Annotated in this window: 119 protein-coding genes, 4 tRNA genes and 2 pseudogenes (1 of these 125 only partly in view); 34 read left to right on the top strand and 91 right to left on the bottom strand. The window is 71.4% G+C overall.

The features are described from left to right. The 9 genes from LNK82_RS09000 to rplJ form a co-directional block, all read right to left on the bottom strand. A protein-coding gene (locus LNK82_RS09000; RefSeq protein ID WP_230566472.1) for an MCE family protein crosses the window boundary here: on the bottom strand, nt 1–163 show its beginning. Its footprint begins 1,007 nt before the window's first position; only the first 163 of its 1,170 coding nucleotides appear in the window; its start codon is at nt 161–163; its stop codon lies beyond the left edge, outside the window. A gap of 1 nt (nt 164) precedes the next feature. After that, on the bottom strand, nt 165–1,175 hold the full coding sequence (locus tag LNK82_RS08995) for an MCE family protein (RefSeq protein ID WP_230566471.1): 1,011 nt from the start codon (nt 1,173–1,175) through the stop codon (nt 165–167). Beyond that, nucleotides 1,172–2,200, bottom strand: a complete 1,029-nt coding sequence (locus LNK82_RS08990) for an MCE family protein (RefSeq protein WP_230566470.1) — start codon at nt 2,198–2,200, stop codon at nt 1,172–1,174. Before LNK82_RS08990 ends, LNK82_RS08995 begins: the two co-directional genes overlap by 4 nt. Next, complete coding sequence (locus LNK82_RS08985; RefSeq protein WP_230566469.1) at nt 2,197–3,525, bottom strand: MCE family protein; 1,329 nt, start codon at nt 3,523–3,525, stop codon at nt 2,197–2,199. Before LNK82_RS08985 ends, LNK82_RS08990 begins: the two co-directional genes overlap by 4 nt. Nucleotides 3,526–3,559: 34 nt before the next feature. After that, nucleotides 3,560–4,399, bottom strand: coding sequence for an MlaE family ABC transporter permease (locus LNK82_RS08980; RefSeq protein ID WP_230566468.1), 840 nt, complete (start codon nt 4,397–4,399; stop codon nt 3,560–3,562). Nucleotide 4,400: 1 nt separating this feature from the next. Beyond that, nucleotides 4,401–5,132 carry an MlaE family ABC transporter permease gene (locus LNK82_RS08975; RefSeq protein WP_230566541.1) on the bottom strand — a complete coding sequence of 244 codons (732 nt, stop codon included), beginning with the start codon at nt 5,130–5,132 and terminating at the stop codon, nt 4,401–4,403. Between the two features lie 50 nt (nt 5,133–5,182). Beyond that, on the bottom strand, nt 5,183–6,271 hold the full coding sequence (locus tag LNK82_RS08970) for an ABC transporter ATP-binding protein (RefSeq protein WP_230566467.1): 1,089 nt from the start codon (nt 6,269–6,271) through the stop codon (nt 5,183–5,185). Nucleotides 6,272–6,539: 268 nt separating this feature from the next. Next, nucleotides 6,540–6,926, bottom strand: coding sequence for a 50S ribosomal protein L7/L12 (gene rplL, locus LNK82_RS08965; protein WP_230566466.1), 387 nt, complete (start codon nt 6,924–6,926; stop codon nt 6,540–6,542). A 61-nt stretch (nt 6,927–6,987) separates the two neighbouring features. Beyond that, nucleotides 6,988–7,545: a 50S ribosomal protein L10 gene (gene rplJ / locus LNK82_RS08960; protein ID WP_230566465.1), complete on the bottom strand. Its 558-nt coding sequence runs from the start codon at nt 7,543–7,545 to the stop codon at nt 6,988–6,990. Nucleotides 7,546–7,806: 261 nt separating this feature from the next. On the opposite strand from rplJ, the gene LNK82_RS08955 reads away from it, so the two are divergent. Next, nucleotides 7,807–8,577, top strand: coding sequence for a hypothetical protein (locus LNK82_RS08955; protein ID WP_230566544.1), 771 nt, complete (start codon nt 7,807–7,809; stop codon nt 8,575–8,577). A 63-nt stretch (nt 8,578–8,640) separates the two neighbouring features. Here the strand turns inward: LNK82_RS08955 and rplA are convergent, their stop codons facing one another. From rplA to LNK82_RS08930, 5 genes are all read right to left on the bottom strand, one after another. Continuing rightward, nucleotides 8,641–9,357 carry a 50S ribosomal protein L1 gene (gene rplA / locus LNK82_RS08950; protein ID WP_230566464.1) on the bottom strand — a complete coding sequence of 239 codons (717 nt, stop codon included), beginning with the start codon at nt 9,355–9,357 and terminating at the stop codon, nt 8,641–8,643. A 76-nt stretch (nt 9,358–9,433) separates the two neighbouring features. Continuing rightward, nucleotides 9,434–9,868, bottom strand: coding sequence for a 50S ribosomal protein L11 (rplK, locus tag LNK82_RS08945; protein WP_106616850.1), 435 nt, complete (start codon nt 9,866–9,868; stop codon nt 9,434–9,436). Between the two features lie 98 nt (nt 9,869–9,966). Beyond that, complete coding sequence (gene nusG, locus LNK82_RS08940) at nt 9,967–10,848, bottom strand: transcription termination/antitermination protein NusG (protein ID WP_230566463.1); 882 nt, start codon at nt 10,846–10,848, stop codon at nt 9,967–9,969. A 65-nt stretch (nt 10,849–10,913) separates the two neighbouring features. Continuing rightward, on the bottom strand, nt 10,914–11,318 hold the full coding sequence (gene secE, locus LNK82_RS08935; RefSeq protein WP_230566462.1) for a preprotein translocase subunit SecE: 405 nt from the start codon (nt 11,316–11,318) through the stop codon (nt 10,914–10,916). A 31-nt stretch (nt 11,319–11,349) separates the two neighbouring features. Beyond that, a tRNA-Trp gene (locus LNK82_RS08930) sits at nt 11,350–11,422 on the bottom strand. A 187-nt stretch (nt 11,423–11,609) separates the two neighbouring features. Here LNK82_RS08930 and LNK82_RS08925 point away from each other — a divergent pair. From LNK82_RS08925 to LNK82_RS08915, 3 genes are all read left to right on the top strand, one after another. After that, complete coding sequence (locus LNK82_RS08925) at nt 11,610–12,851, top strand: pyridoxal phosphate-dependent aminotransferase (RefSeq protein ID WP_230566461.1); 1,242 nt, start codon at nt 11,610–11,612, stop codon at nt 12,849–12,851. Between the two features lie 125 nt (nt 12,852–12,976). Continuing rightward, on the top strand, nt 12,977–13,570 hold the full coding sequence (locus LNK82_RS08920; protein WP_230566460.1) for an MmpS family transport accessory protein: 594 nt from the start codon (nt 12,977–12,979) through the stop codon (nt 13,568–13,570). A gap of 95 nt (nt 13,571–13,665) precedes the next feature. Next, nucleotides 13,666–14,058 carry an MmpS family transport accessory protein gene (locus LNK82_RS08915; RefSeq protein WP_230566459.1) on the top strand — a complete coding sequence of 131 codons (393 nt, stop codon included), beginning with the start codon at nt 13,666–13,668 and terminating at the stop codon, nt 14,056–14,058. Here LNK82_RS08915 and LNK82_RS08910 read toward each other — a convergent pair. The 7 genes from LNK82_RS08910 to LNK82_RS08880 form a co-directional block, all read right to left on the bottom strand. Next, nucleotides 14,055–14,474, bottom strand: coding sequence for a MaoC family dehydratase (locus LNK82_RS08910; RefSeq protein ID WP_230566458.1), 420 nt, complete (start codon nt 14,472–14,474; stop codon nt 14,055–14,057). The genes LNK82_RS08915 and LNK82_RS08910 overlap by 4 nt on opposite strands. Further along, complete coding sequence (locus LNK82_RS08905; RefSeq protein ID WP_230566457.1) at nt 14,471–14,920, bottom strand: MaoC family dehydratase N-terminal domain-containing protein; 450 nt, start codon at nt 14,918–14,920, stop codon at nt 14,471–14,473. Before LNK82_RS08905 ends, LNK82_RS08910 begins: the two co-directional genes overlap by 4 nt. Before the next feature lie 73 nt (nt 14,921–14,993). Beyond that, entirely contained in the window at nt 14,994–15,158 is a 165-nt protein-coding gene (rpmG, locus tag LNK82_RS08900) for a 50S ribosomal protein L33 (protein ID WP_015105301.1), read from the bottom strand. Between the two features lie 84 nt (nt 15,159–15,242). Next, a tRNA-Met gene (locus LNK82_RS08895) sits at nt 15,243–15,315 on the bottom strand. 45 nt (nt 15,316–15,360) lie between these two features. Next, nucleotides 15,361–15,433, bottom strand: a tRNA-Thr gene (locus LNK82_RS08890). Nucleotides 15,434–15,504: 71 nt separating this feature from the next. Then, the gene (locus LNK82_RS08885; protein ID WP_230566456.1) at nt 15,505–18,108 is read right to left on the bottom strand and encodes an EAL domain-containing protein; all 2,604 of its coding nucleotides are present in this window, start codon (nt 18,106–18,108) and stop codon (nt 15,505–15,507) included. A 175-nt stretch (nt 18,109–18,283) separates the two neighbouring features. Beyond that, a complete protein-coding gene (locus tag LNK82_RS08880) occupies nt 18,284–19,051 on the bottom strand; it encodes a PhzF family phenazine biosynthesis protein (RefSeq protein ID WP_230566455.1) in 768 nt (255 codons plus the stop codon). 38 nt (nt 19,052–19,089) lie between these two features. Between LNK82_RS08880 and LNK82_RS08875 the strand changes: the two genes are divergently transcribed. After that, nucleotides 19,090–19,881 (top strand): GNAT family N-acetyltransferase, encoded by a 792-nt coding sequence (locus tag LNK82_RS08875; protein WP_230566454.1) that lies wholly within the window; start codon nt 19,090–19,092, stop codon nt 19,879–19,881. A 204-nt stretch (nt 19,882–20,085) separates the two neighbouring features. Further along, complete coding sequence (locus LNK82_RS08870; protein WP_230566453.1) at nt 20,086–20,328, top strand: hypothetical protein; 243 nt, start codon at nt 20,086–20,088, stop codon at nt 20,326–20,328. 423 nt (nt 20,329–20,751) lie between these two features. Here LNK82_RS08870 and LNK82_RS08865 read toward each other — a convergent pair. Continuing rightward, nucleotides 20,752–20,832 (bottom strand) — tRNA-Tyr (locus LNK82_RS08865). Nucleotides 20,833–20,954: 122 nt separating this feature from the next. On the opposite strand from LNK82_RS08865, the gene LNK82_RS08860 reads away from it, so the two are divergent. Together LNK82_RS08860 and rfbA are read left to right on the top strand one after the other, a co-directional pair. Further along, nucleotides 20,955–21,446, top strand: a complete 492-nt coding sequence (locus LNK82_RS08860; RefSeq protein ID WP_230566452.1) for a YajQ family cyclic di-GMP-binding protein — start codon at nt 20,955–20,957, stop codon at nt 21,444–21,446. Further along, the gene (gene rfbA, locus LNK82_RS08855; protein ID WP_230566451.1) at nt 21,443–22,315 is read left to right on the top strand and encodes a glucose-1-phosphate thymidylyltransferase RfbA; all 873 of its coding nucleotides are present in this window, start codon (nt 21,443–21,445) and stop codon (nt 22,313–22,315) included. Before LNK82_RS08860 ends, rfbA begins: the two co-directional genes overlap by 4 nt. Before the next feature lie 10 nt (nt 22,316–22,325). Here the strand turns inward: rfbA and htpX are convergent, their stop codons facing one another. From htpX to LNK82_RS08835, 4 genes are read right to left on the bottom strand one after another with little or no spacing between them, the layout of a single operon-like run. After that, nucleotides 22,326–23,189 (bottom strand): zinc metalloprotease HtpX, encoded by an 864-nt coding sequence (gene htpX / locus LNK82_RS08850; RefSeq protein ID WP_230566450.1) that lies wholly within the window; start codon nt 23,187–23,189, stop codon nt 22,326–22,328. 19 nt (nt 23,190–23,208) lie between these two features. Further along, entirely contained in the window at nt 23,209–23,685 is a 477-nt protein-coding gene (locus tag LNK82_RS08845; RefSeq protein ID WP_230566449.1) for a 4Fe-4S binding protein, read from the bottom strand. After that, a complete protein-coding gene (locus tag LNK82_RS08840) occupies nt 23,678–24,262 on the bottom strand; it encodes an NADH-quinone oxidoreductase subunit C (RefSeq protein ID WP_230566448.1) in 585 nt (194 codons plus the stop codon). The genes LNK82_RS08845 and LNK82_RS08840 overlap by 8 nt, the downstream gene beginning before the upstream one ends. Then, nucleotides 24,259–24,678 carry an NADH-quinone oxidoreductase subunit B gene (locus LNK82_RS08835; protein WP_230566447.1) on the bottom strand — a complete coding sequence of 140 codons (420 nt, stop codon included), beginning with the start codon at nt 24,676–24,678 and terminating at the stop codon, nt 24,259–24,261. Before LNK82_RS08835 ends, LNK82_RS08840 begins: the two co-directional genes overlap by 4 nt. Before the next feature lie 344 nt (nt 24,679–25,022). Here LNK82_RS08835 and LNK82_RS08830 point away from each other — a divergent pair, with 344 nt between their 5' ends. Beyond that, entirely contained in the window at nt 25,023–26,060 is a 1,038-nt protein-coding gene (locus tag LNK82_RS08830; protein ID WP_230566446.1) for a LysR family transcriptional regulator, read from the top strand. 278 nt (nt 26,061–26,338) lie between these two features. On the opposite strand, the gene LNK82_RS08825 is transcribed toward LNK82_RS08830, so the two are convergent. Next, nucleotides 26,339–27,100 (bottom strand): helix-turn-helix domain-containing protein, encoded by a 762-nt coding sequence (locus LNK82_RS08825; protein WP_230566445.1) that lies wholly within the window; start codon nt 27,098–27,100, stop codon nt 26,339–26,341. A 63-nt stretch (nt 27,101–27,163) separates the two neighbouring features. On the opposite strand from LNK82_RS08825, the gene LNK82_RS08820 reads away from it, so the two are divergent. Beyond that, on the top strand, nt 27,164–27,733 hold the full coding sequence (locus tag LNK82_RS08820; protein ID WP_230566444.1) for a TIGR03086 family metal-binding protein: 570 nt from the start codon (nt 27,164–27,166) through the stop codon (nt 27,731–27,733). A 50-nt stretch (nt 27,734–27,783) separates the two neighbouring features. Here the strand turns inward: LNK82_RS08820 and ddaH are convergent, their stop codons facing one another. Then, a complete protein-coding gene (gene ddaH / locus LNK82_RS08815) occupies nt 27,784–28,662 on the bottom strand; it encodes a dimethylargininase (RefSeq protein ID WP_372470442.1) in 879 nt (292 codons plus the stop codon). Between the two features lie 75 nt (nt 28,663–28,737). On the opposite strand from ddaH, the gene LNK82_RS08810 reads away from it, so the two are divergent. The 4 genes from LNK82_RS08810 to LNK82_RS08795 all read left to right on the top strand — a co-directional run bounded on the left by LNK82_RS08810 (nt 28,738) and on the right by LNK82_RS08795 (nt 33,137). Then, the gene (locus tag LNK82_RS08810) at nt 28,738–29,178 is read left to right on the top strand and encodes an Lrp/AsnC family transcriptional regulator (RefSeq protein WP_230566443.1); all 441 of its coding nucleotides are present in this window, start codon (nt 28,738–28,740) and stop codon (nt 29,176–29,178) included. Nucleotides 29,179–29,188: 10 nt separating this feature from the next. After that, nucleotides 29,189–29,950 (top strand): enoyl-CoA hydratase, encoded by a 762-nt coding sequence (locus LNK82_RS08805; protein ID WP_230566442.1) that lies wholly within the window; start codon nt 29,189–29,191, stop codon nt 29,948–29,950. A gap of 218 nt (nt 29,951–30,168) precedes the next feature. Then, nucleotides 30,169–32,085, top strand: coding sequence for a 2-oxoacid:acceptor oxidoreductase subunit alpha (locus LNK82_RS08800; protein WP_230566441.1), 1,917 nt, complete (start codon nt 30,169–30,171; stop codon nt 32,083–32,085). After that, nucleotides 32,082–33,137, top strand: a complete 1,056-nt coding sequence (locus LNK82_RS08795; RefSeq protein ID WP_230566440.1) for a 2-oxoacid:ferredoxin oxidoreductase subunit beta — start codon at nt 32,082–32,084, stop codon at nt 33,135–33,137. Before LNK82_RS08800 ends, LNK82_RS08795 begins: the two co-directional genes overlap by 4 nt. Before the next feature lie 85 nt (nt 33,138–33,222). Here the strand turns inward: LNK82_RS08795 and LNK82_RS08790 are convergent, their stop codons facing one another. After that, entirely contained in the window at nt 33,223–35,172 is a 1,950-nt protein-coding gene (locus tag LNK82_RS08790) for a sunset domain-containing protein (protein ID WP_230566439.1), read from the bottom strand. Between the two features lie 257 nt (nt 35,173–35,429). On the opposite strand from LNK82_RS08790, the gene rarD reads away from it, so the two are divergent. Next, entirely contained in the window at nt 35,430–36,293 is an 864-nt protein-coding gene (gene rarD / locus LNK82_RS08785; protein ID WP_230566438.1) for an EamA family transporter RarD, read from the top strand. A gap of 147 nt (nt 36,294–36,440) precedes the next feature. Here the strand turns inward: rarD and LNK82_RS08780 are convergent, their stop codons facing one another. The 19 genes from LNK82_RS08780 to LNK82_RS08690 form a co-directional block, all read right to left on the bottom strand. After that, entirely contained in the window at nt 36,441–37,442 is a 1,002-nt protein-coding gene (locus LNK82_RS08780) for a polyprenyl synthetase family protein (RefSeq protein ID WP_372470441.1), read from the bottom strand. A gap of 21 nt (nt 37,443–37,463) precedes the next feature. Beyond that, nucleotides 37,464–39,035, bottom strand: a complete 1,572-nt coding sequence (gene nuoN, locus LNK82_RS08775; protein WP_230566437.1) for an NADH-quinone oxidoreductase subunit NuoN — start codon at nt 39,033–39,035, stop codon at nt 37,464–37,466. A gap of 1 nt (nt 39,036) precedes the next feature. Further along, nucleotides 39,037–40,599, bottom strand: coding sequence for an NADH-quinone oxidoreductase subunit M (locus LNK82_RS08770; protein ID WP_230566436.1), 1,563 nt, complete (start codon nt 40,597–40,599; stop codon nt 39,037–39,039). Beyond that, on the bottom strand, nt 40,596–42,530 hold the full coding sequence (gene nuoL, locus LNK82_RS08765) for an NADH-quinone oxidoreductase subunit L (protein ID WP_372470440.1): 1,935 nt from the start codon (nt 42,528–42,530) through the stop codon (nt 40,596–40,598). Before nuoL ends, LNK82_RS08770 begins: the two co-directional genes overlap by 4 nt. Nucleotides 42,531–42,540: 10 nt before the next feature. After that, the gene (gene nuoK / locus LNK82_RS08760) at nt 42,541–42,840 is read right to left on the bottom strand and encodes an NADH-quinone oxidoreductase subunit NuoK (protein WP_053715303.1); all 300 of its coding nucleotides are present in this window, start codon (nt 42,838–42,840) and stop codon (nt 42,541–42,543) included. Continuing rightward, the gene (locus LNK82_RS08755; protein WP_230566435.1) at nt 42,837–43,679 is read right to left on the bottom strand and encodes an NADH-quinone oxidoreductase subunit J; all 843 of its coding nucleotides are present in this window, start codon (nt 43,677–43,679) and stop codon (nt 42,837–42,839) included. Before LNK82_RS08755 ends, nuoK begins: the two co-directional genes overlap by 4 nt. After that, nucleotides 43,676–44,242 carry an NADH-quinone oxidoreductase subunit NuoI gene (gene nuoI / locus LNK82_RS08750; RefSeq protein WP_230566434.1) on the bottom strand — a complete coding sequence of 189 codons (567 nt, stop codon included), beginning with the start codon at nt 44,240–44,242 and terminating at the stop codon, nt 43,676–43,678. Before nuoI ends, LNK82_RS08755 begins: the two co-directional genes overlap by 4 nt. Next, nucleotides 44,229–45,560, bottom strand: coding sequence for an NADH-quinone oxidoreductase subunit NuoH (gene nuoH, locus LNK82_RS08745; RefSeq protein WP_230566433.1), 1,332 nt, complete (start codon nt 45,558–45,560; stop codon nt 44,229–44,231). Before nuoH ends, nuoI begins: the two co-directional genes overlap by 14 nt. Then, nucleotides 45,557–48,046 (bottom strand): NADH-quinone oxidoreductase subunit G, encoded by a 2,490-nt coding sequence (locus LNK82_RS08740; protein ID WP_230566432.1) that lies wholly within the window; start codon nt 48,044–48,046, stop codon nt 45,557–45,559. The genes nuoH and LNK82_RS08740 overlap by 4 nt, the downstream gene beginning before the upstream one ends. Beyond that, nucleotides 48,043–49,323, bottom strand: a complete 1,281-nt coding sequence (gene nuoF, locus LNK82_RS08735; protein ID WP_230566431.1) for an NADH-quinone oxidoreductase subunit NuoF — start codon at nt 49,321–49,323, stop codon at nt 48,043–48,045. The genes LNK82_RS08740 and nuoF overlap by 4 nt, the downstream gene beginning before the upstream one ends. A gap of 14 nt (nt 49,324–49,337) precedes the next feature. Then, nucleotides 49,338–50,060, bottom strand: a complete 723-nt coding sequence (gene nuoE, locus LNK82_RS08730; protein ID WP_230566430.1) for an NADH-quinone oxidoreductase subunit NuoE — start codon at nt 50,058–50,060, stop codon at nt 49,338–49,340. Continuing rightward, complete coding sequence (locus tag LNK82_RS08725; protein WP_230566429.1) at nt 50,057–51,460, bottom strand: NADH-quinone oxidoreductase subunit D; 1,404 nt, start codon at nt 51,458–51,460, stop codon at nt 50,057–50,059. Before LNK82_RS08725 ends, nuoE begins: the two co-directional genes overlap by 4 nt. Next, nucleotides 51,457–52,197 carry an NADH-quinone oxidoreductase subunit C gene (locus LNK82_RS08720; RefSeq protein WP_230566428.1) on the bottom strand — a complete coding sequence of 247 codons (741 nt, stop codon included), beginning with the start codon at nt 52,195–52,197 and terminating at the stop codon, nt 51,457–51,459. The genes LNK82_RS08725 and LNK82_RS08720 overlap by 4 nt, the downstream gene beginning before the upstream one ends. A gap of 7 nt (nt 52,198–52,204) precedes the next feature. Then, nucleotides 52,205–52,753, bottom strand: a complete 549-nt coding sequence (locus LNK82_RS08715; RefSeq protein ID WP_230566427.1) for a NuoB/complex I 20 kDa subunit family protein — start codon at nt 52,751–52,753, stop codon at nt 52,205–52,207. An 11-nt stretch (nt 52,754–52,764) separates the two neighbouring features. Then, nucleotides 52,765–53,130 carry an NADH-quinone oxidoreductase subunit A gene (locus LNK82_RS08710; RefSeq protein WP_053715312.1) on the bottom strand — a complete coding sequence of 122 codons (366 nt, stop codon included), beginning with the start codon at nt 53,128–53,130 and terminating at the stop codon, nt 52,765–52,767. 345 nt (nt 53,131–53,475) lie between these two features. Then, nucleotides 53,476–54,753, bottom strand: a complete 1,278-nt coding sequence (locus tag LNK82_RS08705) for a geranylgeranyl reductase family protein (protein ID WP_230566425.1) — start codon at nt 54,751–54,753, stop codon at nt 53,476–53,478. A gap of 78 nt (nt 54,754–54,831) precedes the next feature. Next, nucleotides 54,832–55,536 carry a demethylmenaquinone methyltransferase gene (locus LNK82_RS08700; protein WP_230566424.1) on the bottom strand — a complete coding sequence of 235 codons (705 nt, stop codon included), beginning with the start codon at nt 55,534–55,536 and terminating at the stop codon, nt 54,832–54,834. Nucleotides 55,537–55,826: 290 nt separating this feature from the next. Continuing rightward, on the bottom strand, nt 55,827–56,936 hold the full coding sequence (locus tag LNK82_RS08695; RefSeq protein ID WP_230566423.1) for a glycosyltransferase: 1,110 nt from the start codon (nt 56,934–56,936) through the stop codon (nt 55,827–55,829). A 28-nt stretch (nt 56,937–56,964) separates the two neighbouring features. Further along, nucleotides 56,965–58,068 carry a glycosyltransferase family 4 protein gene (locus tag LNK82_RS08690; RefSeq protein ID WP_230566422.1) on the bottom strand — a complete coding sequence of 368 codons (1,104 nt, stop codon included), beginning with the start codon at nt 58,066–58,068 and terminating at the stop codon, nt 56,965–56,967. Between the two features lie 144 nt (nt 58,069–58,212). Here LNK82_RS08690 and LNK82_RS08685 point away from each other — a divergent pair, with 144 nt between their 5' ends. Further along, the gene (locus LNK82_RS08685; protein WP_053715316.1) at nt 58,213–59,040 is read left to right on the top strand and encodes an inositol monophosphatase family protein; all 828 of its coding nucleotides are present in this window, start codon (nt 58,213–58,215) and stop codon (nt 59,038–59,040) included. 10 nt (nt 59,041–59,050) lie between these two features. On the opposite strand, the gene LNK82_RS08680 is transcribed toward LNK82_RS08685, so the two are convergent. The 7 genes from LNK82_RS08680 to LNK82_RS08650 all read right to left on the bottom strand — a co-directional run bounded on the left by LNK82_RS08680 (nt 59,051) and on the right by LNK82_RS08650 (nt 63,986). After that, nucleotides 59,051–59,680, bottom strand: coding sequence for a hypothetical protein (locus LNK82_RS08680; protein WP_230566421.1), 630 nt, complete (start codon nt 59,678–59,680; stop codon nt 59,051–59,053). A 17-nt stretch (nt 59,681–59,697) separates the two neighbouring features. Continuing rightward, the gene (paaE, locus tag LNK82_RS08675) at nt 59,698–60,732 is read right to left on the bottom strand and encodes a 1,2-phenylacetyl-CoA epoxidase subunit PaaE (RefSeq protein ID WP_230566420.1); all 1,035 of its coding nucleotides are present in this window, start codon (nt 60,730–60,732) and stop codon (nt 59,698–59,700) included. Next, on the bottom strand, nt 60,732–61,223 hold the full coding sequence (gene paaD / locus LNK82_RS08670) for a 1,2-phenylacetyl-CoA epoxidase subunit PaaD (protein ID WP_230566537.1): 492 nt from the start codon (nt 61,221–61,223) through the stop codon (nt 60,732–60,734). Before paaD ends, paaE begins: the two co-directional genes overlap by 1 nt. After that, on the bottom strand, nt 61,217–62,104 hold the full coding sequence (paaC, locus tag LNK82_RS08665) for a 1,2-phenylacetyl-CoA epoxidase subunit PaaC (RefSeq protein ID WP_230566419.1): 888 nt from the start codon (nt 62,102–62,104) through the stop codon (nt 61,217–61,219). Before paaC ends, paaD begins: the two co-directional genes overlap by 7 nt. Before the next feature lie 63 nt (nt 62,105–62,167). Continuing rightward, nucleotides 62,168–62,452, bottom strand: coding sequence for a 1,2-phenylacetyl-CoA epoxidase subunit PaaB (gene paaB, locus LNK82_RS08660; RefSeq protein WP_158845120.1), 285 nt, complete (start codon nt 62,450–62,452; stop codon nt 62,168–62,170). A 73-nt stretch (nt 62,453–62,525) separates the two neighbouring features. Continuing rightward, the gene (paaA, locus tag LNK82_RS08655) at nt 62,526–63,458 is read right to left on the bottom strand and encodes a 1,2-phenylacetyl-CoA epoxidase subunit PaaA (RefSeq protein WP_230566418.1); all 933 of its coding nucleotides are present in this window, start codon (nt 63,456–63,458) and stop codon (nt 62,526–62,528) included. A gap of 42 nt (nt 63,459–63,500) precedes the next feature. Beyond that, nucleotides 63,501–63,986, bottom strand: coding sequence for a DUF3592 domain-containing protein (locus LNK82_RS08650; protein ID WP_230566417.1), 486 nt, complete (start codon nt 63,984–63,986; stop codon nt 63,501–63,503). A gap of 12 nt (nt 63,987–63,998) precedes the next feature. Here LNK82_RS08650 and LNK82_RS08645 point away from each other — a divergent pair, with 12 nt between their 5' ends. The 3 genes from LNK82_RS08645 to LNK82_RS08635 are packed head-to-tail and all read left to right on the top strand — an operon-like array spanning nt 63,999 to nt 66,899. Beyond that, entirely contained in the window at nt 63,999–65,228 is a 1,230-nt protein-coding gene (locus LNK82_RS08645) for an isochorismate synthase (protein ID WP_230566416.1), read from the top strand. 44 nt (nt 65,229–65,272) lie between these two features. Beyond that, nucleotides 65,273–65,827: an RNA polymerase sigma factor gene (locus tag LNK82_RS08640; RefSeq protein ID WP_230566415.1), complete on the top strand. Its 555-nt coding sequence runs from the start codon at nt 65,273–65,275 to the stop codon at nt 65,825–65,827. After that, on the top strand, nt 65,820–66,899 hold the full coding sequence (locus tag LNK82_RS08635; RefSeq protein WP_230566414.1) for a CU044_5270 family protein: 1,080 nt from the start codon (nt 65,820–65,822) through the stop codon (nt 66,897–66,899). The genes LNK82_RS08640 and LNK82_RS08635 overlap by 8 nt, the downstream gene beginning before the upstream one ends. Nucleotides 66,900–66,948: 49 nt before the next feature. Here the strand turns inward: LNK82_RS08635 and LNK82_RS08630 are convergent, their stop codons facing one another. Both LNK82_RS08630 and menD read right to left on the bottom strand, forming a co-directional pair. Next, nucleotides 66,949–68,445, bottom strand: coding sequence for a M1 family metallopeptidase (locus LNK82_RS08630; protein WP_230566413.1), 1,497 nt, complete (start codon nt 68,443–68,445; stop codon nt 66,949–66,951). A gap of 56 nt (nt 68,446–68,501) precedes the next feature. After that, on the bottom strand, nt 68,502–70,124 hold the full coding sequence (gene menD, locus LNK82_RS08625; protein WP_230566412.1) for a 2-succinyl-5-enolpyruvyl-6-hydroxy-3-cyclohexene-1-carboxylic-acid synthase: 1,623 nt from the start codon (nt 70,122–70,124) through the stop codon (nt 68,502–68,504). Between the two features lie 95 nt (nt 70,125–70,219). Here menD and LNK82_RS08620 point away from each other — a divergent pair, with 95 nt between their 5' ends. The 6 genes and pseudogenes from LNK82_RS08620 to LNK82_RS48230 form a co-directional block, all read left to right on the top strand. Further along, on the top strand, nt 70,220–71,131 hold the full coding sequence (locus LNK82_RS08620; RefSeq protein WP_230566411.1) for a 1,4-dihydroxy-2-naphthoyl-CoA synthase: 912 nt from the start codon (nt 70,220–70,222) through the stop codon (nt 71,129–71,131). Next, nucleotides 71,131–72,195: an o-succinylbenzoate--CoA ligase gene (gene menE, locus LNK82_RS08615; RefSeq protein WP_230566410.1), complete on the top strand. Its 1,065-nt coding sequence runs from the start codon at nt 71,131–71,133 to the stop codon at nt 72,193–72,195. Before LNK82_RS08620 ends, menE begins: the two co-directional genes overlap by 1 nt. 128 nt (nt 72,196–72,323) lie before the next feature. After that, nucleotides 72,324–73,520: a DUF8814 domain-containing protein gene (locus tag LNK82_RS08610; protein WP_230566409.1), complete on the top strand. Its 1,197-nt coding sequence runs from the start codon at nt 72,324–72,326 to the stop codon at nt 73,518–73,520. 54 nt (nt 73,521–73,574) lie between these two features. After that, on the top strand, nt 73,575–74,447 hold the full coding sequence (locus LNK82_RS08605) for a 1,4-dihydroxy-2-naphthoate polyprenyltransferase (protein WP_230566408.1): 873 nt from the start codon (nt 73,575–73,577) through the stop codon (nt 74,445–74,447). Between the two features lie 21 nt (nt 74,448–74,468). Then, a pseudogene (locus LNK82_RS48235) lies at nt 74,469–74,642 on the top strand (maltose acetyltransferase domain-containing protein); the annotation flags it as partial. A 246-nt stretch (nt 74,643–74,888) separates the two neighbouring features. Continuing rightward, a pseudogene (locus tag LNK82_RS48230) lies at nt 74,889–74,979 on the top strand (DapH/DapD/GlmU-related protein); the annotation flags it as partial. Nucleotides 74,980–75,048: 69 nt separating this feature from the next. Here the strand turns inward: LNK82_RS48230 and LNK82_RS08595 are convergent. Together LNK82_RS08595 and cds1 are read right to left on the bottom strand one after the other, a co-directional pair. Then, nucleotides 75,049–75,447, bottom strand: a complete 399-nt coding sequence (locus LNK82_RS08595) for a hypothetical protein (protein ID WP_230566406.1) — start codon at nt 75,445–75,447, stop codon at nt 75,049–75,051. A 74-nt stretch (nt 75,448–75,521) separates the two neighbouring features. Next, nucleotides 75,522–76,571, bottom strand: a complete 1,050-nt coding sequence (gene cds1 / locus LNK82_RS08590; RefSeq protein WP_230566405.1) for an L-cysteine desulfhydrase Cds1 — start codon at nt 76,569–76,571, stop codon at nt 75,522–75,524. Between the two features lie 68 nt (nt 76,572–76,639). On the opposite strand from cds1, the gene LNK82_RS08585 reads away from it, so the two are divergent. Then, the gene (locus LNK82_RS08585; RefSeq protein ID WP_230566404.1) at nt 76,640–77,632 is read left to right on the top strand and encodes an ADP-ribosylglycohydrolase family protein; all 993 of its coding nucleotides are present in this window, start codon (nt 76,640–76,642) and stop codon (nt 77,630–77,632) included. A gap of 24 nt (nt 77,633–77,656) precedes the next feature. On the opposite strand, the gene LNK82_RS08580 is transcribed toward LNK82_RS08585, so the two are convergent. Then, on the bottom strand, nt 77,657–78,658 hold the full coding sequence (locus tag LNK82_RS08580; RefSeq protein ID WP_230566403.1) for an aldo/keto reductase: 1,002 nt from the start codon (nt 78,656–78,658) through the stop codon (nt 77,657–77,659). A gap of 132 nt (nt 78,659–78,790) precedes the next feature. On the opposite strand from LNK82_RS08580, the gene LNK82_RS08575 reads away from it, so the two are divergent. After that, complete coding sequence (locus LNK82_RS08575; RefSeq protein ID WP_230566402.1) at nt 78,791–79,111, top strand: PadR family transcriptional regulator; 321 nt, start codon at nt 78,791–78,793, stop codon at nt 79,109–79,111. Further along, entirely contained in the window at nt 79,108–79,419 is a 312-nt protein-coding gene (locus LNK82_RS08570) for a hypothetical protein (protein ID WP_230566401.1), read from the top strand. The genes LNK82_RS08575 and LNK82_RS08570 overlap by 4 nt, the downstream gene beginning before the upstream one ends. Before the next feature lie 4 nt (nt 79,420–79,423). Here LNK82_RS08570 and LNK82_RS08565 read toward each other — a convergent pair whose 3' ends face one another. Together LNK82_RS08565 and LNK82_RS08560 are read right to left on the bottom strand one after the other, a co-directional pair. After that, nucleotides 79,424–79,705, bottom strand: coding sequence for a DUF4229 domain-containing protein (locus LNK82_RS08565; RefSeq protein WP_230566400.1), 282 nt, complete (start codon nt 79,703–79,705; stop codon nt 79,424–79,426). A gap of 4 nt (nt 79,706–79,709) precedes the next feature. Continuing rightward, the gene (locus tag LNK82_RS08560; RefSeq protein ID WP_230566399.1) at nt 79,710–80,174 is read right to left on the bottom strand and encodes an Lrp/AsnC family transcriptional regulator; all 465 of its coding nucleotides are present in this window, start codon (nt 80,172–80,174) and stop codon (nt 79,710–79,712) included. Nucleotides 80,175–80,323: 149 nt separating this feature from the next. Between LNK82_RS08560 and LNK82_RS08555 the strand changes: the two genes are divergently transcribed. Beyond that, a complete protein-coding gene (locus LNK82_RS08555; protein ID WP_241828460.1) occupies nt 80,324–80,542 on the top strand; it encodes a BldC family transcriptional regulator in 219 nt (72 codons plus the stop codon). A 52-nt stretch (nt 80,543–80,594) separates the two neighbouring features. Beyond that, the gene (locus tag LNK82_RS08550; RefSeq protein ID WP_053715371.1) at nt 80,595–80,774 is read left to right on the top strand and encodes a hypothetical protein; all 180 of its coding nucleotides are present in this window, start codon (nt 80,595–80,597) and stop codon (nt 80,772–80,774) included. A 52-nt stretch (nt 80,775–80,826) separates the two neighbouring features. Here the strand turns inward: LNK82_RS08550 and LNK82_RS47620 are convergent, their stop codons facing one another. The 4 genes from LNK82_RS47620 to LNK82_RS08530 all read right to left on the bottom strand — a co-directional run bounded on the left by LNK82_RS47620 (nt 80,827) and on the right by LNK82_RS08530 (nt 85,737). Beyond that, nucleotides 80,827–82,290, bottom strand: coding sequence for a nucleotide-binding protein (locus LNK82_RS47620; RefSeq protein ID WP_230566398.1), 1,464 nt, complete (start codon nt 82,288–82,290; stop codon nt 80,827–80,829). A gap of 155 nt (nt 82,291–82,445) precedes the next feature. Continuing rightward, on the bottom strand, nt 82,446–83,390 hold the full coding sequence (gene ccsB, locus LNK82_RS08540; RefSeq protein WP_230566397.1) for a c-type cytochrome biogenesis protein CcsB: 945 nt from the start codon (nt 83,388–83,390) through the stop codon (nt 82,446–82,448). After that, nucleotides 83,390–84,952, bottom strand: a complete 1,563-nt coding sequence (gene resB, locus LNK82_RS08535; RefSeq protein WP_372470438.1) for a cytochrome c biogenesis protein ResB — start codon at nt 84,950–84,952, stop codon at nt 83,390–83,392. The genes ccsB and resB overlap by 1 nt, the downstream gene beginning before the upstream one ends. Beyond that, nucleotides 84,952–85,737, bottom strand: a complete 786-nt coding sequence (locus LNK82_RS08530; RefSeq protein ID WP_230566535.1) for a cytochrome c biogenesis CcdA family protein — start codon at nt 85,735–85,737, stop codon at nt 84,952–84,954. The genes resB and LNK82_RS08530 overlap by 1 nt, the downstream gene beginning before the upstream one ends. Before the next feature lie 186 nt (nt 85,738–85,923). On the opposite strand from LNK82_RS08530, the gene LNK82_RS08525 reads away from it, so the two are divergent. Beyond that, nucleotides 85,924–86,889, top strand: a complete 966-nt coding sequence (locus tag LNK82_RS08525) for a M64 family metallopeptidase (RefSeq protein WP_230566396.1) — start codon at nt 85,924–85,926, stop codon at nt 86,887–86,889. A 4-nt stretch (nt 86,890–86,893) separates the two neighbouring features. Here the strand turns inward: LNK82_RS08525 and LNK82_RS08520 are convergent, their stop codons facing one another. The 18 genes from LNK82_RS08520 to LNK82_RS08435 form a co-directional block, all read right to left on the bottom strand. Next, nucleotides 86,894–87,478 (bottom strand): TlpA disulfide reductase family protein, encoded by a 585-nt coding sequence (locus tag LNK82_RS08520; protein WP_230566395.1) that lies wholly within the window; start codon nt 87,476–87,478, stop codon nt 86,894–86,896. Further along, nucleotides 87,475–88,104 carry a histidine phosphatase family protein gene (locus LNK82_RS08515; RefSeq protein ID WP_230566394.1) on the bottom strand — a complete coding sequence of 210 codons (630 nt, stop codon included), beginning with the start codon at nt 88,102–88,104 and terminating at the stop codon, nt 87,475–87,477. The genes LNK82_RS08520 and LNK82_RS08515 overlap by 4 nt, the downstream gene beginning before the upstream one ends. Continuing rightward, a complete protein-coding gene (hemL, locus tag LNK82_RS08510) occupies nt 88,101–89,390 on the bottom strand; it encodes a glutamate-1-semialdehyde 2,1-aminomutase (RefSeq protein ID WP_230566393.1) in 1,290 nt (429 codons plus the stop codon). The genes LNK82_RS08515 and hemL overlap by 4 nt, the downstream gene beginning before the upstream one ends. A gap of 11 nt (nt 89,391–89,401) precedes the next feature. After that, on the bottom strand, nt 89,402–89,749 hold the full coding sequence (locus tag LNK82_RS08505; RefSeq protein ID WP_230566392.1) for a hypothetical protein: 348 nt from the start codon (nt 89,747–89,749) through the stop codon (nt 89,402–89,404). A 31-nt stretch (nt 89,750–89,780) separates the two neighbouring features. Beyond that, nucleotides 89,781–90,218 (bottom strand): transport-regulating membrane protein Mce1N, encoded by a 438-nt coding sequence (gene mce1N, locus LNK82_RS08500; RefSeq protein ID WP_230566391.1) that lies wholly within the window; start codon nt 90,216–90,218, stop codon nt 89,781–89,783. A gap of 23 nt (nt 90,219–90,241) precedes the next feature. Further along, a complete protein-coding gene (locus LNK82_RS08495) occupies nt 90,242–90,778 on the bottom strand; it encodes a hypothetical protein (protein ID WP_230566390.1) in 537 nt (178 codons plus the stop codon). Further along, complete coding sequence (locus LNK82_RS08490) at nt 90,775–91,386, bottom strand: hypothetical protein (RefSeq protein ID WP_230566389.1); 612 nt, start codon at nt 91,384–91,386, stop codon at nt 90,775–90,777. Before LNK82_RS08490 ends, LNK82_RS08495 begins: the two co-directional genes overlap by 4 nt. A 17-nt stretch (nt 91,387–91,403) precedes the next feature. Next, a complete protein-coding gene (locus LNK82_RS08485; RefSeq protein ID WP_230566388.1) occupies nt 91,404–91,805 on the bottom strand; it encodes a hypothetical protein in 402 nt (133 codons plus the stop codon). Next, the gene (locus LNK82_RS08480; protein WP_230566387.1) at nt 91,802–92,362 is read right to left on the bottom strand and encodes a hypothetical protein; all 561 of its coding nucleotides are present in this window, start codon (nt 92,360–92,362) and stop codon (nt 91,802–91,804) included. Before LNK82_RS08480 ends, LNK82_RS08485 begins: the two co-directional genes overlap by 4 nt. A 100-nt stretch (nt 92,363–92,462) precedes the next feature. Beyond that, nucleotides 92,463–92,993 carry a hypothetical protein gene (locus LNK82_RS08475; protein ID WP_230566386.1) on the bottom strand — a complete coding sequence of 177 codons (531 nt, stop codon included), beginning with the start codon at nt 92,991–92,993 and terminating at the stop codon, nt 92,463–92,465. Continuing rightward, complete coding sequence (gene hemB, locus LNK82_RS08470; RefSeq protein WP_230566385.1) at nt 92,990–93,967, bottom strand: porphobilinogen synthase; 978 nt, start codon at nt 93,965–93,967, stop codon at nt 92,990–92,992. The genes LNK82_RS08475 and hemB overlap by 4 nt, the downstream gene beginning before the upstream one ends. Nucleotides 93,968–94,200: 233 nt before the next feature. Continuing rightward, nucleotides 94,201–95,733, bottom strand: a complete 1,533-nt coding sequence (locus LNK82_RS08465; RefSeq protein ID WP_230566384.1) for a bifunctional uroporphyrinogen-III C-methyltransferase/uroporphyrinogen-III synthase — start codon at nt 95,731–95,733, stop codon at nt 94,201–94,203. A gap of 14 nt (nt 95,734–95,747) precedes the next feature. Then, nucleotides 95,748–96,704, bottom strand: a complete 957-nt coding sequence (hemC, locus tag LNK82_RS08460) for a hydroxymethylbilane synthase (protein WP_230566383.1) — start codon at nt 96,702–96,704, stop codon at nt 95,748–95,750. Then, nucleotides 96,701–98,023: a glutamyl-tRNA reductase gene (locus tag LNK82_RS08455; protein ID WP_230566382.1), complete on the bottom strand. Its 1,323-nt coding sequence runs from the start codon at nt 98,021–98,023 to the stop codon at nt 96,701–96,703. Before LNK82_RS08455 ends, hemC begins: the two co-directional genes overlap by 4 nt. Nucleotides 98,024–98,057: 34 nt before the next feature. Continuing rightward, entirely contained in the window at nt 98,058–98,828 is a 771-nt protein-coding gene (locus tag LNK82_RS08450) for a redox-sensing transcriptional repressor Rex (RefSeq protein WP_230566381.1), read from the bottom strand. Nucleotides 98,829–99,084: 256 nt separating this feature from the next. Further along, on the bottom strand, nt 99,085–100,587 hold the full coding sequence (locus tag LNK82_RS08445; RefSeq protein WP_230566380.1) for a molybdopterin-dependent oxidoreductase: 1,503 nt from the start codon (nt 100,585–100,587) through the stop codon (nt 99,085–99,087). A gap of 60 nt (nt 100,588–100,647) precedes the next feature. Further along, entirely contained in the window at nt 100,648–100,884 is a 237-nt protein-coding gene (locus LNK82_RS08440; protein WP_230566379.1) for a glutaredoxin family protein, read from the bottom strand. 5 nt (nt 100,885–100,889) lie between these two features. Beyond that, the gene (locus LNK82_RS08435) at nt 100,890–102,359 is read right to left on the bottom strand and encodes an AMP-binding protein (protein ID WP_230566378.1); all 1,470 of its coding nucleotides are present in this window, start codon (nt 102,357–102,359) and stop codon (nt 100,890–100,892) included. Between the two features lie 171 nt (nt 102,360–102,530). Between LNK82_RS08435 and LNK82_RS08430 the strand changes: the two genes are divergently transcribed. The 3 genes from LNK82_RS08430 to LNK82_RS08420 all read left to right on the top strand — a co-directional run bounded on the left by LNK82_RS08430 (nt 102,531) and on the right by LNK82_RS08420 (nt 105,296). Then, complete coding sequence (locus tag LNK82_RS08430; protein WP_230566377.1) at nt 102,531–103,184, top strand: sigma-70 family RNA polymerase sigma factor; 654 nt, start codon at nt 102,531–102,533, stop codon at nt 103,182–103,184. A 102-nt stretch (nt 103,185–103,286) separates the two neighbouring features. Next, entirely contained in the window at nt 103,287–104,369 is a 1,083-nt protein-coding gene (locus LNK82_RS08425) for a DUF5667 domain-containing protein (protein ID WP_230566376.1), read from the top strand. Nucleotides 104,370–104,408: 39 nt separating this feature from the next. Further along, entirely contained in the window at nt 104,409–105,296 is an 888-nt protein-coding gene (locus tag LNK82_RS08420) for an HAD family hydrolase (protein ID WP_230566375.1), read from the top strand. Nucleotides 105,297–105,775: 479 nt separating this feature from the next. On the opposite strand, the gene LNK82_RS08415 is transcribed toward LNK82_RS08420, so the two are convergent. The 7 genes from LNK82_RS08415 to LNK82_RS08385 all read right to left on the bottom strand — a co-directional run bounded on the left by LNK82_RS08415 (nt 105,776) and on the right by LNK82_RS08385 (nt 111,384). Then, entirely contained in the window at nt 105,776–106,798 is a 1,023-nt protein-coding gene (locus LNK82_RS08415; RefSeq protein WP_230566374.1) for a lysophospholipid acyltransferase family protein, read from the bottom strand. 72 nt (nt 106,799–106,870) lie between these two features. Continuing rightward, nucleotides 106,871–107,908, bottom strand: a complete 1,038-nt coding sequence (locus LNK82_RS08410) for an NAD-dependent epimerase/dehydratase family protein (RefSeq protein ID WP_230566373.1) — start codon at nt 107,906–107,908, stop codon at nt 106,871–106,873. 208 nt (nt 107,909–108,116) lie between these two features. Continuing rightward, nucleotides 108,117–108,218: a 30S ribosomal protein bS22 gene (locus LNK82_RS08405; RefSeq protein WP_015105422.1), complete on the bottom strand. Its 102-nt coding sequence runs from the start codon at nt 108,216–108,218 to the stop codon at nt 108,117–108,119. Nucleotides 108,219–108,340: 122 nt separating this feature from the next. Next, nucleotides 108,341–108,544, bottom strand: a complete 204-nt coding sequence (locus tag LNK82_RS08400; RefSeq protein WP_123745150.1) for a helix-turn-helix domain-containing protein — start codon at nt 108,542–108,544, stop codon at nt 108,341–108,343. 120 nt (nt 108,545–108,664) lie between these two features. Beyond that, nucleotides 108,665–109,477, bottom strand: a complete 813-nt coding sequence (gene proC / locus LNK82_RS08395) for a pyrroline-5-carboxylate reductase (protein ID WP_230566372.1) — start codon at nt 109,475–109,477, stop codon at nt 108,665–108,667. Between the two features lie 171 nt (nt 109,478–109,648). Then, nucleotides 109,649–110,455: a thioesterase family protein gene (locus tag LNK82_RS08390; RefSeq protein WP_230566371.1), complete on the bottom strand. Its 807-nt coding sequence runs from the start codon at nt 110,453–110,455 to the stop codon at nt 109,649–109,651. A gap of 8 nt (nt 110,456–110,463) precedes the next feature. Next, entirely contained in the window at nt 110,464–111,384 is a 921-nt protein-coding gene (locus LNK82_RS08385) for a proline dehydrogenase family protein (protein ID WP_230566370.1), read from the bottom strand. Nucleotides 111,385–111,423: the final 39 nt, after the last annotated feature.

The raw sequence follows: 111,423 nt of genomic DNA, 5'->3' as shown, positions 1-111,423 counted from the left end.
CCGAGCCCGGGTAGACGCCGACGGCCGCGCCGAACAGCGCGGTCACCCGGCGGCTGTCCGCGCCCGCGAACACCCACCACATCGCCACCGCGGCCACGATCGCGAGCACGCACGCGATCGCCACCGCGCGGACCAGGTCGCGGCCCGTCCTCGTGGTCGCCACGTCAGTTCCCCCTCTGCACGCCGGGAGGGAGGCAGCCCTCTTCGTTGAAGCCGACCACGCCGAGGTTCACCGACGGCGGCAGCAGGCCGCAGATGTAGACGTCGAACCAGCGGCCGTTGCCCAGGGTGTTGGCGAAGACCCGGAAGAACGGGCCCATCAGCGCCAGGCTGCGGTCGAGCGAGTCCTGGTTGCGCTGCAACATCGTGGTCACCCGCTCCAGCTGCTCCAGCGCCGGCCGCAGCTGCGCGGAGTTGTCGGCGACCAGGCCGGACAGCTCCTTGGACAGCTCGCGGGTGCCCCTGAGCAGCGCCCCGATCGCGTCCCGCCGCTTGCGCAGCTCCTCCAGCAGCAGGTTGCCGTCCGCGAGCAGCTTCTCGAACTGCTCGTTGCGGTCGGACAGGGTCTTGGTGATCTCGTTGGTGTTGGCCAGCAGCTGGGCCAGCTGCTCGTCGCGCGAGGAGATCGTCTTCGACAGCGCCGACAGGCCGTCCAACGCGCCGCGCACGCTCTCCGCCGAGCCCTGGAACGTCTCCGAGAGCACCTGGAAGCTGTCCGCGAGCTGCTGGGTGTCGATCTGGCCGACCGTGGACGCCAGGCCGTTGAACGCCTCCTGCACGTCGTACGGCGACAGCGTGCGCTCGCGCGGGATCGGCTCGCCCGGGTCCAGCGGCTGCGAGCCCTGCGGGTCGAGCGCCAGGAACTTCTGCCCGAGCAGCGTCTTGATCCGGATCACCGCGGTCGTGCGGTCGCCGACCCAGGCGTCCTTCACCCGGAACGACACCTTCACCTTGTCGCCGTCCAGCTCGACCTTGGTCACCTTGCCGACCTTGACCCCGGCCACCCGCACCTCGTTCGACGGGATCAGGCCCGCGGCCTCGGTGAACTCGGCGGAGTACGTGGTGCCGCCGCCGATGATCGGCAGGTCGTCGGAGTTGAAGGCGGCGAGCAGCAGGAGGGCGATCACGGTGAGGCTCACCACGCCGACCGTCACCGGGTTGCGCTGGGGCTTCATCGGCGGCACCTCGGCTGCGTGACCGGCAGGGCCGTGATCGGGATCGGGTCGTTGATGATCGGCGGCACGGCGACCTGCCCGGTGCCCTCGCACAGGAAGAAGTTGAACCAGGACCCGTAGGACGCGGTCCGCGACATCGCCTCGATCTTGGTCGGCAGGCGCCGGATCACGCTCTCCACGATCGCCTCGTTGTCCGCCAGTGTCTTCGACACCAGGCCGAGGTTGGCGATGTCGTCCTTCAACGGCTGCCGGGACTGGTTGAGCAGGTCGGCCGTCGTCGTGGTGAGCTCGCCCATCGCGCTGATCGCGTCACCGATCGGCTGGCGGTCGCCCGCCAGGCCCGTCGTCAGCTCCTGCAACGTCGTGACCAGCGTCGACACCTGCTCGGTCCGCGAGTTCACGGTGTCGAGCACGGCGTTGAGGTTGGTGATCACCTCGCCGATCACCTGGTCGCGGCCCGCCAGCGTGGACGTCAGCGACGCGGTGTGGCGCAGCAGGCTGTCGATCGTGCCGCCCTCGCCCTGGAGCACCTGGATGATCTCGCTGGACAGCTGGTTCACGTCCTCCGGGTTCAGCGCCTGGAACAGCGGCTTGAAGCCGTTGAACAGGACGGTCAGGTCCAGCGCCGGCTTCGTGCGCTCCAACGGGATCACGTCGCCGGGCTCCAGCGCGGACGCGTCGCCGACGCCGTGCTCCAGCGAGATGTACCGCTGGCCGACGAGGTTGCGGTACTTGATCGTCGCGGTGACCGAGGCGGGCAGCGTGCGGTCGCCCTCCAGCGAGAACTCCACCTCCGCCAGCCGCCGGTCGACCACCCGGATCTCGTCGACCTGGCCGACCCGGACGCCCGCGATGCGGATGTCGTCGCCCTCGTTGAGCGCGGTGACGTCGGTGAACCGGGCGGTGTAGCCGGTGGCGCCGTTGAAGTTGACGTTCGAGATGGTCACCGCGAGCAGCGTGGTCGCCAGGATCGTGATCACGGCGAACACGGCGAGCTTGATCAGCGGCGCGGCCAGGGACCTCATGCCGTCACCTCCGCGCCCCGGTACAGGGGTCCGAGCAGCAGCGCGGTGAAGCTCGGCATCTCGCGCTTCTCCATCCCGAACTGCGGCGCGAGCAGCGCGGCCAGGAAGTCCTGCTCCTCCGGCGAGTTCGCCAGCGACGGCACGCCGCCGAACGACGACACGACCGTGCCGTCCTCCCGGATGGTCCCGGTGTTCGGCGGCAGCACGCCGTCGGTGGCCGAACGCGCGGCAGGCGGCGACGACGAGCCGTCCTTGACCGGGCCCTCCGGCGGGTACTGCGGGAACGGGTCCGGCCGCGGCACGATGTCGTAGCAGCGCGGGCCGCGCTTGTCGGCGTACTCCGGGTCGTCCTTGCCCGGCTCGTACTTGCCGCGGTTGGCGGTGATCTCCAGCGTGATGTGCAGGCCGGGCTCGTCCGTGCCCTTGCCGAACACCTGGTCCATGATCGGTCTGAACTCCGACAGGCCCTTGAGCAGGCACGGGTACTCGGGCGAGTACTTGGCCAGCAGCTCCAACGTCGGCCTGCTGACGTCGGCCAGCTGGATGAGGTTGTTCTTGTTCACGGCGAGGAAGCTGTTCAGGTCGAGCGACGTGGTGGTCAGCGTGCCGTACAGGGCGAGCAGGTTGTCGCGCTGCTCGACCAGCGTGCGGCTGGTGGTGGTGGCGTCCGACAGCGCCTGCACCAGGTCGGGCGCGGCGTCGGCGTAGACGTTCGAGACGTCGGCGAGGCGGCTGATGCCGTCCTTGAGCTTGGGCAGCTGCGGGTTGAACTCGCCCAGGTAGGCGTCGAGCTGCACGAGCGTCTCGCCCAGGGGCTTGCCCCGGTTCTCCAGCGCCTGCGACATCGCGGTCAGCGTGGTGGCGAGCTTCTCCGGCTGCACGGCCTGGAGCACCGGCATCAGGTCGTCGAGCACGCGTTCCAGCTCGATGGCGCTGCTGGAGCGGTCCTGCTCGATGACGGCGCCGTCGGTGAGCGGGTCCTCGCGCTCGTCGGGCAGCACGAGGTGCACGTACCGCTCGCCGAACAGGGTCTTCGGCAGCAGGCGCGCGGAGACGTTGGCGGGGATGTGCCTGACCTGCTCCGGTTCGAGCGCCAGTTCGAGCTCGGCGCCGTCACCGGAGGTCCGGATGTCCTTCACCTGGCCGACGATCATGCCGCGGACCTTGACGTCGGAGTCGACGAGCAGCTGGTTGCCGACCCGGTCGGTCTTCAGCGTCACCTTCACGACCTCGGTGAACGCGTCGTTGTACATCGCCACCGTGACGGAGAGGAAGAGGGCGATGACCGCGATGAACACGACACCCAGGAGTCGCCGCTTCAGCATGTCGCCGCCTCCGCTGAGAAGAACACGTCGGCGGTCATCCCGCGATCCTCACCGTCGTCGTGGTGCCCCAGATCGCCATGCTCAGGAAGAAGTCGAGCAGGCTCGTCGTGACGATCGCCGTGCGCACCGCGCGGCCCACCGCGACGCCCACGCCTGCCGGGCCGCCGCTGGCGCGGTAGCCGTAGTAGCAGTGCGTCAGGATGATCACCACGGCGAAGACGAGCACCTTGCCGAACGACCAGAGCACGTCCACCGGTGGTAGGAACAGGTTGAAGTAGTGGTCGTACGTGCCCGCCGACTGCCCGTAGAACTCGACCGTGATGAACCTGGCCGCCAGGTACGAGGTGAGCAGGCCGATCACGTACAGCGGGATGATCGCGATGAAGCCCGCGATGATCCGCGTGGTGACCAGGTACGGCAGGCTGGGGATGCCCATGACCTCCAGCGCGTCGATCTCCTCGGAGATCCGCATCGCGCCCAGCTGCGCGGTGAAGCCGGAGCCGACGGTCGCGCTCAGCGCCAGGCCCGCGACCAGCGGCGCGATCTCGCGGGTGTTGAAGTACGCGGACACGAAGCCCGCGAACGCCGACGTGCCGATCTGGTTCAGCGCGGTGAAGCCCTGCAGGCCGACGACCGTGCCGGTGAACACCGACAGGCCCACCATCACGCCGATTGTGCCGCCGATGACGGCCAGCGCGCCCGAGCCGAAGCTCACCTCGGCCAGCAGCCGCAGCGTCTCGCGCAGGTAGCGGGTCAGCGTGCGCGGCGTCCAGCACAGGGCTCGGACGTAGAACCACAGCTGGTCGCCGAACGTGTCCAGCACGGACAGCGGCGCGTTCGCCACCTTGCGGAACCGGTCGTTGATCGCGGCCACCTCAGCTCCCCTTCGCCGGGACGACCTGGAGGTAGATCGTGGTCAGCACGAAGTTCACGAAGAACAGCAGCAGGAACGTGATGACCACGGCCTGGTTGACCGCGTCGCCGACGCCCTTCGGCCCGCCCGCCGGGTTCAGGCCCCGGTAGGCGGCCACGATGCCCGCGATGAACCCGAAGATCAGGGCCTTGATCTCGGAGATCCACAGGTCCGGCAGCTGCGCCAAGGCGCTGAAGCTCGCCAGGTACGCGCCGGGCGTGCCGTCCTGCAGGATCACGTTGAAGAAGTAGCCGCCCATCACGCCGACCACGCTGACCATGCCGTTGAGCAGGACGGACACCAGCATCGCGGCCAGCACGCGCGGCACGACCAGGCGGTGGATCGGCGAGACGCCGAGCACCTCCATCGCGTCGATCTCCTCGCGGATCTTGCGCGAGCCGAGGTCGGCGCAGATCGCGCTGCCACCCGCGCCGGCGATGAGCAGGGCCGTCACGATCGGGCTCGCCTGCTGGATGATCGCCAGCACGCTCGCCGCGCCGGTGAACGACTGCGCGCCGATCTGCCTGGTCAGCGAGCCGATCTGCAACGCGATGACCGCGCCGAACGGGATCGACACCAGCGCCGTGGGCAGCACGGTCACGCTCACGACGAACCAGCACTGCTGGATGAACTCCCGCAGCTGGAACGGGCGGCGGAACGTGTTGCGCACGACGTCCACGCCCAGCGCGAACATCCGCCCCGTTTCGCGCAGCGCGCCGACGCCGGGGAACGTGGCCGGTGAGCTCACAGCACGCCCCCCTGGCGGGGCCACGGGCTCGGGGTGGTCGGGTCGACGGCGATCGGACCCGTCCGGTCGCCCGCGCCCGCCATCACCCGGTAGTGGCGCTGTTCCTCGGGCGTGAGGCTGGCGATGATGCTCTGCTGCGCCTCGGGCGGCAGCGTGTGCAGGATGGTCATCACCCGGTCCTTGCGCCGCCGCACCGCGCCACGCGGCGGCAGGCCGGGCGTCGGTTCCAGCTGCGGCACCACGCCGCGCACGTCCTCGTCGGGCGAGCCGTCCGAGTGACCCGCTTCGCGGTGCGCCAGCTCGGCGGCCATCGTCGCCTGGTCCTTCTCCTCCGACATGCCGATCGGGCCGATGCGGCGGCCGTTGAGGAACTGCTCGACCACCGGCTCGTCGCTGGTCAGCAGTACCTCGCGGGGACCGAACATGACCAGCTCGCGGCGGAACAGCATGCCGAGGTTGTCCGGGACCGTGCGGGCCACGGTGATGTTGTGCGTGACGATCAGGATCGTCGCGTCGATCTGCGAGTTCAGGTCGATGAGGAGCTGGCTGAGGTAGGCCGTGCGGACCGGGTCGAGGCCGGAGTCCGGCTCGTCGCACAGGATGATCTCGGGGTCCAGCACCAGGGCGCGGGCGAGGCCGGCGCGCTTGCGCATGCCACCGGAGATCTCGCCGGGGAGCTTCTTCTCCGCGCCGACGAGGCCGACCATCTCCATCTTCTCGAGCACGATCCGCCGGACCTCGGCCTCGGTCTTGCGGGTGTGCTCGCGCAGCGGGAAGGCGACGTTGTCGAAGAGGTTCATCGAGCCGAACAGCGCGCCGTCCTGGAAGAGGACGCCGAACAGCTTCCGGATCTCGTAGAGCTTGTGCTCGGAGCAGCGGACCAGGTCGACGCCGTTGATGACGATCTTGCCCTGTTCCGGTTTCAGCAGCCCGACCAGGGACTTCAGGAAGACCGACTTGCCCGTGCCCGACGGGCCGAGCATCACGCTGACCTCGCCCGGGGGGAGGGTGAGCGTGACGTCCCGCCAGATGGTCTGCTTGCCGAAGGACTTGGTCAGGCCCTCGACGACCACCTCGACGCCCATCGCACCTCCAGGTCAGCGGCCGGCTTCGCCAGACTCCGGACAGGCCGGCGTCATACCGGTGCAACGAGACCGCCCTGTCGTGGTTACTCACCAGTTGGGTTAATGCGGTCTCGGGTGGGTAACGGTGTGAGCAGGGTCATCCCCGCCACCCCTCCGACCCCAGATGGTGGGCCACTCCCGAGGACGTGGTCAAGATCGCCGGCCGCATACAGCACGAAGGCGGGCACCCGGTTCGGGTGCCCGCCTTCGCGGCAGCGGTAGCGCTAGATCACTTGAGCGAGATCTTGGCGCCGGCAGCCTCGAGCTTCTCCTTGGCGGCGTCGGCGACGTCCTTCGCCACGTTCTCCAGCAGCGGCTTCGGAGCGGACTCGACCAGCTCCTTGGCCTCCTTCAGGCCCAGGCCCGAGACGACCTCGCGGACGACCTTGATGACCTGGATCTTCTTGTCGCCGGCGCCCTCGAGGACGACGGTGAACTCGTCCTTCTCCTCGACCTCGGCGGCGGCCGGGCCGGCCGGGCCGGCAGCGGCAACGGCGACCGGAGCGGCGGCGGTGACCTCGAAGGTCTCCTCGAAGTCCTTCACGAACTTCGACAGCTCCAGGAGGGTCATCTCCTTGAACGCGTCGAGCAGCTCGTCGGTGCTGAGCTTCGCCATGGTGGCGGTCCTTTCTTTCAACGCCCGAACTGCGGCCGGGACGCGGAGTGTCTGGGTGTGATCAGCTTTCGGCCGGAGCGTCGGACTCGGCGGCGGCAGGCGCCTCCGCGGCCTTCTTCTCCTGGAGGGCAGCAGCCAGGCGAGCGACCTGGGAAGCGGGGGCCTGGAACAGACCCGCGGCCTTCGCCAGGTTGCCCTTCATCGCGCCCGCCAGCTTGGCGAGCAGCACCTCACGGGTCTCGAGGTCCGCGATCGCGGTGACCTCTTCGACCGAGAGGGGACGGCCATCCATGTAGCCGCCCTTGATGACCAGGGCCTTGTTGTCCTTCGCGAAGTCACGCAGGGCCTTGGCCGCGTCGACCGGTTCGCCTTCGACGAAGGCGATCGCGGTCGGGCCGACGAGCAGGGCCTCGAGGCCCTCGACGCCGGCGTCCTCAGCGGCACGCTTGACCAGCGTGTTCTTCGCAACGGTGTACGTGGTGCCCGCGCCGAGAGCGCGACGCAGCGTGGTGAGCTGCGCCATGGAGAGGCCGCGGTACTCGGTCACGACAGCGGCCGAGCTTCCACGGAACTTGTCCGTGAGCTCGGCGACGGCCGAAACCTTGCTGGGCTTCGCCATGATCGCCTCCTCTCTGGGCTGGTGACAGCCGGTCGAGTGCGATCAGGCCTGCGCAAAGCAAAAACGCCCCAGCGCAGCAGCACGGGGCGTGACGGGCGTGCGAGCACGCCTGGGTCTTCCTCGTTCTCCTGCGCGGGCCGCCCGCTTCGCGGGACCTTCGCTGCACGACCAAGTGCCGTGCACGACCAGCGGTCTTTGGTGAACCGTTGTCAACCCTAGCAGGGGAGCTGACGGCGGCCCAAATCGGTCATGATGTGACGCGTGACCGAAGAGCCGCCGAGGAACCCGCCGCCACCGGACATCGACCCGGAACAGCTCCGGCAGTTCCAGGAGTTCCAACGGTTCCAGGAGTTCCAGCGCTTCCAGCAGGCCCAGGGCGCCGCCCAGCCGAGCCTGCCCCCGGGCGCCACCCCACCACTCGGCCTCCCGCCCGGCGCCACCCCACCACCGGGAATCCCACCCGCTGCCCCACCACCACCGCCCGGCCCGAGACGCAAGCCGCTGTGGCAGATCCTGCTGCGCAGCAAACTCGTCCGCCGCCTGGTGTACCTGGTGGTCGTGCTGCTCGTCGCGTCGTACTTCTACGAGCAGTACTTCGGCGGCGACGACCCGGGCAGCGTGGCGGTCGACAGCGGTGGCGTCGAGAACAACGTCATCGCGCCGCCCAACCCGTACGGCAGCAACGGCACGATCGGCCAGTTCTACAAGCACGTCGGCACCGGTGACGGCGGTCGCGCGTGCGCGTACTTCAAGAGCGACGGTCCGCGGAAGGCGTTCGCCGAGGCGTTCGGCGAGGCCGACTGCCCGGCGGCGGTGACGAAGCTGAAGAGCCAGGTCACCGACGTGAGCAGCTACCGGCAGCTCGGATTCCCCCAGACGATGGTCACACCGCCCGAGTCCGGCTCGGTCGAGGTCAGCTCCTGCGCGCTGGAGGTGCGCAGCGGGCCGAAGCTGGGCAAGTTCGTGCTCACCAAGCAGACGAGCGGCGCGTGGGCGATCACCGGGTACGAGGCCGAGCCGACCTGCCCGTGACGACGCGAAGCGCCCCTCGGCGGGAGGCCGAGGGGCGCTTCGGGCGGTTCGGACGAGCCGTCCTCAGACGGTGACCTCGTCGGACAGCAGGTTGCGCGTCCGGTTCGGGTCGACCGGGATGCCCGGGCCCATCGTCGTCGAGACGGTGATCTTCTTCAGGTACCGGCCCTTGGCCGCGGACGGCTTGGCGCGCAGGATCTCGTCCAGCGCGGCGGCGTAGTTCTCGACCAGCTTCTCCGGGTCGAACGACACCTTGCCGATGACGACGTGCAGGTTGGCCTGCTTGTCGACGCGGAAGTTGATCTTACCGCCCTTGATCTCGGTCACGGCCTTGGTGACGTCGGGCGTCACGGTGCCGGTCTTCGGGTTCGGCATCAGGCCGCGCGGGCCCAGGATGCGGGCGATGCGACCGACCTTGGCCATCTGGTCGGGCGTGGCGATGGCGGCGTCGAAGTCGAGCCAACCGCCCTGGATGCGCTCGATCAGGTCCTCGGAGCCGACCGCGTCGGCGCCGGCGGCCTCGGCCTCGGCGGCCTTGTCACCGGTCGCGAAGACGATCACGCGGGCGGTCTTGCCCGTACCGTGCGGCAGGTTCACGGTGCCGCGGACCATCTGGTCGGCCTTGCGCGGGTCGACGCCGAGCCGGATGGCGACCTCGACGGTCGCGTCCAGCTTCACCTTGGAGGTCTCCTTGGCGAGCTTGGCTGCCTCCAGCGGCGAGTAGAGCCGCTCACGGTCAACCAGCTCAGCAGCGTTCTTGTACGCCTTGCTGCGCTTCATGCTTCTGTCCTTAAAGTGGATCAGTTGTGGTGACGAGCCAGCGCGCGGCTCTCCCACGAACTACGAAAGAGAAAGGTCAGCCTTCGACGGTGATGCCCATGGAGCGGGCGGTGCCGGCGATGATCTTCGCCGCCTGGTCCACGTCGTTGGCGTTGAGGTCGACCATCTTGTTCTGCGCGATCTCCCGCACCTGGTCCATGGTCACCTTGGCGACCTTGAGGCGGTGCGGCTCGCCCGAGCCCTTCTCCACACCGGCGGCCTTGAGCAGCAGCTTCGCGGCCGGCGGGGTCTTGAGCTTGAAGTCGAACGAGCGGTCTTCGTACACGGAGATCTCGACCGGCACCACGGTGCCGCGCTGCGACTCGGTCGCGGCGTTGTACTGCTTGCAGAACTCCATGATGTTGACGCCGTGCTGACCCAGCGCGGGACCAACGGGCGGCGCGGGGTTCGCGGCCCCGGCCTTGATCTGCAGCTTGATGATCGCTGCGAGCTTCTTCTTCTTGGGAGGCATCTCGGTTCCTTTATTGCGGTGTCCGCGCACGGCCCTGCCAGCCGCAGCGTGGCTGCCGGCTCCCCCTGTTCAGGGGAGCCGGAGTCTTGTTGTCCTGGTCAGATCTTGGAGACCTGGCTGAACGACAGCTCGACCGGGGTCTCGCGGCCGAAGATAGACACCAGGACCTTCAGCTTCTGGCCGTCCGCGTTGACCTCGCTGATCGTCGCGGGCAGCGTGGCGAACGGGCCGTCCATGACGGTGACCGACTCGCCGACCTCGAAGTCCACCTCGACGGTCGACTTCGTGGGCGCCGCGGCGCTCTTCTTGCCGGCCGCGGGCTTCTGCTCGACCTGGGGCAGCAGGAACTTCAGCACCTCGTCGATGGTCAGCGGCGACGGCTTGGAGGTCGCGCCGACGAAACCCGTCACGCCGGGCGTGTTGCGCACCGCGCTCCACGACGCGTCGTTGAGCTCCATCCGGACCAGGATGTAGCCGGGCAGCACCTTGCGCTGCACCTGCTTGCGCTGGCCGTTCTTGATCTCGGTGACTTCCTCGGTCGGCACCTCGACCTGGAAGATGTAGTCCTCCATGTCGAGGGTCTGGATGCGCGTCTCGAGGTTGGTCTTGACCTTGTTCTCGTAGCCCGCGTACGAGTGCACGACGTACCAGTCGCCGGGCGCGCGCCGCAGTGCTTCGCGCATCTCCTCGGCGGGGTCCGCGGGCTCGGCGTCGATGTCGACGACGGCGGACTCGACGTCGCCGCCCGACTCGACGTCGCCGCCCGACTCGACGTCGCCACCGGACTCGACGTCACCGCCCGACTCGACATCGCCACCGGACTCGACGTCACCGCCGGACTCGGCCTCGACGGGGGCGGACTCCTCGGTCTCCTCCGACGCCTCCGCCTGCTCGACGTCCTCGACGCCACCGTCGAAGTCCCGCTCGTCGGTCAGGTCGTTCAGCTCCTGGGCGTCAACGCCGCCGTTCTCGGAGGTCACTGTGGGTCTCGCTTCCTCTCATGCATCACATGTTCCGCCGCCACCCGGGGCGGCGAGTGATCGGCTCAGCCGAACACCCTGAACATGCCCCAGGCGAAGGCCGAATCCAGGCCGAACACCAACGCCACCATGAAGGCCACGAAGACCAACACGACTCCGGTGTAGGTGATCATCTGCTTGCGGGTCGGCCAGATGACCTTCCGCAGCTCGCTGACCACCTCGCGGATGTACCGGACGATGCGGGCGAAGAAACCGACCCGCTTCTCCGAATCCGCCCGCGAACGCGTGGGGCGGCCCTTCTTGGCCTCCTCGGCGTCGGAGTCGGCCTCGGCCGCCTTCTTCGCCTCCACGGAGTCCTTGCGGCCCGCCGGACGCGCGGAACCACGGCGCTCGCGCCGCGCTGCGGCGGTAACCGGCCGGGACGCGCCCTCGCGCTCTTCCGGCTGGTCCTGCTCGCGGCCCTCGCTCATGCCGTCCTCCGCTCACCATCGCGCTTCGACGCAGGGGCGACAGGACTTGAACCTGCAACCTGCGGTTTTGGAGACCGCTGCTCTGCCAGTTGAGCTACACCCCTTTGGCACCCGGAACCCCGGACACCCTGGCTGGAGACGTCCCGCACCCTCCTCACGTGGCCCGTGAGGCAGCGACTGGACGTTCCAAGACCGGAAGCATACGGCACCAAGTACCCCTCCTTCCAACTGGCCCGGTCAGAGGGGGTGCCGGGCGCTTACCCGGTTGTGCGATCTGCCACGATTGGCGGCATGGGCACGCCTGAGACGACCACCGGGACCAGTACCTCCGAGCACCCGCGGATCTCCAAGCGGATCGGCGGCATCGCCGAGTCCGCCACCCTCGCGGTCGACGCGAAGGCGAAGGCGCTCAAGGCCGCGGGTCGACCGGTGATCGGCTTCGGCGCGGGCGAACCGGACTTCCCGACCCCTGACGCCATCGTAGCCGCAGCTCAGGCCGCGTGCGCGGACCCGAAGAACCACCGCTACACGCCCGCCGCCGGCCTGCCCGAGCTGCGGGAAGCCGTAGCCGCGAAGACCAAGCGCGACTCGGGCTACGAGGTCACCGCCGCGCAGGTGCTGATCACCAACGGCGGCAAGCAGGCCGTCTACCAGGCGTTCGCCACGGTCGTCGACCCGGGCGACGAGGTCCTGCTGCCCGCGCCGTACTGGACCACCTACCCCGAGGCGATCACGCTGGCGGGTGGCGTCCCGGTGCAGGTCACGGCGGACGAGTCGACCGACTACCTGGTCACGGTGGAGCAGCTGGAGGCCGCGCGCACCCCGAAGACCAAGGTGCTGCTGCTGTGCTCGCCGTCCAACCCGACCGGCTCGGTCTACACCCGCGAGCAGATCACCGCGATCGGCGAGTGGGCGCTGGAGCACGGGCTGTGGGTGATCACCGACGAGATCTACGAGCACCTGGTGTACGACGGCGCCGAGTCGGTGTCGCTGCCGGTGGCCGTGCCCGCGATGGCCGACCGCACGATCGTGCTCAACGGCGTGGCGAAGACCTACGCGATGACGGGCTGGCGGGTCGGCTGGCTGATCGGCCCGACGGACGTGGTGAAGGCCGCCGCGAACCTCCAGTCCCACCTGACCTCGAACGTGGCGAACGTGTCGCAGCGGGCCGCGCTGGAGGCCGTGTCCGGGCCGCTGGACGCGGCGCACGAGATGCGCGAGGCGTTCGACCGCCGTCGGCGCACCATCGTCGACCTGCTCTCCGCGATCCCCGGCGTCGAGTGCCCGACCCCGAAGGGCGCGTTCTACGTGTACCCGTCGGTGAAGGCGTTGATCGGCAAGACGCTGCGCGGGGCCGAGATCACCGACACGGTGCAGCTCGCGGCGCTGATCCTGGAGCACGCCGAGGTGGCCGTGGTGCCCGGTGAGGCGTTCGGCACCCCCGGCTACCTGCGGTTGTCGTACGCGTTGGGCGACGACGACCTGAAGACCGGCGTGACGCGGATGGCCGAGCTGCTGGCCGAGGTCGAGTAGCACAGAGTTTCGACGCTCCGTCACGAAAGGCACCCCCGATCGGGGGTGCCTTTCGTCGTGTTGAGACTCATTCGCGTCACGGCGGGTAACTGTGATGTGTACCACCCTGACGGAGTGGAGGCATCATGTCCGACCCGCGGCGCAACGGCCCGGGCACCGCCGGGTTCGTGCTCGGGCTCGTGGGCCTGGCGCTCGGCTTCATCCCGGTCGTCGGCCTCGTCGCGTGGCCGCTGGTCCTGGCGGGGCTGACCCTCGGGGTGTTCGGCCTGGTCCGGGTGTCCCGCGGGCAGGCCGACAACAAGGGTCTCGCCATCGCGGGCGTCGCGCTGTCCGCGATCGGCCTGGTCGTCTGCGTCGCGTGGGTGGCGGTGTTCGGCCGGGCCTCGTCCGACGCCGAGAACGCGCTCGACGACCTCCAGGCGCAGGCCGACCGGGGTGCCGTGCTCCTCTACGAGGTGACCGGCGACGCGTCCGGGGCGACCGTCAGCTACTCCACCTTCGGCGGCGGCGACCCGGCCACCACCGCCGAGGAAGAGGTGGCCGCGTTGCCGTGGACCAAGGAGTTCACCGTCATGGGGACGCTCCACGGCGGGACGCTGGACGTCACGACCGACGCGAAAGGCGGCACGGTGACGTGCGAGGTGACCGTGGACGGCGTGGCGCGCAAGACCGCGACCGCGTCCGGCCCGAACGCGGTCGCGCGGTGTTCGGACTTCTGACCGATAACTCCTTTGGGTGACCGGTGTAACCGTCGGTAGAACTACATCGATGGTCTATTCAGCCGAACTGATCTTCACCCGAGGAGCGCAACCAGATGGCGGAACCCGACCCACCCGAGCGTCAAAGCCGCCGCAAGTGGCTCGTGGTCACGGCCTCCGCGGCGCTCGTGGTGGGCGCGATCGCGCTCGTCGTGTGGACCACGGCGCCGGAACCGCCGGTCCGGGTCGTCTACCAGGTCAGCGGCACGGCGGAGCGGGCCACCGTCACCTACTCGACGTTCCGGGGCGGCGAGACGCGCCGGGAGGAGCTGACCGCGCTGCCCTGGCGGATGGAGCTGCTCGCCACCGGCGAGCCCGACCACGGCGTGCTGACCGTCACGATCGGGCCCGACGGCGGTGACGTGGCGTGCGAGGTTCGGGTGGCCGAAGTCGTACGGCGTTCGGCGACCGCCAAGGGCCCGCACACCAGCGCGCTGTGCGGGTTCTAGGCGAGCCGGACGATGGCCGACGCGCCGCCGAGCACCGACTTGCCCTCGAAGGAGGCCGTCACGTTGACCTTGACCGTCCCGTCGTCCAGGACCTTGGTCACCTTCGCGGTGACCTCCACCAACGCGCCCTTGTCGTCGTCGGGCACCGGGACGGGCCTGCCGAACCGCACGCCGTACTGCACGACCGCGCCGGGGTCGCCGACCCACTCGGTGACGATCCGGACGGCCATGCCCATGGTGAGCATCCCGTGCGCGATGACGCCCGGCAGGCCGACCTCGCGGGCGAACCGCTCGCTCCAGTGGATCGGGTTGAAGTCGCCGGACGCGCCCGCGTACCGGACCAGGTCGGCGCGGGTAATGCGCAGCGACAGCGGCGGCAGCTCGTCGCCGGCGGAGACCTCCGATGCGCGGATCACGCGTCCTCCCCCCGCACGACGAGCGTGCAGCGACCGGTCGTGACCGGCTCGCCGTCCTCGGTGCCGACCTCGGCCCGGATCGCCAGCATGTCGTTGCCCATCCGCGACGTGATGCCGTCCACGTGCAGCACGGTCGTGAGGCGGTCGCCCGCCACGATCGGGCGGTGGTGGACGAACGTCTGGTCGCCGTGCACCACGCGGGAGTAGTCCAGGCCCAGGTCGGGGTCCTCGACCAGCACGTCGTTCGCCTTCAGCGACACGATGATCGCGAACGTGGGCGGGGCGATGACGTCGCGGTAGCCGGCCGCGCGAGCGGCTTCGGGGTCGCGGTGCAGCGGGCTGGTCTCGCCGACCGCCTCGGCGAACTCGCGGATCTTCTCGCGGCCCACCTCGTAGGGCGGCGACGGTGGGTAGGAACGTCCGACGAAGGACTGGTCGAGAGGCACGCGCAGCAGGTTATACGCGACGAGGCCCGCCCCGGATCCCGGGACGGGCCTCGTCGTGCGACTTGCTACCGGCTCAGCGGGTTTCCTTGTGAGCGCGGTGGGTCTTGCAGTTCGGGCAGAACTTCTTGATCTCCAGGCGGTCCGGGTCGTTGCGCCGGTTCTTCCTGGTGATGTAGTTCCGGTGCTTGCACTCCTCGCACGCGAGGGTGATCTTGGGGCGTACGTCGGTTGCAGCCACGGTCCTTGCCTTCCTAGAGCTCGTGTGCCCCGACCCGACCGGGCGACCAGTGCGGGCTTACCGCCTGGCGGGGATCTAGCTGAGTAGCGGTGGCCGGACTTGAACCGGCGACACAGCGATTATGAGCCGCTTGCTCTACCAACTGAGCTACACCGCTTTACACAACACGGCCGCGATGCTCGTGCACCGCGGCCAGTTGTCGAGCCCCTTTACGGAATCGAACCGTAGACCTTCTCCTTACCATGGAGACGCTCTGCCGACTGAGCTAAAGGGGCCTGCTCTTCTCTTGCGGAGCCAGGAGAACTCTACAACAGGCGTGCCGTGGAAAGGAAATCGGGGGCCCTTCCTAGTGGACCAGGGTGAGCACCGTCTCATCCCGGGCGCCCCTGACCTGGACCGTCCGCGCCCGCAACCAGGCCTCGAAGCGGTCCTCGGACAGCGGCCGGGAGATCAGGTAGCCCTGCGCCACGTCGCAGCCCATGCCGACGAGCTGGTCGCGGGCGGCGTCGTCCTCGACGCCCTCGGCGACCACCGTGAGCCCCAGCGAGTGGCCGAGCTCCACGATCGACCGGACCACCGCCATGTCGCCCAGGTCGGTGCCCATGCCCAGGACGAAGCTCTTGTCGATCTTCACCTCGTCCACCGGCAGCTGCCTCAGGTACGCCAGCGACGAGTAGCCCGTGCCGAAGTCGTCGACGGCCAGCACGACGCCCATCTGGTGCAGCCGCCGCAGCACGGGCAGGGCCCGCTCGGGGTCCGCCATCACGCCGGACTCGGTCAGCTCGAACGTCAGCAGCTCCGGCGGCACCTCGTGGCGCTTCAACGCCGCCGCCACCCGGTCCGGGAACTCCTCGTCGGCCAGCGTCCGCACGGACAGGTTCACCGCGATGGACATCCGCAGCCCGCGGTCGATCCACATCCGCACCCGGGCCAGCGCCGTGTCCATGACGAAGTCCGTGAGCACGTCCACCAGGCCGGTCGCCTCGACGGCCGGCACGAACTCGTCCGGGTCGACGCGGCCGAACTCGGGGTGCTTCCACCGCACCAGCGCCTCGGCGCCGACCACCTGGCGGCTCGGCAGCGCGACCTTCGGCTGGTAGTGCACGGAGATCTGGCCGGTCTCCAGCGCCGAACGGAACTGCGTCACCAGCTGGAAGCGGCGCAGGAAGATCTGGCCCATGCTCGGCGCGTACTGGCGCAGCGGCTCGTTGTCGCTGGTCGCCCGGACCGCCACGTCCGCGCGTTGCAGCAGCGCGTCGGGGTCCGGCTCGTCGACCTCGCAGTCCGCGGTGGTGACCCAGCCGACGACCGCGCCCGCCTCGACGGTGAGCCGGTCGACCGGGTACGGCACCGACAGCGCGGCGCGCAGCCGTTCGGCGATCTCCTGGATCTGCTCGGCCTGCCGGTCCAGCAGCAGCGCGGCGAACGCGCCGCCCTCCAGCCTGGCCAGCGGCACCTCGGGCCCCAGCTCGTCGCGCAGCCGGCGGCCGGCGGCGACGACCATCCGGTTGCCCCACGCCTGGCCGAGCGCGTCGGAGACGGTGGACAGCACGGTGAGGTCGACGCGGACCACCACGGACGTGTTGGCCTCGCGCATCGGCTCGGTCGCGGCCTCGCGGAAGCCGGGCCGGTTGAGCAGGCCGGTCAACGGGTCGTGGTAGGCGTCGTGGCGCAGCCGGGCGAGCAGGCGCCGGTTGTCCACGGCGGTGGACAGGTGGCTCGCCAGCGTGCGCAGGAGCTGGATGTCGGCCTTGCCGAAGCCGCGCCACCGGCTGAGCCGGTCGTGCACCTCGACCGCGCCGAGCAGCTGGGTCGCCCCGCGCAGCGGCACGACCAGCGCTTCCTGCGCGTCCCGGCGGACCAGGGCCTCGGAGACCTCCTCGCCCGCGTCCACGATGCGGAAGTACCGCACCTGCGCGCCGGGCAGCTGGAGCATGGCGTCCTCGCGCAGCACGCGCGGGTCGTCGCGGCGCATGCCCGGCGGCAGCGGCTCGCCCGCGACCAGCGTGCGCATCGGGGCCTGCGGGTCGGTGCGCAGCCGCAGCACGACGCGGTTGGCGTTCAGCTGCTCGCGGATGCGCTCGGCGATGAGCTGCCAGTCGTCGTCCTCGTCGCTGCCGTCGTCCTCCTCCTGGTTGGCGCCGCGCGGTCCGGTGACGTGGCGGCCCGAGCGGGCCACCCGCAACGAGACCTCGCTGAGCGCCTCCAGGTCGCGCTGCTCGCGCAGCAGACCGGAGTACGCCAGGTAGATCGCGGTGATGCCGAGGAAGACGAGGCCGATCAGGAGGCCGCCCCACGGCGCCTTGTCGGCGATCTCGTAGCCGGCGAGGCCCGCGGAGGTGTTCAGCAGGGCCACCACGAGCGTCTGGAGCACCAGGCGCAGGCTCGGCGCGACCCGCATGCCCTTGCCCATGATCCGCAACGCGGTCAGGCCGAGCACGCTGGCCAGCAGCGGCACCGCGATCGTGCCGACGAACGCGCCCGCCCAGAACGGGCCTTCCGCGCCGAGGAACCGCTTCACGAGCTCGGCGACCGCGAAGGCGACCGAGATCTCCATGAACATCAGGCCCGCGTTGTAGACGGCGCGGTCGAGCACGCGGCGGCCGAGCAGCGTGCCGACGCCCGCGACCACGTGCGCGGCGAGCACGATCTCGAACGGCGCGACCAGCAGGCCGAGCACGAGCGGGATCTCGGTGAACGAGATGGTCCAGGCCACTCCGCTGCGCACGTCGACGTTGATGGCCAACTGCTCGGCGAGCAGGAACCCGATCACCAGCAGCGGACCGGTCCACCACAGGTCGACGTCGGGGTCGGTGTCGGGGAGCCAGGAGCCGACCAGGTACGCGGACAGCGCGCCCGCGACGAGGAGCAGGACCGCGAACACGCTGAACGCGCGGTTCGTGGACCGGGGCGGCGCGCTGGGCGCCGTGGCCGACGCGTGGTCGGACATCCAGCCTCCTCGTCGGCCGTCGTCGCGGTGGGCCGGGTCGCGGCCTACGGGCTCCGGGCGTGACTGAGGGGCCCCGAACACCGACCAGGACCCCTCCAAGGCTGCCAATGTACCCCGGTCGGGGGACGAAATGGCAGGTCGTGTAGCGCAACGCCACTAGAAGTAACAGATCGGATCACACGATCAGTCGGCCCTGGATGACCGTCACTGCCTGCCCGGCGAGGCGCACGCGATCTTGGTCCAGAGTGGTCCGGACCAGCCCACCGCGGGCGGACGCCTGCTCGGCCAGCAGGTTCGCGCGACCGAGCCGCGGCGCCCACCACGAGGCGAGCGTGCAGTGCGCGGAACCGGTTACGGAATCCTCCGGGACTCCGTAGGAGGGGTAGAAGCACCGGCTCACGACGTCGAGCCCCGGCCGGTCGCCCGGCGCGGTCACGATCACACCCCGCCCGGGCACCTCGGCGAGCGCGGCGAAGTCCGGGCGGAGCTCGCGGACCTCGTCGGCGGAGGCGGCTTCCACCAGGACGTCGGACACGGCCTGCGCGACAGCCCTCACCGTGACGCCCGGCAGGCCCGCGCGCAGCGGCGTGGTCATCTCGATCGGCTCCGCCGGGTCGGCCGGGAAGTCCATCTCCACCCAGCCGTCCTCGGCCGCGCAGGTGAGCACGCCGCTGCGGGTGTCGAACCTGCGGCTGCCGCCGAGCACGTGCGCCGCGGCCAGGGTGGCGTGGCCGCACAGGTCCACCTCGGCGACGGGCGTGAACCAGCGCAGCGGCACCGGGTCCTCGTGGTCGATCCGCACGAACGCCGTCTCGGCGTGCTTCATCTCGGCGGCGACGGCCTGCATCCACCGCTCGTCCGCCGGGCCGTCCAGCAGCACCACGCCCGCCGGGTTGCCCGCGAACGCGCGGTCGGTGAACGCGTCGACCACGTACAGATCCACGGCGGCAATCTACGTCGCGGACGGGTTAGCTGGCAGGTGTGGACCCGTTGCTGCCCGACATCGCCCCCGCCGACGACCCGTACTCGTTCTCCGAGCTGTCCGCGGACGCCCTGAACGCCTCCTGGGGCGCGCTGCGCACGCACTCCCTGCACTGGCACCCCGGCGCGGACTTGGACGACCTGCTGCGCCGGTGGCCGTTGAGCGGGGCGGGCGATCACGACACGGCCGCGTTGGTGACCGTGCCCAGCCGTGCCGTCGAGGCCGCGGACGTGCTGGCGCGGCACGGTTACGCGCCGTTGCTGGTGACCGCCGCCCGGCTGCCCGGTCGGGGCTTCGACGGCCGTTCGACGGTGCGGATCGTGCCGTTGGCGCGCGAGAACCTCGACGTGGCCGTGGAGGTGAACCTGGAGACGCTGCGGTTCGACAGCCTGTTCGGCATGGTCACCGCCCGGCAGTCCAGCGCCGAGCGGCTTCGCGAGCACATCGCGTCGCTGCTGGAGCGGCCGGAGCCGTGCGGGTGGTTGGCGGAGCGCGACGGTGAGGTCGTCGGCTTCCTCTACTACGACCTGCCCGGTCACTCGGACTGGATCGCCTCGCGGACGTCCGTGCGGCCGGTGGCCTACCTCGGGTTGCTCGGCGTGCGGGAGGACGCGCGTGGCGGCGGCATCGGCGCGGCGCTCGCCGACCACGCGCACAGGTTGCTGGACGAGGCGGGCGTCGGCGTGACGCTGCTGCACCACGCCCTGCCCAACCCGCTGTCCGCGCCGTTCTGGTACTCCCACGGCTACCGGCCGCTGTGGACGACCTGGCAACGCCGGCCCGCCCGTTAGCCGGCGCCTGCACCAACGGGTCGATTGCACTGAACGGGGCAACCACTCGGCGTGGCGTCGTCGTCCGAACGGCCCAGGAGGGGACAGTTGGCGGCAGCCTCGTCCACCTGAGTGAACTTGTCCGGGCGGGGTACTCGAAGCGCAGGTCCAGACCTCTTACAAGACGAGGAAGCAGGTACGGGAAGGACGGGCGAGGGGGCCGCCATGAACGTTGCGAGGGAGTTGTCCGGCCGGGCGAAATCCATGCTCCGCGCCGTTGCCGCTGGTCGGGCTGAGCTGTCGGGGGGACGCGAGCCGGACCTGTACGTGGACGGGTTGCCGTGCTGCGACCAGATGGTCACGCACGACCTGGTCCACGCGGGACTGCTGCGGGCCCGGCGGGCGGTGGGCCTGGACGAGCGCACGGACGCCGAGCTGACCGAGGCGGGCCGAGCCGCCATCGCGTAACCCTCGAACAAGCGTTCGATATGGGTTATGCTGCAGTCGAGGCCGGCACGCAAGCGAGAGGAAGCGCTTGCGCGCCGGCCTCACCTACGCCCACGACCCCACCTCATGGTCACCACGCACGACCGGGACCCCCCACCTCCAACGTGACCACGCACGGCTGGGCGGACCCCACCGCCAACGCGACCACCTACGACCGGGACCCACCGGCGGACGGGACAACACCCGCCAACGCGACCGCGCACGACCGGGACATCACCCGCCACCGTAACCACGTACGAACGGGACATCACCCGCCGACGCGACCACGTACGACCGGGGGTCCGGGGGCAGCGCCCGCCGGGCGGGGTCTGGGGGTTGCACCCCCAGGAGAAATAAAGCGAGGACCCTGCTTGCGCTTTCCGCAAGCAGGGTCCTCGACGAGCGTGGCGGGTAGAGGATTCGAACCTCTGTAGCTTTCGCGACGGATTTACAGTCCGCTCCCATTGGCCGCTCGGGCAACCCGCCCCGCGCCCGGTGGTGCCGGGTGCGGTGGAGACAATACATAAGCCCGTGGGGGCATGCGCAACCGGGTTCCCCGGTAGGCTTCGCGGCGGTTCCAGACCCACCTACGCGGAGGTACCGAGCACGTGGCAGACCCGTCGTTCGACGTGGTGAGCAAGGTCGACCGCCAGGAAGTCGACAACGCGCTCAACCAGGCCGCCAAGGAGCTGAGCACCCGGTTCGACTTCCGCGGCACGGGGACTCAGGTGTCCTGGGCGGGCGATGAGGCGATCACCTTCCAGTCCGAGACCGAGGAGCGCTGCCGGGCCGCGATCGACGTCTTCCAGGAGAAGCTGGTCAAGCGCGGCATCTCGATGAAGGCCTTCGAGATCGGCGACCCGGCCCTGTCGGGCAAGGTGTTCAAGGTCACCGGCAACCTGGTCCAGGGCATCTCGAGCGAGAAGGCCAAGGAGATCGCGAAGAAGGTCCGCGACGAGGGTCCCAAGGGCGTGCAGGCGCAGATCCAGGGCGACCAGCTGCGCATCACGGGCAAGAAGAAGGACCACCTGCAGGACGTGATCGCCCTGCTCAAGAGCTCCGACTTCGGCATCGCCCTCCAGTTCACCAACTACCGATGAAGGGCATCATCCTCGCGGGCGGCAGCGGCACGCGGTTGCACCCGATCACCCAAGCGGTGTCGAAGCAGCTGCTGCCCGTCTACGACAAGCCGATGGTGTACTACCCGCTCTCGGTGCTGATGCTGGCGGGCGTGCGCGAGGTGCTGCTCATCTCGACCCCGGTGGACCTGCCGCTGTTCCGGCGGCTCCTCGGTGACGGCTCGCAGTTCGGCCTGAGCATCTCCTACGCGGAGCAGGCTCACCCGAACGGGCTGGCCGAGGCGTTCATCATCGGCGCGGACTTCATCGGCGACGACGACGTGTCGCTGGTGCTCGGCGACAACATCTTCTACGGCCACGGCTTCTCCAAGGTCCTCCAGCACAACGCCGCCGAGCTGGACGGCTGCGTGCTGTTCGGCTACCCGGTGAAGGACCCGGAGCGGTACGGGGTCGGCGAGGTCGACGCGGACGGCAGGCTCATCAGCATCGAGGAGAAGCCGCCGCTGCCGAAGTCGAACAAGGCCATCACCGGCCTGTACTTCTACGACAACGGCGTGGTGGACATCGCCAAGTCGCTCGAGCCGTCGCCGCGCGGCGAGCTGGAGATCACCGACGTCAACCTCGCCTACCTGCGGGAAGGCCGCGCCAAGCTGGTCGACCTCGGCCGCGGTTTCGCGTGGTTGGACACCGGCACGCACGACTCGATGCTGGAGGCGGGCCAGTTCGTGCAGGTGCTGGAGCACCGGCAGGGCGTGCGCATCGCGTGCCTGGAGGAGATCGCGCTCCGGATGGGGTACATCACCTCCGAGCAGTGCTACGTGCTCGGCGAGCAGCTGGCGAAGTCCGGCTACGGCCAGTACGTGATGAACGTCGCACTGGAAGCCCGCTAGCGCCGGCCGGCTAGTACCGGCGGGCCAGCTCCTCCAGCCGGCGCACGCGGTCGGAGATCGGCGGGTGGGTGGAGAACAGCCTGACCCGGTTCTCCCCCGCCCGGAACGGGCTCGCGATCATCAGGTGCGACTGCGCGACCACCGCGGGCTCCGGCGCCAGCGGCGCGGCACGCGTGCCGACGTCGATCTTGCGCAACGCCGACGCCAGCGCCAGCGGGTCGCCGGTCAGCTCCGCGCCGGACTCGTCGGCCTGGTACTCCCGGGACCGGCTCACGGCCATCCGCACGATGAGCGCCGCGATCGGGCCGAGCACGGCGATGAGCAGGATCGCGAACGGGTTGGGCCGGTCCTCGTCGCCCTCGCCGCCGAAGACGCTCGCGAAGACCGCCAGGTTCGCCAGCGTGCTGACCGCGCCGGCCAGCGCACCCGCGACGCAAGAGATGAGGATGTCGCGGTTGTAGACGTGCGACAGCTCGTGCCCGAGCACGGCGCGCAGCTCGCGTTCGTCGAGCAGGTCGAGGATGCCGGTGGTGCAGCAGACGGCGGCGTTGCGCGGGTTGCGGCCGGTCGCGAAGGCGTTCGGCGCGATGGTGGGGCTGACGTAGAGGCGCGGCATCGGCTGACGCGCGGCCATGGCCAGCTCGCGGACGATCCGGTACATCGCGGGCTGCTCCACCTCGGACACCGGCCTGGCGCGCATGGCGCGCAGCGCGAGCTTGTCCGAGTTGAAGTAGGCGTAGGCGTTCACGGCCAGCGCCAGCAGCAGGCCGATGACGAGGGCGGTGCGACCGAACAGCGAGCTGATCGCCACGATCAACCCGCTCATGGCAGCGAGCAGCAACGCGGTCTTCAACGCGTTGAAGTGCTTGTGCACGCTTCGCCTCCGGCTGTTCCTACGTCCCCTCCCTCAACGCGCCCGGTCGGCGCGGGGTTCCGGTACCGGGGCGTGCCGGGCGTGTGGCGGTGGTCTCGGGAGCCGGTTCGGCGCCCTCGTCCAGCGGCGGTGGCGGCGGCACGTGCGTGACCCACGTGGCCAGCACGTCGCGCTCGTGGACGAGCTCGGCCACGGCGCCGTCGCCGTCGAGGCCGCCCGTGCCGGGGTAGGAGAAGTCCGGCGCCCAGTGCAGGGCGTCGAACGGGCACGCCTCCACGCAGATGCCGCAGTACAGGCACTGGCCGTAGTCGATGGCGAACCGGTCGAGCACGTTGCGCGCACGGGGCCGGGCCGAGCCGGGCTGCTGCTCGACCTCGGTGTGCGAGTCGATGTGGATGCACCAGTCGGGGCACTCGCGGGCGCAGATCATGCACACCGTGCAGTTGGCCTCCAGCAGCGCGATGACGCCTCGGGTGCGCGGTGGCAACTCAGCCACTGGTGTCCTCCTCAGAGCGCTCGTAGCGCGGCCCCCACGACGGGTCGGGCACGCCGGGTGGCGCGGCCCGCCTGCGGCTGGGCGACGACGTGCCGTCCTCGCCCGGTTCGAGCCTGCCCGGCCACGGGCGCACCACGCGGGAGGCCAGCACGAAGTCCTTGCGCAGCGGGTGGCCGCCGAAGCCGTCCGGCAGCAGCAGGTGGGCCGGTTCGCCGTCGGCGAGGGAGATGCCGAACATCTCCGCGGCCTCGCGCTCGTGCCACGCCGCGCCCGCCCACCGGTCGGCCACGCTCGGCAGCACGTCGTCCGGGCCGAGTTCGGTGCGCAGCAGCACGCCGTCCTTGGTGTCGGGGTCGAGCACGTGCAGCAGCACGGCGTGCCGCTGCCCGGCGGCGCCGGGACGTCCCGCGTCCTCGACGCCGAGCCAGTCGAACTGCGTGCAGCCCAGCTCCTCGCGCGCGTGGCGGGCGGCCTCGGTCCACGCGTGCAGCGGCACGTGCGCGGTCGTCTGGCCGAACGCCGTCGTGACCCGGGCGTCGGGGATGAGGGAGGCCAGGGCCTGCGAGGCGGCGCTCACGACACCATCCGGTGCAGCGCGGCGAGGCCGTCGAGCAGGGCCTCGGGACGTGGCGGGCAGCCCGGCACGGCGACGTGCACCGGCAGCGCCTGGTCGATGCCCTTGGTGACGCTGTAGGAGTCCCAGTACGGCCCGCCGGTGTTGCTGCACGCGCCGACGGAGATCACGTAACGCGGTTCCGGCATCTCCTGGTACGTCGCGATCACCGCGGGCAGCATGGCGTCGGTGACGGTGCCGGAGACGACGAGCACGTGCGCCTCGCCCGCCGCGTGCACCGGATCGACCCCCAGGGCTTCGAGGTGTTCCGGGCGGTGGCCCTCGAGCGCCGCCATGACCTCGACGCCGCAGCAGGCCAGGCCGAGGTCGAGCACGGTGACCCGGTACGTCGTGCCCCAGTCCAAGGTGGAAACCGTCACACGGGTGAGGTTAATACGTGGGGGGGGGGGGGGGGGGGGGGGCGGCGGGGGGCGCCCCCCCCCCCCCGGGGCCGCCGGGGGCGCCCCCGGGGCCGCTCGCGGGGGTGTGGCGGGGGGGGGGGGGGGCGGCGCGCCCCCCCCCCCCCCCCCCCCCCAACCCCCCAATACTCCCCCTGATTGCACCCACGTGAACAAGCACCTGGTTGCGGCAGAAGTCTCTTACGGATCGCGTATACCTGTCCAGGGAAATCCATCAAGATCTTCGGATAATTTCAGCACGAACTGCGGTCAAGTTCAGTACAACTAATCGGTAGAACATCACGCCCCGACCCGAGAGGCCCTGCATGTCGACCTCGGCCCAACTGCTCCTGCCGGCGGGCAACCAGCTCAGCAGGCTCCTGCACACCTCGCCCCTGCTGCTGGACACCACGTTGGACCAGCTCAGGACGTTGATCGCGGTGTACGAGACGCGGTCGGCCCTGCGCGCGGCCCGCGTGCTCGGCCGCGAGCAGTCCAGTGTGCAGAAGCAGATCGACACGCTCAACCGCAACTTCAAGTCGTTGTGCGGCGAAGCGCTGGTCGTCAAGCAGGGCCGGGGAAAAGACGTGCTGATCACACCGACCGGCGAGGCGCTGGTCGAATTGGCGCGCACCACGTTGACCGAGTGGCTGGATTCGATTCACGAGTGCCGGCGCAAGCTCGGCACCACGGTCACCGTCGGCACGACGCGGTTCATGCTCGACGCGCTGGCCAAGGCGTGGCACCACGTGGCGGACGACTTCCGCCGGCGTGACGTGGAACTGAAGGTCGTGCACATCCGCACCAAGGACATCTGGAAGAGCCTGGCGTCCAAGGAGGTCGACATCGTGTGCGGCAGCGTGGTCACGCACGCGGGCCGCAGCAGCGGGGTCGAGGACTTCGACGTGATCGAGTGGCGGCGCGGCGGGTTGGCGCTGCTCACGAACCTGCCGGAGAGCAGGCTCGGCGCGAGCGTCGGCACCGGGGAGTTGCCGAAGCTGCCGCTGGTCGTGCCCGGCGACGGGTTGATCGCGGAATTCCTGCGCGGCTGGTTCGGATCGGACTACCGGAACGAACTGGACATCGCGGCGGAGATCGACGAGATCCAGTACGGCATGTCGTTGCTGCGGTCCGGGCTGGTCGAGGGCTGCATGATCGTCACGTCGGGCCTCGGCGTGGTGGCCGCGAACAACGAGCTGCGCGAGGGGTCGGGCCTGCGGGTGGTCGCCCTGACGAACGACCGCAAACCGCAGCTGGAGCGCTTGGTCGGGGTCTTCGCCCGCAAGGACGAGCGGGCGAAGTTCCCGGCCGACCACCCGTTGAACCTGCTGTGGGCAGCGTTCCAGCGGGAGGTGTCGGACTAGCGGTGAGGCCTAACGCGCCGGGTCCGCCGGGCGTTCCTCACGGCGCCGTTGGGCTTGGCGCACCAGCCACTCCAGTCCGGTGAGAGGCTTCGGGTCCTGAGGCTTCTGCCGTTCCACGGGCTCCTCCTGCTCCTGTTGCGGTTGGGGCGACGGACGCTGGGCGTCGAGGTCGTTCATGGCGCGCTCCCTACCTTGGTCGACAGCGAGTGCCGTCGATCGGAGCACCGACCGGGGTCGGTCCGCTAGAGCGATCAGCCCTATGGGTGACGGCGGACGAGTCAGCGGCGGCCGGTGGCGAACGCGTCACCGTAGCGCTCGGCGTACCGGGTGGGCGTCTCGCCGACCATCGCGGTGAAGTCCCGGACGAAGTGCGGTTGGTCGGCGTAGCCGAGGTCGGCCGCCAGCGCGGCCCAGTCGATCCGGCCGCCCGCCTCCATGCGCTCGGTCACCTCCCTCAGGCGGTAGCGGCGGATCACCCACTTCGGCCCGACGCCGACGTGCTCGGCGAACAGGCGTTGCAGCTGCCGGACGCTGCCGCCGACCTCGCGGGCCAGCACGTCGACGCGCGTCAGCAGGGGGTCCTGGACGATCCGCTCGACGATCCGCACCACCTCCGCCGCCCTCGGGTCTGGTTCGGGCAGGCTGCGGCGCAGCGCGGCCTCCACCCCGTCGAGGTCGGCGTGCGCGGGCAGGTGGTCGAAGACGGTCTCGGCGGGGACGGTCCGGTCGGTGAGCGACTGGACCGGCGCGCCGAGGAACGGCCGGAAGGCGCCGGGGCGGAAGGCGACGCCGAAGACCCGGCCCGCGCCGTCGAGCTCCTTGAACACGTGCCCGCTGGACACGCCGGCGATCACGGCGGCGTCCTCGTGGAACGTCAGGTGCACGTTCGGGTAGGGCACGATCAGCTGGCGGTAGGGCCGGTCGTAGCGCCACCGCACCACCCAGTACCGCGCCACGTGTGCGGCCAGGTCGGGCGACGGCTGGTGGAACTCGTGGCTCTGGTGCCGCCGCCACGCCAGCTCGCGCTCGTCCCTCGTCACGGTCGCGAGGGTATGTCGCCTTTGTTCAATACACCCGCGGCGGCCGTTCCTACGGTGGGCGGCATGTCCCGTGAGCAGTTGATCGACAAAGCCGTGGCGACCGCGTTGGAGGTCCTCGAGAACATCAAGCCCGACCAGCTGGACGCGCCGACGCCGTGCACCGAGTTCGACGTCCGCAAGCTCCTCAACCACCTGCTGTTCTGGGGCCCGTCGCTGAACGCCTCCGCGCGCAAGGCGCCCGTGCCGCCGCCCGCCGCCTCGGACGCGGACGTCGACCTCACCGCGGGCGACTGGGCCGCGGACCTGGGGGCGCTGCTGCGCGACCGCGCCGTCGCGTGGGGCGAGCCGTCCGCGTGGACCGGCACGACGACGCTCGGCAGCCCGCAGGAGATGCCGGCCGAGATGATCGGCGCGATGGTGCTGGGTGAGACGGTCGTGCACACGTGGGACCTGGCCAAGGCCACCGGCCAGGCGCCGTCGTGGGACGGGGACCTGCTGGAGTTCGTCCACGCCGACCTCGTCGAGACCGCGAGGATGGGGCGCGACATGGGCCTCTTCGGCCCCGAGGTGCCCGTGCCGCCCGACGCGCCCCTGATCGCGCGGATCGTCGGCCTCACCGGTCGCACGCCGTAGCGGTTCCCGCGCTGGTCAGCCCGCCGACTGACCAGCGCGACAGGCCGGGATCAGTCCCGGAGTTCCATCGTGCAGCACTTCGGGCCGCCACCGGACTTGCGCAGTTCCGAGATGTCCACGAAGACCGGTTCGAAGCCCCGTTGGGCGACCTGGTCCGCCAGCGCGGTCGCCTCCACCGGCAGGACCACGTGGCGGCCGTCGGAGACCGCGTTCAGGCCCAGGCAGGCGGCGTCCTCGGCGGTCGCGATGACGGCGTCCGGGAAGAGGCGGCGCAGGACGCGGCGGCTGCCCGGCGAGAAGGCGTCCGGGTAGTAGGCGATCAGGTCGTCCGCCAGGACGAACAGGGCCACGTCCAGGTGGTAGTAGCGGGGGTCGGTCAGCTGCAGGGAGATGACCGGCACGCCCAGGGCCTCCTGGGCCTCCGAGTGGGCCAGGGGGTCCGTGCGGAAGCCCGTGCCGGCGAGGAGGTACTTGCCGGTCCAGGTGAAGTCGCCCTCGGCCTCGTTGGTGCGCTCCGGCATGACGACGTCGCGGTAGCCGTTGGCCAGGAACCAGCGGCGGAAGTGGTCGGCTTCCGCGGCGCGCTGGGGCGCGCGGAAGCGGGAGCCGAGGACCTGGCCGTCGATGACGGTGCCGGAGTTGGCCGAGAAGACCATGTCCGGCAGCCCCGGCTGCGGCTCGATGGTCTCGACCTCGTGCCCGAGGCGCTCGTAGGTCTCCTTCAGGGCCGTCCACTGCTCCATCGCCAACGACGTGCTGATCGGCTGCGTGGGGTCCATCCACGGGTTGATCGCGTACTCCACCGTGAAGTACGCGGGCGGGCACATGAGGTACCGACGGGTGGTCGGCACGCGCACCTGCGCGGCGGGCGTGGCGACGTCGAGCACGATCGGCTCGTCTCCGGGGCCCGCGAAGGAAACCGAGGTCATGGATCGAAATGTAGATTGCCGTCTGACCCTCGAACAACGCCGCGATATTGCGTCTTCCAGGGCAGAATGTTGCGTGTGGACACGATCGACCAGCGAATCATTTCGCGCCTGATGGCCAACGCCCGCTCCAGCTACGCCGACATCGGCAAGGAGGTGGGCCTGTCCGCACCCGCGGTGAAGCGGCGGGTGGACAAGTTGCTGGACACGGGCGTCCTGCGCGGCTTCACGGCCGTCGTCGACCCCGAGCAGCTGGGATGGGGCACGGAGGCGTTCGTCGAGGTGCACTGCCGCGGCAACGTGGCGCCGCACGACATCCAGCAGCGCCTGGAGCCGATGCCCGAGGTCCGCGCCGCCTACACCGTCTCCGGCGCGGCGGACGCCATCGTGCACCTGCGCGCGGCGAACATCCACCACCTGGAGACCGCGCTGGAACGGCTGCGGGCCGTCGAGATCATCGACCGGACCGTCTCGACCGTAGTGCTATCCCGACTCTTGGACCGCCCGCCGGCACCTTAGAGTCGCGAGCATGGCCGAGGTGCTCCTGCAACGCTCCGACCGCGTGGCGGTCATCACCGTGCACGACCCCGAGCGCCGCAACGCGCTCACGCTCGACCTCTCCGAGCAGCTCGTGGCCGCCGTCCGGACCTGCGAGGACGACGCCGACGTGCACGCGGTCGTGATCACCGGCACGCCGCCGGCGTTCTGCGCGGGCGCGGACCTCACCGCGCTGGGCGAGGCCCGGGAGGAGGGCCTGCGGCGCATCTACGCCGGGTTCCTCGCGGTGGCCGGCTGCACGCTGCCCACGATCGCCGCGGTCGGCGGCGCGGCGGTCGGCGCGGGCCTCAACCTGGCGCTGGCGTGCGACGTGCGCCTGGTCGGCGCGAACGCCAGGTTCGACGCGCGGTTCCTCCAGCTCGGCATCCACCCCGGCGGCGGGATGACGTGGATGCTGCAGAGGCTCGCCGGTCCCCAGACCGCGACCGCGATGACCCTGTTCGGCCAGGTTTTGGACGCGGACGCGGCGGTATCCCACGGTCTGGCCTGGGCACGGGTCGACGGCGGGCACGACGAGCTGGTCGCCGCCGCGGTCGGGTTCGCGCGTCCTTCGGCCGACGCCTCGCGCGAGCTGGTCCGCACGATCAAGGCGTCCATGCGCACCACCGCGACCCTCGCCGACCACGCCCAGGCCGTGGACACCGAGCTGACGCCCCAGGTGGCCTCGATCGCGACACCGGAGTTCCAGGCCAAGCTCGCGGCGATGAAGGCCAGGATCAGCAGTCGCGACTGACCTGGACAGACAGCCCGCCTAACTGTAACTTTGAGTAACAGTTACCGGCCGGTACTACTCGGATACTGCCCAGTTCGCGCCCCGCGCACCTGGTGGGACGAACCGTCCCGCACAGTGGTACAGGAGAAACCGGCTCCCGCGCGGGCACGACTACCCTCGCGGAGGGGCACGGGGGCAGCAGCCCTCGGGCGTTGTGAGGAAAGGGATCGGCGTAGGACATGACTACCGACGTTGGTAACGGCGCCGCGCCAGGTGGCTCGCCGGACAAGACCGCGCGCGAGGGGACCGGCACGGTCCGCAAGCTCGACCGCGTGGTGATCCGGTTCGCCGGCGACTCCGGCGACGGCATGCAGCTGACGGGTGACCGCTTCACCTCGGAAGCCGCCGCCTTCGGCAACGACCTCGCCACCCAGCCGAACTTCCCGGCCGAGATCCGGGCGCCACAGGGCACGCTCCCGGGTGTCTCGAGCTTCCAGCTGCACTTCGCCGACTACGACATCCTCACCCCCGGCGACAGGCCCGACGTGCTGGTGGCGATGAACCCGGCGGCCCTCAAGGCGAACATCGACGACCTGCCCAAGGGCGGGATCCTGATCGTCAACACCGACGAGTTCACCAAGCGCAACCTGGTCAAGGTGGGCTACGCGGCCGACCCCCTCGAGGACAACTCCCTCACCGAGGCCTACCAGGTGCACAAGGTCGCGATGGCCACGCTGACCATCGGCGCCCTGGAGAACACCGGCCTCGGCAAGAAGGACGCGGAACGGGCGAAGAACATGTTCGCCCTCGGCCTGCTGTCCTGGATGTACCACCGGCCGACCGAGGGCACGGAGCGGTTCCTCCGCGAGAAGTTCGCCAAGAAGCCCGACATCGCCGAGGCCAACGTGCTGGCGTTCCGGGCGGGCTGGAACTACGGCGAGACCACCGAGTCGTTCGCGGTCACCTACGAGGTCGCGCCCGCCAAGCTCGACCAGGGCACGTACCGCCAGATCACCGGCAACACCGCGCTCGCCTACGGCCTCGTCGCCGCCGGTCAGCAGTCCGGGCTGCCCCTGGTGCTCGGCACGTACCCGATCACCCCGGCGTCGGACATCCTGCACGAGCTGTCCAAGCACAAGAACTTCGGCATCACGACCTTGCAGGCCGAGGACGAGATCGCGGGCATCGGCGCGGCGCTCGGCGCGTCCTACGGCGGCGCGCTCGGCGTGACGTCGACGTCCGGCCCCGGCGTGGCCCTGAAGTCGGAGACCATCGGCCTGGCCGTGATGACCGAGCTGCCGCTCATCGTCATCGACGTGCAGCGCGGCGGTCCGTCCACCGGCCTGCCGACCAAGACCGAGCAGGCCGACCTGCTCCAGGCGATGTTCGGCCGCAACGGCGAGTCGCCGGTCGCGATCGTCGCGCCGCGGTCGCCCTCGGACTGCTTCGACGCCGCGCTGGAGGCCGCGCGCATCGCGCTGGTCTACCGCACGCCGGTGCTGCTGCTGTCCGACGGCGCGATCGCCAACGGCTCCGAGCCGTGGCTCATCCCGGACGTGGCCGACCTGCCCGACCTGACTGTGGCGTTCGCCACCGAGCCCAACGCGCCGGACGGCACGTTCTGGCCGTACCTGCGCGACCCGGAGACGCTGGCGCGCCCGTGGGCGGTGCCCGGCACGGCCGGCCTGCAGCACCGCATCGGCGGGCTGGAGAAGGCCGACGGCACCGGCAACATCTCCTACGACCCGGCCAACCACGACTACATGGTGCGGCTGCGGCAGCGCAAGATCGACGGCATCGAGGTGCCCGACGTCGAGGTGGAGGACCCGTCCGGCGAGGCGCGCGTGCTCGTCGTGGGCTGGGGCTCGTCCTACGGCCCGATCGGCGCGGCGGCGCGGCGGGTGCGCAAGCTGGGCATGCCGGTGGCGCACGCCCACCTGCGGCACCTCAACCCGTTCCCCAAGAACCTCGGCGACGTGCTCGCCCGGTACGACCGGGTCGTCGTGCCCGAGATGAACCTCGGCCAGCTGGCGCTGCTGCTGCGCGCCAAGTACCTGGTCGACGCGATCAGCTACACGAAGGTGCAAGGCCTGCCGTTCAAGGCCGAAGAGCTTCAGGACGTGCTCGCCGACGTGATCAAGGGAGTGTCCGAATGACGGCGACGGAACTGGGCCTGCCGACCGTGGGTGGGCTGGTCGGCGTGCCAACGGCGGACGAGCCGCAGAAGGCCAAGGACTACAAGTCGGACCAGGAGGTCCGCTGGTGCCCCGGCTGCGGCGACTACGTGGTGCTCAACGCCGTGCAGTCGTTCCTGCCCACGCTCGGCCTCAAGCGCGAGAACATCGTGTTCGTCTCGGGGATCGGCTGCTCGTCGCGATTCCCGTACTACATGAACACCTACGGCATGCACTCGATCCACGGGCGCGCGCCGGCCATCGCGACCGGCCTGGCCGTGGCCCGGCCGGACCTGTCGGTGTGGGTGGTCACCGGTGACGGCGACGCGCTGTCCATCGGCGGCAACCACCTGATCCACACGCTGCGCCGCAACGTGAACCTCAAGATCCTGCTGTTCAACAACCGGATCTACGGCCTGACCAAGGGCCAGTACTCGCCGACGTCCGAAGAGGGCAAGGTCACCAAGTCCACGCCGTTCGGCTCGCTGGACCACCCGTTCAACCCGGTGTCGCTGGCGCTGGGCGCGGAGGCCACGTTCGTCGGCCGCGCGGTCGACTCGGACCGGGCGGGGCTGACCGAGGTGCTGCGGCAGGCCGCCGAGCACCGCGGGTCGGCGCTGGTCGAGATCTACCAGAACTGCCCGATCTTCAACGACGGCGCGTTCGACGTGCTCAAGGACGCCGACGAGGCCGCGCGCCGGATCATCAACGTGGTCGACGGGCAGCCGATCACGTTCGGCAACGGCGAGTACGCCGTGGTCCGGGACGGCTTCGGCCTGGCCGTGGCCAAGTCGGCGGACGTCTCGCCGGAGGACGTCGTGGTGCACGACGCGTCGGACCTGAACCTGGCGTTCGCGCTGTCGCGGCTGTCGACGCAGGACCTCCAGCACACCGTCACGGGTGTGTTCCGCAACACCGCGCGCACCACGTACGACGACGCGGCGCGCGAGCAGGTGGAGCAGGCCAAGGCCGCGAAGCCCGCGGACCTGCGCGCGCTGCTGCACGGCAAGGACACCTGGACCGTGGCCGGCTAGCGCCACCCGGTACGACGACGAAGACCCCCTGTTCCGCCTCCCGGAACAGGGGGTCTTCGCGTTTCCCTCCCCGGGAAACCCGTGGTTACGGCGCTTGGCGGAAGCCCGCCTTCTCCGCGTCCGTCGTCGTGCGGAACCAGACGTCGGCGCGCGTCTCGCGGAAGTTCGCCGACTCGTTGGTGAAGTACCGGCGGCCGGTCAGCGTGGCCTTGACCTGGAACTCCGGCGCGGGGGCCAGGCCGTCGGACTTCGGCAGCACGGAGCCGGGTCCGAACGGCGAGCGCGGGTTGAAGCCCTCCTGCTGGCCCTGGAAGCGGGTGCTGCCGGGCGCGGGCTGCCTGCCGCCGGTGCTCGGGCTGAACCCGACCGGGCGCGGGCGCACCGGGCGCGGTGGCGGCGGCGTGATCGGCTTCGGCGCGAGCGGTGCGGGCGAGGGCGTGCGCGGGGCGCCGGCGGGGCGGGTGGGCCGTTGCGGCAGGCCGGTCGGGTTCATCGGCAGCGGGTTGCCGGCCAGCAGCTCCGGGGAGAGCGTCGGCACGAACGGCTGGTCGTTGCCGGACGACGCCGGCGCCGGGCGGGACTGCTCGGGCTCCGGCTCGTCGTCGTCGTCCTCCAGCGGCTCGAACAGGCTGCGCGGCCGGGCCGGCTCGTCCTTCTTCGGCTCCGGCTTGGGCGCGGCCTTCTCGGCCGACCGGGCGGGCAGCGCCTGCTCGGCCGGCGGCGGGACGAACGTCGGCTCGAACGCGGGCGGCTCCGCCACCTCGGGCTCGGTGGCCGGTTCGGCGGTCGTCCGGGGCGTGGCTGCCCGGGGTGCGACCGAGGGCTCGGGGGCGGCGGGCTCGGCGACCTCCGGCTTCGGCTCCACCGGGGCGGAACCGGCCACGGCGCGGATGACGTCGGTCTGCGGGCCCTCTTCTTCGCGGACCTCGTCGACCGGGCGCTCCACGGGCTCGGCGAGCCGGGGGTCGACCGGGCGCACCTCGGTCTGCGCCTCGGTCTCGCGCGTCGGGCTGTGGCGCGGCTCGGTCTCGCGCGCGTCGGTCCGCGACAGCTGGTTCAGGAAGGCCTCGTCGCTGGACGTCGGGCTCGTGGCCGGCTCGGACAGCTCACCGCGCGACGACTCGACGTCCACGGGCGTGAAGTGGCCGGTGAGGTCGTGCTCGGGCCACACCTGCGGCTCGGGCTCCTCGGACCGCCGCTGCTCGCCGTCCACCTCGGCGATGGCCTGCGCCAGCGCGGTGGCCGGGATGAGCGCCGTCTCCTCGGTGGGCCCGGGCCTGCGCTCCGGCTCGTCCTCCTCCTCGTGGCCGGCGGTGTCCACGTCCTCGTCGTAGACCTCCCGGACGGGCTCCTCGCGCCACACCTCGCGCGGCTGGAAGACCTCGACCTCCGGCGGCGCGGTCGGTTCCTCCTGCCGCGGCGCGACCTCGGCGACCGGCGCGGCGGGCACCGCCGGCATCAGGTGCGTCGTCTCGGCGGGCAGCTCGGGCTCGTCGTCCGGCTCGTAGGACCGCGGCCGGGGCTTGGGCTCGAGCGTCTCCCGGGTGTCCTCGCCCGGCGTGAGCCGCTCGAACAGGCTGCGCGGCGGCTCGGCGTCGAACTCGGGGAAGTCGTGCTGCTCCTCGAAGTCGGACAACGGCCGGTGCTCGTCGTCCAGCTCCTCCAGCAGCGAGTCGCGCTGGTCGAGCTTCATGTTCGTGACGTCGTACTGGACCGGCTCGGGCGGCGACGCCTCGAACCGGGCGCGCTCGGCGGCGGGCTCGTACCGCGGCTGCGCCGGTGTCAGCACGTCGTCGGCCAGCGATCGGGACGCCTCGACGTGCCAGTTGTCGAACTCGTCACCCGCGTCGGCCCTCGGCGCGACCGCGCTGCCCGAGGTCGAGCCGGTGGTGGGGCGGGGCGACGTGAGGAGGCGTTCCTCCAGGTCTTCCAGCTCCCGCTTGGCCGGACGCACCAGGACCAGCCAGGTGAGTGCGACGCCTGCCACGAAGGACAGCAGGCTCCACAGCCACACCTGCCCGAAGAGCGAACTCACGGGAGACCCTCCCACTGCTGCTTGTCACACACCCCGACACGCTCCGCTTCCGAGCCTTCACCCGGAAGGGGAAGCGGTGCAAAACTACCCTGACCGCCGGGTTCGGCGCGTGGGGCCGGCCGGACCTGTGGTCAGGTGTCGATAGTAGGCCACCTGGAGCAACTGACCAGCCAAAACGGCCGCGTACAGTAGTCCGTGTGCCGCCGTTGACCTCTGCCTCCACCGCTGCGACGGATGTCGACCGCACGAGCCGTGGGATGGCTTTCGGCGTCGGCGCGTACCTCCTCTGGGGCATCGTGCCCGCGTACTGGCCGCTGCTCCAGCCGGCCGGTTCCGTGGAGATCCTGGCACACCGGATCGCGTGGTCGCTGGTCGTGATGGTGGTCATCACCGCCGTGCTCGGCCGGTGGGCGGGCATCCGGAGGCTGTCGGCGCGAGGCTGGGCGATGGTGGCCGCCGCGTCCGTGCTCATCGCGGTCAACTGGGGCGTCTACATCCACGCGGTCAACACCTCGCACGTCGTCGAGGCCGCGCTCGGCTACTTCATCAACCCGCTGGTGAGCGTGCTGCTCGGGGTGTTCGTCCTGCGCGAACGGCTGCGCCTGCCGCAGTACGCCGCGCTGGCCATCGCGGTGGCGGCGGTCGTCGTGCTGGCGGTGGACTACGGCAGGCTGCCGTGGATCTCGCTGGTGCTGGCCTGCTCGTTCGGCGTCTACGGGCTGTTGAAGAAGACGGTGCCGCTGGACGCGACGGCCAGCCTGACCGCGGAGAGCATCGTGCTCGCGCCGATCGCGGTCGGGTACCTGGTCTGGCTGGGCCCGGCGGGGACGTTCCACTCGGGCGGGTGGGGCCACGCGCTGTGGCTGGCCTCGGCCGGGCTGGTGACCGCGGTCCCGCTGATCCTGTTCGGCGCGGGCGCCCGGCTCGTGCCGCTGGTGACCATGGGGATGCTGCAGTACCTGGCGCCCGTGCTGCAGTTCGCGTGGGGCGTGTTCGTGATGCGCGAGCCGATGCCGCCGTCGCGCTGGTTCGGCTTCGCCCTGGTCTGGGTGGCCCTGGCCGTCTTCACCGCGGACGCCCTCCGCACCCGCCGCCGCCTCCCCCTCCCCAACCTGACCTAACCGCGAGAGTCCTACGCCCAGGCGTCGAGAGTCCTACGTCCAGGGCACCTGAGTTCAACGCTCAGCCACTCGCCGCTCGTCGTGAGCGTTGAACTCAGGGTCCGTGAACGTAGGACTCTCGCGCGCTGAACGTAGGACTCTCGCCGGTCAGTGGGAGCGGGTCACGACGTAGTCGCTCACGGATTCGAGGGCGTCACGGGCCGTGCCCGGGGGGAGGACGGCCAAGGTGGCGCGGGCGCGGGCGGCGTAGTCGTCCAAGGTCCGGCGGGCCCGCTGGAGGCCCGTGGAGGCGCGCAGCAGGGTCAGGGCCTCGTCCACCTCGGCGTCGTCGGTGATCGGGCCGGCCAGGAGCTTCGCCAGGCGTGAGTCCGGCTCGTCCTCCAGCGCGTAGAGCATGGGCAGGGTCTTCACGCCCTCGCGCAGGTCCGTGCCCGGCGTCTTGCCCGACTCCTCCGACGGCGAGGCGATGTCGATGACGTCGTCGGAGATCTGGAACGCCGCCCCGATCACGTCGCCGTACGCGCGCAGCGCCTCGACCTGCTCCGGCGTGACGTCGGAGAACATCGCGCCGAACCGCGCCGCCGTGGCGATCAGCGAACCGGTCTTCTCCGAGATCGTGGTCAGGTAGTGCGCGACCGGGTCCTCACCGGCGCGCGGGCCCATCGTCTCGCGCATCTGCCCGGTCACCAGCTCGGAGAACGTCTCCGCGATGATCCGCGCCGCACCCGTGCCCAGGTCCGCGACCAGCGCCGACGCGTGCGCGAACAGGTAGTCGCCGGTCAGGATCGCGATGCTGTTGTCCCACTTGGCGTTGGCCGACTCCGCGCCGCGGCGCATGGTGGCCTCGTCCATCACGTCGTCGTGGTACAGCGTGGCGAGGTGGGTCAGCTCGACCACCGCCGCCGCCTTGATCACGCTCTCCCGGTCCCACGAGCCGCCGAACTGGGCGGACAGGATGGTGAACAGCGGGCGGATGCGCTTGCCGCCCGCGGACACCAGGTGCAAGGACGTCTCCATCACCGGGTGGAACTCGCTCTGCACGACCTTGTGCAACAGCTCTTCCACCTCGGCCAGCCCGTCCTGAACCACCTCCGCGAGCACGGGGTCCGCAAACCGGAACCCCGTCCCCGCCCGCTCGCTACTGGTCACGGCTACAGAGCCTACGTACCACTAGAAGATGAACGCGCCGGCACCCGCCCAATCGAGCGCGAACGACGGGAAGACGCCGAGCACGAGCGTGATCGCCGCACCCAGGGTGATGGCCACCGTGGTGAACGCGCCGGGCACGCTCACGGTCGGGCCGTCGGCCGCGGGCTCGCTGAAGTACATCAGCACGATCACCCGCAGGTAGAAGAACGCCGCCACCGCCGAAGCGACCAGGGCGATCACCACCAGCGGCACCATCTCGGCCTCCACGGCCGCCGCGAACACCACGAACTTGCCGACGAAACCGCTGGTCAGCGGCAGGCCGGCCAACGCGAGCAGCAGGAACGTGAACACGCCCGCCACCACCGGCGACCGCTTGGCCAGCCCCGCCCACTGGGACAGGTGGGTGGCCTCGCCGTCGCCGTTGCGCACCAGGCTGACGATGCCGAACGCGGCGATCGTGGTGAAGCCGTAGGCCATCAGGTAGAACATCGTGCCGGACAGGCCCTGGTCGTTCAGCGAGATCGCGCCGATCAGCAGGAAGCCCGCGTGCGCCACCGACGAGTACGCGATCATCCGCTTCACGTCGGTCTGGGTCAGGCCGAGGACCGCGCCGATCACCATGGACGCGATGGCCACGCCCCACAGCACGCCGTTCCACTCCCAGCTCGACCGCTCGAACGCGCCGTAAAGCACGCGCAGGATGCCGCCGAACGCGGCGACCTTCGTGCACGCCGCCATGAACGCCGTCACCGGCGTGGGCGAGCCCTGGTAGACGTCCGGCGTCCAGGCGTGGAACGGGCCGACGGAGGCCTTGAACAGCAGGCCCACGATGAGCAGGCCGAAGCCCGCGTAGAGCAGCGTGTCGGACCGGTCGGTGGCCGTGGTGGCGGTCGCGATGTCGGACAGCTTCACGGAGCCCGCGAAGCCGTACAGCAGGGCCACGCCGTACAGGAAGAACGCCGACGCGAACGCGCCGAGCAGGAAGTACTTCACCGCGGCCTCCTGCGACAGCAGGCGGCGACGGCGGGCCAGGCCGCACATCAGGTACAGCGGCAGCGACAGCACTTCCAGCGCGATGAACATGGTGAGCAGGTCGTTCGCCGCGACGAAGGTCATCATCCCGCCGAGCGCGAACAGCGTCAGCGGGAACACCTCGGTCTGCATCTCCCGGCGGCGCAGCTGCTCGCGCACGCCGACCGGCGCGCCGGGCAGGATCGAGGCGTCGGCGACGAACGCGCCGCCCGGCTCGACCGACCGGTCCGCGATGAGCAGCACCGCGCCGAGGCCGAGGAGCAGCAGCGTGCCCCACAGGAAGATCACCGGCTGGTCGACCGCGATCGTGCCCGACAGCGTCAGCTTGCCCTGCTCGAGGGTGCTCTCCGCGGACGCGTACCAGGCCAGCCCGGCGCCCGCCGCGGCGAGCGTGAGCAGGGTCAGCACGACCTGCGCCGCCCACCGCTGCGACTTGGGCAGGAACGCCTCGAACAGCACGCTGAGGCAGGCCGCGCCGAGCACGATCAGCAACGGTGCGACGGCCCCGTAGTCGATCTCCGGGGCTTGCAGCCGCTCCACTTGCGAGAGGAACGTCGTCACGTCACTTGCCTTCCTGCGCGACCGGGTCGGCCACCCCGACCTCGCTGAGCGTCGCCCCGACGGACGGGGTGATCACGTCCAACACCGGCTTCGGGTAGAAGCCGAGCACCAGGATCAGTGCCACCAGCGGCGCGAGCACGGCCAGTTCGCGCTTGTTCAGGTCCGGCACGGCGGCCTTCTCCGGGTCGACCGCCGCACCGGGGCCGCCGACCAGGTTGAGCATCGCGGTGCCGCGCACGGGGCCCTGGAAGACCCGCTGGTACAGCCACAGGACGTACAGCGCGGCCAGGACCATGCCGACGGCGGCCAGGATCGTGTAGACCGGCTCGTTCGGGTAGGAGCCGATGAGCACCAGGAACTCGCTCACGAACGAGTTGGTGCCCGGCAGCGCCAGCGACGACAGGCCCGCCACGAAGAACAGCCCGCCGAGCACCGGGGTCAGCTTGGCCATGCCGCCGTAGTCCTCGATCAGGCGCGAACCGCCGCGGGCCATCACCATGCCGACGACCAGGAAGAGCATGCCGGTCGAGATGCCGTGGTTGACCATGTAGAGCACCGCGCCCGTGCCGGCCTGCGAGCTGAACGCGAAGATGCCCAGCGCGATGAAGCCGAAGTGCGCGATCGAGGTGTAGGCCACGAACCGCTTCATGTCGGACTGGCCGACGGCGAGCAGCGAGCCGTACAGGATGCCGACCACGGCCAGGACCAGCACCACCGGCGCGAGTTCCTTGCTGGCCGCCGGGAACAGCGGCAGGCAGTAGCGCAGGAAGCCGAACGTGCCGATCTTGTCCAGGATGCCGACCAGCAGCACGCCCGCGCCGACGGGCGCCTCCGCACCGGCGTCGGGCAGCCAGGTGTGCAGCGGCACCAGCGGCGCCTTGATCGCGAACGCCACGAAGAACCCGAGGAACAGCCAGATCTGGGTGGACAGCGGCAGCTCGCGCGTCACCGTGACCAGCGTGGCCCAGTCGAACGTGCCCTGGCCGATCTTGTCCGCGCTGACCACGTACAGGCCGATCACCGAGGCCAGCATGATCAGGCCGCCGAGCAGCGAGTACAGGAAGAACTTCATCGCCGCGTACTGCCGGTTCGGCCCGCCGAAGCGGCCGATCAGGAAGTACATCGGGACGAGCACGGCCTCGAAGAACACGTAGAACACGAACACGTCGGTGGCCGCGAAGACACCGACCATGCCGGTCTGCATGGCCAGCAGCAGCGCGAAGAACCCGCCCGCGCTGCGGCCCTCGGGCAGCTTGTCCGCCCACGAGCCGCCGATGACGACCGGCACCAGGAACGCGATCAGCGCGATCATCACCAGCGCGATGCCGTCCACGCCGAACGACAGGTGCACGCCGAAGGCCGGGATCCACTCGGCCGAGCTGGTCAGCTGCAAGCGGTCGCCGCCCGGGTCGAACGCCGTCCACGCCAGCACCGCCAGGGCCAGCTCCACCAGCGAGAACGCCAGCGCGACCGACTTGGCCAACCGGTCGTTGCCCCGCAGGAACGCCACCACCAGGCTGCCGACGAGCGGCAGCAGGAGCAGCGCGATCAGCGTCCAGCTCACGAGAACCTCACCATCAGCAGCGCGCCCAGGACGAAGACCGCACCCAGGAGCATGGAGAGCGCGTACGAGCGCACGAACCCGGTCTGCATCCTGCGCAGCCGGCCCGAGCTACCGCCCAGCAGCGCCGCCGACCCGTTGACCAGGCCGTCGACGCCCTTGTTGTCCACGAACACCAGCGCGCGGGTGAGCCAGGTGCCCGGCCGCGCGAACAGCGCCTCGTTCAGCGCGTTGCCGTACAGGTCGGCACGCGCGGCGCGGACCGGGAAGGACACCCGCGCCGGCCGTTCGACGGGCTGCGCGCCGCGACCGAACAGCAGGAAACCGAGCAGCACGCCCAGCGCCGACAGGCCGAGCACCAGGAGGTTCACCACGCCGTGCGAGAGCACGCCGTGCTGCTCCTGCAGCTCGCCCAACGACGGCGTGAGCCAGCCGGACAGGTTGTGGTTCGACTCGAAGAACCAGCCCGCGCCGACCGAGCCGACCGCCAGCAGGATCATCGGCACCGTCATCGACAGGCCGGACTCGTGCGGGTGGTACTCGCGGCCGTCGGCCGACTTCAGCTCGGTGTAGCGGGGCTTGCCCAGGAACACCAGGCACAGCAGGCGGGTCATGTAGAACGCGGTGATGCCCGCGCCCAGCGCGGCCACGCCGCCGAACACCCAGCCGCGCCAGCCCGGCTCGCTGAACGCCGCCGCGATGATGGCGTCCTTGGAGAAGTAGCCGGACAGGAACGGGAAGCCGATCAGCGCCAGGTAGCCCAACGTCCAGGTGACGAAGGTGATCGGCATCTTCTTCGCCAGGCCGCCCATCCGCCGGATGTCGCCCTCGTCGTTCATGCCGTGCATGACCGAGCCGGCGCCGAGGAACAGGCCCGCCTTGAAGAAGCCGTGCGTGAGCAGGTGCATGATGCCCAGCGCGTAGCCGACCGGACCGAGGCCGACGGCCAGGATCATGTAGCCGATCTGGCTGACCGTCGAGTAGGCCAGCACCTTCTTGAAGTCGTCGTACGCGCAGCCGATGATGCAGCCGATCAGCAGCGTGACGCCGCCGATGATCATCACGACCAGGCGGCCGTCGGCCGACAGGTTGTAGATCGGGTTCGACCGGGCGATCAGGTAGACGCCCGCGGTGACCATCGTGGCCGCGTGGATCAGGGCGGAGACCGGAGTCGGGCCCGCCATCGCGTCCGGCAACCACGCCTGGAGCGGGAACTGGCCCGACTTGCCGCACGCGCCGAGCAGCAGCAGCAACGTGATCGCCAGCACCTCGGCCGAGGAGAACTCTCCGACGCGGGCGAACACCTCGGTGTACTGGGTCGTGCCCAGCGTCTTGAACATGAGGAAGATGGCGATCGCCAGACCCAGGTCGCCGACCCGGTTCATCAGGAACGCCTTCTTCGCGGCCGACGCCGCCTCCGGCTTGTGCTGGTACCAGCCGATGAGCAGGTACGACGCGAGGCCGACGCCCTCCCAGCCGAAGTACAGCGTCACGAAGCCGTTGCCGAGCACCAGCAGCAGCATCGCGGCGACGAAGAGGTTCAGGTAGCCGAAGAACTTCCGCCGCCCGGCCTCGTGCGCCATGTAGCCGATCGAGTAGATGTGGATCAGCGACCCGACACCGGTGATCAGCAGCACGAACGTCAGCGACAGCGGGTCGAGGCGGAGCCCGAACTCCACGTTCAGCGCCTCGACCGGGATCCAGTCGAACAGGTGCACCTCGGTGGTGCGCTGCTCGGGCGACAGCGCGACCGTGTCGAAGAACAGCGCGACCCCGTACGCGAACGCGGCGATCACGGTGGCGCAGCCCAGCAGGTGACCCCACTTGTCGGTGCGCTTGCCACCCACGAGCAACACGAGCGCGCCGAAGGCCGGCAGGGCTAGCAACAACCAGGCGAGACTGCCGATCCCGCTGGCGGCAACAGGTTCCGTCACCGTGGACCTCTCAGTACTTCAGCAGGTTGGAATCGTCGACCGAGGCCGAGCGACGCGTCTTGAAGATCGCCATGATGATCGTCAGACCGACCACGACCTCGGCCGCGGCGACGACCATCACGAAGAACGCCATCACCTGGCCGTCCAGCCCGCCGTTGATCCGGGCGAACGTGACCAGGCTGAGGTTCACCGCGTTGAGCATCAGCTCGACGCACATGAACACCACGATGGCGTTGCGCCGCACCAGAACGCCGACCGCGCCGAGGCTGAACAGCAGCGCGGACAGCAGCAGGTAGTACGTAGGGGTCACGACGACTCTCCCTTGAGCGCGTGCGCGTCGGGCTCGTGCCCGCTGCCGGACACCTCCGCGACGTCGTCCTCGAGAGTTTCCTTGGCGGTCGTCTCGATCAGCTCGGACAGGGACTCGGCGGCGACCGAGCCGTCCGGCAGCAGGGCGGGCGTGGCCACCGAGTTGGCGGTGGCGAACACGCCGGGTCCGGGCAGCGAGCCGGGGCGGTCGCCGCGGAAGCGCTCCTCGACCAGCTGCTTCTGGGTCTTCTTGGCGTCCTTGCCGGTGCGCGAGGTGAACGCGAGCACCATCGCGCCGACCGCCGCGGTGATCAGCAGCGCCGACGTCAGCTCGAACGGGAACAGGTAGTCGGTGAACAGCGCCTCGCCGATGTTGGCGACGTTGCCGCCGTTCTGCGTGTTCTGCGCGGCCAGGCCGACCGGCTCGACGTCGGTCAGCGCGCGGGCGACCGAGGCGACCACGATGCCGGCGAAGCCGACGCCGATGACCGCCGCGGCGAGCCGCTGGCCGCGCAGCACCTCGACCACCGAGTCGGAGCTGTCCCGGCCGACCAGCATCAGCACGAACAGGAACAGCATCATGATCGCGCCGGTGTAGACGATGATCTGCACGAAGCCGAGGAACGGCGCCTGCTGGACCATGTAGAGCACGCCGAGGCTGAGCATGGTGAGCACGAGCCACAGCGCGGAGTGCACCGCGTTGCGCGCGAAGAGCATGCCCAGCGCGCCGGCGAGGGCCAGCGGGCCGAGGATCCAGAACGCGACCGCCTCGCCGGTGGTGACGGTGTCGACCACCCGCTGCACCTCGTCGGGCTGCTGGAGCAGGAACGAGAGGCTCACTTGCCCGCCTCCTCGGGCCCGGTCTCCACGGTCGCGCCGGCGGGCACGCCCGCCTCGCGAGCCAGCTTCGGCCCGTTCACGTAGTAGTCCTGCTCGTTCTCGCCCAGCCGCATGGGGTGCGGCGGCTGCTCCATGCCGGCCAGCAGGGGCGCGAGCAGGTCCTCCTTGGTGAAGATCAGCTTCTGGCGGTCGTCGTCGGCCAGCTCGTAGGCGTTGGTCATGGTGAGCGAGCGGGTCGGGCACGCCTCGATGCACAGGCCGCAGCCGATGCACCGCAGGTAGTTGATCTGGTAGTCCTTGCCGTAGCGCTCACCGGGCGAGTAGCGCTCGTCCTCGGTGTTGTCGCCGCCCTCGACGAAGATCGCGTCCGCCGGGCACGCCCACGCGCACAGCTCGCAGCCGACGCACTTCTCCAGCCCGTCCGGGTGCCGGTTGAGCTGGTGGCGGCCGTGGAACCGCGGCGCGGTGACCTTCTTGACCTCGGGGTACTCCTCGGTGACGACCTTCTTGAACATCGTGCCGAAGGTGACGCCGAAGCCCTTGACGGGATCAAACACGCCCATCGCTGGCCTCCTTGTGTGAAGCTGCGGGTACCGCGGCCGGTTCCTGCGTCTGGTTCTCGGCGCCGGGCAGTTCGGCCACCCGCACCTGCCTGCGCGGCGGTGGCTTGGGGACCTTCAGGTCCAGCGGCGGCACCGGGTAGCCGCCACCGGTGACCGGCACGGCGTCGGGGTCGTGCGGTTCCCGCTTGTCGGGCAGCAGGAACGCGATCAGCAGCACCACCGCGAGGAACCCGCCGATCACGATCAGCGCCGTGCTGGTGTCCAGGCCGCTGTTGGCCTCCCACTCCTGGCGCAGGTAGCGGGCGACCGCCACGGCGACGAACCAGACCAGCGCGATCGGGACCAGGAACTTCCAGCCCAGCCGCATGAACTGGTCGTAGCGCAGGCGGGGCAGCGTGCCGCGCAGCCAGATGAACAGGAACAGGAAGCCGAGCGTCTTGACCACGAACCAGAGCAGGCCGAACCAGCCGCTGTTGAGCACGTGGTCGTCGCCGACGAACGGGAAGCGCCAGCCGCCCAGGAACAACGTCGTGGCCAGCGCCGAGACGGTGACCATGTTGACGTACTCGGCGAGGAAGAACAGCGCGAACTTCAGCGAGCTGTACTCGGTGTGGAAGCCGCCGACCAGCTCCGACTCGGCCTCGGGGAGGTCGAACGGCGCGCGGTTGGTCTCGCCGACCATCGAGCAGACGTAGATGAGGAAGCTGACCGGCAGCAGGTAGAAGTACCAGCCGCTGCTCTGCGCGTCGACGATGTCGGCGGTGGACAGCGAGTGCGAGTGCATGACGACCGCGACGATCGACAGGCCCATCGCGATCTCGTAGGAGATCACCTGCGCGGCCGAGCGCAGCGCACCCAGCAGCGGGTACGGCGAGCCGGACGCCCAGCCCGACAGCACGATGCCGTAGACGCCGAGCGAGGAGCAGGCCAGCACGACCAGCACGCCGACCGGCAGGTCGACCAGCTGCAGCGCGGTCCGCTCGCCGAAGATCGAGACCTCGCCGCCGAGCGGGATGACCGAGAAGGCGACGAACGCGGGGATCGTGGAGATCACCGGCGCCAGGAAGAACACCCACTTGTCCGCCAGGACGGGGCGGATGTCCTCCTTGAACGCGAGCTTCAGGCCGTCGGCGAGCGACTGGAGCCAGCCGCCGGGGCCGACCCGGTTCGGGCCGGGACGCTGCTGCATCCGGGCCACGACCTTGCGCTCCCAGTTGATCATGAACAGGGTCATGACCACCAGGAACGCGAAGATGCCGACGACCTTGACGACGATCAGCCAGAGCGGGTCGTCGGCCAGGAGTTCAGCGCTGCTCATGCCTTGCCTCCAGCGGGCGACGTGATCTTCTCAGCGGAGCCCGTGACAAGTGGGGAGACGGCCACCACTGACCCGTGGCCGGCGACGAGGTTGCGCCGCACCGTGGCCGTGCCGGAGTTGCCGGGCAGCCACACGACGCCGTCGGGCAGGTCGGCCGCCTCGACCGGCAGCACCACCTCGCCACGATCGGTGGCGACGGTGATCTCGCCGCCGAGTTCGACACCCAGGTGGGCGGCGGTGGCGGCGGACAGCTTGGCCACCACCGGGCGCGCGGTGCCCGCCAGGTTCGGCTCGTCGTCCTGCAACGACCCGTTGTCCAGGAGCCTGCGCCAGGTCGCGAGCACGGCCTGGCCGGCCTTGGGCTGCGCCAGCAGCGGCGCGGGCACGGTCGGCGCGGACGCCGTCACCGCGGCGGAGCCCAGTCTCGCCAGGTCGGCCGCCGCGGCGGCCGGGGTCTGGGTGAACAGGTCCGCGTCCATCTCCACGGCGAGCGTGTCGAGCACCCGGCCGTCCGGCAGCGCGCCGGTGCCCTCGATCGTGGTGCCGAAGGGGCGCGGGCGGCCTTCCCAGTTCAGGTAGCTGCCCGCCTTCTCCACCGCGGGCGCGACCGGGAGCACCACGTCGGCGTGCGCGGTGACCGCGCTGTGCCGCAGCTCCAGGCTGACCACGAAACCGGCGAAGTCCAGCGCGCGCTCGGCCAGCGCCGGGTCCGGCAGGTCGAACGGGTCGACACCGCCGACGACCAGCGCGTCCAGCCCACCGCTCGCGGCGGCGGTCAGGATGCCCGTGGTGTCGCGACCGGCCTCGGCGGGCAGCGCGCCGGGCTCCAGGCCCCACGCCTGCTCGACCTCGGCCCGGGCCGAGGCGTCACCGACCAGGCGACCGCCCGGCAGCAACGTCGGCAGCAGGCCGGCCTCCAGCGCACCGCGCTCGCCGGCGCGGCGCGGGATCCAGGCGATCTTCGCCCCGGTCCGCTCGGCCAGCGCGGCGACCGCGGAGAACAGGCCCGGCACCTCGGCGGCGCGTTCGCCGACCAGGATCACCGAGCCCGGCTTCGCCAGCTCCTCGACCACGTCGGCGGCGTGCTCGGGCAGCGCGTTCACCGCGGCGGGCTCGCCGCCGGGCACGCACGCGAGCAGCACGCCGTTCGTCTTCTCCACCGCGGGCGTCGTGAACTGGCCCAGGTGGTAGACCTTCGTCCGGTTCTTGCGGGCCGCCTTGCGCAGCCGCAGGAACACGATCGGCGACTCCTCCTCCGGCTCGAACGCGACCAGCAGCGCGGCCGGCGCGGACTCGATGCCCGCGTAGGTGACGCCGCCGTTGTCGGGGTTCGCGCCGAGGACCGCGCCGGTCAGGAACTCCAGCTCCTCGGCCGAGTGGGCGCGGGCGCGGAAGTCGACGTCGTTGGTGCGCAACGCGATCCGGGCGAACTTCGAGTACGCGTAGGCGTCCTCGACGGTGAGGCGACCGCCGGCGAGCACGCCGACGCCCTTGCCGTCGCGCGCCTTCGCCAGGCCCTCGGCGGCGTACTGCAGCGCCTCGGTCCAGGACGACTCGCGCAGCTCGCCGCTGGCCTTGTCGCGCACCAGCGGGCGGCGGATCCGGTCACCGGCGGTGGCGTAGGTGAACGCGAAGCGGCCCTTGTCGCAGGTCCACTCCTCGTTGACCTCGGGCGCGTCGCCCGCCAGCCGGCGCTGCACCTTGCCGCGCCGCCAGTCGGTGCGCGTCGAGCAGCCCGACGAGCAGTGCTCGCACACACCGGGCGTCGACATCAGGTCGAACGGCCGGGCGCGGAACCGGTAGGCGGCGCTGGTCAGGGCGCCGACCGGGCAGATCTGGATGGTGTTGCCGGAGAAGTAGCTCTGGAACGGCTTCTCCGCCGCGACGCCGATCTGCTGCTGCGAACCGCGCTCCAGCAGCTCGATGAACGGGTCGCCGGCGATCTGCGCGGAGAACCGGGTGCAGCGCTGGCACAGCACGCACCGCTCGCGGTCGAGCAGGACCTGCGTCGAGATCGGGATCGGCTTCGGGAACGTCCGCTTGTGCTCGTGGAACCGCGAGTCCGCGCGGCCGTGCGCCAGCGCCTGGTTCTGCAACGGGCACTCGCCGCCCTTGTCGCAGATCGGGCAGTCCAGCGGGTGGTTGATGAGCAGCAGCTCCATCACGCCCTGCTGCGCCTTGTCCGCCACCGGCGAGGACAGCTGGGTCTTGACCACCATGCCGTCGGCGACCGTCATGGTGCAGGAGGCCTGCGGCTTCGGCATCGGCCGGCCGCCCATCTCCACCTCGACCAGGCACTGCCGGCAGGCGCCCGCGGGCTCCAGCAGCGGGTGGTCGCAGAACCTCGGGATCACGGTGCCGAGCCGCTCCGCGGTGCGGATCAGCAGCTCGCCCTTGGGCGCGACGACCTCCACGCCGTCGATCACGAGCTTCACGTGGCCCTCGGGGACCACCAGCTCGGCTTTCTGCTCAGGCGCGATCGTCATGCGGTTGCTCCCGCCAGGACCTGTGAGTTCTGGTCGCACAAGGCCAGGAACTCGTGCTTGAAGTACTTGATGCCGCTGGTGATCGGGCTGACCGCGCCGTCGCCGAGCGCGCAGAACGAGCGGCCCAGGATGTTGTCGCAGACGTCCAGCAGCGTGTCGATGTCACTGGCCGTGCCCTCGCCGCGCACCATCCGCTGGAGGATCTGCACGAGCCAGTAGGTGCCCTCGCGGCACGGCGTGCACTTGCCGCACGACTCGTGCTTGTAGAACTCGGTCCACTTCATGACCGCCCACGGCACGGACACCGTCTCGTTGAAGATCTGCAACGCGGTGGTGCCCAGCATCGAACCGGCCTCGGCCGCGCCCTCGAAGTCGAGCGGCACGTCCAGGTGCTCGGCGGTGAACAGCGGGGTGGACGAGCCGCCCGGCGTCCAGAACTTCAGCGGGATGCCGTCCTTCATGCCGCCCGCCAGGTCGAGCAGCTCGCGCAGCGTGACGCCCATCGGGGCCTCGTACTGCCCGGGGCGCTCCACGTGGCCGGACAGGGAGAAGATCTTCGGGCCCGGCGAGCGCTCGCGGCCCATGGTGCGGAACCAGTCCGCGCCGCCGTTGACGATGTAGGGCACGCTGGCGATCGTCTCGACGTTGTTCACCACGGTCGGCGAGGCGTACAGGCCGGCGGTCGCCGGGAACGGCGGCTTGAGCCGCGGCTGGCCGCGCTTGCCCTCCAGCGAGTCCAGCAGCGCCGTCTCCTCGCCGCAGATGTAGGCGCCCGCGCCCGCGTGCACGACCACGTCGAGGTCGAAGCCCGAGCCGAGGATGTCCTTGCCCAGGTAGCCCGCCTCGTACGCCTCGCGCACGGCCGCGTGCAGCCGGCGGATCACGTGCAGCACCTCGCCGCGCACGTAGATCGCGGCGAAGTTCGCCCGGATCGCGTACGAGGTGATGATGATGCCCTCGATCAGCGAGTGCGGGTCCGCCATCATCAGCGGGATGTCCTTGCAGGTGCCCGGCTCGCCCTCGTCGGCGTTGATGACGAGGTAGTGCGGCTTGCCGTCGCCCTGCGGGATGAAGCCCCACTTCATGCCGGTCGGGAAGCCCGCGCCGCCGCGACCGCGCAGCCCGGAGTCCTTGCACTGCTGGATGAGCTGGTCGGGGTGGGCCTTGAGCGCCTTGCGCAGCGCCGTGTAGCCCTCCAACTGCTCGTAGGTCTTCAGCGTCCACGAGCGCGGCGACAGCCAGCGCTTCGTCAGGACGGGAGTCAGGTTGTCGACCACGTCAGCTCCCCTACCTACTTCTTCTCCGGCAGCGGCGGGAACTCCGCGTTGTCCGGCATGGCCGGCGCGGTCCAGCCGCGCTCCGCGGCGATCTTGGCCCCGCGCACCGTCTCCGGCGCGGCCGACGGGCCGTCCAGGTCCGCGTCACGACCCTCGAAGAACCCGGCCAGCTGCAACTCGGCCTGGCGGAAGTCGGTCAGCGGCGCGCCCCGCGTCGGGTGGGGCTTGTCCCCCGCCTGCAAGGACTTCACCAGCTCCAGCGCGCCGTCGGGCGTCTGGTTGTCGAAGTACTCGTAGTTGACCTGGAGCACGGGGCCGAGGTCGCAGGCCGCCAGGCACTCGGCGTGCTCCAGCGTGATCGAGCCCGGCGCGCCCGGCTCGCCCGCGGTCTCCTCGTGGCCGACGTCCAGGTGGTCCTTGAGCTTGGCGTAGATCGCGTCACCGCCGAGCGCGGCGCACAGCGTGTTCGTGCAGACGCTCACCAGGTGCTCGCCGCACGGGCGGCGCTTGTACATGGTGTAGAACGTCGCGACCGCGCTGACCTCGGCGTTGGTGAGGTCGAGCTGGTCGGCGCAGAACGCGATGCCTGCCTGGCTGACGTACCCCTCGACCGACTGCACCAGGTGCAGCATCGGCAGCAGCGCCGACCGCGGCTGCGGGTAGCGCGCGATGATCGCCCTCGCCTTGTCCACGATGGACTGGTCGAAGAGGTCGGTGGGTTCCTGCGTCTGCGTCATCGGTCACAACCACCCATCACCGGGTCGATAGAGGCCACCGAGGCGATGACGTCGGCGACCATGCCGCCCTCGCACATCGCGGGCATCGACTGGAGGTTCACGAAGCTGGGTTCGCGCACGTGCACGCGCATCGGCCGGGTGCCGCCGTCGGAGACCACGTGGTAGCCGAGCTCGCCGCGCGGCGACTCGATCGGCACGTACACCTGGCCCGCCGGCACCGCGAAGCCCTCGGTCACCAGCTTGAAGTGGTGGATCAGGGACTCCATGGACTGGCCCATGATCTTGCGGACGTGCTCGAGCGAGTTGCCCATGCCGTCCGCGCCGATGGTCAGCTGCGCGGGCCACGCGACCTTGGCGTCGGCCACCATGACCGGGCCGGGCGTCAGGTTGTCGACGGCCTGCCGGACGATCTTGAGCGACTGGTGCATCTCCTCCAGCCGCAGCAGGTAGCGGGCGTAGGAGTCGGCGGCGTTGGACGTGGGCACGTCGAACTCGTAGTTCTCGTAACCGCTGTAGGGCTCGACCTTGCGCAGGTCCCACGGCAGGCCCGCGGAGCGCAGGATCGGGCCGGTGATGCCCAGCGCGAGGCACGCGTCCACGGGCAGGTAGCCCACGCCCGCGAGGCGGTTGCGCCAGATCGGCTGGCCCGACAGCAGCTTGTCGTAGTCCGGCAGCCGGGAGTCCATCACCTTGATGAAGTCCTTGATCTTCTGCTCGGCGCCGTCCGGCAGGTCCTGCGCCAGGCCGCCGGGCCGGATGAACGCGTGGTTCATCCGCAGGCCCGTGAGGAACTCCAGCAGGTGCAGGACCTCTTCGCGCTCGCGGAAGCCCGCGGTCATGCCGGTCAGCGCGCCGAGCTCCATGCCGCCGGTGGCCAGCGCCACCAGGTGCGAGCTGATCCGGTTGAGCTCCATGAGCAGCACGCGGATCGTCTGCGCCCGCTGCGGCACGGTGATGCCGAGCAGCTTCTCGACCGACATGCAGTACGCGGCCTCGTTGTGCAGCGGGGCCAGGTAGTCCATGCGCGTCACGAACGTGACGCCCTGGGTCCAGTTGCGGTACTCGACGTTCTTCTCGATGCCGGTGTGCAGGTAGCCGATGACGCTGCGGGCCTGGGTGACGGTCTCGCCCTCCAGCTCCAGCACCAGGCGCAGCACGCCGTGCGTGGAGGGGTGCTGCGGGCCCAGGTTCATGACGATGCGCTCGTCACCCGCGGCCTCGGCCAGCACCTCGTCCCAGTCGCCGCCGGTCACCGTGTAGACGGTGCCCTCGGTCGTCTGGCGCGAGCCCGCGTACGCGTCGGTGTCCGGCGTGGTGCGGCCGGCGTCGTGGGCTTCGCTGTCACGGCCGGTGGCGCTCGTGTCCGTGCCGGTCGTCACGTCGGAAAGTCGCTCGGTCATGAGTAGGACCGCCTCTGGTCTGGCGGGGGGATCTCCGCGCCCTTGTACTCCACCGGGATGCCGCCGAGCGGGTAGTCCTTGCGCTGCGGGTGGCCGTCCCAGTCGTCCGGCATGAGGATCCGGGTCAGCCCCGGGTGGCCGTCGTAGACGATGCCGAACATGTCCCAGGCCTCGCGCTCCTGCCAGTCCGCGGTCGGGTAGACCGAGACCACGCTGGGGATGTGCGCGTCGTCCACGTCGACCGCGACCTCCAGCCGGATGCGCCGGCGGTAGGTCATCGACGTCAGGTGGTAGACCGAGTGCAGCCGCTGCGGCGCGTCGACGCCGTAGTCGACACCGGACACCGAGCTGCACAGCTCGAACCGCAGCGCCGGGTCGTCGCGCAGGATGCGCGCCACGTCGACGAGGTTCTCGCGGCGCAGGAAGAAGGTGATCTCGCCGCGGTCGACGGTGATCTGCTGGACCGTGTCGGCGGGCAGGCCCTTCTCCCGGATGGCGGCCAGCAGCTCGTCGGCGACCTCGTCGAACCAGCCGCCGTAGGGCCGCTCGGACGGCGCGGCGACGTGGGCGGGCAGCCGCAGGCCGCCGAAGCCGGAGGTGTCGCCGGTGCCGGAGATGCCGAACATCCCCTTGCGGGCCTTGCCCGCCACGATCGGCGCCTTCTCCTCGGTGCCGGCGGGCTCGACGCCCTCCACGGCGCGCTCGGCGCTGGAACCAATGTCCCCTGGCTCGGTCATCGGGTGCTCACTTCTTCGCAAAGCGCTCGGAGGACGGGATCAGGGCCGTCTGGTGGCCGGACTCGGCCAGCAGCGCGGCCCGGTTCGCCCCGAGCGGCTCGTCCATGATCTTCGCGTGGATCTTGAGGATCGCGTCGATCAGCATCTCCGGCCGCGGCGGGCAGCCGGGCAGGTACATGTCGACCGGCACGACGTGGTCCACGCCCTGCACGACCGCGTAGTTGTTGAACATGCCACCGCTGGAGGCGCACACGCCCATGGCGAGCACCCAGCGCGGCTCGGGCATCTGGTCGTAGATCTGCCGCAGCACCGGCGCCATCTTGTTGGTCACCCGGCCCGCGACGATCATCAGGTCGGCCTGGCGCGGCGAGGCGCGGAAGACCTCCATGCCGAACCGGGCGAGGTCGTAGCGCGGACCGCCGGTCGTCATCATCTCGATCGCGCAGCACGCCAGGCCGAAGGTGGCGGGCCACAGCGAGGACTTGCGGGTCCAGTTGACCAGCTTCTCCACGCTGGCGAGCAGGATGCCGTTCGGGAGCTTCTCTTCGAGACCCACTGGTTTCCCCCTCAGTTCCAGTCGAGGCCGCCGCGACGCCACACGTAGGCGTACGCGAAGCCGACCGTCGCGACGAACAGGGCGATCTCCACCAGGCCGAACAGGCCGAGCCGGTCCGCGGAGACCGCGAAGGGGTAGAGGAACACCATTTCGATGTCGAACAGGATGAACAGCATCGCCGTGAGGTAGTAGGCGACCGGCATGCGGCCACCGCCCACCACGGGTTGCGGCGACGGCTCGATGCCGCACTCGTAGGCGTCGAGCTTCGCGCGGTTGTAGCGGCGGGGACCGATGTACGGCGCGGCCGTCACCGAGAACAGCGCGAAGGCCCCGGCGAGGACGAACATCAATACGAGGGGGAGGTAAGGGTCCAGCACTCTCCGTCGTCCTTTCCTCGCGTCGCGGTGGTGGTGCACCGCCGACCGTTGCGCACCCTAAAGGGTGTTCTTGCGGCCTCCGGAGGTTAGGCGTGCCTAACAATCCGCAGGTCGCTTGTGAAACACTTCACAAGGCATCTCAGCCGGTTGTGAACTGATTCACAAGACCTGAGGGTCAGTGTAGAACGTCACACAGAGGCGTGACGGGCACCCCCGTCATAGGCCCTGACCTGCACTTTCACGGTGCAGATCAACAGTTGGACGACCCGTCCGTGAACGGGAGCACACCGAAAACGAAACAGCGCCGACTCTCAAGTCGGCGCTGCGTCGGTTAGCGGAGGCTCGTTAGGCCGTTGGGGCGAGTTTCGTGGCGGCGGTGATGATGCGGTCGAACGAGTCGCCGTCCTTGGGGTCGTAAAGGCCCGCGAGCAGCTTCAGGACCAGCTTCATCAGGGTCTTGCGCGGCAGCCCGTACTTGGTGGCGGTGCGCATGACCGCGGGGTTCCCGATGAGCTTGCTGAAGACGTTGCCGAGCCGGTAGTAGCTGCCCAGGGCCTGTTCGATGCGCACCGGGTAGCCGTGCAGCGCGCGTTCGCGGCTCGCGCCCTGGCGGGCCAGCGCCTGCACCACGGTCTCGGCCGCGATCCGGGCCGACTCCATGGCGTAGCCGATGCCCTCGCCGTTGAACGGGTTGACCATGCCGCCGGCGTCGCCGACGAGCAGCAGGCCGTCGCGGTAGTGGGGCTTGCGGTTGAGCCCCATCGGCAGGGCCGCGCCGCCGATCTTGCCGGTGGCGTTCTCCTCGCGGAAACCCCACTCCTCGGGGGTGCCGTCGAGCCAGTTCTTGAGCAGCGCGCGGTAGTCCGTGGTGCCGTAGGCCTTGGACGTGCTGAGGATGCCGAGGCCGACGTTCACGGTGCCGTCGCCCATGCCGAAGATCCAGCCGTAGCCGGGCAGGAGGACGTCGTTGGCGCGGTCCCACAGCTCCAGGTGCGACTCCAGGTAGTCGTCCTTGGTGCGGGGGCTGGCGTAGTAGCGGCGGACCGCGACGCCCATCGGCTTGGCGTCGTCCTTCTGGATGCCGACGCTGAGGGCGAGGCGGGCGCTGACGCCGTCGCAGGCCAGGACGAGGGGGGCGCGGTAGGTGACCGGGGTCTTGTCCGGGCCCTGCTTGGCCTCGACGCCGACGACCCGGCCGTGCTCCACGAGCGCGCCGGTGACGGTGGTCTGCTGGTGCATCCGGGCGCCCGCGGCGACCGCCGTCTGCGCCAGCATCTCGTCGAAGTCCTGCCGGGGCCGGACCAGGCCGTAGGGCGGGAACGTGGCCAGCTCTGGCCAGTCGAGCTCCAGCGTGACGCCGCCGCCGACCACGCGCAGGCCGCGGTTGTGCAGCCAGCCGGCTTCCTCGCGGGTGTCGATGCCCAGGTCGATCAGCTGCTTGACCCCGCGCGGGGTCAGGCCGTCACCGCACACCTTCTCGCGGGGGAAGGTGCTCTTCTCCAGCAGCACCACGTCCAGGCCCGCGCGTGCCAGGTAGGTGGCCGCGGTGGAGCCCGCGGGCCCCGCCCCGACCACGATCACCTCGGCGTCCTCGCCTGCCTTGCGGCGGCTGGGAGTCGTCATCCCCGCTCCTTGTGCCCGTGTTCACAAAGTCCAGGGCGAGTCTACTTGCGCGTTGCTGAGGCTTTGCGCGCTCGCGGGCTACGCGGCCGGGGGCGGTGCGGGCTTCGTGCCGCGGTGCAGCGCGACCATGCCGCCGGTGAGGTTCATCCAGGCGACGTCCTCCCAGCCGGCGCGGGCCACGATCTCGCCGAGCGCGCGCTGGTCGGGCCACGTGCGCATGGATTCGGCGAGGTAGGAGTAGGCCTCCGGGTTGGAGGAGACGAACCGGGCGATGAACGGCAGGATCCGCAGCAGGTGGCGCATGTAGACGAAGCGGAACGGGCGGAACGTCGGCGTGGAGACCTCGCACACCACGAGGCGTCCGCCGGGCTTGACCACGCGGGCCATCTCGCGCAGCGCGGCCTCGGTGTCGTTGAAGTTGCGCAGGCCGAAGGACACCGTGACGGCGTCGAAGGAGTTGTCCGCGAACGGCAGGCGCAGGGCGTCGGCGGCCACCTTCGGCACCGGCCGGTGCGCGCCGCCCAGGAGCATCCCGAGCGAGAAGTCGGCCGCCACGCACCACGCGCCCGAGGCCGCGTACTCCACCGTGGACACGGCCGTGCCGGCCGCCAGGTCCAGCACCTTCTCGCCGGGCTTGGCGTCCAGGACCCGCCTGCTCCACTCCCGCCAGCGCCGGTCGAACCCCAGGGTCATGACCGAGTTCGTCCGGTCGTAGCCCTTGGCCACGCCGTCGAACATCTCGGCGACCTCGCGGGGGTTCTTGTCCAGACCTGCACGCGCCATGCCGGAAGCCTAAGTGACGCCCCCGACCCCCGACATCCCGTCCCACCCGCGCGTGTCCACCCCCCAAGAACGCGCGTGTCGAACGCTCAGGTCCCGCGTGTCGAACGCTCAGGACCCCCGTGTCGAACGCTCAGGACCCCCGAGTTCCACACTCAGGGCTGGGTGTCGGCGCGCGAGTGTTGAACTCGGGGGTCCTGAAGGTTCGACACGCCGGGCCTGAAGGTTCGACACGCGCGACCTGAAGGTTCGACACGCGGGCGCTGAAGGTTCGACACGCGCGGGGGTGGGGGTCAGGTGGCGCGGAGGGCGGTCAGCATTCCGGTGACGGCGGCTTGCCAGGGGTACTCCTCGGCGCGGGCACGGGCGGCGGAGCGGCGGGTCGGTTCGGGGTGGTCCAGCAGGGTGGTCACGGCGCCGGCGAACGCCGGGGCGTGGTCGGGCACGGCGGCGCCGCAGGACGGGCGGACGATCTCGCGCAGCGCCGAGGACGCCGAGACGACCACCGGGGTGCCGGAGGCCAGGGCTTCCAGGGCGGCCAGGCCGAACGTCTCGTGCGGGCCCGGCGCCAGCGAGACGTCGGCGGTGGCGAGGAGGTCGGCGACGTCCGTGCGCCGGCCGACGAACCCCAGGAACGTCACCGGCAGACCGGCGGCACGGCGTTCCAACGCCTCCCGGCGCGGACCGTCGCCGGCGATGACCAGCCGCACGTCGTGCCCGGCCGCGTGCAGCTCCGCCGCCGTGTCGACGCTGCGCTCGACGTGCTTCTCCGCCGACAACCGCCCGCAGTGCACGAGCAGCGCGTCGGCGCCCCGCGCCAGGTCCGCCCGCAACGACCGGTCGTGCCGGGTCGGCGTGAACGTGCGCAGGTCGACGCCGAGCGGCACGCGGGCCACGTTGCGCGCGCCGATCCGGTCGAACTCCTCCCGCGCGAACTCCGTCGTGCACACCACCGTGTCGTAGGACGCGGCCATCCGCGCGTTCGCCCAGTCCGCACCCCGCCGCGCCAACGGCGTGGGCAGCAGGAACTGCTCCAGCAGCCGGTCCAGCCGCTCGTGCGAGATCACCACGCTCGGCACGCCGCGCGCCGCCGCCCACCGGCCCATGCCGCGCAACGTGAGCCGGTCCGACACCTCCAGCCGGTCGGGCGACAGGTGGTCGAGCAGCACGCGCACGCGCCACGGGTCCACCGCCCGGTACCCGCCGGTGCCGGGGATGCGCGGCGCGGGCAGCGTCACCCGCCGCACGCCCGGCGACAGCTCCTCGTCGGCGTGCGCGGCGCCCGGGACGACCAACGTGACCTGGTGCCCGTTCGCCGCGTAACCGGCGCCGAGGTGGTGCAGCGCCGTGCGCAGGCCGCCGGAACGCGGACCGTAGAAGTTGGCCAGCTGGACGATCTTCATGCTTGCCCGATCTTCATGCTTGCCCGCTTCATGCCGCCCGGCGCTCCGGCAGGTCCAGCACGGCCGCGTAGTGGCCCAGCAGCTCGTCGCACACGGCCGACCACGTGCGCCCGCGCACCCAGCGCCGGGCCGCCTGCCCGAACTGGCGGCGGCGCAGCGGGTCGCCCAGCTCCACCACCGCCCGCCGGAGCTGCCCGTCGTCGGCGAACAGGTAGCCGGTGTTGGGTTGGACCAGGTCACGCGGCCCGCCCGCGTCCGGCGCGACCACCGGCACACCGCTGGCCAACGCCTCCTGCACGGCCTGGCAGAACGTCTCGTGCGGGCCCGTGTGCACGAACACGTCCAAGCTCGCGTACGCCCTGGCCAGGTCCGTGCCGCTCTTGAACCCGAGGAACGCCGCGCGCGGCAGGTCGTGCCGCAACTGCGCCTCCTCCGGCCCCTCCCCGACCACCACCAGCCGCACGCCGGGCAGGTCGGCGAGCGCCGCGAGCCGGTCCACCCGCTTCTCCGGCGACAGCCGACCGACGTACCCGACGAGCAGCTCACCGCTCGGCGCCAGCGAAGCGCGCAGCGCGTCGTCCCGCCGCGACGGGTGGAACAGCTCGACGTCCACGCCACGCCCCCACCTGTGCACGCGCGGCACGCCGTGCTCCTGGAGCGCCTCGACGGCCCACGTCGACGGCGCGAGCGTGCGGTCGGCCTGCGCGTGCAGCCGACGCGTCCACCGCCAGGCGGCGCGGGCGGTGAGGCCGAGGCCGTAGTGGCCGGCGAACCCGGCGATGTCGGTCTGGTAGACCGCGACGGTCGGGATGCCCAGCCTGCGCGCGGCGGACAGGCCGCGGGCGCCCATCACGAACGGGCTCGCCAGGTGCACGACGTCCGGCCTGAAGTCGGCCAACGCGGTCAGCACCTTGCGCGTCGGCACCCCGACGGGCAGCGAGCTGAACCTCGGCAGGTCCACCGCGGGCACGCGCACGACCGGCGTGCCGAGGTGGTGGTCGGCACCGGCGCCGGGGGCCACCACCAACGCCCGGTGGCCGTGCGCTCGGAGGTGTTCCAGGACCCGCAGTACCGAGTTGGTGACCCCGTTGACCTGGGGCAGGAAGCTCTCGGTGACGATCGCTACGCGCACGCCGATCACCATGCGGTGCGAAGGACACGGCGGCGTGACAGCTCTGCGAACGCCCGCCGAACACCTCGCGTCGCGGTTGACGTTGGCCACGGGTTCACCTGGAGTACGTGGCGCGGTCACTCTGTGCGGTGACACTAGGTCGGCATGACCGTCTTGTCGTCCCGACCCGCGCAGCCCGTCGATCCCGGCCTGGTGTCGATCGCGCTGGAGATAGCCGGTCGACTCGCCAACGACGCGTCCGACGTGATCATGGCCACCGCGGGGCGCGGTGCGCGACCCGATGACGAGACGTCGCCGTTCGACTGGGTGACCGACACCGACCGGACGTTGGAGCGGCACACGCGGCGGGTGCTGACGGCCGAGTTCCCGGACATCCCGGTGTTCTGCGAGGACACCGACAGCGACGTGGTGAGCGACGCGGAGTTCCGCTGGGTGGTCGACCCGGTCGACGGGACCGCGAACTACGTCGCCGGGGTGCCGTGGTGCGCGTACAGCCTGGCGTTGATCGACCGGTGGGGGCCGGTCGTCGGCGTGGTCGCGGACCCGTACCGGGCCCAGATCTACGCCGCCGCACGGGGGCGCGGCATGCGGGCGAACGGCACGCCGGTGCGGCTCGGCGACCAGGCGGTCAGCTCCATCGTGTGCACGGAGATGACGCGGACGGGCCCGTGGCCGGGGATGGGCGAGTTCATCTCCCGGGCCGCCGTGGCGGGCACGGGCGTGCGGGTGCTGGGCTCGAAGGCCCTGGCCGTCGCCCAAGTGGCCCTGGGCCACGCCGCCGCCGCCGTGCTGGACAGCTACCACGAGTGGGACGTGGCCGGCGCGGTCGCCCTGGCCGTCGAGTCGGGCGCCGCCGTGCTGGACCGGAGGGGCGAGGACGCCCCCCTGCCGGTGGACGGCCTGCTCGTGGCCATGCCGGAGGTGGCGGAGGAAGTCCTGGCCTGGTGGCAGGCGGCGTCCACGTCCCGCTAGGCGACCCGCTTCAGCTGTAGCCCAGGTGCGGCAGTTGTTGTTCCAGGACCTCGAGGTCGGTGCGGACGGCGTCCAGGGACGACTGGTTCAGCAGCCGGAGGGCGGCCCGGCCCACCTCGTCCTCGAACGACGTGAAGTCGCGGACGGCGGCGTTCAGGCGCTCGGTCACCGGGTGGTGCTGGTCGGCGTCCAGGGCGCGGCCCAGGTCGGCGATCCGGCGGACGTCCGGCAGTTCGGCGGCGAACTGGCCGGCGATGCGCTCCAGCCACTCCCGCGCCGGCGAGGCGGGCACGGTGGCCACGGCGGCGTGCACGCGGCGCACGGCCAGCTCGCAGCGGCCCACCATCGCCGACCAGCGGTCGTTCACCGGGGGCGGGACGGGCAGCGGGCGTGGCGGCGGGGGTGGCGGTGGCAGGTGGGCAGGGGGTCGGGAGCGGTGGCGGATGGCTCCGACCACGAAGCCGACCACGGTTCCCGGCACGCCCCCCAGGACCACGCCGAACATCCCCGACGCGATCAGGGACGCCAGGACCGGCGCGGACTCGCCGTCGGACGACGACGGCGCGGCCAACGTGAACATGAACAACATCGTCATCAGCGCCGTGCCGATGAGCAGTCCCCAGAGCGCCGACCGTGCCATGCGCCCAATGTGCCAGATCAGGCGTCGTAATCCACGGTAACCGCCGAGGTCACGGCGACCGATTGGCAGGTCAGGACGAAACCGGCCTCGACCTCGCGCGGCTCCAGCGCGTAGTTCCGCCGCATCTCCACCTCACCGGAGGTGACCAGCGCGCGGCACGTCCCGCACACGCCGCCCTTGCACGCGAACGGCAGGTCCGCGCGCACCCGCTGGGCCGCGTCGAGGATCGGCACGTCCGCCGGCAGCGGCACTTCGGTGGTCCGCCCGTCCAGGATCACGGTCGCCGTGGCGGCGGCGGCCGAGGAGGTCTCCGCGCGGCGCGGCGGGGGCGGCGGCTCGTCCACGTAGAACAGCTCGTGGTGCACGGACGTCGCGGGCACGCCCAACGCACCCAGCACGTCCTCCGCGTCCCGCACCATCCCGTACGGCCCGCACAGCCACCACGCGTCGACATCCGCCCACGGCACCACAGTCGAGAACAACGCCCGCAGCTTCGCGGCGTCCAACCGCCCGGTGAACAGCTCGACGTCGCGCGGCTCCCGCGACAGCACGTGCACCAGCTGGAACCGCGCCGGGTAGCGGTCCTTCAGGTCCGCCAGCTCCTCGGCGAACATCACCGTGTCCGCACGCCGGTTCCCGTACACCATCGTCACCCGCGCCCCGCCGGCCAGCACCGACGCCGCGATCGACAACGCCGGCGTGATGCCGGACCCGGCCACCAGCAGACCGTGGTGCGATCCGCCGGACGGCGTGAAGCCGCCCTGCGGCGGCAGGACCTCCAGCACGTCACCGCGCTGCAACCGGTCCACCAGCAGCGTGGAGAACAGCCCGCCGTCCACCCGCCGCACCCCGATCCGCAGCGGACCGCCGGCGGGCGCGCAGATCGAGTACGACCGCCGCTCGTCGCCGTTGCGCAGGGTCAGGTACTGCCCCGGCGCGAACGCGAAGTCCGCGGCCAGCGACGGGGGCACCTCGAACGTCACCGCGACGGCGTCCGAGCACAGCTGCTCGACCGACGCGACGGTCAGCTTGTGGAACACCGGCCGAGCCATCAGATCTCCTTCACGTGCTCGAACGGCTCGGCGCAGTCCGCGCACCGGCGCAGCGCCTTGCACGCCGTCGACCCGAAGCGCGACACCTCCGCCGTCCGCGACGACCCGCAGCGCGGGCACGCCACCCGGCGCGACGGCGGCGTCAGGGTCAACGGCACCGGACCGACCGCGCGCGGCCCCAGCCGGGACGGCGGCGCGATGCCCGCCTCCCGCAGCTTGCGCAACCCGGCCTCGCTGATCCAGTCCGTGGTCCACGCGGGCGAGAGCGACAGCCGCACGTCCACCGCCGCGTACCCCGCCGCCAGCAACGACCGCCGCAGGTCTGCGGCCATCTCGTCGATCGCCGGGCACCCCGAGTAGGTGGGCGTGATCGTCACCGAGACCCGCCCTTCGGACTCGGTCACGTCGCGCAGCACGCCGAGGTCGGCCAGCGTCAGCACCGGCAGCTCCGGGTCGCGGACGCGCGCGGCGACGTCGAGGGCGCTCACCAGACCGCTCCCGGCAACGACCGGTGCAGGTGCTGCATCTCGGCCAGCAGGTAGCCGAACGCCTCGGTGTGCACGCCGTCGCGCCCCGCCAGCCCGTTGACGCGCGCCGCGGGCACGTCGGCCGGCCGCGCCAGCCGCGCCGCCGCCAGCACCGCGTCCAGCACACCGTCCACTTCGGACCGCAGCTCGGCCGGGTCGACCGCGACACCGGCCAACCGCAGCTCGACCGCGTGCGCGGTGAACAGCTCGTCCAGGAACGGCCACACCCGCGCCAACCCGGCCCGCATCCGCCGGTGCGACTCCTCGGTGCCGTCGCCGAGCCGCACGACCCACTGGGCGGCGTGGTCGCGGTGGTAGGCCAGCTCCTTCACGGCCTTCTCCGCCACGGCCGCCAGCACGGGGTCGGCGCTCGCGCGCAGCCGCGAGAACTGCGCGAGCTTCCACGACGAGAACACCAGCAGCCGCGCCATGGTCGTGGCGAAGTCGCCGCCCGCGAACGGCCCGCACTCGATCTCCGCCAGGTGCACGTTGCGGAAGTCGCGCTCGTCGCGCAGGTACGCCAGCGCGTCCTCGTCCCGGCCCGCGCCCTCGACCTCGCCCGCCCTGGTCAGCAGCATCCGGGACTGGCCGAGCAGGTCGAGCGCGATGTTGGCCAGCGCGACGTCCTCCTCCAGCTCCGGCGCGCGGGAGCACCACTCGGCCAGCCGCTGGGACATGACCAGGGCGTCGTCGCCGAGCATCAGGCAGTACGCGGCCAGGTCGGCGCGGTCGACGTCGGGCACCTCGCGGTCCACCCCGGCCAGCGGCTCGGAGAACCCGGTGCCGAACGCCCAGTGCGCGTCCTCGTGGTCGATCAAAGATTCGTACGCGTTGTCAAAGCTCATCGCGTCACCGCACGTTCGTCGGGGGGCGTTGTCACTGTGTTCTGCGGGACACCCGCACCCGGGTCATAGGTGCGGCACGTCCTCGGGGATCTCGTAGAACGTCGGGTGCCGGTAGACCTTGTCCCCACTCGGCTCGAAGAACGGGTCCTTCTCGTCCGGCGACGACGCGGTGATCGCCGTCGCGGGCACCACCCAGATCGACACGCCCTCGTTGCGCCGGGTGTAGACGTCACGCGCGTTGCGGAGCGCCATCTCGGCGTCCGGCGCGTGCAGCGACCCGACGTGCACGTGGTTCAACCCGCGCTTGCCGCGCACGAACACTTCCCACAGCGGCCACGACGAACTCATGTGCACACCTCGCCAGGGCTCGGCGTGACAAGAGCCCAGAACACTGTGTTGGATGATTCGCTCGCAAGCTCGCTCATGCCACACCTTCCCGAGCCAGGTGCTTCGAAGCGTGCGCGGCAGCCGCGGCACGCACCCACTCGCCGTCCTCGTGCGCCTTGCGCCGGTGCTCGACGCGCTGCGCGTTCGTCGGCCCGTTCCCGCCGACGACCTGCCAGAACTCGTCCCAGTCCGGTTGGCCGAAGTCGTGGTGCCCGCGCTCGGCGTTCCACCTCAGCTCCGGGTCGGGCAGCGTCACGCCCAGCTTCTCCGCCTGCGGCACGGTCATGTCGACGAACTTCTGCCGCAGCTCGTCGTTGGTGTTGCGCTTGATCCGCCACTTCATCGACTGCTCGGTGTTGGACGACTCGGCGTCCGGCGGGCCGAACATCATCAGCGACGGCCACCACCAGCGGTTCACCGACTCCTGCACCATCGCGCGCTGGGCGTCGGTGCCGGACATCATCGTCATCAGCAGCTCGTAGCCCTGCCGCTGGTGGAAGGACTCCTCCTTGCAGATGCGGATCATCGCCCGCGCGTACGGCCCGTAGGAGGTGCGGCACAGCGGCACCTGGTTGCAGATCGCGGCCCCGTCGACGAGCCAGCCGATCACGCCGACGTCGGCGTAGGACAGCGTGGGGTAGTTGAAGATCGAGGAGTACTTCTGCCGACCCGTGATCAGCTTCTCGGTCAGCTCGCCGCGGTCCGCGCCGAGGGTCTCGGTCGCCGCGTACAGGTACAGCCCGTGCCCCGCCTCGTCCTGGACCTTGGCCAGCAGGATCGCCTTGCGGCGCAGCGAGGGCGCGCGGCTGATCCAGTTGCCCTCGGGCTGCATGCCGATGATCTCGGAGTGCGCGTGCTGCGCGATCTGCCGGATCAGCGTCTTCCGGTAGCCGTCGGGCATCCAGTCGCGCGGCTCGACGCGCTGCTCGGCCGCGACGGTGCGCTCGAACTGCGCCTCCAGGTCCATGCACCCGATGTTACACCTGGAGGCCGATTTACGGCAGGACTGTCACAACCGCCGGCGGACCCACCAGAGCAGCGGCAACAGCACGGCCCACACCGCCAGCAGGAAGGTGCCGATCGGCAGCAGCGCGAGCACGGCCGTGCGCCCGGCGACCCGCGCCACCTCGGGGTCGGCCGTGTCGTACTCGATGCGCACGAGCTGGCCCGGCTCGAGCCCTTCCGGGTACAGCAGGCCCTGCGACGGGCTGTGCACCGCGCCGTCCGGCGTGGCGAAGCGCACCACGGTCCGCTGGAACGAGACGGACACCACCTCGGCGGTCGCCTTGCCCAGCCGCTTGGAGATCATCAGGTCATCGCGCCAGCACGCCGCGAGCAGGATCACCCCGATCAGCGTCACCACCGCGCCCAGCAGCACCAACGCCCGGCTGACCAGGAGCCGAGCCTGAGGGCGGGCACCTGTCCGCACTGCGTCGTCCACCACAACTGAGGAGTCTAGGGCGGCCTCCGCGCCGGATCTCAGCGACGAGTCCATACCCTCGACGCCGTGACCTCAGCTCCTGCCTCGCGGACCCGACAACGGCTGCGCGTGCACACCAGGCGCGTCGCGGGCGACGACCTGCTGGGCGGGCTACCCGCGCCGACCGGTGCGCTGAGTTGGGTGCGGGACGGAACGGGCCTGGTCGGATGGGGTGAGGCGGCCCGGTTCGAGGTGTCGGGACCGGATCGGTTCGCCGCCGCCGACCGCTGGTGGCGCGAGTTCACCGACGACCTCGTGGTGGACGACGAGGTGGGCGTGCCCGGCGCCGGACCGGTGGCGTTCGTCAGCATGGCGTTCGCCGACCGACCCGGCCGCTCGGTGCTCGTGGTGCCCGAGGTCGTGCTCGGCCGCCGCAACGGGCACAGCTGGCTGACCACGATCGGCAACGGCGGCAAGCGACGGGTCGAGCCCGTGCGCAAACCGACGGAGGTCCGCTACAGCGACGGGCAGGTGTCCGTCACCGGGTACCGCGAGGCCGTGCGCGCGGCGGTCGAGCGGATGCGCGCGGGCGAGCTGGAGAAAGTCGTGCTGGCACACGACCTGCTCGCGGTCGCCGACGTCGACATCGACCACCGGTTCGTGCTCGAAGGCCTGGCCCGGCGGTACCCCGAGTGCTGGGTGTACGCCGTGGACGGCCTGATCGGCGCCACGCCCGAGCTGCTGCTGCGGCGCAGCGGGTCCGTGGTCGACTCACGCGTGCTCGCGGGCACGACGTGGCCGCACGACGGCATGTCGGACGACGAGCTGGCCGCCGCGCTGCTGTCGTCGGGCAAGAACCGCGACGAGCACGAGTACGCGGTGGCGTCGCTGGTGCAGACGCTGCAGCCGTTCTGCGACACCATGTCGGTGGAAGGACCCTCGGTGCTGCGGCTGCCGAACGTGTCGCACCTGTCCAGCGACGTCATCGGCACGCTCAGCGGCACGCCGTCGCTGCTCGCGCTGGGCGAGGCGCTGCACCCCACGGCGGCCGTCGGCGGCACGCCGCGCGCGGACGCCATCGCGATGATCGAGGAGCTGGAGGGCATGGACCGCGGTCGCTACGCGGGCCCCGTCGGCTGGATCGACGGCAACGGCGACGGCGAGCTCGGCGTCGCGCTGCGCTGCGCGCAGGTGGACGGCCGCACGGCGCGGCTGTTCGCCGGTTGCGGCCTGGTCGCCGAGTCGGACCCGGACTCCGAGGTCCACGAGGCGCACGCCAAGATGCTGCCCTTTCGGGAAGCTCTCGAAGGCATGTGACGCACGTCACCGGGACGTCCGAGGGCACTTCGGCCAACCGGTACGTGACCACAGCACTGGACAAACCTCCCGACCTGCGCGGGCCGGACGTCACGGCCGCGTTCGCCGAGCTGTTCGACGCGCACGCCCGGCAGCTGCGCGGTTACCTGGCCGGCCGCGTCGGTGACGCGGCGGCCGACGACCTGGTCGCCGAGACGTTCCTGGTGGCGTTGAAGCGGCGGCACAGCTACGACCCCGAGCGCGCGCCCGTGAAGGGCTGGCTCTACGGGATCGCCACCAACCTCGTGCGCGAGCACGTCCGCCGGGAGACCCGCGGCCGGCGCGCCGGACTGCGCGCGGTCGGCCGCCCCGAACCCGACCACGGCGGCGCGGTCGCCGACCGGGTGGACGCCCAGCGCCGCGCCGAACTGCTCACCCGAGCCTTGGCGGACCTGCGTGACGTGGACCGCGACGCGCTCCTGCTCACCTCGTGGGCCGGGCTGAGCCCGACCGAGGTGGCCGCCGCGCTCGGCGAGCCCGCCGGCACCGTCCGCTCCCGGCTGCACCGGGTCCGCACCCGGCTCCAAGCCCTGCTCACCGAGGAGAACCGCGATGCGTGAACTCGACGACGCGCTCGACCAGCTCCACCACGACGTCCGCACCGCCGACGTGCCGCTCGACGCCGTCCGGGCCCGCGTCCTGGCCGCGGCGGCGGACCCGGTGACCCCGAAGCGACGCGGCGGCACGCGGTGGCTCGCGCCCGTCGCCGTGGCCGCGGCGGCGGCCCTGATCGCGGGCGTGGTCGCGGTGGGCAGCGGGACCGGGCAGGCACCCGCGCCCGGGACGACCGCCGGCGCGCCGGCAGGCGTCGAACTGCTGTCCGCGCGGGAGTACCTGGCGCAGGCGGCCGACGCGATCACCGCCACGGACCAGCCGCTCGGACCGGGCCAGTACCGCTACGTCGCGGCGCACGAGTGGAGCTCGTACTACGTGTCGCCGTCGCCCCAGGCACCGAGGACCGCCTACATCTACCTGGTCGAATCACGCGACGAGACCTGGATCCCGCAGGACATCACCCAGGACTGGATGAACCGACGCGCCCGGTTGGAGGGCGTGAAGTGGCTCGGCGGCACCGTGCCGCAGTCCGAGGCGCCGCTGCCCGGACCGAGCGACTTCGAGCAGGGCGAACGCCGCGGCGAGTGCGGCTACTTCTACGGGGTCGCCCCGCCGCCGGGGTGCGGAGACCCCGACCACCCGAGCCACCCTGAGTACTACGCGCAGTTCCCGCGCGACCCCCAAGCCCTCCTCCAGTGGCTGCACGACCGCACGGCCGGCGTGCACCAGGTCGGGGGCACGACGAACATGCCGTTCCACTCCGCCGTGTACTTGCTGCGCACCGGCCTCGTGCCCGCCGACCTGCGCGCCTCGCTCTACCGGGCGCTCGCGCTGCTCGACGGCGTGACGGTGACCGACGGCAAGGCCAACCTGGACGGCCGCGTGGGCGTCGCGATCACGGTCGAGGACGTGCACGAGCGGCGCGAGCTGATCGTGGACCCGGCCACCGGTGACTTCATCGGCGAGCGCACCGTCACCGGGCCGCAACCCCACTGGTCCTTCATCCCGCCGGGGACCGTGATGGGCTACGCGGCCGTCACCACGAAGGTGGTCGACGGCATCGGCCGGACCGACTGACGCGCGAAGGGCCGCCCCCGGACGTCGCGGGCGGCCCTTCACCTTGCGATCAGTGCTGGTGACCCGCGAGCAGCTCGCGCGTCTCCTGGATCTTCTTGAACGACTTCGGCTCGGTCACGGTCGCGGCACGTGCCGCGAAACCGGCCGCGCCCGGCGCGACCGCCGGCTTGCCGGGCGTGAACAGCCAGGTCTGGAACAGCTCGTCGAGCTGCTTGCCGGACAGCTTCTCGGCGAACGCGATGAACTCGTCCGTCGTCGCGTTGCCGTTGCGCTTCGCCGCCGGCCACTCCCGCAGCAGCTCGAAGAACGCCTCGTCGCCGATCTCGCCGCGCAACGCGTGCACGGTGAGCGCGCCGCGGTCGTACACGGCGCCGTGGAACTGGTTCGACGCGCCCGGGTCACCGGGCAGGACCTGCCAGAACGGGCTGTCGGCCGGGTAGGAGGCGTAGACGAAGTCCGAGTTCTCCTGGACCGTGCCCTCGCCGACGTGCTCGGACCACAGCCACTCCGCGTAGCTGGCGAAGCCCTCGTTCAGCCAGATGTCCTTCCAGCCCTGCACGGACACCGAGTCGCCGAACCACTGGTGCCCGACCTCGTGCGCCACGACGTAGGTGTTCGCGCCGCGGCGGAAGAACGCGGTGTCGTAGGTCGAGCGGGTCTGGTTCTCCAGCGCGAAGCCGATGCCCGGCGTCGCGACGCCGCCCTGCGCCTCGAACGGGTACGGCCCGAACTGCGTCTCCAGGAACTCCGTCACCTCGGGCGTGCGCTCGATGCTGGCCACGGCCGCGCCGTAGTCCGCGCCGAGCCGCTCCGAGTAGGCGTTGAGCACCGGCTGGCCGTTCGGCGCGGTCGACTGGCGGATCTCGAACTGGCCGATCGCGATGAACGCCAGGTAGGTGGCCATCGGCTGCAGGCTGCGGTAGCGCCAGCGGGTCCAGCCGTTGATCTGCTGGGCGGTGCCGCCGAACGTGCCGTTGGAGATCACCTCGACGCCGGTGGGCACGGCCACCGAGATGTCGAACTTCGCCTTGTCGGTCGGGTGGTTGTTGCTCGGGAACCACCACGGCGCGATGTCGGGCTGGTCGATCGCCAGCGCGCCGTCCGGCGTCCGCTTCCACGACGTGTAGCCGTCCACGGCGTGCGTGGAGGGCACGTCGGAGTACGTGACGACGACCGTCACGTTCGAGCCCTCGCGCAGCGTGCCGCGCGGGTCGACGACGAGTTCGCCGCCGGACTGCGAGAACGCGGCGACCTTGTTGTTCACCCGGACCGAACTGACCTTCAACAGGAAGTCGAGGTTGAACCGGCTCAAGTCCTGGGTGGTTTTGGCCAGGATCGTCGTGGTGCCGGAAAGCGTGTCGTTGCCCGGTTGGTAGTTGAGCCTGATGTCGTAATGGGAGACGTCGTACCCGCCGTTGCCCGCATTCGGGTAGTACGGGTCGCCGATGCCGGGTGCGCCCGGTTCGGCCGCCGTCGCCGTGCCGGCCAGCAGGAGCAGGGACGCCGCGGCGGCGGTACCGAGGGTCAGCTTCGCTCTCAGGGACATGCGGCGAAGCTAGTCGCGGCCACCGGCGGGCTGTACCCCCGTCGGTAGGATTCCCACTATTGGAATGCGGTTGACACGGCGGCCTTCAGCCGTCGGTGCAGATCGCGCAATTCGTGCCGGTCCGCCCGGATTTCCACCACCCGGATTCCGCTCGGCCGGTCGAGCGCCCGTCTCAACTCGTCCGGCGTCGAGGCTTCCGCGTGCGGCACGTGGTGCGCCGCGCACAACGACTTCAGGTCGACGCCGTGCGGCGTGCCGAAAACGCGCTCGAAGGTCCGCTCGTGCTCTTTCGCACCCTGCTCCAGCAACGCGAAGATGCCGCCGCCGTCGTCGTTGAGCACGACGACGGTCAGGTCGGGTCGCGGCTCGCCGGGACCGATGAGCAGGCCGTTCGCGTCGTGCAGGAACGTCAGGTCGCCGATCAGGGCGTAGGTCGGGCCGCGGGTGAGCGCGATGCCGGCGGCGGTGGAGATGCTGCCGTCGATGCCGGCCACGCCCCGGTTGGCGTAGGTGCGGACGTCGCGGCGCGGCTCGGCGACCAGGTCGACGTCGCGGACCGGGTTGGACGAGCCGAGGAACAGGTTCGCGCCCGGCGGCAGCGCGGCGACCACGTCGCGGGCCACGTGCAGCCCGGTCGGCCAGGGCTCCTCCGCCAGCAGGCCGTCCACCACGTCGGCGACCGCCTTGTCCGCGTGCTGCCAGGCGGTGAGCCAGTCGTCGTCCACGTCGTGCTCGCCGAGGACCAGGTCGGTCGACGTGTGCGTGGCGGTGAACTGCGGGTCCGGCCAGTCGAGCTCGTCGGACAGCACGTGCACCACCGGGGTCCGCGCGATGAGCTTGAGCACACCGCGGGACAGGGTGGCGCGGCCGACGACGACCACGGCCTGCGGCACGAGGTGGTCGGGCAGCTCGCCCGCGTTGAGCAGGAGCGTGCCGTGGCGCAGGCCGTGTCCGGTGGGTTCGGCGACGACCGGCCAGCCGGCGCGTTCGGCCAGGTCGGAGAGGTCGTGCCCGGTGTCGCCGACGATCACCAGGGTGCGCGGGCCGAGGTGGTCGGCGGCGTGCGTGGAGGTCGTCGTGCGGCGGGCGGTGCGGGTCCACGGCATGTCGAACGGGCGGCCGTCCAGGCTCTCCGGCCAGTCGTCGTCGCCCCCGGGCACGAGCGGCTCGCGGAACGGGACGTTGACGTGCACCGGGCCCTGCTCGCGGGCGGTGGCCACGGCTCGGCACACCAGGGAGCGCCACAGGCCGTTCTGGTTCTCCCGGCGTTCGGCGATGGGGAACTGGAGCGTGTCCAGGCCGAAGACGCGCTGCTGGTCCACGGTCTGGCTGGCGCCCGTGCGGTAGAGCTCGACCGGCCGGTCCGCGGTGAGCGCGATGACCGGGACGCCCGCGTGCCGGGCCTCCAGCACGGCGGGGTGCAGGTTCGCCACGGCGGTGCCGGACGTGCAGGTGACGGCGGTGACCTCGTCGTTGCCCTTGGCCAGGCCGAGGGCGAGGAAGCCCGCGGTGCGCTCGTCCACGCGGACGTGCAGGGTGAGCCGGCCGGCCGCGGCTGCCTCGTGCAGGGCGAACGACAGCGGCGCGTTGCGCGATCCGGGGCTCAGCACGACGTGCCGGACGTCGTTGCGGATCAGCTCGTCGACGAGCACCCTGGCCTGCGCGGTGGACGGGTTCACCCGCACATTGTCGCTCAGCCCGCGACCAGGTGATTCCACGCGCTGAGCCGGACCGGACCGCCTCTCGGCCGCGGCGCGGGCCTATTGTCCCTGCCGTGGCAGATCAGGACGTTTCCGAGCTGTTCGACCCCGCCCGCTGGAAGCCGGTCGAGGGGTTCGACTTCACCGACATCACCTACCACCGCGCGGTCGACCAGGGCACGGTGCGCATCGCGTTCGACCGGCCCGAGGTGCGCAACGCGTTCCGGCCCCACACGGTCGACGAGCTGTACCGCGCGCTGGACCACGCCCGGATGAGCTCGGACGTCGGCTGCGTCCTGCTCACCGGCAACGGCCCGTCCCCGCGGGACGGCGGCTGGGCCTTCTGCTCGGGCGGCGACCAGCGCATCCGCGGGCGCAGCGGTTACCAGTACGCGTCGGGCGAGACCGCGGAGACCATCGACCCGGCCCGCGCGGGCAGGCTGCACATCCTGGAGTGCCAGCGCCTGATCCGGTTCATGCCGAAGGTCGTCATCGCGGTCGTGCCCGGCTGGGCGGCCGGCGGCGGCCACAGCCTGCACGTGGTGTGCGACCTCACGCTGGCCAGCGCCGAGCACGCGAAGTTCAAGCAGACCGACGCCGACGTCGGCAGCTTCGACGGTGGCTACGGCTCGGCGTACCTGGCCAGGCAGGTCGGCCAGAAGTTCGCCCGCGAGATCTTCTTCCTCGGCCGGGCCTACACCGCCGAGGACATGCGGCAGATGGGCGCGGTGAACGCGGTCGTGCCGCACGCCGAGCTGGAGTCGACGGCGCTGGAGTGGGCCAAGGAGATCAACGGCAAGTCGCCGACCGCGCAGCGGATGCTGAAGTACGCGTTCAACCTGATCGACGACGGCCTGGTCGGGCAGCAGATCTTCGCGGGCGAGACCACGCGCCTGGCGTACATGACCGACGAGGCGGTGGAGGGCCGGGACGCCTTCCTGGAGAAGCGCCCGCCGGACTGGTCCGACTACCCCTACTTCTACTGATGGTCACCCTCGACCTGCTGCGGGCCGCGCTGACCTCCGGTGGCGGCCCGGTGATCGCGCAGCCCGGCGACCTGCCGCCGTTGCGCGGGTGGGAGACCGCCGCCGCGCTCGCGGTCACGACGTCGGGCTCCACCGGCGAGCCGAAGACCGTGCTGCTCGGCGCGGACGCGCTGACGACGTCCGCCGAGCTGACCCACGCCCGCCTCGGCGGGCCCGGCCGGTGGCTGCTGGCCCTGCCGACCACGCACATCGCCGGCATCCAGGTGCTGGTGCGGTCGGTGGTGGCGGGCGTCGAGCCGGGCGTGATGGACCTGGCGCCCGGTTTCCGCGCCGCCGACTTCGCCGTCGCGTCCCGGCCGGTGCTGGCCACGCCGGGGCGCCACTACACCGCCCTCGTGCCGACGCAGCTGGCCCGCCTGGTCGCCACCGACGGCCCGGGGCTCGCCGCCGCCCGGCAGTACGACGCCGTGCTGATCGGCGGCGCGGCCACCCCGCCTTCACTGCTCGAACGCTCGCGGGAGCTCGGCGTCCGGGTGGTCACCACCTACGGGATGAGCGAGACGTCCGGCGGCTGCGTCTACGACGGGCTGCCGCTCGACGGCGTGCGCGTGCGGCTGGTCGACGGCCGCATCGAGGTCGGCGGCCCGGTGCTGGCGCTGGGCTACCAGGGCGGCGAGCCGTTCGGGGAGTGGTTCCGCACCGGCGACCTCGGCCGCGTCCGCGCCGACGGCACGGTGGAGGTGCTCGGCCGGGCCGACGACGTGATCATCAGCGGCGGCGAGAACATCGCGCCCGCCGGCGTCGAACGGGCGCTGACGGCCCAGCCCGGCGTGCGGGAGGCGTGCGTGGTGGGGCTGGCCGACCCCGAATGGGGTCAGGTGGTGGCGGCAGCCGTGGTGCCGGAAAATCCGGATGACCCGCCCGACGTGGACGAGCTGTGCGCGGCGGTCGGCGACGTCGTGGGGCGGTTCGCCATGCCGAAGCGGGTCGTGTACGTGGCGGAACTGCCGTTGCGCGGGCCCGGCAAGGTGGATCGGAGGGCGGTCGCTAGCTCGTTTGGGTGAGTTTCTGTCTTATTAGCGAGATTGTTGGTTGACAGATAACCACGCCAGGCGATTGGCTCGGCAGCGCCGAGGCGCGCGGCCCTGCCGCGGTCACCACCGCACCGCGCACCCGGACGAGGAGTGCTGCGATGACCAGGCGCTACCTGATACCGCTCGCCGTCGCCACCGTCCTGACCGCCGGACTCGCGTCGCCCGCCGCCGCCGCGTCCGACGTCGGGTGGCGCGCCGACCTGTCCACTGTGGACGCCGACGACAACGGCGTGACGACGCACGACGGCGCGGTGCGGCTCGACCGCGCCGCACCGACGCCCGCCAGCGCGCGGGCCGCCATCCGCACCGGGTTCCTGCAGCTCGAACCGCGGACGTTCGACGCGCCGGTCAACGCCGTCGCCGCGACCGTGAGGAGCAGCGTGCCCGCCGGCGCGGAAGTCGCCGTCGACGTGCGCGGCGCGGTGGGCGACGAGCAGTGGACCGAGTGGGTCGAGGCGCGCCCCGACGCGCCCGCCGTGCTGCCGACCTTCGTCACCACCGTGCAGGTCCGGTTGGCGCTCACGGCCGAGAAGGCCTCGCCCGAGGTGAGCCGGGTGGACCTCCGCGCGTTCACGACGGTCGCCGCGCCGGAGGTCGGGGCGCAGGCCGCGGGCCTGTCCTACCGGGTCTACGCGACCCGTGAGGGCCTGGTCGGCGGCACGACGGCGAACGGGCACGTGATCGTCAGCCGCGACCACTTCGCCGCCCTGCCGTCGCGGCGCGGCCTGTCCGCCAAGGGCACCGGCACGTACAGCGTGCGGGTGTGCGCGTCGAACGGCCGCTGCGAGTGGGCGCCGGTGTGGGACGTCGGCCCGTGGAACACCAAGGACGACTACTGGAACCCCTCGGCCACCCGCGAGATGTGGAAGGACCTGCCCCAGGGCAAGCCCGAGGCGCAGGCCGCGTACCAGGACGGCTACAACGGCGGCAAGGACCAGTTCGGCCGCACCGTGGCCAACCCGGCGGGCATCGACCTGGCCGACGGCACGTTCTGGGACGGCCTGAAGCTGACCGACAACGCGTGGGTCACCGTCACCTACCAGTGGACGGGTTCGGGCCCGGCGGGCTTCATCCGCACCGCCGGCGACCCGCTGAACGTGCGCAGCGGCGCGACCTCGACGGCCTCCCAGGTCGGCTTGGCCGCGAACTACGCCCAGGTGCGGGTCGAGTGCCAGGTCACCGGCCAGTCGGTGACGGGCTCGCAGGGCACCTCGAACATCTGGTTCCGGATCGCGGCGGGCAAGTTCGTCGCCCGGGCGTACGTGTCGGGCGTGTCGGGCGCCACCGCCTGCTGATCACGCGACCACCCGGGAGCGGGTCCCCGTTCACCATGTCGGAGGATGTCCGGCATGGCCACAGTCGCCCAGTGGGTATCGGGGACCCGCCCCCGCACGCTGCCGAACTCGATCGCGCCGGTGCTCGTCGGCGCGGGCGCCGCGCACCACATCGACGGCTTCGACCTGACCCGGGCGGCGCTGGCGCTCGTGGTGGCGGTGGCGTTGCAGGTCGGCGTGAACTACGCCAACGACTACTCCGACGGCATCCGGGGCACGGACGCGAACCGCGTCGGCCCGTTCCGGCTGGTCGGGTCGGGTGCCGCCGACCCGCGGGCAGTGCGCACGGCGGCGTTCGCCGCGCTGGGCGTGGCCGCGGTGGCGGGCCTGGTGCTGGTGGTGCTGTCGGGCCGGTACTGGATGGTGGCGTTCGGCGCGGTGTGCATCGCGGCGGCGTGGTTCTACACCGGTGGCCGCAAGCCGTACGGGTACTCGGGCCTCGGCGAGCTGGCCGTGTTCCTGTTCTTCGGGCCCGCGGCGGTGCTCGGCACGCTGTACGTGCAGACCGGCGAGGTCACCGGCATCGGCATCGGCGGCGCGGTCGCGATGGGCGCCTTCTCGACCGGCGTGATGATCGCGAACAGCCTGCGCGACATCCCGACCGACATCCAGGCGGGCAAGCGCACGCTGGCGTCCACCCTGGGCGACCGCGACTCCCGCCGGCTCTACCTGGCCCTGGTCTCGATCCCGTTCCTGATCACGCTGGCGATCGGCCTGCGCGTGCCGCTGGCCCTGATCGGCTTCCTGGCCCTGCCGCTCGTCGTGCTGGGCGCGCGACGGGTGCTGAACGGCGGCAAGGGCCGCGACCTGATCCCCGTGCTGCGCGACACGGGCCTGGCCATGCTGGTGTGGGGCATCGCCGTGCCCGTCGCGCTGGTGCTGGGCTGATCCGGGGAAGGGAGCGCCGAGGTGTCCGGCAGTGACAAGCAGGAGGTCTCGGACCGGATCCGGCGAGGCCTGGTCTACACCGAGTCCGAGGCCGCGTTCCAGGCCCCGCGGCGACGGACCGACCTGATCTTCGAGTACAACCACACCCCGCCGGGTGACGCCGACAAGCGGAGGTCGCTGCTCGTCGCGATCCTCGGTTCGGTCGGCGAGCGCACCGTGCTGCTCCCGCCGTTCAGCGCCGGCTTCGGGAGCAACGTCCACATCGGCGACGACTTCTTCGGCAACGTCAACCTCGCGTTCGTCGACGACGTCGACATCCGCGTCGGGGACGGGGTCATGATCGCCCCGAGCGTGACGCTGACCACGACGGGGCACCCCGTCCACCCGCACCGGCGCGTCGACTTCGCGCGGTTCTCGGAACCGATCGTCATCGAGGACAAGGTGTGGATCGGCAGCAACTCCGTCGTGCTGCCGGGCGTCCGGATCGGCTACGGGGCGGTCATCGGCGCCGGCAGCGTGGTCAGCCGGGACATCCCGCCCATGGTGGTCGCGGTCGGGACGCCGTGCCGAGCGGTCCGCCCGATCACCGACGAGGACCTCGTCACCAGGCGTCCTCGGTGAACGTCATCGGCTCGTCGTCGTCCCGCGGCTTGGGCTTCGGCGGTTCGACGCGTGGTTCCTCGCCGCGGCACAGGGCCGCCAGGGCTTCGCGGTCCGCCTCCAGCGCCGCCTTCACGCCGCGGTCGTCGGCGGCCTCGCCCATGAGCACCTGGCGCCAGCTCAGGTAGCCGCCCGCGATCCGGCGCTGCAACGCCTGCAGCTCCGGCGTCGCCGCGTTCGACTTCGCGTACTGCATCACCCGGCGCACGTCGTCGGCCGAGGGCTCGCGCTGCGGGTACCGCAGCTTCGCCGCCTCGCGCATCGCCTTGTCCGCGTCGGCGACGGACCTGGCCAGCACGTCCTCCGCCGTGAGCACCTCCGCCGTCCGCCACGCGCTCACCGCACACCCCTTCCCACGCGCCGATCCCCGCTGCGACGCACGGCACGCGCCGCGCGTTCCCATGAAAGCAAGAATCACCGGCTCCACATACCGGTCGAGCGGAACCTCTCCAACGTGGCCCGGTGCGGCTCCAGGTCCATGCCCTGCGCGGCGACCCACTCGTCGTCGTAGTACGTGTGCGCGTAGCGCTCGCCGCCGTCGCACAGCAACGTCACGACGCTCCCGCGCAGCCGCGAGGCCCGCATCTCGGCGATCAGCTGGAACGCGCCCCACAGGTTCGTGCCGGTCGACCCGCCCACACGCCGCCCGAGCACGTCCTCCACGTGCCGGATCGTCGCCACCGACGCCGCGTCCGGCACCTTGATCATCCGGTCGATCACGGTGCCGATGAACGACGGCTCCACCCGTGGTCGCCCGATGCCCTCGATGCGCGAGCCACGCGTCCCGGTCAACGACGGGCTCCCGTCGCGCCACGCGTCGAAGAACACCGAGTGCTCCGGGTCCACCACGGCCAGCCGGGTCCGCAGCTTCCGGTAGTGGATGTAGCGGCCGATGGTCGCGCTCGTGCCGCCCGTGCCCGCGCCCACGACGACCCACTCCGGCTCGGGCGCGGACTCCAGCGCCATCTGCTGGAACACCGACTCGGCGATGTTGTTGTTGCCGCGCCAGTCCGTCGCCCGCTCGGCGTGCGTGAACTGGTCCATGAAGTGCCCGCCCAGCTCGGCCGCGAGCCGCCGGGACTCGTCGTAGATCGCGCCCGGCTCGTCGACGAAGTGGCACCGCCCGCCCTGGCGCTCGATCAGCGCCACCTTCTCCTGGCTGGTGGAACGGGGCATCACCGCGATGAACGGCAACCCGAGCAGGCGCGCGAAGTACGCCTCCGACACCGCCGTGGAGCCGGACGACGCCTCGATCACGGGCGTGCCGCCGACCACCCAGCCGTTGCAGATCGCGTACAGGAACAGCGAGCGGGCGAGCCGGTGCTTGAGCGAGCCGGTGGGGTGGGTCGACTCGTCCTTCAAGTACAGGTCGATGCCCCACTCCGGCGGGAGGGGGAAGTGCAGCAGGTGCGTGTCGGCGCTGCGGTTGGCGTCCGCTTCGATGATGCGGACGGCCTCGCACACCCATTCCCTGGTCCGGGAGCTACATCGGTCTACCGAAGTCGTCACGCCGGCACGATAACTTCTGCGACGTGACCTCACTTCCGATCGGCCCACTCCGCGGCAGCCTCCTCGCCGGCGCGGTCGGCGACGCGCTCGGCGGTTCGATCGAGTTCGACCGGATCGACCGCATCCGGGGCCGGTTCGGTCCGTCGGGCCTCACCGACTACGCGCCCGCCTACGGCCGGCTCGGCGCGATCACCGACGACACGCAGATGACCCTGTTCACGCTGGAAGGCCTGCTGCTGGCCCGCAAGCGTGACAGCGACCCGGTGCACGAGGTGCGCGTGGCGTACGCGCGGTGGCTGCGGACGCAGGGCGGCCCGGAGGTCAGACCGGACGGGTGGCTGCTGGACGTGCCCGAGCTGCACGACCGGCGGGCGCCCGGCAACACGTGCCTGACCGCGTTGCGCTCGGGCGTGCTCGGCACGGTGGACGCGCCGATCAACGACTCCAAGGGCTGCGGCGCGGTGATGCGGGCGGCGCCGGTGGCGTTGTGGTCCGACGAGGTGCGCGAGGTGTTCGACCTGGCCGCCGCGACCGGCGCGCTGACCCACGGCCACCCCAGCGGCTACCTGTCCGCGGGTGTGCTGGCCGTGCTGGTGCAGCAGGTGCTGGCGGGCGTGCCGCTGCCGCCCGCGATCGAGGTGGCCCGCGCCGAGCTGATCAGGTGGGACGGCCACGAGGAGCAGCTGGCCCTGCTGGACCTGGCCGTCGAGCTGGGCGTCGGCGGCGTGCGGCCGACGCCCGAGGTGATCGAGACGGCGTTGGGCGGCGGTTGGGTCGGCGAGGAGGCGCTGGCGATTGCGGTGCTGACCGCGTTGGCCGCACGTGACCTGGCCGACGGGCTCCTGCTCGCGGTCAACCACTCGGGTGACAGCGACTCGACCGGCGCGCTGTGCGGCAACCTGCTCGGTGCGCGCGACGGCGTCGAGGCCATCCCGGAGCACTGGCTGGAGGTGCTGGAGCTGCGCGACGTGATCGAGCGGCTGGCCGACGACGCGGCGGCCGCGTTCGCGCGGTGACCGGACGGCCGGGCCGGGATCCGATCAGGACGGCCGGCGCACGAACCGGGGCAGGCGCTGCAAGGCGTACGGGTAGGGCAACGGTCGGCTGCTGACCTCGGTCAAGCGCGCCAGCCGGGTGTCGTCCAGTGACCAGCCGGTGGCGCCGAGGTCGTCCACGAGCTGGTCCGGCGTCCGGACCCCGATGATCGGGCTCGTCACACCGGGCTGGTCGAGCAGCCAGCGCAAGGCGACCTGGGACGGCGTCCTCCCGACCTCGGCGGCGACGGCCGAGACCGCCTCCACGACCTGCCAGGTGAACCCGGTCGCGCCGTCCTGCGGCGACTGCCGCCGGTCTGCCAGCCTGGTGCCGGCCGGGGCCTCGGTCATCTCCCGGGTGTACTTGCCGGTCAGCCGGCCGCCGCCGAGCGGGCTCCACGGGATCAGGCCGAGGCCCTCGTTGCGGCAGATCGGCAGCAGTTCGAGCTCCGCGTCGCGGTCGAGCAGGTTGTAGAGCGGTTGCAGGCTGACGAACGGCTCCCAGCCGTGCTGACGAGCGAGGTCGATCGACTTCTGCAACTGCCACCCGGTGTAGTTGCTGGCGCCGACGAATCGCACCTTGCCGCTGCCGACCAGCCGGTCGAGGGTGGACAGCGTCTCCTCGATCGGGGTGGCGTCGTCGAAGACGTGGATCTGGTACAGGTCGAGGTAGTCGGTGCCCAGCCGTACGAGGCTCGCCTCGACGGCCCGGATCAGGTGCTTGCGGCCGGCGCCGTTCACCGGCGCTCCGGCGGCCATCTCCCCGTACGCCTTGGTGGCGATCACCAGGTCGTCGCGGTTGTGCGAGCTCAGCCAGCGGCCGATGATCTGCTCCGAACCGCCGAACCGGTACGTGTCGGCGGTGTCGATGAAGGTGCCGCCGGCGGCGGTGAACTCGTCGAGGATCCGGTGGGCGGTCGGCTCGTCGGTCTGGTCGCCGAAGGTCATGGTGCCGAGCGCGAGCTCGCTGACCTCGAGCCCGGTACGTCCGAGGAATCGTCGTTGCACGGGTCGAACAGTAGCCACGGCACGGCCGGGGGACCGTGCCAATTCGCGGCGGAGATCCCGTGCCGATTCGCCGCGGGGCCGGTGTGCCGAAGGTGGTGGACAACCCTTAATCTATATAGGTAGGCTTGACTCGTGGAACCGCTCGGACGCATCGGAGGGGCCACGGTGGACGTGCTGGGGGTGCTGCTCGGCAGTGACCAGCCGCGCTGGGGCCTGGAGATCATCAAGCTGACCGGACGCCCGTCCGGCAGCGTCTACCCGCTGCTCGACCGCCTCGAACGGGCCGGGTGGGTCACCTCGGCGTGGGACGACGACAGCGAACGCCGCGGCCCGCGCCGCCGGATGTACGTGCTCACGCCCGGAGGCGCCCAGGAGGCGGTCAAGGTGTGCGCGAAGGCCGCCGGCCGGCAGCGGAAGTCCAAGCCCGTCACCCGACCGGAGGTCGCCCGATGAGCAGACTCACGACCCGACTCGCACTGGCCGTGGTCACGGCCGCCGCCGTGCTGCTACCGCGCGGGCAAAGGGACCGTTACCTGGAGCAGTGGCGCGCCGACGTCGAGGGCGCGCGGGAGCTGGGCCTGAACCCGCTCGGCGTGGCGTTCGGCGCGTTCCGCATCGCGAACCGGGAGCGCAAGCCGGTGGCGCTGCCGATCGGCCCGTTGGCACTGGCCCTGCGGCTGCGCGAGAGCACGAACATCGGCGCGGTGCTGGCCGTGATGGTGCTGGCCAACCTCGGCGGGGCGATCCTGCTGGTGGTGTGAGGCGCTAGGCGGCGTCGCCGCGCAACTGGGCGCGCAGCTTCTCGCGTTCGGCGCGGCGCGCGGCCTGCTTCTCCTCCAGGCCCAGCGCGACCCGCTTGCGCAGCCCGCCGAACACGAACAGCGACAGCGGCAGCGCCACCACCACGCCCACGGCGAGCGCGACCAGCAACGGCACGTTGACGAGCACGAGCAGCGCGGTGACCGCGGCGACCATGCCGAGGCGCGCGCCGACGTAGAGCGTCACATCACGACCCAGGTGCACGGTTACCCAGGTTACGCTGCCCATCGGGTCAATCAGTCGCGGGACCGGCTGCCGCGGTGTTCGGACGGCCCTCGAACCGGGTGGACAGCACGACCGTGGTGCGCGTGCGCGCGACGCCCTGGATGCGCCGCAACCGGCCGAGCGAGCGCTCCAGGTCGTCCACCGTGGCGACCCGCACCTTCACGATGAACGACTCGTCGCCCGCCACCCGGTAGCACGACTCGACCTCGACCAGCTCGGCCAGCGCGACGGCCAGCTCGTCGTCGTCCGCGGTGTCGGTGGGGTGGATGCTGACCAGCGCGGTCACGCCGAGGCCGACGGCGCTCGGGTCGACCACCGCGTGATAGCCGACGATCACGCCGGTGGCTTCCAGCTTGCCGACCCGTTCGTGCACCGCGGAGGCCGAGAGGCCCACCTTGCGCCCCAGGTCGGCGTAGGTGGCCCGGCCGTTCTCCCGCAGGGCGGCGATGATCTGTCGATCAAGAGCGTCCACCGGTCACAGCGTAGGCCCACCGACCTCGATGTCCGAACCGCGCGCTTCGTCCCTTACTACCTCTTTACCATCACCCAAGCGTTCGAGTACCCGATGGGTGGGGTGCCACGATGCGTCCGGTACGTCTGTTCGCCATCGGGGAGGATGCCGTGACCGTGACGCAGGGACACCAGGGGGAACGCCTGCTGACACCGGGTGAGGTCGCGAACTTGTTCCGGGTCGACCCGAAGACGGTCACCCGCTGGGCCACCGCGGGTCGGATCGGGTCGATCCGCACGCCGGGTGGGCACCGGAGGTTCCGGGAGTCCGAGGTGCAGCAGCTGTTGTCCCAGCTGACCACGGAAGCGACGGAGCCGGTTCGGCACTGACGACGTGCACCTCCGCGACACGGGTAATCTCGTGGCAAAGGAGGTGGCGACCATGCTCTACCTGCTCGCGGTGATCGGTGCGCTCACCATCGCCGTGCTGCTGTGGCGTGCGTTCGGGCCGAACCGGGTCGATACCGCCCCCAGTCGTCGGATCGTGGCGCCGGACGACGACCCGGACTTCCTGCGCAAGCTCGGTGAGCAGCGCAAGAAGAAGCCGGACGACGAAGAGTGACAACGGCGGGGCCTCGAACGAGGCCCCCTCGTCGTGTCGGTGGCTCGTCGTGTCAGTTGTTCGGGAAGTCGTCGGCCACGGTGGCGGCGAGTTCCAGCAGCGCGAGCCGGGTGTCCGGGGCGAGCTTGTCCAGCTCGATCTCCGCGCCCTCTTCCAGGTGAGTGTCGAACGGGATCCGCACCACGGCGCGACAGCGCTGGGCGAAGTGCGCGGCCAGCTTGTCCAGGTCGACCTTGCCCGAGCCCGGCCGCACCGAGTTGATCACCGCGACGGACTTCGCGACCAGGTCGCGGTAGCCGTGGGCGTCCAGCCAGTCCAGCGTCGCCGCCGAGGTCTGCGCGCCGTCCACCGAGCCCGAGGACACCAGCACCAGCGAGTCGGCCTGGTCGAGCACGCCCTTCATGGCCGAGTGCATCAAGCCGGTGCCGCAGTCGGTGAGCACGATGTTGTAGAAGAGCTCCAGCAGCCCCATCGTGCGCAGGTAGTCGAGGTCGCTGAACGCCTCCGACACCGCCGGGTCCTGCTCCGACGCCAGCACCTCGAGCCGGCTGGGCGACTGCGAGGTGTACGCGCGCACGTCGCTGTACCGGGTGATCTTCGAGGCATCGCGCAGCAGGTGCCGCACGGTCGCCGTGGTCTCCCTGGGCACCTTCAGCGCCAGCGTGCCGCGGTCGGGGTTGGCGTCCACCGCGATGACCCGGTCGCCGCGCAGCGAGGAGAAGGTGGAGCCGAGCGTGGTCGTCGTCGTGGTCTTGCCGACGCCGCCCTTGAGGCTCAGCATGGCGATCTTGTAGCAACCGCGCAGCGGCTGGTTGATCCGGCCGATCAGCTCACGCCTGCGGACGTCCGCGGGGCTCTCGCCGAGGTTGACCAGACCGCCGGTGACCGAGTGCACGGTCTTGCGCCAACCGGACTGCGGCGGGCGCTTCGCGCGCTTGATCAGCTGCTGCGAGGACACGTCGCTGGCGTTGGCCGGCCGCTGGGGTTGCGGCTGCTGCGGCTGGACGCTCTGCGGGAAGTTGTTGGGGAACCCGCCCTGGTACTGGTGCGGTCCCGACTGGTTCGGCCCCGGCTGGCCGGGGTACGGGCCGGACTGGCCGCCGGAGACCTGGTAGGCGCCCGACTGGCCGCCCGACACCGGGTACGGGCCCGACTGGCCGCCCTGGACCTGGTAGGCGCCGGACTGCTGCCCGGACACCTGGTACGCGCCGGACTGCTGCCCGGAGACCTGGTACGGCCCGGACTGCTGGCCCGACACCGGGTAGGGGCCCGACTGCTGACCCTGCGCCGGGTACGGGCCGGACGGGTGGCCCTGCGCCGGGAACCCGCCCGACGGGGGGCCGGTCACCGGACCGGACTGCGCCGGGTCGAGGTAGACGGTCTGGGGGTCGACGTAGTGGGCACCCGATCCCGGCTCGACCTGGTAGCCGCCCGACTGGTTCGGGTTGGGCTGCTGCCCGTCCGCTCCGGCCGGCTGCTGCCACGACGGCTCAGGATTCTCGTAGCGACCGGTCACCGCTGGGGTCCTCCCTGAGCGAAGCGGATCGAGACCTCCCCGACCCCACGCGTCCGACGGTAGTCGGCCACCAGTGGTTCCACGACACTGGGTGCTCGCTCACCCGAGCCTCGCGAACGGGCCCGCGAACACCGCGTAACACGTGGTCTACGGCATCAGCCGACGCCCGCGTACGAGTGCATCCCAGTCGTTACGAGGTTGATGAAGAACAGGTTGAACACGGTCAGCGCGAAGCCGAGCGAGTTGATCCACGCGGCGGGCCTGCCGCGCCACCCCGCCGTCGCCCGCGCGTGCAGGTAGGCCGCGAAGACGACCCACGAGACGAACGCCACGGTCTCCTTCGGGTCCCAGCCCCAGAACCGGCCCCACGCCGCCTCGGCCCAGATCGCGCCGCAGATGATGCCGATGGTGAACAGCGGGAACGCGAACACCGTGCTGCGGTAGGCGAGCCGGTCGAGCACGTCGGCGTCGGGCAGCCTGGTGAACCGCGCCCGGCCGGAGGTCTTCAGCAGGTACAGCACGCTGGCCACGCCGGGCACCAGCAGCACGCCGCTGGACACCGAGATCACCGACACGTGCACCACGAGCCAGTACGACTGCAACGCGGGCTGCACGGGCGCGGCGTCGGCGTAGAGCACGGTGCCGCCGAGGAACATCAGGATCACGATCGGCACGAGCACGAAGCCGCCGAGCTTGCGGACGTCGAACGTGCGCGACAGCACGAGCCACGTCACGACGGCGGCCAGCGTGAGCAGCGAGCCGTACTCGTACATGTTGCCCCACGGCGCGCGCTCGGTCGCGAACCCGCGCAGCACCAGGGAAGAGGTCTGCAGCAGCGCGCCGAGGACGGTCAGCGCCACGCCCATGCGACCGAGGCGTTCGGCGCGGGACCGCTCCGGCTTGGCGACCCGGCCGGGCGTCCACGTGCCGTCGGCCTGCGTGCCGCCCGACACGACGGCGGCTCCGGCCAGTTCGCGGGTCTTGGCGGGCCGGGCGAACGCCGCCTCGCACAGGTACAGCACGGCGGCGAGGAAGTAGATCGCCACGGCCGCGCCGTAGGTCCAGTCGCTGTAGGTCGCCAGCGCCGTGTTGACCGGCATCAGCTCTCCTCCTTGTGGGCGAGCAGGTCGCGGGAGATGACCAGATCACGGGCCAGCACCGTGAACTCCTCGCCGTACCCGGCTTGATCAGTGCGCGCGAGGCCGCCGACCTCGACAACCGTACGCCCGTCCTCCCCCGGTGCGGCCCGCACCCAGACGCGGCGGCGCTTGATGCTCAGCGAGACGGCCAGACCCAGGATGACCAGCACCGAGAACACGAGCACCCACACCTGCGTCGGGTCGTGGGACACCTGCAACGACACCCAGTCGCGGACGCCGTCGAAGCGGATCACGGTGCCGTCGTCGAGGGTCAGCTCCTCGCCCTGCTCGAGGTTCTGCCGGACGACCTTCGTCAGCTTGCCGTCCTGCACCATCTTCTGGTCGATCGAGAAGATGGACTGGCCGCGACCGGAGTCGGTGCCGAGGTCGCCGCGGTAGACGTCGATCGCGACCGCCGGGTCGTTCGCGGCGGGGAACGCGGAGTCGAGCAGCTCGCCCTGGAAGACGGCGGTCGGCGCGAGCAGGCCGGTGATCGCGAGCTGGCTCTTGCGGCGCTGCTCGGCGTCCGGCACGTTCGGCGGGTCGAACTTCGTGGCGCCCTCCGAGGCGAGCGTGACCTGGTTCACCGGGCGCCACTGGGTCGCGCCGGTGCGGGTCTCGCCGTTGGGGAACGTCACCGTGAACAGCGGCGTGTAGCCGTGGCCGAGCAGGTAGAGCCGGTCGCCCGCGGTGCGCAGCGGGCTGTTGACCTCCAGCGGGTACGGCCGCCAGTCGCCGGTCTCCAGGTCCGCGCCGGACTGGTAGTGGATGTCCGCGCGGAAGCTCTCGGCCTGGCCGTTGTGCAGGAACGTGGCGTCGAAGTCGTCGACCCGCACGCAGAACTGGTTGAGCTGCGTGCCGTCCACGCGCAGGCCGGGGCGGAACGTGTCGTAGTTGTAGACGCCCGAGTTGCAGAACTGGCCGCCGTTGGCCTGCACGATGACCTGGCCCTCGTAGCCGAACATCTTGCCCAGCGCGAACGCGACCAGCAGGCCGAGCAGGGAGAAGTGGAACACCAGGTTGCCGGTCTCGCGGAGGAACCCGCGTTCGGCGCTGATCGTGCGGGCGCCGTCCGGCTCGTCGCGGGTGACGGTCCGCCAGCCCTTGAGCCGGCGCTCGGCGTGCTCGATGACGGCCTCGGGCGACGAGGTCGTGTCGGCCGACGCGTGGTGCGGCATGCGGGCCAGGTTGCGCGGCGTGAGCACCGGCTTGGCCCGCATCTGCTTGAAGTACTCCCACGTGCGCGGCAGCAGGCAGCCCACCAGGGACACGAACAGCAGCACGTAGATCGCGGAGAACCAGAAGCTCGCGTAGACGTCGAAGAACTGCAGCCGGTCCAGGAGCCGGCCCCACCAGCCGTTGTCGGCGATGTACTCGTCGACCTTGAAGGAGTTCAGCGAGCGCTGCGGCAGCAGCGCGCCCGGCATCGCGCCGAGGGCGAGCAGGAAGAGCAGGGTCAACGCGGTGCGCATGGCCGTCAGGCCGCGCCACGTGTTGCGCAGGAAGGCGAGGAGGGCGCGCACTACAACGGCAGTTTCAGGTCGTTGACGACGGCGTCGCGCAGCCAGGCGACGAAGTCGCCCCACAGGCCGGTGACCAGGGCCACGCCGACGGCCATCAGCAGCACGCCGCCGAACACCTGCACCTGGCGGACGTGCGAGCGCAGCCAGCCGGTCGTGCGGACCGCCCAGCGCGCGCCGAGCGCGATCAGGATGAACGGCAGGCCGAGGCCGAGGCAGTAGGCGAGCACGAGGACCCCGCCGCGGGCGGTGACCGAGCCGACCTCGGTGCTGCGGGTCAACGCCAGCACGCCCGTCAGCGTCGGGCCGAGGCACGGTGTCCAGCCGAGCGCGAACACCCCGCCGAGCAGGGGCGCGCCGAGCAGGCCGGCGCGCGGCGCGCGGTGCAGGCGGACATCCCGCTGGAGGCCGGGGACGAGCCCGATGAACACCAGTCCCATGGCGATCGTGATGACGCCGCCGACGCGCTGGAGCAGGTCTCCCTGGACCCAGAACAGGTCGGTCAGCCCGAGCACCACGAACGACATCAGCGCGAACACGATCGTGAAGCCGAGCACGAACAGCAGCGCCGCGCCCGCGACCCGCCAGCGGCCGGTCTTCCTCGCCTCGTCGTCCTGGACCGCGGGCGCCTCCGCGCCGACCAGGCCCGCGAGGTACGCGAGGTAGCCGGGCACGAGCGGGACCACGCACGGCGACGCGAACGAGATCGCACCGGCCAGGACCGCCACCCCGGTCGCGAGCAGGATCGGGCCGGAGGTGGCCAGATCGGTCGGATTCACGTCGTTCAGGGTAGGTATCGACCACTTGACTGCTCCCACCGGCATCCCTTATGGGCGACCCAGATCACAAGCCGGTGGTAGTCCGGATGGCGCTCCGGGCGGGTCGATGCGGGGCTCTTTTACCCATCTCAGTGAATGTTTAAACGCGACCATCCACTCTTGTGGGTTAGCGGGCAACTCCATAGCGTCATTGCCATGCGCGCACACCGGCTCACCCTCCCCGCGCTGGCCGTCGCCTTCGCCGTCGTCGCCGCTCCCCTGCCCGGCGGCGCCGCGGAGTCCGACGGCCCCGGCGTGGAGTGGGTGGAGGTCTTCTCACCGGACGGCACGATCTCGCGGACGCCGGTGGCGGTCGCCGTCGAGACCAGGGCCGCGCCCGGGGCCGTGGCCGCCGACGTGGTGGCCATCCAGGAGACCGGCGCGCCCGACCAGCGGTTCGACCTGGTCTTCGTCGGCGACGGGTACACGGCGGGCGAGATCGGCGTCTTCCACGACCACGTGGTGGGCAAGTGGACGGAGCTGTCCGCCGTCGAGCCGTTCAAGTCCTACCGCCAGTACTTCAACGTCTGGCAGGTCAACGTCGTGTCGAACGAGTCGGGCGTGGACCACGACCCGACCCTGGGCACGGCCCGCGACACGGCTCTCGACATGGGCTTCTGGTGCCAGGGCCGCGACACCCAGACCGAACGCCTGCTGTGCGTGAACCAGACCAAGGCGGGCCAGTTCGGCGCGCTCGCGCCGCAGGCCGACCAGGTCATCGCGCTCGGCAACACGGCCAAGTACGGCGGCGCGGGCGGCGGCGTGGCGACCGCGGCGGGCGCGAACGACCAGGCCGGGCAGATCGCCGTGCACGAGCTCGGCCACTCGATCGGCAAGCTGGCCGACGAGTACGACTACCCGTACGACCAGTACAGCGGCGCGGAGCCGACCGAGGTCAACGTGACCGCGGACCCGACCGGCGCGAAGTGGTCGGCCTACCTGGGCCAGGCGTCGCCGGACGGCGGCGTGGTCGGCGCGTTCGAGGGCGCCCGCTACCACAGGCTCGGCCTGTACCGGCCGACCGAGAACTCGATCATGCGCACGCTGGGCCGCGAGTTCAACCTCGTCGGCCGGGACGCGATGGTCGACGCGTTCAAGGCCGAGGTGCCCGAGCTGCGATGACCCGTCAGGACTCCGCGGCCAGCTCCTCGACCAGCCCGACCAGGTCGGACGCGATCACGCCGCCGAGGAACGCCGCCGCCACCCTGTGCTGCTTGTCCAGCACGAACGTGGACGGCACGGTGTTCGGCGGCAGGCCGCGGAAGGACAGCATCGCGCGACCCGACTCGTCGTAGATCGACGGGTAGCTCAACTGCCGGTTGATCATGAAGTCCCGCGGCGACTCCGTCGAGTTCTCCTTGACGTCCACGCCCAGCACCTGCACGCCCAGCGGCCCGGTCTCGTCCTGCACCTTCTGCAGCTCGGGCGCCTCGGTCCGGCACGGCGGGCACCATGCGCCCCAGATGTTGACGACGACGACCTTGCCCGCGTAGTCCTCCAGCGAGATCGTCTTGCCGTCCTCCATCAGGCTCGGGCCGGTCAGCCCCTTGATGCCCTTGCGCTCGTCGCCGTCGTAGCGCAGCTTCGTCTCGCCGTTGGGCGCGACGAGCTGGAACTCCGACCCGGCCACCACCGCGTCGTCGCCGGTCGTGCAGCCGGTGGCCAGCAGGACCGCCGCGGTGAGGCCGGCCAGCGCCGATCGAGCCCTCATGCCCCGGTCACCCTCGGGTTCGTGGCGCCGACCGGCTCGGTGTAGACCACCCGCACCAGCTGCTCGCCCTCGAACACGAGGCTGGTCAACGACGCCAGCGAGCACTCGCGGCGACGCGGGTCGTGCCACATCCGCTTGCCCTCCATGAACCGCCGCAGCGTCCAGATCGGGAGCTGGTGCGACACGCACACGGCCTCGTGGCCCTCGGCCACCGAGCGGGCCCGCTGCACCGCGCCGAGCATCCGGTGCGCGATCGCCAGGTACGGCTCGCCCCACGACGGCCGGAACGGGTTGACCAGCTTCGGCCAGTGCTTGGGCGAGCGCAGCGCGCCGTCGCCGACGGCCACCTTCAGGCCCTCGAACTTGTTGTCCGCCTCGATGAGCCGGTCGTCGGTGTCCAGTTCGAGCCGGTGCGAGTCGGCGATCGGGGACGCGGTCTGCTGCGCCCGGTCCAGCGGCGAGGCCACGACGTGCGCGATGTCGTGGTCGGCCAGGTGCTCGGCCACGGTCAGGGCCTGCTTCTGGCCCCGTTCGGACAGCTTGAAGCCCGGCAGGCGGCCGTAGAGGATGCCGGTGGGGTTGTGCACCTCGCCGTGCCGCAGCAGGTGGACGACCGTGCGGCTCACTGGGTCGCCCCCGCGGCGGCGCGGGCGGCGTGCGGCAGGGCGTCGGCGATGACCTGGAAGTCGTCGTCGGTCATGGCCGCGTTGACGAACCACGCCTCGAAGGCGCTCGGCGGCGCGTACACGCCGCGGTCGAGCAGGGCGTGGAAGAACGCCGGGAAGCGCCACGTCTCGGCCCGCTGGGCGCCCGCGTAGTCGGTGACCTCGGTGTCGGTGAAGAACACGCTGACCAGGTTGCCGGCGAACTGGACCCGGTGCGCGACGCCCGCTTCGGTCAGGGCGGCGGTGAACAGCGCGCCCAGGCGCGTGGCGTTGGCGTCGAGGGTGCGGTAGACGTCGTCGGTGGCGGCGCGCAGCGTGGCCAGGCCCGCCGCCACGGCGACCGGGTTACCGGACAGCGTGCCCGCCTGGTAGACGGGGCCTGCGGGCGCGAGCTTCGACATCACGTCGGTCCGGCCGCCGAACGCCGCCGCGGGCAGGCCGCCGGACATGACCTTGCCGAACGTGTAGAGGTCGCCCTCGACGTTCTCCAGGCCGTACCAGCCGGCGCGGGACACCCGGAAGCCGGTCATGACCTCGTCCATGATCAGCAGCGCGCCGTGGTCCTGGCAGAGCTGCTTGAGCTCGGCGTTGTGCTTCGGCGCGATCGCGCCCATGTTGCCCGCCGCGGCCTCGGTGATCACGCAGGCGATCTCGTCCGGGTGCTCGGCGAAGGCCTGCTTGACGGCCTCGACGTCGTTGTAGGGCAGCACGAGGGTGTCGGCGGCCTGCGCGCCGGTGACGCCGGGCGAGGTGGGCAGGCCGAGCGTGGCGACGCCGGAGCCCGCCTGGGCGAGCAGCGCGTCCACGTGGCCGTGGTAGCAGCCGGCGAACTTGACGACCTTGCGGCGGCCGGTGAAGCCGCGGGCCAGCCGGATCGCGCTCATGGTGGCCTCGGTGCCGGAGTTGACCAGGCGGACCTGGTGCACCGGCGCGACCCGGTCGATGATCTCCTCGGCCAGCTCGATCTCGCCCTCGGTGGGCGTGCCGAACGACAGGCCGTGCACGGCCGCCTCGCGGACGGCGTGCACCACGTCCGGGTGGGCGTGCCCGAGGATCATCGGGCCCCACGACGACACCAGGTCGACGTAGCGGTTGCCGTCGGCGTCCCACAGGTGCGGGCCCTCGCCGCGGACCATGAACCTCGGCGTGCCGCCGACCGAGTGGAAAGCCCGCACCGGGGAGTTCACGCCACCGGGGATCACCGCCGCCGCGCGCTCGAACAGTGCCTGGGATCGCGTCGCTGTCACGTCGTCCAGTCTCACACGTCGGGTTCTTCGACCTGCTCCCGACCACGGGTGCGCACGGCGAGCACGGTCTGGCGCACGGCGTCGAGCACCAGCACGCCCGCGATCGTGACGAGGCCGACGGAGGCGCCGATCCAGTTGCCCCGCAACCGGGTGGACTCGAGCGGCGGGTGGTCGGGCACGGGGTAGCTGTAGTGCACGACACCCCGGTTCCAGCACCACACCGCGAGCGCCACGAGCAGTGCGACGAGCACCACTTCGCCGACCGCGATGAGCGCTCGTTTCGGCTGGTGCAGCGCCGGCGCGCCGGGTTCGGGCTCGGGTTCCGGCACGGTCTCGGTCTCGACGGTGGCCGCAGTCACGTCGGTCAGCCTCTCATGCCCGCGCGGCTCGTCACCCACGTGTGGTCAGCAGCTTCGCGATCTCGGCCCGGAGCGCGTCGGCGTCACGTGCCCAGCCCATCACCACCGAGCCGTCGGTGAGCCGGATCGGCACCGCTTCCGTGCCGCGCGGCAGGGACCAGCCGCCGCCGAGCACCTTCGCGCCGGACCTCGGCTCGACGCCCTCGACCTCGTCGATGTCCCGCAGCGGCAGCTCCTCGCGGCCCTGGTGGAGGGCGACGGGCGTGAGGCGCACGGCGAACAGGCGACGGCGGCCCTGCACCCACAGCGCGGTGGGCAGGAGCAGGAGCAGTGCGACGCCGGACCACAGGAGGGGGCGGGTGGTGCCGGTCAGCGCCTCGACGCCGAACCCGAGCACGGCGAACACCGGTCCCCACAGCAGCGGCCACCAGGACGTGCCCGCTTCGGTGTACAGGGTCGGCTGGTCCACGGTCGGCTGCTCCTCGGTCCGCGCTAGGCCTGGCTGCCGGAGAAGTACTGCCGCGTGCCCGGCAGGAAGCTGAACACCGACGCGGCGGCGGGCAGCGCGAGCCGCAGCACGATCACCACCCAGGAGAGCGCGCCGGTGTCGCCGTCGCGGGCCGCGACGATCGCGGCGGCCAGGGCGAGGACGCCGATGACCAGCGCGCCGCCGCACAGGCCGAGCCGCGCGTGGTAGTTGCCGCCGAGGAGCAGCACGGCGCCCCAGACGCACGCGACGGCCAGGCACGCGCTGGTGAACAACGCCATGACCGGCCCGAAGCCGGTGATCGCGCCGTCCTCCGCGAGCGTGCGCGCGACCGACCCGACCGGCCAGGAGAGGGCGGTCAGGATCCAGAGGACGAACGAGACGACCACGGCGGTGGGTCGGGCCAGCGCGGCGGTGTGCTGGTCGACGTCGCGCATCTGGCCGGGGTACGGGGACCGGTACGGCGGTTGCGGGCCCGCCTGCGGGTACTCGACGGGCCGCATCGGCTGCCCGCCGTACGGGTCGAACGGCGGCTGCGTCATCTCGTCACCGACCTGGTGTACGCGTTCGAAGCGGGCAGGTACATCGCCACGAAGCCGAGCGCGCAGACGCCGAGGAACGCCCACGACCACGCCACGCCGACCACCCAGTCCACGTACGTCACGCCGGAGGCGAACACCAGCATCGCGACGACCCCGAAGGCGCCGACGGGCAGGCCCAGGACGGTGAGCAGGATGCGCGCCCAGTTCCGGCCCGAGCGCAGCTTGGCCGCGGCGATCACGAACGGCACGGACAGCACCGCGAACCCGAGCGCGAACAGCACCGGTGTCAGCCGGGCGGCCACCTCCGCCTCGGTCCTGGTCAGCGCGTCGGTCTCGCCGGCGGAGTCGCGCACGAGGTCGTCGGCGAACGCGTCCAGCCCGGTGTAGAACAGGCCGGGCAGCGCGAGCACCACCAGCACCGCGCCCGCGATCCAGCTCCACGAGGCGACGGTGGCGGTGACCGGGCGACGTGGCGCGAAGTCGGCCGCGCCGACCGGCGGCATGGGCGCGGGCAGCTGGAAGCCGGGCGGCAGGGGCGTGTTCGACCGCCCCTGGCCCGGCAGCTCCACGTGGTGGAAGGGCGAGGCGAACGGGTCCGGTTCGGGCATGGGGTTCTCCGCAGGGGTCAGTGCTGCTTCACCCACTGTGCCGTACCGGGCAGCCAGGTGAACGCCAAACCGACACCGATCAGCAGCAACGTCACGAGGTTCACGGCGCTGGCGCCCGGCAGCACGATCCACAGCACGTGCAGCACGGCCACGCCGGTGAGCACACCGCGCGACCACCGCCTGCCCTGTCGCAGCAGCCACCCGAACAGGCCGTAGCCGACCGTGAAGGCCACCGCGACCACGGTCAACTGGGCCAGCAGGCCCGGCACCGCGGCCGGGTCGTCGCCGGCGCGGGCCGCCGCGTCTTCGAACTCGTCCCGGCGCAGCCACAGCACGACGTTCTCCAGCAGCAGGAACACGCCGAGGGCGAGCCACACGGCGACCGCGCCGCGCACCACCGCGGGCGGCTGCCCGGTCATCCGGCCCGTTTCACCGCGTCGAAGTAGGCCTTCGAGGCAGGCAGGTACAGGGTCACCACGGCGGCGGCCACGACCAGCACGATGACGAGGCCGACCAGCGAGAACCCGACCAGGTGGTAGAGGAACACCGCCGCGCCGAGCACGGTCAGCGCGATGCGCGCCCAGTTGCGGCCCGCGCGGGCCTTCATGGCGAACAACACCATCAGCCCGGCCAGCACGATGCCGATGATCACGAGGAACACCAGGATCGCGGTGACGGTGGACTCGAGCTGCTCCACCGTGATGCCGGGCGTCGGCGGGGCCTTGCGCGCCTCTTCGAGGGCGGTCTCGCGCTGGGTGAGCACGAGCACGGAGGACACGACGAGCAGGATCGCGCTCGCGAGCCAGAGGAAGAAGGACAGGCGGACTTCCTTCGGCTCCGGCACGGCCGGCCGCTGCCCGCCGGATCGGGCCAGCTCCGACTCGCTCAGCGGCGGCGGCGCCGGGGTGTAGGGCTGCTGCGGCGGCGTGTACGGCTGCTGCGGAGGCCGGTTCTCAGGGTCCTGTGGGGTGGTCACGCTTCGAGACGCTAGGGCCCGGTCAAGGTCGTTGTCCACCGCGACAGGCAGTGGCTGCAGACCTGTGACCTGCTACCTCGCCGGTGCGCGGACCGGCGGGTCAGGGGGTGGTCGGCGCGGGGCGGGTGGTGAAGTAGCGGGAGGCGGAGCTCTGGTACATCAGCGCCACGGCGGTCGCGTCGATCAGCATCGTGACCACGCCGAACACCAGGTCGACGCCGCTGACGGCCAGCCCGAACGCCGCCGCGAAGCCGGACGCCGCCGCGACCAGCCGCACCACGCCGAGGAAGATCCCGGCGCCGGCGATGACGGTGAGCACGACCCGCGCCCAGTTGCGGCCGCCGGCCATCCGGTTCGCCAGCAGCGTGTAGACGAGGATCAGGCCGACCGCGATCACCAGGCCGAACACGACGCCGCCGGTCGCGGCGGCGTCCAGGTCGTCCTGGCTCAGGTTCGGCTGCTGCACGCGCAGCTCGCGGATCAGCATCTCCCGGTCGGCCAACTGCACCATGAACCGGACCACGCCGACCGCGGCGCTGAGGATGAACAGCCAGCGGGCGATGTCGATCAGCTTGGGCGGGGTCGGCCTGGGCGGCTTGGGCGGCCTCGGCCTGTTCAGCGCGTTCGTCATTCCCGGTCCAGCCAACCCGCGGCCTCGACCGCCCAGTAGGTGAGCACGATGTCCGCGCCGGCCCGGCGGATCGACGTGAGCAGCTCGAGCACGGTCCGCTCGCGGTCGATCCAGCCGTTGCGGGAGGCGGCCTCGACCATCGCGTACTCACCGGAGATCTGGTAGGCCGCGACCGGGACGTCGGAGACCTCGGCGACGGCCTTGAGGACGTCGAGGTAGGGCAGCGCCGGCTTGACCATGACCATGTCGGCGCCCTCGGCGAGGTCGAGCGCGACCTCGCGGAGCGCTTCCCTGGCGTTGGCCGGGTCCTGCTGGTAGGTCTTGCGGTCGCCCTTGAGCTGGGACTCGACGGCGTCGCGGAACGGGCCGTAGAGGGCGGACGCGTACTTGGCGCTGTAGGCGAGGACACCGGTGTCGGTGTGGCCCGCTTCGTCCAGCGCGGCGCGGATGAACCCGATCTGGCCGTCCATCATCCCGCTCGGGCCGACGACGTGCGCGCCCGCTTCGGCCTGGGCGACCGCCATCTCGCCGTAGACCTCGAGGGTGGCGTCGTTGTCCACGGCGCCCTCGGGGGTCAGGACGCCGCAGTGGCCGTGGTCGGTGAACTCGTCCAGGCAGCAGTCCGACATCAGGACGGTCGAGTCGCCGAGGTCGTGGCGGAGGTCGCGCAGGGCGGCGTTGAGGATGCCGTCCGGGTCGGTCGCGCCGGAGCCGACGGCGTCGCGCTCGGCCGGGACGCCGAACAGCATGATCCCGCCGACCCCCGCCTCGACCGCGGCCGCGGCGGCTTCGCGCAGCGACTCGCGGGTGTGCTGGAAGACGCCCGGCATGCTCTGGATCTCGGTCGGCGCGGACGCGCCTTCCTTGACGAACATGGGCAGGACCAGCTGGCGCGGGCGCACGGTGGTCTCGCTGACCAGGCGGCGCATGGCCGGCGTGGTGCGCAGGCGGCGGGGGCGGTGGGATGGGAACACTGCGGGGCACTCCCTGTGCTGTGGTGAGCCCGGCCGTGGTCGAGCTCAGTGGTTCAGCCCGGCTCGATGTGACACGGGGCCCTTACGGGCACCCCAGGCAGGCCGTAGCCGGCAGGCCCGGCGGGGAAGAGCATCCCGCCGGGCCTGCCGGCTCCGACCAGCCTAAGGCACCCGAACCCATGTCAAATCGGGCCTCGGTGGGTCGGTTCCGGGTCCGTTGAGGCCCGGTTGGGTCATGACCTGCGCAGGCGCTTGGTCTTGCGGGGCGGCGGCAAAGCGCCTTCGGCCCTCAACCTCGCCGCATGTTGCGCGAGGGCGTCGACGAGCGCCGGGACGTTGGCGTCTTCCGGTTGGACGTCGACGCGGAGGCCGAACTCGCGGGCCGTTTCGGCGGTCTGCGGGCCGATGCACGCGACCAGGGTGCGGGCGTGTGGCTTGCCCGCGATGCCGACCAGGTTGCGGACCGTGGAGGACGAGGTGAAGCAGACCGCGTCGAAACCGCCCGACTTGATCATCTCGCGGGTGTCCGCGGGCGGCGGGGCGGCGCGGACCGTGCGGTAGGCCGTGACGTCGTCGATCTCCCAGCCGCGTTCGCGCAGGCCGGCCGCCAGGGTTTCGGTGGCGATGTCCGCTCGCGGGAGCAGGACGCGGTCCACCGGGTCCAGTATGTCGTCGTACGGCGGGAAGTCGGCCAGCAGGCCTTCCGAGGACTGCTCGCCGGACGGGACCAGTTCCGGGATGATGCCGAAGCTGCGGACCTTGGCGGCCGTGCTCTCGCCGACGCAGGCGATCTTCACGCCGGAGAACGCGCGGGCGTCCAGGCCGAACTCGCGGAACTTCTCCCAGACGGCGCGGACGGCGTTGGTCGACGTGAAGACGACCCACTGGTAGCGGCCGTCGACCAGGCCCTTCACCGAGCGCTCCATCTGGGCGGGGCTGCGCGGTGGCTCGACGGAGATGGTCGGGACCTCGACCGGGATCGCGCCGTGGGAGTGCAGCCGGTCGCTCATCGCGCCCGCCTGTTCCTTGGTGCGCGGGACGAGGACCCGCCAGCCGTAGAGCGCGCGGGACTCCCACCAGGACAGCTTCGGTCGACCGGCCACGGCCGCGCCGACGGTGACGACCAGCGGGCCGCCCAGGTCGCCGGCGTCGGCGGCCAGGGAGGCGAGCGTGGTGTCCACGGTGCGCTGGCCGAAGCCGGTGCCGTCGCAGGTCACCGCGACCGGGGTCTGCGGGGCCAGGCCGTTCTCGACGAGAGACGACGCGGCCTCGGCCAGGTGGCCGCCGGTGGCGTGCAGGACGAGCGTTCCCGGTGCGGCGGCCAGGCCGGACCAGTCGGCCACGCCCCGGACGTCGGCCTCGGTGTGGACGGCGCCCAGTGCGACGCCGGCGTAGGCCGGCACCGCGGTGCCGGCCGGGACGCCGGGCACCACGTCGAAGGCGATCGTGGTCTTGGAGACGGCCTGGGCCTCCTTCACCACGGAGTCCAGGGTCAGCGGGTCGCCGGCTACCAGGCGGACCACGGCGTGGCCGTTCTTCGCCTCGGCGACCAGGTCCTTCGCGACGTCGGCGGGATCGCCCACGGCGGGTCGCACCTCGACGCCGTCGGGTACCAGCGCCACCACCTCGGCCGGGACGTCCGGGTCCGTGACCACGAGCTCCGCCTTGTGGAGCAGGTCGCGGGCCCGGACCGTGAGCAGCCCGGTGTCGCCCGGACCTGAGCCGACGAACGCGACTCGGCCGGGGGTCTTGCGTGCGCGGGTCATCAGGGCACTCCCCATCAACTACGCCCCGCCGGCGACGCGGTGGCGTGGCCGGAGAGGTCGAGCAACTCGGCGGCCAGCGCGCGGCCGAGTTCCTCTGCTGCGGTCAAGTCACCGGTGGCGGACGCACGGAGGAGGTCGCCATCCTCCGTCGCCATGACCCCGCGCAGGGACAGGCGGAGAACGACTCTCGTCGACCCGTCGGCTGCGTCTTCGGCGAGGTCTTCCACCACATCGGCCAGTGCGCCGACCGGCGCGCTGCAGCCTGCCTCGAGCGCGGCCAGGAGGGCGCGCTCGGCGGCGACAGCGGCCCTGCTGGCCGAATCGTCCAAAGTGGACTGGAGGAGGTGTTCGGCGTCGACGTCGTCGACCCGGCACTCCACTGCGAGGGCGCCCTGCGCGGGCGCGGGGAGCATCTGGATGGGCTCCAAGGTCTCGGTGATCTCGGCGGTGCGGCCGAGGCGGGCGATGCCGGCGCGGGCGAGCACGACGGCGTCCAGCTCGCCGTCCGCCACCTTGCGGATGCGGGTGTCGACGTTGCCGCGGAGCGCGACCACCTCGATGCCCAGTCCGAGCGCGTTGAGCTGCGCGGCGCGGCGGGGCGAGCCGGTGCCCACCTTCGCGCCGGTCGGCAGTTCGCCGAGGGTCAGGCCGTCGCGGGCGACCAGCGCGTCGCGCGGGTCCTCCCGCAGCGGGACGGCGGCCAGCGACAGGCGCGGGTCGGGCGCGGTGGGCAGGTCCTTGTAGGAGTGCACGGCGACGTCGATCTCGCCGTTGGCGAGCGCGTCGCGCAGCGCCGAGGTGAACACCCCGATGCCGATCTCGGCGATGGGTGCGGACGAGCGGTCACCGGGCGTGGAGATCGTGACGATCTCCACGTTCGCGCCCGCCTCGCGCAGCGCGTCGGCCACGTGGCCGGTCTGCGCGAGCGCGAGGGCGCTGCCGCGGGTGCCGATCCTCAGGGTGCGGTTCACCGCTTCTCACCTTTGGGTTGCGTCGAATGGGGGGTGCTGACGGCGGACGGCGCCTGCGGGTCGAGCCCGAACAGCTCGCGCAGCGCCTCGGCGTACCCGGCCCCACCGGGCGCCGCGGCCAGCTCCTTCACCCGCACGGTGGGGGTGTGCAGGAGCTTGTCCACCACCCGGCGCACGGTCTTGGCCAGCTCGTCGCGGACCGGGGCGGGCAGCTCGGGCAGCCGCGAGTCCAGGCGCAGCAGTTCGGCGTCCACCACCTCGGCGGCGCGCTTGCGCAGCGCCGTCACGGTGGGCGTGACCCCGGCCGAGCGCTGCCCCGCCAGGTAGGCGCGGACCTCCTCGGCCACGATCTCCGCCGCGCGCAGCGTGCCCTGCCCGGTCGGGGCGTCGGACAGCCTGCGCTGAAGGGTCTCCAGGTCGACCACGCGGACGTGGTCGAGCAGCGTCGCGGCCGGGTCGACGTCCTTGGGCAGGCCGAGGTCGCAGACGACCAGCGGCCGGTCCGGCGCGCGGTCGCCGATGTGCTCCGCGCCGACGACCGTGCCGACGGAGCCGGTGCACGCGAACAGCACGTCGGCCTTGGCGACCTCGTCGGCGAGGCCGGCCAGCCCGGTCGAGGTCGCGCTGACGCCGTCCGCGCGCAGGGCCGTGGCCAGGCGTTCGCCGTTGGCGGGCGTCCGGTTGGCGATCACGACCTCGCCGATGCCGGCCCGGCGCAGGTGGGCGGCGGCAAGGCCGCCCATGGAGCCCGCGCCGACGATCAGGGCCTTGCGCCCTTCGAGGCCACCGAGGGCGGTCGCGGCGTCGGCGAGGGCCTCGGAGACGACGGACGCGCCCGCGTGGTCGATGTCGGTCTCGGTGTGCACGCGCTTGCCGACCCGCAGCGCGTGCTGGACCAGCTCGTGCAGCGTGCGGCCGACCACGCCCTGCTCGTCGGCGGCGTTGTAGGAGTTGCGCAGCTGGCCCAGGATCTGGGCCTCGCCGACGACCATGGAGTCGAGGCCGCCGGCCACCGAGAACAGGTGCTCGACCGCGGCGGCGGAGTAGTGCACGTACAGGTGCTCGAACAGGTCGGCGGGCTCGGCGCCGGCTTGCCGGGCGAGCACCTCGACGACCTCGTTCATGCCACCGTGGAACGTCTCCACGACCGCGTACACCTCGACCCGGTTGCAGGTCGACAGCAGCACGGCCTCGGACACGCTCGGCGCCTTCAGCAGCTGGTCCAGGACCTTGCCGCGGTCGGCGTCGGCGACCGCGACGCGCTCCAGCACGGGGACCGGCGTGGTCCGGTGGGACAGACCGACGACGAGAACGCTCATGAGCGCACCACCGACCGGCGCACTACCCGCACGATCACGGGCGAATCACCACCCCGTCCACACCGATGCCGTTGACCACGTCACCGGCGGCCTCGTCAGCCCGTCGCGCGACGTGGAACGACAGGATCTGCATCTCGACCGCCAGGTCGACCTTGCGCACTTCGACGTAGTCCGGCACTTGGAGCACGACGGGTGCGAAGTTCAGGATGCACTGGACTCCGGCGGATACCAAACGGTCGCAGACGGCCTGAGCTGCCTGTGGGGGTGTCGCGATGACCCCGATCGAGACCTCGCGCTCCGCGCAGACGGACGTGATGTCGTCGATGTGGTCGACCGGAATGCCGCCTACCGGCACTCCCGTCAGGTCCGGGTCGATGTCGAACAGCGCGGCGACCGGGAAGCCCCGGCTGGGGAAACCGCCGTAGTTCGCCAGCGCGTGACCAAGATTACCGATGCCGACGACCGCGACCGAGTGCTTGCGGGTGAGGCCGAGGATCCGCTCGATGTGGCTGACGAGCACCTCGACGTCGTAGCCGACGCCGCGCGTGCCGTACGAGCCGATGTAGGACAGGTCCTTGCGGAGCTTGGCCGAGTTGACCCCGGCCGCGCCCGCGAGCTCCTCGCTGGAGATGGTCGTCACGCCCTGCTCGACCATGCCCGAGAGGACGCGGAGGTAGACGGCGAGCCGCGCCACCGCCGCCTCGGGGATCGCGCGTGCCCGCTCCCGGACGTCGGCGGGCGCTTCGGCACCGGTCTCCCCTGGGCGGGTCACGACACCGTCACCCTCGCCCCGCTGAGCCGCCACGCTGGAACTCCTCGACATCCGTCGCACTGACCCGCCGGGCATCGCCACCAGCGGAGTGATGCACCCACCGTACCGCTTGTGAACGCTTGCACAAAGTCGACGGCCGGGTGCCCGACCACGGCAACGGCCCCCGGTGGACAGGGGCCGCGCCTTCGGCGTGGATACGACGAGACGCGGCTCACCTTGGGGTGAACTTCGCCCGACCGGCGTGTCACCTCGCCGAACGGGCTCGCGGGCTCGCACCCGTTCGGGTGATCTAGGCGACGGTGAAGAAGACGGAGTGCCAGCCGGTCGCGCCGTCCGGGATCGGGGCGAGGCGGGCCTGCGGCTGGGTGGAGCCGGCCCGGTCGGTGGCGCGTGACTCGATCGTGTGGCCGCCCGGCGGCAGGTCGAGCTCGACGCGCCACATCCGCCACGTCGAGCCGTTCACCTCGTCGGCCAGGGTCGCGGTCCGCCACGGGCCGCTGTCGACCCGGACCTCGACCCGCTCGACGCCGGTCGGCTGGGCCCAGGCCACGCCGGTGGCGACGACCCGGCCGGAGACCGTGGACCGGACCTCCGGGCGGTCGATCCGGGACATCACCTTGACCGGGGCCTTCTGCGCCCACGCGCGGTCCAGCCAGTAGCCGCGCCTCGCCTCGAACGTGGTCAGCTCCAGGTCGACGACCCACTTCGTGGCCGAGACGTAGCCGTAGAGGCCGGGCACGACGAGGCGGGCCGGGAAACCGTGCTCCAGCGGCAGCGGCTCGCCGTTCATGCCGAGGACGATCAGCGCGCCGCGATCTGGCTCCATCACCACGTCGACCGGCGAGCCCGCCGTCCAGCCGTCGGCGCTGGTGGAGAACAGCTGGTCGGCGCCTCGGCGGACGCCCGCCTCCAGCAGCACGTCGCGCAGCGGCACGCCGACGAAGTTCGCGGTGGAGATGTAGGGCCCACCGACCTCGTTGGACACGCAGACCATGGTGACCGTGCGTTCGACCAGGTCACGGCGGCGCAGGTCGTCGTAGCGGAGGACGAGCTCGCGGTCGACCAGGCCGTGCACCCGCAGCACCCAGTCCTCGGCGCGCACGCGCGGCACGCTCAGCGCGGTGTCGATCCGGTAGAAGTCGGCGTTCGGCGTGATGAAGGTGGGGGTGCCCTCGGCGGCGAAGTCCGCGCCCGGCGGGACGGGCGGCGCGGGCGAGGCGGGCTCGAGCGCGCCGACGGCCCGTCGTGACGCCTCGACGTCCACCCGGCCGCCGGCGAACCGGCCGACCAGGGCGGCGAGGCCGGCGCCCGCCGCCGTCGCGCCCGAGGCGACGAGGAACGCGCGCCTGCCGCCGGCGGGTTCGGCGGGGGCGAGCGCCTTGGCGTGCAGCCACCGGAAGACCGCGACGCCCGTGCCCAGGGCCGCGACGGGCGAGAGGACGCCGAGTTGGCCCAGGTCGGGGCGGTAGAGCGCGGCGGCGACGCCCAGGAGGCCGAGGACGACGGCGAGGACCGTGCCCGGCAGCGGCGTGCGGCGGGACAGCAGGCCCGCGGCGACGGCGGCGGCGGCCAGCACGACCGCCATGCCGAGCAGCAGCACGAGCTTGTCGTAGGTGCCGAACGTGCGCACCGCGAAGTCCTTCAGCGCGCTGGGCGCGAGGTCGATCGCGGTGTTGCCGACCGCGAGGAACGGCGAGGCCGACGGTCCGACCACGCCCGCGACGAGGTGGCCGGCCGCGAGCGCGGCGGCCACGCCGAGGAGTCCGACGAGGGCGGCGGTCGAGCGGTTCATGTGCTCGATTCGACACCCTCGGGACGCCGGCCGGCGGATTTCGTAAGCGGCCGGTAATCCTCAGCGCAGGGCCGCGCGGAGGCGGTCCTCCTCGACCGACCAGTACCCGTGCTCCTCGCCGTCGACCAGGATCACCGGCACCCGGTCGCCGTACTCGGCGCGCAGCTCGCGGTCGGTGTCGACGTCCTGCACGTCCCACGGCACGCCCAGCTCGCCGCAGATCCGCTCCAGGTCGGCTCTGGCCTGGTCACAGGCGTGGCAGTCGACCCGGCTCATCAAGGTGACGTGGTGGCTCACGGCGTTCAGGCTAGGGGAAGGCGCAGCCGGGCCCGCGCGAGCTTGCCGGTCGGCGAGTGCGGCAGGGCGGCGGCGAACTCGACCACGGTCGGCACCTTGAACTTCGCCAGCCGGCCGGCGCAGTGGTCCTTCACCGCATCTTCGGTGAGCTCCGCGCCGTCGGCGGGCACCACGACCACCTTCACCGACTCGCCGGTCCGCTCGTCCGGCACGCCGACCGCCGCCGCCTCGGCCACGCCGGCCAGCTCGGACAGCACCTGCTCGACCTCGTGCGGGTAGACGTTGAAGCCGTTGACGATGATCAGGTCGCCCGCGCGGTCGACCAGGTGCAGGTCGCCGTCGGCGTCGAGGTAGCCGACGTCGCCGGTGCGGAACCAGCCCTCGGCGTCGGGCCCGTGCGCGCCGTCCGGCCAGTAGCCGCTGAACAGGTTGTCGCCCTTGGCCGCGACCAGGCCGGTGCCCGGCTCGTCCTCGTCCTGGTCCAGCGGTCGGCCGTCGGTGTCGACCAGCCGGATCAGCACGCCGGGCAGCGCGCGGCCGACCGAACCCGCCTTCGGCACGCCGCCGGCCAGGGTGGTGGTCAGCACGGGACCGGTCTCGGTCAGGCCGTAGCCCTCGTAGACGGGCAGGCCGACGGCGTCGCGCATGGCGTCGAGCAGGCCGGCCGCGAGGGGCGCCGCGCCGGAGGTGAAGAGGCGGACGGTGGCCAGGTCTTCGCGGAGCCGTTCGACGGGGTTGGCCAGGATCGCCGCGTACATCGGCGGCACGCCGACCAGCGTGGTCACCCGGTGCTCGCGGATCGCGGTCAGCGCCTGGTCCGGGTCGAACCGCTCCAGCAGCACGGCCGTCGCGCCCGCGCCCGCCACCTGGAACAAGCCGGGGCCGAGGCCGTAGACGTGGAACAGCGGCAGCGCCAGCAGCACCCGGTCGCCCGCCGTCACCGGCGCGGGGCGCAGGGAGGCGCACTGCGCGACGTTGGCCAGCAGCGCCCGGTGCGACAGCATCGCGCCGCGCGGCGAGCCGGACGTGCCGGAGGTGTAGCCGAGCACGGCCAGGTCCTCGCCCGAGCCGATCGCGGCGAACTCCTCGCCGGGCTCCATCGCCGGGGCCGGCAGCACCTCGACGTCCGCGTCCCCGCGGTCGCCGATGAGCAGCTTCGCGCCGCTGTCGGCGACCAGGCGCTGCAGCTCGCGCGTCGGCTGGCCGGGCCCGGCGGGCACCAGCACGCCGCCCGCGCGGAGCACGCCGAACACGGCGACGCAGAAGGCGGGACCGGTGGGCAGCCGCACGACGACCCGGTCGCCGGGTTCCAGGCCCGCCCGGACGAGCCGGTGCGCCTCGCCGTCGACGGCGGCGTCGAACTCGGCCCAGGTGTAGCTGTTCGCAGTCGTGACATCCACCAGCGCGGCATGCTTGGGTCCACGGTGCGCGGAGGCGCGAACCAGGTCGGCGATGTTGCTTGCGGAAGCGGTCAACGTGACCTCCTGGTGAACCACGGCGGACCTCAGCGCAGTCTGTCACGGGCGGGAGGCGTCACGCATTGCCTCCATCCGCGTCGCAGATTCGAGACCACTTGCCGCTACCTACTACGGAGTAACAACACGTATGCTGCCGGCACGGCGACCCTGTGGAGGTGCCGCGAGCCGATGACCGCACGGGCACGCGAGAACTCCGTCCGAACCATCCGGACGCTCCGGTCGAGGTGGAGCGCGGGAGGGCAGTCCAGCACGATCGACAGCGTGGAGAGCAACGCGGCCGACGAGCCGTGGAACCTGGTCCGCGCCGCTCAGGGCGGCGACACGGACGCGTTCGGCGCGCTGTACGACCGGTACGTCGACGTCGTCTACCGGTACGTGCTCTTCCGGGTCGGCGACCGCACCCTGGCCGAGGACGTGACCAGCGAGACGTTCCTCCGCGCGCTGCGCAGCATCGGGTCCATCAGCTACCAGGGCCGCGACGTCGGCGCCTGGTTCGTCACGATCGCGCGGAACATCGTCTTCGACCACGTGAAGTCCAGCCGCTACCGGCTGGAGATCACGACGGCCGAACTGGCGGACAACCGCGAGGTCACGGACGGTCCCGAACAGGAAGTCCTGACCGACGCGACCAACGCCGAGCTGCTCCGCTGCGTAGCCCAACTGGGTGACGATCAGCGTGAATGCATCACCCTCCGCTTCATCCAGGGCTTGTCCGTGGCGGAGACGGCCGCGAGGATGGGTCGCAACGAGGGCGCCATCAAGGCCCTGCAGCACCGAGCGGTGCGCCGGTTGGCCCAACTGCTGCCCACCTGGCTGCGGTGAGATCACCGTCGCACCACACGGCGTTCGCGTAACCCCGGGACCTCCCGGTTCGTTGTCCGGGGCAGGATCGCTCGAGACGTGCGGGATGGTTGGCCAGGCGGGATGGCAGGCAAAGGGATCACGCCGCTGCGGCGGCACAGGCAGCGCGAGCAGTTCGCCCGCGCGGTCGACGCGCATCCCGGGTCCGCGCCGACCGAGGACGACGAGCTCGCCGACGAGCTCGCCGTGGTGGCGCTCCTGCGGAAAGCCGCAGTCACGTCGGGCCCGGACGAGGCCGCCAAGGCGCGGATGCGGGCACGGGTGCTCGGCGCGGCCGAGCCGCCGCCCATCAAGCTCGACCGGCCCGTCCGGGAACGCCGCACCGGAGCCCGCGGCCGATTAGCAGTCGCCCTCGTCGCCGCGCTGTGCCTGCTGTTCTCGCTGACCGGGATGAGCCTGCTGCTCAGCCGGGACGCGTTGCCGGGCGACGCGCTGTACGGCGTCAAGCGCACCGCCGAGTCCGCAACGCTCGGCCTCACCTTCGGCGAGGAGTCGAAGGGCTACAAGCGCCTGGAGTTCGCCGCCGCGCGCGTCGCCGAGATCGAGACCATGGTCGACCGGTACCGCGAGTCCGGCGGCGGGCCGCTCGGCGGCTACCTGACCGCGCTGACCGACTTCGACGCCGACGCCGCGGCCGGTTCCCGCGTGCTGGCCGCGCTCGGCTCGAACTCGGACCAGCGCGCCCTCGAAGGGCTGCGCGACTGGGCAGGCTCGCAGGCCGTCCGGCTGACCGAGCTGCGCCCGTCGCTGCCCGCCGAGGCCGCCGACCGCGCCGGCACGTCGCTGGACCTGCTCGGCCGGATCGCCGAACGCGCGTCCGCGCTGCACGCCCGGTTCGACTGCGTGTCCGTGACGTCGGGGCAGGTCGACCAGGTCGGACCGGTGCCCGCCGAGGACGAGTGCGCGGCGCGGCCCGTCGACCCCGGCACCTCGCCGGACCACCAGCCGTCCGTGCCGCCGTCCACCACCGAGGTCGCGCCCACCACGTCCGGCAACGCGCCGGGCGGCACGAGCACACCGGGCGGCGTGCCGGGCACCACGGCCCCGGTGACGCCGTCCGCGCCGATCACCACGACCCCCGGACCGCTGCTGCCGCTGCCCACGTTGACCCTCCCGTCGCTGCCGCTGCCCGGCCTCAGCGGCTGATCGCTACCCTGTCCCCATCGGACCGCGGGAGGCGCTGACGTGGTGAAAAGGCGTGTGGTGGAGGGCTCGGCGGAACGGGAGCGGCGTGCCGCGCTGGCCGGCGAGGCCTCGGCCGAGGCCGCGACGACGATCGGGCCGTCCGGGAGCGCGCCCACCGACCTCACCGCCGCCGCCTTCTTCGACGTCGACAACACCATGATGATGGGCGCGTCGATCTTCCACTTCGCCCGCGGGCTCGCGGCCCGCAAGTACTTCAAGAACTCGGACCTGGCCGGGTTCGCGTGGCAGCAGCTCAAGTTCCGCGTCGGTGGCCGGGAGGACCCGCAGAGCGTGGCGGCGTCCCGCGAGCAGGCGCTGTCGTTCGTGGCCGGCCGGTCCGTGGCGGAGCTGATCTCGCTCGGCGAGGAGATCTACGACGAGCTCATGGCCGACCGGATCTGGGCGGGCACGCAGGCGTTGGCGCAGATGCACCTGGACGCGGGCCAGCGGGTGTGGCTGGTGACGGCGACGCCCGTGGAGCTGGCGCAGATCATCGCGCGGCGACTCGGCCTGACCGGTGCGCTGGGCACGGTGTCGGAGAACACGGACGGCATCTACACCGGCCGGTTGGTCGGTGACCTGCTGCACGGCCGCGCGAAGGCGCACGCGGTGCGCGCGCTGGCCGCGAAGGAAGGCCTCGACCTGCGCCGGTGCACGGCGTACTCGGACTCGGTCAACGACGTGCCGATGCTGTCGGTCGTCGGCACGGCGGTGGCCGTGAACCCGGACTCCGGCCTGCGCGAGACGGCGCGCAAGCGCGGCTGGGAGATCCGCGACTTCCGCACCGGTCGGAAGGCGGCCAAGATCGGCGTGCCGTCCGTCCTCGGGGCGGGCGCGCTGGCCGGCGCGGTGGCCGCCACCCTGGCGTACCGCCGCCGAGACCGCTGACGTCGGTCAGTTGGGCGGCAGATCAGCAGGATGGCCCCAAGTACCGCTGGATGTTCCGGGTCTGTTGTTGGTCCGGGTTTCGTGTCATCCCTTTGGGGAGGGGAGGGCATCGCAGCCGCAGACGCCCCAGCTCCACCCGACCCCGGGCCCGCCGGCGACCCCCGGACCGTCCACTGGCATGCCCTTCCCCAGAAGTAGGGCTTCGTGTCATCCCGCCGACCTGGCGCAGCCCTACCGCGCGTGTCAAGGGGGGCGTAGTTCACCGATACCCGCGGCTTCGACTGTGGGCGCCCCCCTTGATACGTGTGGTAGCCCTTGTGGAGGTCGGTGGGATGACACGAAACCCGGACCAACGACGGACCCGGCACAGAACCACCCAACCCCAGGTCATCCTGCTGATCTGCCCGTCCGGCGAGGACATGCTTTTCAAGCCCTGAGGGCTTTCCCAGCCCTCAAGGGTGTGAGTCGAGAGAGCCCTCTCACCCCAGGAAGACGTTGCGGCGCTGCGTGAGCAGCCGGTACAGGGTCTGCTGGATGGTCTCGCGAACCTGGTCGGTCAGGTTGAACACGAGCATCGGGTCGTCCGCCGCGTGCTCGCCGTAGACATCGGTCCGGATCGGCTCGCCGAACTCGATGTACCACTTCGACGGCAAGGGGATCGCGCCCAGTGGGCCGAGGAACGGGAAGAACGGCGTCACCGGGAAGTAGGGGAAGCCGAACAGCCTGGCCAACGCCTTGATGTCGCCGATCTTCGGGTAGATCTCCTCCGCGCCGACGATCGAGCACGGGATGATCGGCACGCCGGTGTTCAACGCCGCCGACACGAACCCGCCCCGGCCGAACCGCTGGAGCTTGTACCGGTCCTTGAACGGCTTGCCGATGCCCTTGAAGCCCTCCGGCCACACGCCGACCAGCTCGCCGGACCTGAGCAGGCGTTCCGCGTCCGGGTTGCACGCCAGCGTCTGACCCGACTTGCGGGCCAGCGCGCCGAGCAACGGCGTCTTGAACACCAGGTCGGCGCCGAGCATCCGCAGGTGGCGGCGCTTGGGGTGGTCGGCGCGCACCGCGTACGCGGTCATCGTGGCGTCCAGCGGCAAGGTGCCGGAGTGGTTGGCGACGATCAGCGCGCCACCCTCGCCCGGGACGTTGTGCATCCCGATCGTCTCCACCCGGAACCACTTCTCGTACAGCGGCCTGAGCGGCGGCATCAGGACGTTGTCGGTCAGGTCGGGGTCGAAGCCGAACTCGTCGACCTCGTAGTCGCCCTGGATGCGCCTGCGGGCGAACGCCAGCAGCTCGGCCAGGCGCTGCTCCCAGCCCGTCGGCCCCTCGGCCGACGTCGACTCCGACTCCGACTCCGGCTCCGTCGTCGGCTCCGGCGACGGGTCCGACGCGAGCGGTTCGGGCACGGGAACCGGTCCGGGAGCCTGGTCCGCGGCGCGTCGTCGTCGGGCCGTCTCCCGGTCCGCACCGTGCAGCGGGATCACCCGCGCCTCTGCCACGTGTCCACCTCCTCTGTCTGGTCGCCGACTCGGCCGGCGGTCGTCCGGTCGCCGACTCGGCCGGCGTGATCGCTAGCGGAACCTCGCGGCCAGGTCGAGCACGCCGCGCTCGACCGAGGCCACCAGTTCCGGGTCGATGAGCGGACGCAACGCGCGCCCGCTCACGTAGTCGTCGAACGCCTGCTGGGTGGTCCACCTCGGCGTGAACCCGAACTCCCGCTTCAGCAGCGTCGTGTCCATCACCCGGCCCCAGTTCAGGAACCTCATCTGGTCCGGCGAGAAGTCCACCAACCTGGCGCTGCGGAACAACCGGCCCATCGTCGGCACGGCCGCGCTCGGCACGGGCAGGTTGACCCGCCCGGCCCGGCGGATGGCCTGCGACAGCATCAGCACGCCGTCACCGCCCACGTTGTAGACGCCGGGCAGGTCGTGCAGCGTGGCCCGTTCCAGCACGGCCAGCGCGTCCTCGGAGTGCAGCAACTGCACCCTGGCGTCGTAACCCATCACCGTCGGCACGACGGGCAGGGCGAAGTACCTGGTCAGGACCGTGTCGATGCGGGGGCCGATGAAGTTGCTGAACCTCAGCGAGGTGACGTCCACGTCCGGCCGGCGGCGCGCGAACCCGCGCACGTAGCCCTCGACCTCGACCGAGTCCTTGGCGTACCCGCTGGACGGCAGGTCCTTCGGGCCCATGTCCTCGGTGAACACCGCCGGGTCGCGCGAGCTGGACCCGTACACCGCGCTGGTCGACTTCACCACCAGCTTGCGCACGTGCGGCGACTTCTGGCACGCGGCCAGCAGCTGCATCGTGCCGATGACGTTCATCTCCTTCATCACGGTCCGCCCGCTCGGGCCGGCCGGGTTCGCCGTCACCGACGCGTGCACGACCGTGTCGACGTGCGCGGTGGCGATGACCTTCGCGATGAGGGGGTTGCGGATGTCGGCGCGCACGAACTCGGCACGGCCCATGCGGCGCAGCAGGTCACGTGACGGCGGTTCGGTGTCCACCCCGAGCACGCGTTCGACATCGGGGTTCGCCGCGAAGCGCGCGGCGAGGTGACCGCCGAGGTACCGGCTGCAACCGGTGACGAGAACGACCTTGGGCGCCATGCGACTCCCTGTGCGGGTGGTGCGACTCGACGATGCTAACCGGGATCCGGCCGCGTGATCGGTCGCGGAACGTCGTCTTGACGCAGGTCACCGACGCGCAACCGGTGAATCACCCGGATGGCGGGACGCCCGGGCGGCGCGGAACGAAGACACCGCCAGTCCCGCGGCCGTTGTGGCCGGGGATTGGCGGTGCCAGAACCCGCAGGGGTTACTTGCCGCGCTTCCTGCGCTGGACCCGCGTCTTGCGCAGCAACTTGCGGTGCTTCTTCTTCGACATGCGCTTGCGGCGCTTCTTGATGACCGAGCCCATGCGGGTTCCTTCACTACTAGACGTTGGTGGTCTCCACGCGCCGGTGGAGACACCCGTCAAGTGGGCGCGCCGACACCAGGCACGAACGGCCTATGAGTTTACCCGCCTGCCCGGACGCGCCCTCACCCGGCGTCGAAGTAGGCGTTCCGCAGGTACTCGTTGACCGCCTTCTCAGGCACCCTGAACGACTTACCCACGCGCACCGCCGTCAGCTCACCGGAGTGGACCAGGCGGTACACCGTCATCTTGGACACGCGCATCATCAGCGCGACCTCGGCGACCGTCATGAATCTGACTTGACCGAGTGACTTCTCCTCCGCAGGCATGGATCACCGCGTCCTTCGACACGCGTCGTGCCGTCGGCTTCCCCACCGACGGTTCGACACGCACGTGCTCCCCTGAGGGTAACGGGACGGGTGGGACTGGTGCGACGGCCAATGGCGGTATCAGTCCGCCTCGTGGTCGCGTCCCAGTTCCACCGAACGGTCGCGGGCCGCCTCGATGGCCGCCAGCATGGCCGCGCGCACGCCGTGCCTCTCCAGCTCGCGGATGGCCATGATGGTGGTGCCCGCGGGCGACGTGACGGCCTCGCGCAGGATGACCGGGTGCTGGTCGCCCTCGTTCAGCATGGTGGCCGCGCCGACCGCCGACTGGATGATCAGCCGACCGGCCAGGTCGCGCGGGATGCCGAGCAGGATGCCCGCGTCGATCATGGCCTCGACCAGGTAGAAGAAGTAGGCGGGGCCGGAGCCGGACAGCGCGGTGACGGCGTCCTGCTGGTTCTCCGGGACGCGGGCGACCTTGCCGACCGTCGTCAGCAGCTCCTCGACGAGGTTCAGGTGCTCGTCGGTGGCGTACTTGCCCGCCGAGATGGCGCTCATCGCCTCGCCGACGAGCATCGGGGTGTTGGGCATGACCCGGACCACGGGGGTGCTGTCGGGCAGCCTGCGCTCGTACAGGGACGTCGGCAGGCCCGCGCACAGCGACACGACGAGCGTGCCGGGCTTGAGCACGGGTGCGAGCTCGTCCAGCAGCGGTTCGATGTCCTGCGGCTTGACCGCGACCACGAGGACGTCGGCCCGCTGCGCCGCGCCGGGCACGTCGAGGCCCTCCACCCCGTACCGCTCGGTCAGCGCGGCGGCCCGCTCCGGGTGCTTCTCGGTGAACAGCAGGTCGCCGGCCTTGCGCCCGCCTTGAAGCAGCCCCGACAGCAGCGCTTCACCGATCTTGCCAGCCCCCAACACGGCGATGGTCGTCATGCGCCAAGCCTGCCACGCCACCACAACCCGAATACCCGCAGGTCCCACGCGTGTCCTACGCCCAGAACGCGAGTGTCGTACGCTCAGAACGCGTGAGTCCTACGTTCGCGTCGCGCGAGTCCAACGCTCAGAACGCGCGTGTCCTACGCTCAGGACCCCCGAATTCAACGCTCAGGTCGCCGGCGTCAGCGCCAACTGCCGCGCCTGGCACACCAGCCGCCCGGCCGAGTCGATCACCAACGCGTCCTCGTCGAACCACTGCCCGTGCACCGCGCTGCACGACACCCGCACGCGCAGCCACCCCGGCGCCGGGTTCGCCCGCAGCAACGCCGTCAGCTGCACGGTCGGCGACCACCCGAACCGGCCGAGGTTGAACGTCACCGGCATCGAGATGTCACCGGCGACCAGCGCGAAGTACGGGTCCGGCCGCTCACCCAGCGGACGCACCCACAGCCGCAGCACCAGCGGGTCGCCGACCCGCCCGGTCAGGAACCCGGCGCCCGCCTGGTCCAGCCGCACGTCGCACACCGCGCCGAGCTTGTACACGCCACCGGAGCCCATGGACGCCAGGTCGATCGCGTCCGCGGGCGGCTCGGCGGGCAGGTCGGGCAGGTCGGCGTAGTCCGGCGCGGCCGTCGGCATCCGCCCGACCGTCACCACCGCCTCCACGCAGCTGCGCCCGCGCTGCTCCAGCGTCGACGTCACCACGGTCGCCGTCCGCCCCGCCTTGCGCACCTCGGTCCGCACCAGCACCGGCCCCACCTCGGGCGCGCGCAGGAACTGCGTGCTCACGGTCAGCGGCGCGAGGTCCTCCGCACCCGGCACGGCCGTCCGCGCGCTGTCCACCGCCGCCCGCGCGACCAGGGCCAGCAGGAACCCGCCGTGCGGCTTGGGACCGACGGTCCACTCGGCGGGCAGGGACGCGGTGTACGTGCCGTCGCCGAGGGGGCGGACCGCACTGGCTACCGAGAAGGACACAGGGCTCCTCACGAGCGGGTGACCAGCGAACGCAGGAAGAACGCGACGTTGGCCGGCCGCTCGGCCAGCCGGCGCATCAGGTACCCGTACCACTGGCCCCCGTACGGCACGTAGACGCGCACGACGTGCCCCTCCGCCGCCAGGTGCTGCTGCTCGCCCGGCCGGACGCCGTAGAGCAGCTGGAACTCGAAGTCCTCGACCGCCTTGCCGTACCAGCGGGCGCGTTCGGAGACGATCTCGATCAGGCGCGGGTCGTGGGTGGCGAACATGGGGTAGCCGGAGCCGGCCAGCAGGACGTTGGCGCAGCGCACGTAGTTGAGGTCGACCTCGTGGGGGTCGAGGTAGGCCACCGACGGCGGTTCGGCGTACGCGCCCTTGCACAGCCGGACGCGCGTGCCCGCGAGTTCGCGCACGTCGTCCAGGGTGCGGCGCAGGTACGCCTGGAGCACCGCGCCCACCGACGGCCAGTGGCGGCGCAGTTCGGCGAGCACGCGCAGGGTGGCGTCGGTGGTGGTGTGGTCCTCCATGTCGAGCGTGACCGTGGTGCCCGCCTGCTCGGCCGCCGCGCAGATGCGGGAGGCGTTGTCCAGCGCGAACGTCTCGCTCAGGCCGAGGCCCACGGCGGACAGCTTCACGCTCACCTCGGCGTCCGCGGCGAGGCCGACGTCGTGCAGCTGGTCGAGCAGCTCCAGGTAGGCGCGCACGGTCCGTTCGGCGGTGGCGCGGTCGGCGGTGTCCTCGCCGAGGTGGTCGAGGGTGACGCGCAGGCCGTCGCCGATCAGCCGGCCGACCGCGTCGATCGCGTCGGCGGTGGTCTCGCCCGCCACGAACCGGCGCACCACGTCGCGGCTGACGGGCGCGGTCGCGACGACCCGGCGCACCGTGTCGTTGCCCGCGGCGGCGAGGATCAACGTGCGCAACGGGTTCACGATCAAGACCCTAGCCGCTGACCGGCGCCGGAGCGGATG

The organism is Saccharothrix luteola (assembly GCF_020859565.1).
GTDB lineage: Bacteria > Actinomycetota > Actinomycetes > Mycobacteriales > Pseudonocardiaceae > Actinosynnema > Actinosynnema luteola.
Note: the sequence above shows the minus strand (reverse complement) of the source record. Positions and strands in the feature narration are given on the sequence as shown.

Bases quoted from the DNA above. Each gene is read 5' to 3' on its own strand.
- LNK82_RS08995 (WP_230566471.1), bottom strand. From the start codon at position 1,175: ATGAAGCCCCAGCGCAACCCGGTGACGGTCGGCGTGGTGAGCCTCACC.
- LNK82_RS08990 (WP_230566470.1), bottom strand. From the start codon at position 2,200: ATGAGGTCCCTGGCCGCGCCGCTGATCAAGCTCGCCGTGTTCGCCGTG.
- LNK82_RS08985 (WP_230566469.1), bottom strand. From the start codon at position 3,525: ATGCTGAAGCGGCGACTCCTGGGTGTCGTGTTCATCGCGGTCATCGCC.
- LNK82_RS08975 (WP_230566541.1), bottom strand. From the start codon at position 5,132: ATGTTCGCGCTGGGCGTGGACGTCGTGCGCAACACGTTCCGCCGCCCG.
- LNK82_RS08970 (WP_230566467.1), bottom strand. From the start codon at position 6,271: ATGGGCGTCGAGGTGGTCGTCGAGGGCCTGACCAAGTCCTTCGGCAAG.
- rplL (WP_230566466.1), bottom strand. From the start codon at position 6,926: ATGGCGAAGCTCAGCACCGACGAGCTGCTCGACGCGTTCAAGGAGATG.
- rplJ (WP_230566465.1), bottom strand. From the start codon at position 7,545: ATGGCGAAGCCCAGCAAGGTTTCGGCCGTCGCCGAGCTCACGGACAAG.
- rplA (WP_230566464.1), bottom strand. From the start codon at position 9,357: ATGAAGCGCAGCAAGGCGTACAAGAACGCTGCTGAGCTGGTTGACCGT.
- rplK (WP_106616850.1), bottom strand. From the start codon at position 9,868: ATGCCTCCCAAGAAGAAGAAGCTCGCAGCGATCATCAAGCTGCAGATC.
- secE (WP_230566462.1), bottom strand. From the start codon at position 11,318: ATGAGCGAGGGCCGCGAGCAGGACCAGCCGGAAGAGCGCGAGGGCGCG.
- LNK82_RS08925 (WP_230566461.1), top strand. From the start codon at position 11,610: ATGGGCACGCCTGAGACGACCACCGGGACCAGTACCTCCGAGCACCCG.
- LNK82_RS08920 (WP_230566460.1), top strand. From the start codon at position 12,977: ATGTCCGACCCGCGGCGCAACGGCCCGGGCACCGCCGGGTTCGTGCTC.
- LNK82_RS08915 (WP_230566459.1), top strand. From the start codon at position 13,666: ATGGCGGAACCCGACCCACCCGAGCGTCAAAGCCGCCGCAAGTGGCTC.
- LNK82_RS08885 (WP_230566456.1), bottom strand. From the start codon at position 18,108: ATGTCCGACCACGCGTCGGCCACGGCGCCCAGCGCGCCGCCCCGGTCC.
- LNK82_RS08870 (WP_230566453.1), top strand. From the start codon at position 20,086: ATGAACGTTGCGAGGGAGTTGTCCGGCCGGGCGAAATCCATGCTCCGC.
- rfbA (WP_230566451.1), top strand. From the start codon at position 21,443: ATGAAGGGCATCATCCTCGCGGGCGGCAGCGGCACGCGGTTGCACCCG.
- LNK82_RS08830 (WP_230566446.1), top strand. From the start codon at position 25,023: ATGTCGACCTCGGCCCAACTGCTCCTGCCGGCGGGCAACCAGCTCAGC.
- LNK82_RS08820 (WP_230566444.1), top strand. From the start codon at position 27,164: ATGTCCCGTGAGCAGTTGATCGACAAAGCCGTGGCGACCGCGTTGGAG.
- ddaH (WP_372470442.1), bottom strand. From the start codon at position 28,662: ATGACCTCGGTTTCCTTCGCGGGCCCCGGAGACGAGCCGATCGTGCTC.
- LNK82_RS08805 (WP_230566442.1), top strand. From the start codon at position 29,189: ATGGCCGAGGTGCTCCTGCAACGCTCCGACCGCGTGGCGGTCATCACC.
- LNK82_RS08800 (WP_230566441.1), top strand. From the start codon at position 30,169: ATGACTACCGACGTTGGTAACGGCGCCGCGCCAGGTGGCTCGCCGGAC.
- LNK82_RS08795 (WP_230566440.1), top strand. From the start codon at position 32,082: ATGACGGCGACGGAACTGGGCCTGCCGACCGTGGGTGGGCTGGTCGGC.
- rarD (WP_230566438.1), top strand. From the start codon at position 35,430: ATGGCTTTCGGCGTCGGCGCGTACCTCCTCTGGGGCATCGTGCCCGCG.
- nuoI (WP_230566434.1), bottom strand. From the start codon at position 44,242: ATGGGCGTGTTTGATCCCGTCAAGGGCTTCGGCGTCACCTTCGGCACG.
- nuoH (WP_230566433.1), bottom strand. From the start codon at position 45,560: ATGAGCAGCGCTGAACTCCTGGCCGACGACCCGCTCTGGCTGATCGTC.
- LNK82_RS08740 (WP_230566432.1), bottom strand. From the start codon at position 48,046: ATGACGATCGCGCCTGAGCAGAAAGCCGAGCTGGTGGTCCCCGAGGGC.
- nuoE (WP_230566430.1), bottom strand. From the start codon at position 50,060: ATGACGCAGACGCAGGAACCCACCGACCTCTTCGACCAGTCCATCGTG.
- LNK82_RS08725 (WP_230566429.1), bottom strand. From the start codon at position 51,460: ATGACCGAGCGACTTTCCGACGTGACGACCGGCACGGACACGAGCGCC.
- LNK82_RS08720 (WP_230566428.1), bottom strand. From the start codon at position 52,197: ATGACCGAGCCAGGGGACATTGGTTCCAGCGCCGAGCGCGCCGTGGAG.
- LNK82_RS08705 (WP_230566425.1), bottom strand. From the start codon at position 54,753: ATGACGACTCCCAGCCGCCGCAAGGCAGGCGAGGACGCCGAGGTGATC.
- LNK82_RS08700 (WP_230566424.1), bottom strand. From the start codon at position 55,536: ATGGCGCGTGCAGGTCTGGACAAGAACCCCCGCGAGGTCGCCGAGATG.
- LNK82_RS08695 (WP_230566423.1), bottom strand. From the start codon at position 56,936: ATGAAGATCGTCCAGCTGGCCAACTTCTACGGTCCGCGTTCCGGCGGC.
- LNK82_RS08685 (WP_053715316.1), top strand. From the start codon at position 58,213: ATGACCGTCTTGTCGTCCCGACCCGCGCAGCCCGTCGATCCCGGCCTG.
- LNK82_RS08680 (WP_230566421.1), bottom strand. From the start codon at position 59,680: ATGGCACGGTCGGCGCTCTGGGGACTGCTCATCGGCACGGCGCTGATG.
- paaE (WP_230566420.1), bottom strand. From the start codon at position 60,732: ATGGCTCGGCCGGTGTTCCACAAGCTGACCGTCGCGTCGGTCGAGCAG.
- paaC (WP_230566419.1), bottom strand. From the start codon at position 62,104: ATGAGCTTTGACAACGCGTACGAATCTTTGATCGACCACGAGGACGCG.
- paaB (WP_158845120.1), bottom strand. From the start codon at position 62,452: ATGAGTTCGTCGTGGCCGCTGTGGGAAGTGTTCGTGCGCGGCAAGCGC.
- paaA (WP_230566418.1), bottom strand. From the start codon at position 63,458: ATGGACCTGGAGGCGCAGTTCGAGCGCACCGTCGCGGCCGAGCAGCGC.
- LNK82_RS08650 (WP_230566417.1), bottom strand. From the start codon at position 63,986: ATGGACTCGTCGCTGAGATCCGGCGCGGAGGCCGCCCTAGACTCCTCA.
- LNK82_RS08635 (WP_230566414.1), top strand. From the start codon at position 65,820: ATGCGTGAACTCGACGACGCGCTCGACCAGCTCCACCACGACGTCCGC.
- LNK82_RS08630 (WP_230566413.1), bottom strand. From the start codon at position 68,445: ATGTCCCTGAGAGCGAAGCTGACCCTCGGTACCGCCGCCGCGGCGTCC.
- menE (WP_230566410.1), top strand. From the start codon at position 71,131: ATGGTCACCCTCGACCTGCTGCGGGCCGCGCTGACCTCCGGTGGCGGC.
- LNK82_RS08610 (WP_230566409.1), top strand. From the start codon at position 72,324: ATGACCAGGCGCTACCTGATACCGCTCGCCGTCGCCACCGTCCTGACC.
- LNK82_RS08605 (WP_230566408.1), top strand. From the start codon at position 73,575: ATGGCCACAGTCGCCCAGTGGGTATCGGGGACCCGCCCCCGCACGCTG.
- LNK82_RS08570 (WP_230566401.1), top strand. From the start codon at position 79,108: ATGAGCAGACTCACGACCCGACTCGCACTGGCCGTGGTCACGGCCGCC.
- LNK82_RS08565 (WP_230566400.1), bottom strand. From the start codon at position 79,705: ATGGGCAGCGTAACCTGGGTAACCGTGCACCTGGGTCGTGATGTGACG.
- LNK82_RS08550 (WP_053715371.1), top strand. From the start codon at position 80,595: ATGCTCTACCTGCTCGCGGTGATCGGTGCGCTCACCATCGCCGTGCTG.
- ccsB (WP_230566397.1), bottom strand. From the start codon at position 83,390: ATGCCGGTCAACACGGCGCTGGCGACCTACAGCGACTGGACCTACGGC.
- LNK82_RS08525 (WP_230566396.1), top strand. From the start codon at position 85,924: ATGCGCGCACACCGGCTCACCCTCCCCGCGCTGGCCGTCGCCTTCGCC.
- LNK82_RS08520 (WP_230566395.1), bottom strand. From the start codon at position 87,478: ATGAGGGCTCGATCGGCGCTGGCCGGCCTCACCGCGGCGGTCCTGCTG.
- LNK82_RS08495 (WP_230566390.1), bottom strand. From the start codon at position 90,778: ATGACGCAGCCGCCGTTCGACCCGTACGGCGGGCAGCCGATGCGGCCC.
- LNK82_RS08490 (WP_230566389.1), bottom strand. From the start codon at position 91,386: ATGCCCGAACCGGACCCGTTCGCCTCGCCCTTCCACCACGTGGAGCTG.
- LNK82_RS08485 (WP_230566388.1), bottom strand. From the start codon at position 91,805: ATGACCGGGCAGCCGCCCGCGGTGGTGCGCGGCGCGGTCGCCGTGTGG.
- LNK82_RS08475 (WP_230566386.1), bottom strand. From the start codon at position 92,993: ATGACGAACGCGCTGAACAGGCCGAGGCCGCCCAAGCCGCCCAGGCCG.
- LNK82_RS08465 (WP_230566384.1), bottom strand. From the start codon at position 95,733: ATGACCCGCGCACGCAAGACCCCCGGCCGAGTCGCGTTCGTCGGCTCA.
- LNK82_RS08455 (WP_230566382.1), bottom strand. From the start codon at position 98,023: ATGAGCGTTCTCGTCGTCGGTCTGTCCCACCGGACCACGCCGGTCCCC.
- LNK82_RS08445 (WP_230566380.1), bottom strand. From the start codon at position 100,587: ATGAACCGCTCGACCGCCGCCCTCGTCGGACTCCTCGGCGTGGCCGCC.
- LNK82_RS08430 (WP_230566377.1), top strand. From the start codon at position 102,531: ATGACCGCACGGGCACGCGAGAACTCCGTCCGAACCATCCGGACGCTC.
- LNK82_RS08425 (WP_230566376.1), top strand. From the start codon at position 103,287: ATGGCAGGCAAAGGGATCACGCCGCTGCGGCGGCACAGGCAGCGCGAG.
- LNK82_RS08410 (WP_230566373.1), bottom strand. From the start codon at position 107,908: ATGGCGCCCAAGGTCGTTCTCGTCACCGGTTGCAGCCGGTACCTCGGC.
- LNK82_RS08405 (WP_015105422.1), bottom strand. From the start codon at position 108,218: ATGGGCTCGGTCATCAAGAAGCGCCGCAAGCGCATGTCGAAGAAGAAG.
- LNK82_RS08400 (WP_123745150.1), bottom strand. From the start codon at position 108,544: ATGCCTGCGGAGGAGAAGTCACTCGGTCAAGTCAGATTCATGACGGTC.
- proC (WP_230566372.1), bottom strand. From the start codon at position 109,477: ATGACGACCATCGCCGTGTTGGGGGCTGGCAAGATCGGTGAAGCGCTG.